The organism is Blautia faecis, assembly GCF_027662325.1.
Taxonomy (GTDB): domain Bacteria; phylum Bacillota; class Clostridia; order Lachnospirales; family Lachnospiraceae; genus Blautia_A; species Blautia_A faecis.
In genome coordinates this window covers 1-95,975 of sequence record NZ_JAQDKY010000012.1, presented here as the reverse complement: position 1 = coordinate 95,975, position 95,975 = coordinate 1, and the positions used below count along the sequence as shown (strand labels likewise).

General features: G+C 43.8%; 82 protein-coding genes and 9 pseudogenes. 80 read left to right on the top strand and 11 right to left on the bottom strand.

All coding sequences use genetic code 11. The features are described from left to right. Positions 1 to 2,373 (top strand): ABC transporter permease (locus tag PGQ38_RS08145; RefSeq protein WP_270431252.1); only part of this gene is annotated, 2,373 nt, incomplete at its 5' end. A 224-nt stretch (positions 2,374 to 2,597) separates the two neighbouring features. On the opposite strand, the gene PGQ38_RS08140 is transcribed toward PGQ38_RS08145, so the two are convergent. After that, a complete protein-coding gene (locus PGQ38_RS08140) occupies positions 2,598 to 3,638 on the bottom strand; it encodes a DUF6076 domain-containing protein (protein ID WP_008816376.1) in 1,041 nt (346 codons plus the stop codon). A 302-nt stretch (positions 3,639 to 3,940) separates the two neighbouring features. Between PGQ38_RS08140 and PGQ38_RS08135 the strand changes: the two genes are divergently transcribed. The 11 genes from PGQ38_RS08135 to PGQ38_RS08085 all read left to right on the top strand — a co-directional run bounded on the left by PGQ38_RS08135 (position 3,941) and on the right by PGQ38_RS08085 (position 12,502). Beyond that, positions 3,941 to 4,165, top strand: coding sequence for a helix-turn-helix domain-containing protein (locus PGQ38_RS08135; protein WP_005362423.1), 225 nt, complete (start codon positions 3,941 to 3,943; stop codon positions 4,163 to 4,165). 147 nt (positions 4,166 to 4,312) lie between these two features. Next, positions 4,313 to 4,516: a hypothetical protein gene (locus PGQ38_RS08130; RefSeq protein WP_004614949.1), complete on the top strand. Its 204-nt coding sequence runs from the start codon at positions 4,313 to 4,315 to the stop codon at positions 4,514 to 4,516. Positions 4,517 to 4,802: 286 nt separating this feature from the next. Beyond that, complete coding sequence (locus tag PGQ38_RS08125) at positions 4,803 to 5,120, top strand: DUF3847 domain-containing protein (RefSeq protein ID WP_008816380.1); 318 nt, start codon at positions 4,803 to 4,805, stop codon at positions 5,118 to 5,120. Positions 5,121 to 5,122: 2 nt separating this feature from the next. Beyond that, positions 5,123 to 6,595, top strand: a complete 1,473-nt coding sequence (gene mobQ, locus PGQ38_RS08120; protein ID WP_074104019.1) for a MobQ family relaxase — start codon at positions 5,123 to 5,125, stop codon at positions 6,593 to 6,595. Between the two features lie 47 nt (positions 6,596 to 6,642). Then, positions 6,643 to 7,383 (top strand): CHC2 zinc finger domain-containing protein, encoded by a 741-nt coding sequence (locus PGQ38_RS08115; protein WP_014079457.1) that lies wholly within the window; start codon positions 6,643 to 6,645, stop codon positions 7,381 to 7,383. Further along, positions 7,268 to 8,608, top strand: coding sequence for a virulence-associated E family protein (locus tag PGQ38_RS08110; RefSeq protein WP_009321442.1), 1,341 nt, complete (start codon positions 7,268 to 7,270; stop codon positions 8,606 to 8,608). Before PGQ38_RS08115 ends, PGQ38_RS08110 begins: the two co-directional genes overlap by 116 nt. Positions 8,609 to 8,878: 270 nt before the next feature. Continuing rightward, positions 8,879 to 9,064 carry a hypothetical protein gene (locus tag PGQ38_RS08105; protein ID WP_004849804.1) on the top strand — a complete coding sequence of 62 codons (186 nt, stop codon included), beginning with the start codon at positions 8,879 to 8,881 and terminating at the stop codon, positions 9,062 to 9,064. A gap of 107 nt (positions 9,065 to 9,171) precedes the next feature. After that, entirely contained in the window at positions 9,172 to 10,794 is a 1,623-nt protein-coding gene (locus PGQ38_RS08100) for a recombinase family protein (protein ID WP_008791695.1), read from the top strand. 168 nt (positions 10,795 to 10,962) lie between these two features. After that, positions 10,963 to 11,340 carry a hypothetical protein gene (locus tag PGQ38_RS08095; RefSeq protein ID WP_270431249.1) on the top strand — a complete coding sequence of 126 codons (378 nt, stop codon included), beginning with the start codon at positions 10,963 to 10,965 and terminating at the stop codon, positions 11,338 to 11,340. A gap of 1 nt (position 11,341) precedes the next feature. Next, positions 11,342 to 11,764, top strand: a complete 423-nt coding sequence (locus PGQ38_RS08090) for a hypothetical protein (protein WP_173717266.1) — start codon at positions 11,342 to 11,344, stop codon at positions 11,762 to 11,764. 138 nt (positions 11,765 to 11,902) lie between these two features. Next, entirely contained in the window at positions 11,903 to 12,502 is a 600-nt protein-coding gene (locus tag PGQ38_RS08085; RefSeq protein ID WP_173717265.1) for an HDIG domain-containing metalloprotein, read from the top strand. Between the two features lie 38 nt (positions 12,503 to 12,540). Here PGQ38_RS08085 and PGQ38_RS08080 read toward each other — a convergent pair whose 3' ends face one another. Next, entirely contained in the window at positions 12,541 to 12,714 is a 174-nt protein-coding gene (locus PGQ38_RS08080) for a chorismate--pyruvate lyase (protein WP_118582657.1), read from the bottom strand. A 147-nt stretch (positions 12,715 to 12,861) separates the two neighbouring features. Between PGQ38_RS08080 and PGQ38_RS08075 the strand changes: the two genes are divergently transcribed. From PGQ38_RS08075 to PGQ38_RS08045, 7 genes are all read left to right on the top strand, one after another. Beyond that, positions 12,862 to 13,752, top strand: coding sequence for a 4Fe-4S binding protein (locus PGQ38_RS08075; RefSeq protein ID WP_173717264.1), 891 nt, complete (start codon positions 12,862 to 12,864; stop codon positions 13,750 to 13,752). A gap of 83 nt (positions 13,753 to 13,835) precedes the next feature. After that, the gene (locus PGQ38_RS08070; RefSeq protein ID WP_270431261.1) at positions 13,836 to 15,194 is read left to right on the top strand and encodes a M20 family metallopeptidase; all 1,359 of its coding nucleotides are present in this window, start codon (positions 13,836 to 13,838) and stop codon (positions 15,192 to 15,194) included. A 431-nt stretch (positions 15,195 to 15,625) separates the two neighbouring features. Then, positions 15,626 to 16,351, top strand: a complete 726-nt coding sequence (locus PGQ38_RS08065; RefSeq protein WP_173719359.1) for a nitroreductase family protein — start codon at positions 15,626 to 15,628, stop codon at positions 16,349 to 16,351. Positions 16,352 to 16,401: 50 nt separating this feature from the next. Next, the gene (locus tag PGQ38_RS08060; protein WP_118582663.1) at positions 16,402 to 17,115 is read left to right on the top strand and encodes a LytR/AlgR family response regulator transcription factor; all 714 of its coding nucleotides are present in this window, start codon (positions 16,402 to 16,404) and stop codon (positions 17,113 to 17,115) included. A gap of 257 nt (positions 17,116 to 17,372) precedes the next feature. Next, a complete protein-coding gene (locus PGQ38_RS08055; RefSeq protein ID WP_270431245.1) occupies positions 17,373 to 18,392 on the top strand; it encodes an ATP-binding protein in 1,020 nt (339 codons plus the stop codon). Between the two features lie 144 nt (positions 18,393 to 18,536). After that, a complete protein-coding gene (locus PGQ38_RS08050) occupies positions 18,537 to 21,593 on the top strand; it encodes a glycoside hydrolase family 3 protein (protein ID WP_173719361.1) in 3,057 nt (1,018 codons plus the stop codon). Continuing rightward, entirely contained in the window at positions 21,593 to 22,036 is a 444-nt protein-coding gene (locus PGQ38_RS08045) for a hypothetical protein (RefSeq protein ID WP_173719362.1), read from the top strand. Before PGQ38_RS08050 ends, PGQ38_RS08045 begins: the two co-directional genes overlap by 1 nt. Before the next feature lie 74 nt (positions 22,037 to 22,110). Here the strand turns inward: PGQ38_RS08045 and PGQ38_RS08040 are convergent, their stop codons facing one another. Next, positions 22,111 to 23,481, bottom strand: a complete 1,371-nt coding sequence (locus PGQ38_RS08040; protein WP_227200935.1) for an MATE family efflux transporter — start codon at positions 23,479 to 23,481, stop codon at positions 22,111 to 22,113. 536 nt (positions 23,482 to 24,017) lie between these two features. Here PGQ38_RS08040 and PGQ38_RS08035 point away from each other — a divergent pair. From PGQ38_RS08035 to PGQ38_RS08025, 3 genes are all read left to right on the top strand, one after another. Continuing rightward, the gene (locus PGQ38_RS08035; RefSeq protein WP_270431240.1) at positions 24,018 to 25,202 is read left to right on the top strand and encodes a DnaJ C-terminal domain-containing protein; all 1,185 of its coding nucleotides are present in this window, start codon (positions 24,018 to 24,020) and stop codon (positions 25,200 to 25,202) included. A 437-nt stretch (positions 25,203 to 25,639) separates the two neighbouring features. After that, positions 25,640 to 27,175, top strand: a complete 1,536-nt coding sequence (malQ, locus tag PGQ38_RS08030) for a 4-alpha-glucanotransferase (RefSeq protein ID WP_270431238.1) — start codon at positions 25,640 to 25,642, stop codon at positions 27,173 to 27,175. Positions 27,176 to 27,314: 139 nt separating this feature from the next. Beyond that, the gene (locus PGQ38_RS08025) at positions 27,315 to 27,773 is read left to right on the top strand and encodes a CYTH domain-containing protein (protein WP_173772752.1); all 459 of its coding nucleotides are present in this window, start codon (positions 27,315 to 27,317) and stop codon (positions 27,771 to 27,773) included. Between the two features lie 22 nt (positions 27,774 to 27,795). On the opposite strand, the pseudogene PGQ38_RS19850 reads toward PGQ38_RS08025, so the two are convergent. Next, positions 27,796 to 27,894, bottom strand: a pseudogene (locus PGQ38_RS19850) (DUF6783 domain-containing protein); the annotation flags it as partial. Here PGQ38_RS19850 and PGQ38_RS19845 point away from each other — a divergent pair. From PGQ38_RS19845 to PGQ38_RS19840, 20 genes are all read left to right on the top strand, one after another. After that, complete coding sequence (locus tag PGQ38_RS19845) at positions 27,853 to 27,981, top strand: DUF6783 domain-containing protein (RefSeq protein WP_308768464.1); 129 nt, start codon at positions 27,853 to 27,855, stop codon at positions 27,979 to 27,981. The pseudogene PGQ38_RS19850 and the gene PGQ38_RS19845 sit on opposite strands and share 42 nt — an antisense overlap. Positions 27,982 to 27,995: 14 nt before the next feature. Continuing rightward, on the top strand, positions 27,996 to 28,790 hold the full coding sequence (gene proC, locus PGQ38_RS08020; RefSeq protein ID WP_118582699.1) for a pyrroline-5-carboxylate reductase: 795 nt from the start codon (positions 27,996 to 27,998) through the stop codon (positions 28,788 to 28,790). A 90-nt stretch (positions 28,791 to 28,880) separates the two neighbouring features. Next, entirely contained in the window at positions 28,881 to 29,432 is a 552-nt protein-coding gene (locus tag PGQ38_RS08015; protein WP_118582702.1) for a DJ-1 family glyoxalase III, read from the top strand. A gap of 202 nt (positions 29,433 to 29,634) precedes the next feature. Continuing rightward, the gene (gene tig, locus PGQ38_RS08010; RefSeq protein ID WP_270431233.1) at positions 29,635 to 30,942 is read left to right on the top strand and encodes a trigger factor; all 1,308 of its coding nucleotides are present in this window, start codon (positions 29,635 to 29,637) and stop codon (positions 30,940 to 30,942) included. A gap of 117 nt (positions 30,943 to 31,059) precedes the next feature. Then, positions 31,060 to 31,641: an ATP-dependent Clp endopeptidase proteolytic subunit ClpP gene (gene clpP, locus PGQ38_RS08005; protein WP_118582708.1), complete on the top strand. Its 582-nt coding sequence runs from the start codon at positions 31,060 to 31,062 to the stop codon at positions 31,639 to 31,641. 315 nt (positions 31,642 to 31,956) lie between these two features. Continuing rightward, positions 31,957 to 33,279, top strand: coding sequence for an ATP-dependent Clp protease ATP-binding subunit ClpX (clpX, locus tag PGQ38_RS08000; RefSeq protein ID WP_118582711.1), 1,323 nt, complete (start codon positions 31,957 to 31,959; stop codon positions 33,277 to 33,279). A gap of 19 nt (positions 33,280 to 33,298) precedes the next feature. Further along, entirely contained in the window at positions 33,299 to 35,611 is a 2,313-nt protein-coding gene (lon, locus tag PGQ38_RS07995; protein ID WP_270431231.1) for an endopeptidase La, read from the top strand. Positions 35,612 to 35,628: 17 nt separating this feature from the next. Further along, positions 35,629 to 36,246: a ribosome biogenesis GTP-binding protein YihA/YsxC gene (gene yihA, locus PGQ38_RS07990; RefSeq protein ID WP_118582717.1), complete on the top strand. Its 618-nt coding sequence runs from the start codon at positions 35,629 to 35,631 to the stop codon at positions 36,244 to 36,246. A gap of 18 nt (positions 36,247 to 36,264) precedes the next feature. After that, entirely contained in the window at positions 36,265 to 37,110 is an 846-nt protein-coding gene (locus PGQ38_RS07985; RefSeq protein ID WP_204453990.1) for an energy-coupling factor transporter ATPase, read from the top strand. After that, on the top strand, positions 37,101 to 37,988 hold the full coding sequence (locus PGQ38_RS07980) for an energy-coupling factor transporter ATPase (RefSeq protein WP_173719371.1): 888 nt from the start codon (positions 37,101 to 37,103) through the stop codon (positions 37,986 to 37,988). The genes PGQ38_RS07985 and PGQ38_RS07980 overlap by 10 nt, the downstream gene beginning before the upstream one ends. Continuing rightward, positions 37,985 to 38,788 (top strand): energy-coupling factor transporter transmembrane component T family protein, encoded by an 804-nt coding sequence (locus PGQ38_RS07975; protein WP_195700381.1) that lies wholly within the window; start codon positions 37,985 to 37,987, stop codon positions 38,786 to 38,788. The genes PGQ38_RS07980 and PGQ38_RS07975 overlap by 4 nt, the downstream gene beginning before the upstream one ends. Before the next feature lie 105 nt (positions 38,789 to 38,893). Beyond that, entirely contained in the window at positions 38,894 to 39,634 is a 741-nt protein-coding gene (gene truA, locus PGQ38_RS07970; protein WP_204454030.1) for a tRNA pseudouridine(38-40) synthase TruA, read from the top strand. Positions 39,635 to 40,053: 419 nt separating this feature from the next. Further along, positions 40,054 to 41,181, top strand: a complete 1,128-nt coding sequence (locus PGQ38_RS07965; protein WP_118580466.1) for a substrate-binding domain-containing protein — start codon at positions 40,054 to 40,056, stop codon at positions 41,179 to 41,181. Between the two features lie 98 nt (positions 41,182 to 41,279). Further along, on the top strand, positions 41,280 to 42,818 hold the full coding sequence (locus tag PGQ38_RS07960; RefSeq protein ID WP_173771707.1) for a sugar ABC transporter ATP-binding protein: 1,539 nt from the start codon (positions 41,280 to 41,282) through the stop codon (positions 42,816 to 42,818). A gap of 17 nt (positions 42,819 to 42,835) precedes the next feature. Further along, positions 42,836 to 43,993 carry an ABC transporter permease subunit gene (locus tag PGQ38_RS07955; RefSeq protein WP_148461694.1) on the top strand — a complete coding sequence of 386 codons (1,158 nt, stop codon included), beginning with the start codon at positions 42,836 to 42,838 and terminating at the stop codon, positions 43,991 to 43,993. A gap of 185 nt (positions 43,994 to 44,178) precedes the next feature. Continuing rightward, positions 44,179 to 45,189 (top strand): sugar ABC transporter substrate-binding protein, encoded by a 1,011-nt coding sequence (locus PGQ38_RS07950; protein WP_204453992.1) that lies wholly within the window; start codon positions 44,179 to 44,181, stop codon positions 45,187 to 45,189. After that, a complete protein-coding gene (locus tag PGQ38_RS07945; protein ID WP_204453994.1) occupies positions 45,190 to 46,692 on the top strand; it encodes a sensor histidine kinase in 1,503 nt (500 codons plus the stop codon). A gap of 69 nt (positions 46,693 to 46,761) precedes the next feature. Then, positions 46,762 to 48,357, top strand: coding sequence for a response regulator (locus PGQ38_RS07940; RefSeq protein WP_148461691.1), 1,596 nt, complete (start codon positions 46,762 to 46,764; stop codon positions 48,355 to 48,357). Next, complete coding sequence (locus tag PGQ38_RS07935) at positions 48,354 to 49,415, top strand: sugar ABC transporter substrate-binding protein (protein ID WP_204453996.1); 1,062 nt, start codon at positions 48,354 to 48,356, stop codon at positions 49,413 to 49,415. The genes PGQ38_RS07940 and PGQ38_RS07935 overlap by 4 nt, the downstream gene beginning before the upstream one ends. 87 nt (positions 49,416 to 49,502) lie before the next feature. Beyond that, the gene (locus PGQ38_RS19840; RefSeq protein WP_334304069.1) at positions 49,503 to 49,709 is read left to right on the top strand and encodes a DUF6783 domain-containing protein; all 207 of its coding nucleotides are present in this window, start codon (positions 49,503 to 49,505) and stop codon (positions 49,707 to 49,709) included. On the opposite strand, the gene PGQ38_RS07930 is transcribed toward PGQ38_RS19840, so the two are convergent. Then, on the bottom strand, positions 49,685 to 50,854 hold the full coding sequence (locus PGQ38_RS07930) for a cation diffusion facilitator family transporter (RefSeq protein WP_173719576.1): 1,170 nt from the start codon (positions 50,852 to 50,854) through the stop codon (positions 49,685 to 49,687). The two genes, PGQ38_RS19840 and PGQ38_RS07930, sit on opposite strands and share 25 nt — an antisense overlap. A 651-nt stretch (positions 50,855 to 51,505) precedes the next feature. Between PGQ38_RS07930 and rplM the strand changes: the two genes are divergently transcribed. The 3 genes from rplM to PGQ38_RS07915 all read left to right on the top strand — a co-directional run bounded on the left by rplM (position 51,506) and on the right by PGQ38_RS07915 (position 52,912). Continuing rightward, entirely contained in the window at positions 51,506 to 51,934 is a 429-nt protein-coding gene (gene rplM, locus PGQ38_RS07925; protein WP_117853326.1) for a 50S ribosomal protein L13, read from the top strand. A 17-nt stretch (positions 51,935 to 51,951) separates the two neighbouring features. Then, complete coding sequence (rpsI, locus tag PGQ38_RS07920; protein WP_118580486.1) at positions 51,952 to 52,344, top strand: 30S ribosomal protein S9; 393 nt, start codon at positions 51,952 to 51,954, stop codon at positions 52,342 to 52,344. A 304-nt stretch (positions 52,345 to 52,648) separates the two neighbouring features. Continuing rightward, positions 52,649 to 52,912 carry a recombinase family protein gene (locus PGQ38_RS07915; RefSeq protein WP_173717171.1) on the top strand — a complete coding sequence of 88 codons (264 nt, stop codon included), beginning with the start codon at positions 52,649 to 52,651 and terminating at the stop codon, positions 52,910 to 52,912. Positions 52,913 to 53,181: 269 nt separating this feature from the next. On the opposite strand, the pseudogene PGQ38_RS19835 reads toward PGQ38_RS07915, so the two are convergent. Further along, positions 53,182 to 53,346: pseudogene (locus PGQ38_RS19835) on the bottom strand (DUF6783 domain-containing protein). Here PGQ38_RS19835 and PGQ38_RS19830 point away from each other — a divergent pair. Then, positions 53,296 to 53,403 (top strand): annotated as a pseudogene (locus PGQ38_RS19830) (DUF6783 domain-containing protein); the annotation flags it as partial. The pseudogenes PGQ38_RS19835 and PGQ38_RS19830 overlap by 51 nt on opposite strands. Positions 53,404 to 53,505: 102 nt before the next feature. Here the strand turns inward: PGQ38_RS19830 and PGQ38_RS07910 are convergent. Then, positions 53,506 to 53,796, bottom strand: a complete 291-nt coding sequence (locus PGQ38_RS07910; RefSeq protein WP_195391694.1) for a P-loop NTPase family protein — start codon at positions 53,794 to 53,796, stop codon at positions 53,506 to 53,508. Positions 53,797 to 54,037: 241 nt separating this feature from the next. Here PGQ38_RS07910 and PGQ38_RS07905 point away from each other — a divergent pair, with 241 nt between their 5' ends. From PGQ38_RS07905 to PGQ38_RS07885, 5 genes and pseudogenes are all read left to right on the top strand, one after another. After that, complete coding sequence (locus PGQ38_RS07905) at positions 54,038 to 54,706, top strand: response regulator transcription factor (protein ID WP_173719588.1); 669 nt, start codon at positions 54,038 to 54,040, stop codon at positions 54,704 to 54,706. Continuing rightward, the gene (locus PGQ38_RS07900) at positions 54,694 to 55,623 is read left to right on the top strand and encodes a sensor histidine kinase (RefSeq protein ID WP_173719587.1); all 930 of its coding nucleotides are present in this window, start codon (positions 54,694 to 54,696) and stop codon (positions 55,621 to 55,623) included. The genes PGQ38_RS07905 and PGQ38_RS07900 overlap by 13 nt, the downstream gene beginning before the upstream one ends. A 107-nt stretch (positions 55,624 to 55,730) precedes the next feature. Beyond that, positions 55,731 to 56,432 carry an ABC transporter ATP-binding protein gene (locus tag PGQ38_RS07895; protein WP_173719586.1) on the top strand — a complete coding sequence of 234 codons (702 nt, stop codon included), beginning with the start codon at positions 55,731 to 55,733 and terminating at the stop codon, positions 56,430 to 56,432. Next, positions 56,425 to 58,923 carry an ABC transporter permease gene (locus tag PGQ38_RS07890; protein WP_270431222.1) on the top strand — a complete coding sequence of 833 codons (2,499 nt, stop codon included), beginning with the start codon at positions 56,425 to 56,427 and terminating at the stop codon, positions 58,921 to 58,923. Before PGQ38_RS07895 ends, PGQ38_RS07890 begins: the two co-directional genes overlap by 8 nt. Positions 58,924 to 59,163: 240 nt before the next feature. Next, positions 59,164 to 59,298: pseudogene (locus tag PGQ38_RS07885) on the top strand (CD1845 family protein); the annotation flags it as partial. A 73-nt stretch (positions 59,299 to 59,371) separates the two neighbouring features. Here PGQ38_RS07885 and PGQ38_RS19825 read toward each other — a convergent pair. Continuing rightward, positions 59,372 to 60,783, bottom strand: a pseudogene (locus tag PGQ38_RS19825) (ATP-binding protein). A gap of 120 nt (positions 60,784 to 60,903) precedes the next feature. Here PGQ38_RS19825 and PGQ38_RS07875 point away from each other — a divergent pair. The 11 genes and pseudogenes from PGQ38_RS07875 to PGQ38_RS07825 form a co-directional block, all read left to right on the top strand. Further along, positions 60,904 to 61,740 (top strand): annotated as a pseudogene (locus PGQ38_RS07875) (relaxase/mobilization nuclease domain-containing protein); the annotation flags it as partial. Positions 61,741 to 62,114: 374 nt separating this feature from the next. Further along, positions 62,115 to 62,834 carry a VanR-ABDEGLN family response regulator transcription factor gene (gene vanR, locus PGQ38_RS07865; protein ID WP_204454400.1) on the top strand — a complete coding sequence of 240 codons (720 nt, stop codon included), beginning with the start codon at positions 62,115 to 62,117 and terminating at the stop codon, positions 62,832 to 62,834. Beyond that, on the top strand, positions 62,818 to 63,951 hold the full coding sequence (locus PGQ38_RS07860; RefSeq protein WP_173736426.1) for a sensor histidine kinase: 1,134 nt from the start codon (positions 62,818 to 62,820) through the stop codon (positions 63,949 to 63,951). The genes vanR and PGQ38_RS07860 overlap by 17 nt, the downstream gene beginning before the upstream one ends. 93 nt (positions 63,952 to 64,044) lie before the next feature. Continuing rightward, entirely contained in the window at positions 64,045 to 64,317 is a 273-nt protein-coding gene (locus PGQ38_RS07855; RefSeq protein WP_270431221.1) for a VanW family protein, read from the top strand. A 373-nt stretch (positions 64,318 to 64,690) separates the two neighbouring features. After that, positions 64,691 to 65,266, top strand: a pseudogene (locus PGQ38_RS07850) (M15 family metallopeptidase); the annotation flags it as partial. Continuing rightward, positions 65,263 to 65,391 (top strand): annotated as a pseudogene (locus tag PGQ38_RS20545) (D-alanine--(R)-lactate ligase); the annotation flags it as partial. The pseudogenes PGQ38_RS07850 and PGQ38_RS20545, both read left to right, overlap by 4 nt. Then, positions 65,380 to 65,649: an alanine racemase C-terminal domain-containing protein gene (locus tag PGQ38_RS07845; protein WP_416385793.1), complete on the top strand. Its 270-nt coding sequence runs from the start codon at positions 65,380 to 65,382 to the stop codon at positions 65,647 to 65,649. The pseudogene PGQ38_RS20545 and the gene PGQ38_RS07845, both read left to right, overlap by 12 nt. A 303-nt stretch (positions 65,650 to 65,952) precedes the next feature. Then, positions 65,953 to 66,357, top strand: a pseudogene (locus PGQ38_RS07840) (RNA polymerase sigma factor); the annotation flags it as partial. Positions 66,358 to 66,842: 485 nt separating this feature from the next. Next, the gene (locus tag PGQ38_RS20980) at positions 66,843 to 67,007 is read left to right on the top strand and encodes a hypothetical protein (protein ID WP_270431217.1); all 165 of its coding nucleotides are present in this window, start codon (positions 66,843 to 66,845) and stop codon (positions 67,005 to 67,007) included. A 148-nt stretch (positions 67,008 to 67,155) separates the two neighbouring features. Continuing rightward, positions 67,156 to 68,367 carry an ATP-binding protein gene (locus PGQ38_RS07830; RefSeq protein WP_204454397.1) on the top strand — a complete coding sequence of 404 codons (1,212 nt, stop codon included), beginning with the start codon at positions 67,156 to 67,158 and terminating at the stop codon, positions 68,365 to 68,367. Between the two features lie 138 nt (positions 68,368 to 68,505). After that, positions 68,506 to 68,952: a hypothetical protein gene (locus PGQ38_RS07825; protein ID WP_204454395.1), complete on the top strand. Its 447-nt coding sequence runs from the start codon at positions 68,506 to 68,508 to the stop codon at positions 68,950 to 68,952. Between the two features lie 221 nt (positions 68,953 to 69,173). Here PGQ38_RS07825 and PGQ38_RS07820 read toward each other — a convergent pair whose 3' ends face one another. Together PGQ38_RS07820 and PGQ38_RS07815 are read right to left on the bottom strand one after the other, a co-directional pair. Further along, positions 69,174 to 70,553 (bottom strand): aldehyde dehydrogenase, encoded by a 1,380-nt coding sequence (locus PGQ38_RS07820; RefSeq protein ID WP_270431212.1) that lies wholly within the window; start codon positions 70,551 to 70,553, stop codon positions 69,174 to 69,176. 171 nt (positions 70,554 to 70,724) lie between these two features. Beyond that, the gene (locus tag PGQ38_RS07815; RefSeq protein WP_173718206.1) at positions 70,725 to 71,945 is read right to left on the bottom strand and encodes an iron-containing alcohol dehydrogenase; all 1,221 of its coding nucleotides are present in this window, start codon (positions 71,943 to 71,945) and stop codon (positions 70,725 to 70,727) included. A gap of 375 nt (positions 71,946 to 72,320) precedes the next feature. Between PGQ38_RS07815 and PGQ38_RS07810 the strand changes: the two genes are divergently transcribed. The 5 genes from PGQ38_RS07810 to PGQ38_RS07790 all read left to right on the top strand — a co-directional run bounded on the left by PGQ38_RS07810 (position 72,321) and on the right by PGQ38_RS07790 (position 80,273). Beyond that, entirely contained in the window at positions 72,321 to 75,200 is a 2,880-nt protein-coding gene (locus PGQ38_RS07810; RefSeq protein WP_270431255.1) for an NYN domain-containing protein, read from the top strand. A gap of 131 nt (positions 75,201 to 75,331) precedes the next feature. Further along, a complete protein-coding gene (greA, locus tag PGQ38_RS07805) occupies positions 75,332 to 75,832 on the top strand; it encodes a transcription elongation factor GreA (RefSeq protein WP_173718207.1) in 501 nt (166 codons plus the stop codon). A 357-nt stretch (positions 75,833 to 76,189) separates the two neighbouring features. Further along, a complete protein-coding gene (locus PGQ38_RS07800) occupies positions 76,190 to 77,959 on the top strand; it encodes a Na/Pi cotransporter family protein (protein WP_270431209.1) in 1,770 nt (589 codons plus the stop codon). Positions 77,960 to 78,255: 296 nt separating this feature from the next. Then, positions 78,256 to 78,942: a response regulator transcription factor gene (locus PGQ38_RS07795; protein WP_204454390.1), complete on the top strand. Its 687-nt coding sequence runs from the start codon at positions 78,256 to 78,258 to the stop codon at positions 78,940 to 78,942. Beyond that, positions 78,939 to 80,273 (top strand): sensor histidine kinase, encoded by a 1,335-nt coding sequence (locus PGQ38_RS07790; RefSeq protein WP_187565461.1) that lies wholly within the window; start codon positions 78,939 to 78,941, stop codon positions 80,271 to 80,273. Before PGQ38_RS07795 ends, PGQ38_RS07790 begins: the two co-directional genes overlap by 4 nt. An 89-nt stretch (positions 80,274 to 80,362) precedes the next feature. Here PGQ38_RS07790 and nagB read toward each other — a convergent pair whose 3' ends face one another. Continuing rightward, on the bottom strand, positions 80,363 to 81,088 hold the full coding sequence (gene nagB / locus PGQ38_RS07785; RefSeq protein ID WP_173735101.1) for a glucosamine-6-phosphate deaminase: 726 nt from the start codon (positions 81,086 to 81,088) through the stop codon (positions 80,363 to 80,365). Between the two features lie 259 nt (positions 81,089 to 81,347). Here nagB and PGQ38_RS07780 point away from each other — a divergent pair, with 259 nt between their 5' ends. From PGQ38_RS07780 to PGQ38_RS07720, 13 genes are all read left to right on the top strand, one after another. Continuing rightward, positions 81,348 to 83,090 (top strand): cache domain-containing sensor histidine kinase, encoded by a 1,743-nt coding sequence (locus PGQ38_RS07780; RefSeq protein WP_204454388.1) that lies wholly within the window; start codon positions 81,348 to 81,350, stop codon positions 83,088 to 83,090. Continuing rightward, positions 83,065 to 83,820, top strand: a complete 756-nt coding sequence (locus tag PGQ38_RS07775; protein ID WP_204454386.1) for a response regulator transcription factor — start codon at positions 83,065 to 83,067, stop codon at positions 83,818 to 83,820. The genes PGQ38_RS07780 and PGQ38_RS07775 overlap by 26 nt, the downstream gene beginning before the upstream one ends. Then, the gene (locus tag PGQ38_RS07770; RefSeq protein WP_148461678.1) at positions 83,804 to 85,063 is read left to right on the top strand and encodes an ABC transporter substrate-binding protein; all 1,260 of its coding nucleotides are present in this window, start codon (positions 83,804 to 83,806) and stop codon (positions 85,061 to 85,063) included. Before PGQ38_RS07775 ends, PGQ38_RS07770 begins: the two co-directional genes overlap by 17 nt. Before the next feature lie 178 nt (positions 85,064 to 85,241). Beyond that, a complete protein-coding gene (locus tag PGQ38_RS07765; RefSeq protein ID WP_204454384.1) occupies positions 85,242 to 86,519 on the top strand; it encodes an ABC transporter substrate-binding protein in 1,278 nt (425 codons plus the stop codon). 83 nt (positions 86,520 to 86,602) lie between these two features. Beyond that, the gene (locus tag PGQ38_RS07760; RefSeq protein ID WP_227199100.1) at positions 86,603 to 87,538 is read left to right on the top strand and encodes a carbohydrate ABC transporter permease; all 936 of its coding nucleotides are present in this window, start codon (positions 86,603 to 86,605) and stop codon (positions 87,536 to 87,538) included. 19 nt (positions 87,539 to 87,557) lie between these two features. Then, on the top strand, positions 87,558 to 88,412 hold the full coding sequence (locus PGQ38_RS07755) for a carbohydrate ABC transporter permease (protein ID WP_148461675.1): 855 nt from the start codon (positions 87,558 to 87,560) through the stop codon (positions 88,410 to 88,412). Between the two features lie 82 nt (positions 88,413 to 88,494). Then, positions 88,495 to 89,805 (top strand): alpha-L-fucosidase, encoded by a 1,311-nt coding sequence (locus PGQ38_RS07750; RefSeq protein WP_118582300.1) that lies wholly within the window; start codon positions 88,495 to 88,497, stop codon positions 89,803 to 89,805. Between the two features lie 6 nt (positions 89,806 to 89,811). Beyond that, positions 89,812 to 91,062, top strand: a complete 1,251-nt coding sequence (locus tag PGQ38_RS07745; RefSeq protein WP_270431198.1) for a Gfo/Idh/MocA family protein — start codon at positions 89,812 to 89,814, stop codon at positions 91,060 to 91,062. Continuing rightward, positions 91,049 to 91,876 (top strand): acyltransferase domain-containing protein, encoded by an 828-nt coding sequence (locus PGQ38_RS07740; protein WP_118582306.1) that lies wholly within the window; start codon positions 91,049 to 91,051, stop codon positions 91,874 to 91,876. The genes PGQ38_RS07745 and PGQ38_RS07740 overlap by 14 nt, the downstream gene beginning before the upstream one ends. Positions 91,877 to 92,023: 147 nt before the next feature. Then, a complete protein-coding gene (locus PGQ38_RS07735) occupies positions 92,024 to 92,953 on the top strand; it encodes a sugar phosphate nucleotidyltransferase (protein ID WP_173771753.1) in 930 nt (309 codons plus the stop codon). A gap of 36 nt (positions 92,954 to 92,989) precedes the next feature. After that, entirely contained in the window at positions 92,990 to 94,072 is a 1,083-nt protein-coding gene (locus tag PGQ38_RS07730) for a phosphotransferase enzyme family protein (protein WP_204454414.1), read from the top strand. Positions 94,073 to 94,274: 202 nt separating this feature from the next. Next, entirely contained in the window at positions 94,275 to 95,291 is a 1,017-nt protein-coding gene (galE, locus tag PGQ38_RS07725; RefSeq protein ID WP_204454382.1) for a UDP-glucose 4-epimerase GalE, read from the top strand. Further along, positions 95,291 to 95,899 carry an HAD family hydrolase gene (locus tag PGQ38_RS07720; protein ID WP_195478491.1) on the top strand — a complete coding sequence of 203 codons (609 nt, stop codon included), beginning with the start codon at positions 95,291 to 95,293 and terminating at the stop codon, positions 95,897 to 95,899. The genes galE and PGQ38_RS07720 overlap by 1 nt, the downstream gene beginning before the upstream one ends. The last annotated feature ends 76 nt before the right edge of the window (positions 95,900 to 95,975 follow it).

The window sequence follows — 95,975 nt, the reverse complement described above, 5'->3', positions numbered from 1 at the left end:
TGGCCTTTTGAGAATGATACCAGCGCCATTACAAAGAAGCTGGCAAAGAAAAGTTTGCAAAGCGAGAAGCGCCGGAATCTGATGGTGGTGATTGCCGTTGCACTGGCGGCGTTTCTAATCTGCTTTACGGGAATTGTGTCTACCTCCCTGACACAAATGCAGCGCAATCAGGTTGTCGATACTTATGAGGCGGTCTGGCTGGGCGTGGAGGAAAACGACATTGAAACCCTGAAAGGACTGCCGGAGTTTGAGCGTGTAGGCGGCTACTATATGCTCGGTGAGGAACTTTCAGAACAGGGCTATCATGCGTCCTATGTGTATTGTGACACACAAATGATGGAGATTACCAAGGCGCAGATGGAGTTATTAGAGGGCCGGGTTCCTGAAAAAGCAAATGAAATTGTCGTAAGCAAATACTTTCTTTCCACCTATGGAAACAATGCCAAGATCGGGGACACTGTGACCTTAGACACCGAGAGTTTTCATGGTGATTATGTCGTTACCGGCATTATGAACAGTGTAAATGAAAAGGAAGCGAATACCTGCGCGATCATTCTTTCCAAAGCTGCCCTAACAGAATGGAATGGGTTTGACCCGGCTGGCTATCGCGCCTATGCCCATTTCAAAAACAGCGATCAGTTGGGTGAGGAGCTGATGACCTCTTATTGCAGGGAGATTGCAGAGGAATATCAGCTTCCTATGCCCAAAATGAACAGTAAGTATTTTGCCTATGCTTCTAAATCCTTTGATTTTGCACTGATGGCAGGTGTGATTGCCCTTGTTCTGATTGGTGGCTATATTGTGATCCAGAGTATCTTCCGTATCTCCATCAATGACAAAATCCAAAGCTACGGGCAGCTTCGGACGATTGGTGCGACACCAAAGCAAATCAAGCGGATTGTAAAGAACGAGGGACGCAAACTCGGCAGTATCGGGATTCTGATTGGCACAGTGCTGGGCGTATGCGGCGGTTTCCTCCTGTTTTCCAAGGGTTTTAACGCTGTTTCCTATGTGGCAACGGTTATTTTAACGCTTATAAGCAGTTGGATCATGGTATCTGTTTCCATCCGTAAGCCGGTGAAAATTGCGGCAGGGATTTCCCCCATTGAAGCCGTCCATTTTACCCCGGCGCAAAAGGACATCCGCAGCCGGAAAAAGAATATCAAGCTCAATCCTGTTTCAATGGGAATTGCAAATTTTAGGCGTGACCGAAAAAAGACCGTTGCTATTGTAGCCTCATTGAGTTTGGGCGGAATTATCCTGCTTGTGGTATCCTCCATTGTTTTGCTGCGCTCACCAGAGGCGCTTGCAAGACAGTTTTTCCCAGACGGCGACTATAAAATTTATTTGGATTCTGAAATGACAGAAGAAAAGGTTATGGCAGCGGGAAATCCATTGAATGAGGAATTAAAGCAGGAAATCTTATCTATTGATGGCGTTACAGATATAATTCCAAGCAGGCAATCTCTCCATGCAACTTATAAAACAGAGATTCATCAAGCTGGTGGTATGTGCGATATGCTGACCGACCAGAATTATGCGGTAGTTGAAGCGGCTCTGACAGAGGGAACCATGCCAACAGATTCCCGTAGTATTGTAATTGACTATAATGTGCTAAAGCAGAATGAGGATATGGGTGTTGGTTCAACGGTTGAGATCTCTTTGGGAGAAGAACAGCCATCCGTTTCTGTTACCATATCGGGGTTATACGCTCCTGCAAAGGTATATTCAGGACATGGCAGGATGCACTTAGATGGGGCAACTCTTTTTGCACCAGAAGCGTTGTTCCACGAACTGCACCCGGAAATCACCTCTTTTGACTATTCATGGAGCATTGTAAATGACCCTAAAAAAACGGACTATGTGGGAGCTGAATTGAAAAATATTGTTGCCAGCCATAGTAATATTGCCTTAGATGAAATCAATACAGTGATTGAATATGAAGAAATGACAAATTCTTTTGCGTTTGGCAGTATGGAGGTACTGTCATGGCTGGTATTTCTCTTTGGCGTTATCAACCTGATTAACACGACACTCTCTAACCAGATAGCCCGAAAGCAGGAAAACAGTATTCTGCGTTCTATCGGCCTAACACAAAAACAGCTATGTGAAATGAACATCTGTGAGGGGCTGTGCTATGCGCTCTTTGCAACATTGGCGACGCTGATCGTTGGGCTTCCGGCTTCCATCTTTGCTTGCAGAAAAATGAGTATAGGAGCTTTTGCCGGAAATGTAGTGCCTTACAAATTCCCGGTTTTGGAAATGGGACTGTTCATTCTGGTATTGTTCGGAATGGAACTGATCTTGTCTGTATGGACAATCCGCAGACAGAAAAAGCAATCCCTGATCGAACAAATGCGGGCGATGGAATAACCGTATGGGATCGGCGGGGCGGCGTGTGCTGCCCCGCTTTTTTCGCCATTTCTCAAAAAATTTTTGAAATGTCCGAGCTTTGTAACAATTCAGCCTGTTTTTTTGTCGAAATCAAAGGCACCTCGGACATTTATAGTTCTTCCAAAAGTTTGATGATAATATTACCATTCATGGAAGAAGCAATCTGTTATTGCAATAATGCGAAATTGACGATAGAAAGTTTTTCATATCTCGGTCAGCTCAACAATTACATTACTCTGCTGATACAGCCAGTCCGTAAATTCTTTCGGGCTGGCCGTTCCTGTTTTTACAGCCTTTTTTCTCTGTAAGGCTTCTTTCTTAAAGTCGGAAAAGGAAGCCTGTATTTTTTCCAGACGGTCAGCCGGAAAGCCTGCGGTATTTTTTACCCGGTTTATTTTGTTGCGCCAGTTCTGGCATTCATTTTTATAAAGCAGGTCATAGTTATTTTCTCTTGACCTCTCGTCAAATTCCCGCTTGTTTTGAAGCGCCTGTGCTTTTCGGCACTTGTCGCTGCACAGCTCATACCGCTGGCTCTTTGCCAGAAAATATTTTCCACAGACCTTGCACCGCCGGAAGCAAAGCCCCCAGTCATTCAGCCTGTTCAGATAATAGGTAATCAACGGGTAGAGGGACGCATAGGCAGACACACATTCTTCTGTGCGCCGGTTGTCCGGGAACCAGAGGTCAAGCCGGGTATCTTCTGACGGTGCGCCTTTGAAATAAAGGCTGCCAGCTTGAAATTGTTTCGGTTTTCCTGTCTCCCTGTCAAAGCTCATGGTTTCGTTTTGGAATACCCCGGTCAGTCTGCTCATTTTATCCATGAAGCGGTCACAGGCAGCGTTACGGTCACGGGGTTCTCTGGCAAGCAGATAGCTGTTCCAGATACGGAACGCCACATACATTTTCAGAGGGTCGTTGCTAAGATATTTCTCCCAAAGAAATTCGCTTGCCGCCTGCTCCAGCTCCGGCTGTTTCCATCGGTTGGAGTGGAGAGCTTGCCGCAGCGGAGAAAGCCCGTATAAGTTCCAGTCTCTGTCCGTGTCACGCTCAAAGTTTATCAAAAAAGTTCCCAGTGGGCGTGTCATATCACAAAGCACCTCTGCGTTTTGGCTCCCGTTCAGACGGAAGCGGATCTGCTGTTCTTCCCCAATCAAAATCCGCTCTTTCATTTTCTTCCTGTCCAGCGTCAGGACAAACAAAATCCTCTCAAAACATGGCTCATGCCGTATAAACTGATTCTCCATCCCTATCCCCTGCCTTTGTTTATGGTAATTATATAATTCAGTTATATCCGTTACACTCATGGTATCGCAGAATCATTGTTTTGTCAAGGATAGTACGCTATGATGATTGCGGTTGGTAATTTCGTACCGCACAGTACCTTGACAAGTGAATGACCGTCCAAAAGGGATATGACCGGCAGGAGAAGTGACGCATTCGGCGCACCAATGCAGGGAAACACCGCAGGAATGGGGCAGGAAAACGGCTTTTGGGGAGAACGGCAACAGGAAGCATTTTAACCTATTTGATTTATGGGAGGAACAGAATGAACGATAAAAAGAGATTGAACAGCTACGAGGATTTACCGCTGGTTCTGGATGTGGCGGACATTCAGCGGATTATGGGAATTTCAAGAGCGAGCGCCTATGAGCTGGTACACACACCCGGCTTTCCAGCGTTCCGCAGGGGCAGACTTATCAAGGTCAGCAAAATTGCTTTCTTTGAATGGATGGCAAAAGGCTCCGAAACCGTACCGGGAAGCGACAAATAAGCGTGAGGTATCATTCCCTGACTTGCAATACTGCCGCACTTTCCAAAGGGGCATACAGAGGGAAAAAAACTTAAAAATGATACCGAGACGCTACATCAAAACAGCCTATCTGCGTACATCAGATAGAAACGGAGAAAGGAGCCGGTTATGGCAAGAATGAGTAACAAGCGGCGGTTGGAATGGTCTTTCTTCTTAAATGACCGCAGCCGTATCACTTACAACGAACTGTGCCGGAAATGCCAGCACGAATGTAAACAGAGCTTCCGGGCGGTTGTGGTTGACTGCCCGAAGTATCTTTCCAAGCGTTCCAAGAAAAAGGACAAGACTGCCGGAAACGGCAAAATCCCTTAGGAACTAAGGGCGCACTTCTATACATAGTCTAAAGACCATGTATCGTGCGTCCTGCGGAGCTTACCTCTGCCGCTGATAAAATCAGCAATCCGAGGTCTGCGTTCGCTTCGCTCCGACAAGGTGGCTACACCCCCTTGCGCCGCTAAAGCGGCTATCCCCTGTGTACCCGCCGCAAAGAGAAATCCGCTCTGCGGTTTTCCCTTTTCATCGGGTTTTATAGAAGCACTGACACACGGACTGTCTGCGGATGGTCTTTCTTTATCTTATCAGCAAAGGATGTGAGAACATGGAAAAATCTTTGGAACAGTTGAAGCAGGAATATGAAAAAACCACTGTCCTGCTGGAACAGGAAAAACGGAAAATGCAGCGTTTGAAAAACCGGCAGGCGTATCTGGAAAGCGGTTCCCGGAAACAGAGGACGCACCGGCTGATTACCCGTGGGGCAGCTATTGAGAGCATTGCACCACAGACAAAGGAGCTATCCGAAGCGGAATTTTATTCCCTCATGGAAAGCATTTTGAATCTGCCGCAGGCGGAGCATTTCATCCGGTCTGCCACAGAGAACCACGCCCGTATTTCCGGGCAGGAGAAAGGCGGTGACTAAGGATAGCACTTTATCATTTTTCAATCGCACAGATCAAGCGCAGCGCCGGTCAGAGCGCCATTGCCAGCGCAGCCTATCGAGCCGGGGAGCGTCTTTACAGCAGCTACTATGGAGAAGTCAGCGACTACACCAAAAAGGGCGGCGTGATCGCTTCGGAAATCATGCTGCCGCCCCATGCGCCGGAAATATATCTTGACCGGGCGACCCTCTGGAATGCTGTGGAGAACTGCGAGAAACATCCAAAAGCACAGCTTGCCTATTCCTTTGATATTGCCATGCAGAATGAATTGACGCTGGAAGAAAACATGGAGCTGGCGAGGAAGTTCGTACAGGAGCAGTTTGTGACAAAAGGCATGATTGCCGACCTTGCTTTTCACAGCCCGGAGAAAGAGGACGGCGGCATCCCTAACCCGCATTTTCATGTGATGACAACCATGCGCCCTTTGAACCCGGATGGCACATGGGGACAAAAACAGCGTCGGGAATATCTTCTTGATGAAGATGGAAACCGAATCCGGGATAAAAACGGCGATTATATGTTTAACGCTGTCCATACAACAGACTGGCATGAGCCGGAAACGCTGGAACACTGGCGGGAGCAGTGGGCGGCTGCCGTTAATACAAAATTTGAGGAAAAAGGGCTGGATGTGCGTATCGACCACCGTTCCTATGTGCGGCAGGGGCTTGACCTGATACCTACTGTCCACGAGGGAGCTAATGTCCGGCAGATGGAAGCAAAGGGCATCCGCACCGAGAAAGGGGAACTGAACCGCTGGATTAAAGCCACCAACCGGCTCATGCAGGATGTGAGGAAGAAGATCAAAGCCCTGTTTGTCTGGATGGCAGAGGTAAAAGAAGAACTTTCCAAACCGCAGACACCGAGCCTTGCCGACCTGTTGATCGCTTATTACAACCAGCGCAACGCAGGGGCATGGAGCAATAAAGCCAGAACCGGAAACTTAAAGCAGTTTGCCGAAGCCGTCAATTATCTGACGGAAAACAAGCTGCTCACATTAGAGGATTTGCAGGAGCGTCTTTCCTCTGTCAACGAAGAATTTGAAGCGTTAAGCGACTCCATGAAAAAGAAATCTGCCCGGATAAAGGAATTGCAGGAATTGATACGGGAGGGCGAGAATTACCAGCGGCTAAAACCTGTTCATACGGAATTGAACAATATCAAGTTTAAGAAACAGAGGGAGAAATTTGAAACATCCCACGATGCGGAGTTACGGCTGTTTTATGCCGCCCGCCGTATTTTGAAAGAAAAACTGGACGGAAAACCCATTGCCCTGAAAGCATGGAAACAGGAATACGCACAGTTAAAAACAGAGTATGCCGAACTGTCTCCGCAGCACAAGCCACTCCGGGAGGAAGTCATACGGCTACGGCAGGTGCAGAACGCCGTAGATACCGCACTGCGCCGGAGGGAGCAGCCACAGGCAGTACAGAGAAAGAAACATGAGATGGAGCTATGATATAACCGGCAGCTTTACCGCTACCAGTATTTTTATGGAGGGAGCATTTGAATGTATTTGAAGCGGTGAAACAGTCTGTTACCACCCGGCAGGCTGCTTCATTCTATGGAATCCGGGTGGGGAGAAACGGCATGGTCTGCTGTCCATTCCACAATGACCGCACGCCCAGCATGAAAGTGGACAGCCGCTTTTACTGCTTCGGCTGCGGGGCTTCCGGGGATGTGATCGACTTTGCCGCTTTGCTGCATGGATTGGGGAAACGGGAAGCTGCGGTCAGGCTTGCGGAGGACTTCGGCGTTTCCTATGAGAAATCCGGCAATGCGCCGCCAGATAGGAAGCGTCACAACAGGTCACAGCCCCGACAAAAATCAGCGGAGCAGAGATTTCAGGAAACGGAACGGTATTGTTTCCGGGTGCTATGCGATTATCTGCGCCTGCTGGAGCATTGGAAAACAGCACACGCCCCACAGCCGCAGGATGCCATCTGGCATCCTCTTTTTGTGGAAGCGTTGCAGAGGATAAGCTACACAGAATACCTTTTGGATATTTTGTTATACGGAGAAATAGAAGAAAAAGCGGCATTGATCGCCGCACAGGGAAAGGAGGTGTTGCGGCTTGAACAGCGAATTTCAGAGCTTGCCGCCGGAAACGCAGGAAGCGGTCAAAAGGACGATGGACACAATGGAACCGGCGCAGACACCGGCAGAAATCCGGGAAACATTAGAGGGGACGCAGAAAGGCGGCGTGAAGAACAGCATCCGAAACTGCCTGACGGTGTTCCAGCGTGACCCTCTGTTTCGCGGGGCGCTGCGCCTGAACCTTTTGACGGAGCAGATTGACATTGTGAAGCCGCTGGGCTGGGAGCGCACCAGTACCACGCTGACCGACATGGACATGAACTACCTGCTTTTGTATCTGGAAGAAAATTACGGGCTTACCAGCGAGAAAAAGGTGCAGAGCGCCATCAAGATTGTTGCCAATGAAAACCGCTACCATCCAGTCAGGGATTACCTGAACAGCCTGCAATGGGACGGCACAGAGCGCATCCGTTACGCCCTGCATCACTTTCTGGGAGCCGATACGGACGAATACACCTATGAAGCCTTGAAACTGTTCCTGATGGGAGCCATCCGGCGGGTATTCAGACCGGGGAGCAAGTTTGAGGTCATGCTCTGTCTGGTTGGTGGTCAGGGAGCCGGGAAATCTACCTTTTTCCGGCTGCTGGCAGGCAGGGACGAATGGTTTTCAGACGATTTGAAAAAGCTGGACGATGAAAATGTGTACCGCAAGCTGCAAGGGCATTGGATTATCGAGATGTCGGAGATGATTGCCACAGCCAACGCCAAGAGTATTGAGGAAATCAAGTCATTCTTAAGCCGCCAGAAAGAAACCTACAAAGTGCCGTATGAGACACATCCGGCAGACCGGCTGCGGCAATGTGTATTTGGAGGGACGACCAACCGGCAGGACTTTTTGCCCCGTGACCGCACCGGCAACCGGCGCTTTCTCCCCGTGACGGTGTACCCGGAACGGGCGGAGGTTCACATACTGGACGATGAAGCGGCGGCGAGGGCGTATATCGAACAGATGTGGGCGGAAGCCATGACGGTTTATCGCAGTGGGAAGTATAAGCTGTCATTCAGCATGGAAATGAACCGATACCTGAACGCCCACCAGCAGGACTTTATGCAGGAAGACACACAGGCCGGCATGATCTACGCCTATTTGGAGGACTACACCGGCGACAGGGTATGTTCCAAGCAGCTTTATGAGGAAGCGCTGGGGAACTTAAATTCCCCGGCAGACTGGGAGACACGGGCAATCTGCGAGATTATGAATACCGGCATTGCGGGCGGCATCATACAGGGCTGGGTAGCCTACAAAAGCCCGAAGCGGTATAAGAAATACGGTTCTCAAAAAGGCTGGGAGCGTGTCAACCAAGCTCCGCCGGAGGGGGACGGTTTTCAGGAAATCACGGAAGAAGAAGCCCGGCAAATGGAACTTCCATTCTGAAAAGCCACCGGTTGACAGTTTGGTTGACGCTTTGGTTGACAGCCGGTTGACGGGGAAAAGCCTGATATTTGGGGCATTTCTCTCCTTTGTCAACCATGTCAACCAAGAAATCAAAGAAAAAGTAAAAAGTAATAATAGAGCGCCTATGGATTGTTTTCAAAGTCTTTTCTGCCGGTTGACACGGTTTGGTTGACACGGAGACAGTCTGCGGCTGTACACCTGTCTGACATTCCCTTGTCGGGCATATTTCATTTATGGAGGTAACTGCCTATGGCAAAAAGCAAAAACGAGAGCAATAACAAAAACAGCGGCACCCTGCTTACCGAAAAAGACGGCACCCAGTATTTTGTCATGGGGAAAGTCCGTATCAAGGTATCGGAGCATTTCGCACAGGATGGGAAGCCGCTTGACAGCCTGCTGGAAGATGTGATCCAGCACGCTGCCGCCGCTTCCTGAAAAAATACGGAATAACGACTGTCAATCAGCCCACGCTTATGATATACTTGTACCAGCGAGTATTGTATAAGCGTGGGTTGTTTCTTTTAGAAGGAGGATTTTTAACCGTGAAACAACCATACAATACAACGATTTATAACACTGCACTATATTTGAGATTGAGCCGTGACGATGAATTACAGGGGGAAAGCGGCAGTATCCAGACCCAGCGCATGATGCTTAGACAGTATGCCGCAGAGCATGGGCTGACCGTTGTAGACGAGTACATTGACGACGGATGGAGTGGGACAAATTTCGAGCGTCCAAGTTTCCAAAGGATGATTGATGACATCGAAGACGGGAAAATCAACTGCGTTGTCACAAAGGACTTATCCCGTCTGGGAAGAAACTATATCCTGACCGGTCAGTACACGGAAATCTATTTCCCCAGCAAGGGAGTACGCTACATTGCCATCAATGACAATGTGGACACCATCAACGGAGAAAGCGAGCTTGCACCGTTCTTAAACATCCTGAATGAAATGCACGCCCGACAGACCAGCAAAAAGGTCAAGGCTGCCATGCACACAAGATTTGCCAATGGCGCACACTATGGAGCCTATGCACCGCTGGGCTATGTAAAAGACCCGGACAAAAAAGGTCATCTTCTGATCGACCCGGAAACACGCTGGATTGTAGAGAAGATTTTTGACCTTGCTGTACACGGGCGTGGAGCCGCCAGCATTACACGGATTCTGGTGGAGGAAAAAGTACCTACCCCCGGCTGGCTGAACTATGAAAGATACGGGACTTTCGCCAATATCTACGCCGGTGCGCCCGCAGAAAAAGCCTATGCGTGGACGATAGCACAGGTCAAGAGCATTTTGAAAGAGGAAACCTACATCGGTCACAGCATTCACAACAAGCAGAGCAACATTTCATTCAAGAACAAGAAAAAGGTGCGGAAGCCGCAGGAAGAATGGTATCGTGTGGAAAATACCCACGAAGCCATCATTTCTGAAGAAGTGTTCCAAAAAGTTCAGGAGCTGATTGCAAGCAGACGCAGGAAACGCAGAAACGGTACGACACAGATTTTCGCAGGATTGATAAAATGTGCAGACTGCGGATGGTCTTTAGCCTATGGGGAAAACAAGCAGAATAAGAACCCATACGGGTACTACCATTGCAGCAAGAACGGGCAGGGATTACGCCAGTGTTCCATGCACTATATCCGCTATGATGTACTGTATGCCTATGTGCTTGCAAGACTGCAATACTGGTCTATGCTGGCACAGAAAGACGAGGACAAGCTGCTGAAACGCCTGCTCAATGCCAGCGACAGGGAAAGAAACTCTGCGAAGAAAAAGCAGGCTGCGGAGCTGAAAAAGGCAGAGAAGCGTAAAGCCGAGGTTGACGGGCTGTTTGCTAAAATGTATGAGGACTGGTCTGCCGGACGCATAACCGAGTATAACTTCAATATGCTGTCCGAGAAGTACCAGAACGAGCAAAAGGAGCTTGAAACAAAAATAAGACAGCTTCACGAAACGATGGAAGCCGCCGTACAGACCGCAGCGGATGCTGAAAAGTGGATTGCCCTGATGAAACAGTATGTCAACCCTGTGGAGCTGACCGCCGAACTTCTGAACACTCTAATTGAAAAAATAACCGTCCACGAAGCTGTCAAGGGCGAGGACGGAAGCCGTGAGCAGGAAGTAGAAATCTACTACCGCTTCATCGGCAAAATCGACTGACCTTTCTTTTTTACCCAACAATATCTTTAATTAAGGGAGACGGGGAACTCCAATCCTGATATTGAATTGTTAGCTCCTATTGCAAGATTACTGCATATTTCCCTTGATACCCTGTTGTCTTTTCGCGAAAATCTGACTGACCTTGAAATCGAAGAGATGATCCACAAAATGGACAAAATGTTTTCTGAGGAAGGCTTTGAGAAGACTTATCAGTGGGCTGTAAATACCATAAAAGAATATTCAAACTGCAATTTGCTGATCTGGCAAATTGCGGTAATGCTTGATTCGCGCCGGATCATTGGCATGTGCGAGAATCCGGATAGGTACGATGAGCAGATCAATTCCTGGTACGAAATGGCGCTGAGTGATAAAGATGAAAAAATTCAGCACTATGCAGCTGATTCCCTGTTTGGCTTTTATTTGCGAAAAAAGAATTATGAAATGGCAGAAAAATATTTAAACTATTTTTCCGATTATGATCCCATGAAAAAGGTGAAGCAGGGACAATTATATATGAAGCAGGGGAAAAAAAGAAGAGGCATTTGAGATGCTGGAAAAGGCTGTTTTTTCAGAGTATACCACCTTGAATTTGGCTTTTGGAATCATGATTACTAAGGCTCTTGAGGAAAAAGATCATGGATACGCAAGGTTTCTGGCAGAGAAAATGTGTACATTAGCTTCAGGATTTGATATGGGAAAATACAATGAATGTGCAGCAATGTTGAATGTTGTGACCGCAGAGAACAATGTGGAGGGTACTTTCCAGGTTGCAAAGCAATTGCTGAACAATGTGGATACCATATGTGATTTTCAGGAATCCCAATTATACAAACATATGAAATTCCAGGAAGTTGAAAATCCATATACGGAAGAAATGAAAAAAGAATTGCTGGAAGGCTTCAGAAACGCAGAAGAGTTTGCTTATATGAAAGAATACGAACCCTGGAAAAAATTGTTATCAGGGAATTAAAATTATCACTTTCCTCAAAATGGTTGTATATAAATAAAGAACGATGTATAGTATTTGCAAGGTTTTTCTTTTATTCCAAATCATGAACATGCTTATGTGGTAAGCAGAGTATAGAAAGACATACGAGGAGTGACAACAATGGAAACAATCACAAGAGACGATGCTTTTTCATTATTAAAAAAATACAACAAGGATCCATTTCATATCCAGCATGCACTGACTGTGGAAGCGGTCATGAAATGGTATGCAAACGAACTGGGATATGGAGAGGATGCTGAATACTGGGGAATCGTAGGGCTTCTTCACGACATTGATTTCGAGCTTTATCCGGAAGAGCATTGCCTGAAAGCACCGGAAATGCTTCGCGAGGCAGGGGTAGGCGAAGATGTGATACACAGTGTGATATCTCACGGATATGGAATAACCGTAGGCTGCGGTGTAACAATCGATGTAGCACCGGAACAGGAGATGGAAAAAGTGCTTTTTGCAGCAGATGAACTTACCGGATTGATCTGGGCAGCAGCATTAATGCGTCCGTCCAAGAGCACTAAGGATATGGAACTGAAATCCCTGAAGAAAAAGTACAAGAGTAAAGGCTTCGCAGCAGGCTGCTCCCGCGAAGTAATTGAGCGCGGTGCGCAGCAGCTTGGCTGGGAACTGGAAAAATTGCTGACCATGACACTGCAGGCAATGGCAGCCAGTGAAGATACGATTAATGCGGAGCTGGAAAATGCCTGAATGTTGTTTTACAATCGAATGAATTACTATGCAGTATATCAGTCAACTATGGTATACTGCATCATTTCATAATGTAATCTGCATCCTTCTGTAATGTCAAATGGCAGAAGCGCTCTTGCTACCAGCTTCAGTTCTTCCTCGGGAAGATCTGTCCTGCGCAGATGGGCGTAGTCGCCGTCAATAGATTCTACAATATAATCACAAATTAACATAGAAATTATCCCTCCGGTTTGTATTATTTATATGCTTATAGAATACCACAGAGAAAAACGTTTTTCAAACACCAATTCAGGTGCTATAATAGAATTCACAGATGAAAAAATTATCAGTGAATAGTAACAGGAAATGAGGTATCAAAAATGTCAGCATTAACAATCAGCCCGGAGGATGAAAAAAGAGTAAAAGGAATGGGCTTTCTGAATAACAGAGGAACCGATCTGTTTTCTGCAAGAGTTCTCACGACAAATGGAAAAGTAACTGCAGCACAGCATCGCTGTATGGCAGATGCAGCAGAAAAATTCGGAAACGGTGAGCTTTTGTATACCACCAGACTCTCTGTGGAAATCCCAGGAATTCCTTATGACAAGATTGAAGAATTTCAGAAATTTATAGCGAAAGAAGGCCTGGTAACAGGTGGAACAGGGGCTAAGGTACGTCCTGTAGTGTCCTGCAAAGGAACCACCTGTCAGTATGGACTTCTGGATTCCTACGCAGTATCAGAAGAAATTTACAGACGTTTTTATGAAGGTTACAGGGAGGTTGCACTTCCACATAAATTTAAGATTGCTGTGGGGGGCTGTCCAAACAACTGTGTGAAACCAGACCTGAATGATGTAGGAATTATTGGACAGAGAATTCCAAACGTCAATGCAGATGTATGTAAAGGCTGCAAGAAATGTGCCATTGAGGCTGCCTGTCCAAACAAAGTGGCAAAGGTGGTTGATGGGAAGATTCAGATTGACAAAAACATATGTAAAAACTGCGGCCGCTGTGTTGGAAAATGTCCGTTCCATACCATTGAGGACGGCGCTTATGGCTATAAGATATACATAGGTGGACGCTGGGGTAAAAAAGTATCTCAGGGAAAAGCCCTTGGCCGGATTTTTACATCCAAAGAAGAAGCCCTGGATGTAATTGAAAAGGCCATTCTTTTCTTCCGTGACAATGGAATAAAGGGAGAACGTTTTGCGGAGACTATTGAGAGAATTGGCTTTGAAAATGTGGAGAAGCAGCTGTTGGAGCAGCTGTGAAAAGACGTTACCCGGGAGAGTCATTACAATTGGTGGAAATGCTCTGCACAGATAAAATAGAATTTGGAGGAAATATAACATCTATGAATACAAGAGAACAGATCCATGCATTATCTGAGGAAATGCTTGAAAATCTTGGAAAGCTGGTTGCCGTTGATTCCCAGCTTGGCACCCCGTCAGAGGGGAAACCTTTCGGAGAAGGACCGGCAGAGGCACTTGAGATCGGGCTTGAAATTGCCAGAGAGCTTGGTTTTAAAACCGTAAATCTTGATAATTACTGTGGTTACGCCGAAATGGGAGAAGGCGAGGAAATCGTAGGTATTGCAGGTCATCTTGATATTGTACCTGTAGGTGGTGACTGGACCTACGATCCATTTAAGCTGACACGAGATGGCGACCATGTATACGGACGTGGAACTACAGATGACAAAGGACCTGTAATTGAAGCTCTCTATGCGATGAAACTTCTAAAGGATTCCGGTGTGAAACTGAACAAAAGAGTCCGTCTGATCATGGGATGCAATGAGGAGACCGGTTCCAAATGTATGGCACATTATAATGAGGTAGAGGAAGAGTTATCCTGCGGCTTTACACCTGATGCAAATTTCCCATGTATTCATGGTGAAAAAGGCTATATGTCCATGATGGCATATTCCAAAAATACCAGAATTATCTCCATGAATGGTGGCTTTGTTTCTAATGCAGTATGCGATAACTGTACCACTGTGATTCCGGCGGAAGCTGGTCTTAAGGAGAAACTGGAGCAGATGCTTTCCGAAACAAAACTGCAGGAATATAAAGTTACGGAAGCCGAAAACCAGATTACCATTTATGCAAAAGGCGTACCGGCTCATGCCAGCACCCCGACACTTGGTATCAACGCAGCAGGTGTTACCATGGAATGTCTTGCAAAGGCAGGCTTTGAAGACGATTTTGTTAAATTTTATAATCAGCACATTGGAACTGCCTGTGATGGCTCCGGTGTTGGCCTTAAAATTTCCGATGAGTTTGGTGAGCTGACCTTCTGCAATGGAATCGTAAAAACAGAGAATGGTGTGATCTCCTGTACCATCGACATCCGTGTACCTGTAACCTTCAAAAAGGATGATATTCTGAATCGTATAGAGGGTAATCTGGAAGATGAAAATGGCCGTATTGAAGTGGGGGAAATCGGTAATCCGTTGTTCTTCCCAAGAGAATCTCCGCTGGTAAATGCCCTGTACAAGGCTTATGTGGATGTGACTGGCGACACGGAGAACAAACCAATGGTAATTGGCGGTGGTACCTATGCCAAATCTCTGAAAAATATTATTGCATTTGGTCCGGAAAAGCTGGGTGTGGATTATCGTATTCACGGTGCAGATGAGTTCATTCTTGTTTCCGAGATGGAAGAGGCTGTGGAAGTGTATATGGAAGCAATTAAGAATTTGTTAGCAATTTAACCAAACCCAACAAGTTTAAATATAAAAATAAAAGAAGAAGTCCTCGAATGTTTCTGGCATCCGAGGGCTTTTTTACGTGATCAGGAAATTACTTTGTAATACTTCTTAAAAAAATGTCAATATCTGTATCAGAAATGACAATACCCGAATCGTTTTTTTTTTGAAGAATGGCTATACGGCTGTCTGTATTGCCAGTCCACTGGCTTAGTTCGGTGCGTGTGCACTTCTGATCCCTTGCTATTACAGGATGATGAAAGACAGCGCACAGACTGCTTAAATTGTGGACTCCATATTGACTTGAAAAAACAGATATTTCTCGGTATTATTATTGGGAATATCTGTTTTTTTGTAAGAAAAATCGAAGAAAGATAATTTTTATACGGTTATGTCATTCGATGATAGCTGTTTAGAGGAAAAGGGAGAAATTTAAAATGAATGAAATTATAAAAAGTTTATATAATAGAAAATCCATGCGCGTATACGAAGAAAAGTCCATTCCGCAGGAGATGAAGAAGGTCATCCTTGAAGCCGCAGCCCAGGCGCCTACAGCAGGTTGTCAGCAACTTTATACTATTTTGGACATTACAGATGAAGAATTGAAAAAGGCTTTATCTGAGACCTGCGACTACCAGCCATTTATTGCGAAAGCACCTATGGTACTGGTATTCTGTGCTGACTGCAAGAAGTGGTATGATGCATATCTGGAAGCTGGCTGTGAGCCAAGAAAACCAGGTATAGGAGACCTTATGCTTGCGGTGACAGACACGGCAATTGCCGCACAAAATGCAGTTGTGGCAGCGGAGAGCTTTGGTATCGGTTCCTGCTACATTGGTGATATTATGGAAAATTATGAGAAACAAAGAAGACTTCTGAACCTGCCTGATTATGTTTTTCCAGCTGTTATGCTGGTATTTGGCTGGCCCACCCAGCAGCAAAAGAATCGCCCTAAACCCCAGAGATGTGCACAGGAACATATTGTCCATGAGAATACCTACCGCAGTATGGACGACACTGAACTTCGCGAAATGTTGAGTCACCAATACAAAAATTCCACCTTCGAAGACTGGTGCAAAGCCTTCTGCAAAAGAAAATATAATTCCGATTTTTCAAAAGAAATGACACGGTCGGTGGGGGAATATCTGAAGCAGTTTGAGTGAATATTGCTGTTTTTAGAATTACTTATATCAGGGAAAAGGAGAACAATAGGATGTTCAGAATTGGAATAGCAGAGGATGATCCCTCATTCCAGAAGACAATTTCCGAATATATTGAGCGTTACAAAAAAGAAACAAATATAGATATCCAGGCGTCTTTTTTTCAAGATGGAAATGAATTGGTATTTAAATACGAACCCATATATGATGTTCTTTTACTGGACATTGAAATGCCAAAAATGAATGGTATGGATGCTGCCAGAGAAATCCGAAAAAGGGATCAAAGAGTGCTGATTATATTTATAACCAACATGGCGCAATATGCAATCAATGGTTACGAAGTGGGTGCCTTGGACTTTGTCCTGAAGCCTATAAAATATTTTTCTTTTTCTATGAAACTGGAAAAAGCCCTGAAGTCTGTGAAAGGCCAGGAGTCTGTTAATATTCTGTTGGAATACAAAGACGGGATGAAAAAAGTGTCCTCCGATGAGATTGTTTATGTGGAGATTCGTGATCACTGGCTGCATATTTTTACGGTAGATGAAGAATATCAGCTTCTTTCTACCCTGAAAGAATTTGCGGCAAAATTGGCAGACTATCATTTTATATGCTGCAGCAGTTCCTTTTGCATTAACATGAAATACGTCACAGATTTTCAAAAGGATATTATAACCTTGAATGATAAAACAGAATTAAAAGTCAGCCGATCGAAGAAAAAAGAGGTAAAACAGGCATTACTTGATTATTACAAAGGAGGGCTGCGCTGATGGTATCAGAAATTTTATCCCAAATTCCCATATACATAGGACATGCATTTTTTTCAATCAACGTGTTCCCAATCATACTGTTATTTTCAATTGGCATTCAGAAAAGAAAACACTTTGCATGGCGAATTGTCCTTGGCTTTCTGATATCCGTATGTTGTTCTGCGCCCTTTTCTCATGGGCTTTTTACATACATCATGCAGTTTACCTTGTTTGTATTCAGCAGTTATTTTGCATACGAAATTTCCTGGAAAGAGGCTTTGTATAGCGTTACATGTGCCTATGCAGTACAGCATATCAGCTATTGTGTATATCTGATTTTGTTTCGACCAGTTCATGGAATACCGGTTTATGCACCGGCATATATTGTGTGTGCAGTGTGCATTGCACTTTTGCTGTACTGGTTTATCGGAAGAAAATTACCTGAAAATGGACATTATGATGTGGATATTCGTTTCTCTATGATGTCGTTTTTCCTTATTATCATGCTCGCTCTGGGGCTTAGTATTGCATCGGATACCATGTTTAATGCAGAAGAAAATAATCTCTATTACCTATGTAAAGCATACGATCTGATTTGTTGTCTGTTTGTATTATGGGAACAGATGGATTACAAAAATAAATTGAATAAACAGAGAGAGCAGGATCTGGAAAAACAGGTTCGGCTGAAACAAAAGGAATTGTTCCGGCTGAGACAGGATGATGTGGAGCGGATCAATCTGATCTGCCATGATCTAAAAAAACAGCTGGAGCCACTGAAGCTTTTCTCAGATGAAGAACAGCAAAAAGCATACTATGATCAGGTGTGTAAAACTATCCAGTCTTATGATTCCCAAGTGGAAACCGGAAGTAAAGTTCTGGATACTTTGCTGTCCCAGAAAAGACTGGTATGCATGAAAAATAACATAGAATTAACCTGTGTGGCAGACGGGAAGAAAATGGATTTTATATCTGCTGTGGATTTATATACTATTCTTGGAAATGTAATTGACAACGCAATTGAGAGTGTACTTATGGTTTCTGACGAAGAGAAAAAAGTGATTTCCACATCTATTTGGACCAAGGGAAATCTGCTCCTTATTCAGATACAGAATTATATGGAAAACGAGAAAATAAACTTTTCAGAAGGGCTTCCTGTGACTACAAAAAATGCACATGATGGTCACGGATATGGGTTGAAAAGTGTGCGAAAATGTGTGGAAAAATATAATGGAAGTATGGATATTACAGCGGAAAATCACATGTTCAGCCTGACGATTATTATACCTGTCGCAAAATAAAGTGCAAATTACGAAATCTGGAATGCCTGTTACGAAATCTTAAAATATCCTTTTTGAGTATGTGTTAAGCTCCTGACCATGATGAACGCGCGGTCATAAAAAGCAAAAAACAATATTTATTGTTGATCAAATGGGAGGAAACATATGAAAATCAAGAAGGAAATCACCCGTGGTCTGGGTGCTGTTTCAGCTTGTCTGCTTACAGTTGTGTCCATAGGAACTCCTGTGGCAGAGGCCTATGAGGGCAGACTAAACACAGTGCTTGGCATTGAAACTACAAAGACAGTTTCGGATGAAGGCTTAGATGTTGATACAGATTATTATAAAAGCGATTATGGAACTGATATTTATGATGGAGATAAGCTGCAGCAGCTGGAGGATGATGCGGCAGCACAGGCAGTTGCAGAACAGGAAGAAGGTTCTGTTCTTTTGAAAAATGACAACAATGCACTTCCACTGGCGGCTGGAAGCAGCATTACACTTTTTGGACAAAATTCTATTGAGAGTACGGAAAGTGTAGCTGGAAGTACAGGTTTTGGCGGTCCGCAATCCTACTCAGGACCTTTTTACAGTTATCATTCTACGGCTAATTCTACCCAGGAACTGGTAACTTATCTTGGAGCAATGGAGTCCGTTTATGATGTTAATCAGACAATGGTAAAGGCTTATCAGGAGAGCGGTTATATGCGTGTAAAATCTGTTGACGATCCGCAGATTGGAGAAGCACCAGCAGATTTTTACACAGAAAATCTGAAAAATAGCTGGCAGGATCAGTATAATGATGCAGCTGTTGTTATGCTTACAAGACAGGCAAGTGAGGATTGTGACCTTCTTCTTGAAGATCCAGAGGGAATCAGTCAGCTGGCTCTTCATCAGGACGAAAAAGATCTTTTGAATATGCTGAAAGAACAGAAAGAGCAGGGCGTATTTAAGAAAATTATTCTTCTTGTAAATTCTAACTGGGCTATGGAGCTTGGAGACCTGGATGATTATGATGTGGATGCATGCCTATGGATTGGTTCCCCTGGTATTGTTGGATTTACAGGTGTTGTAAATCTGCTTCAAGGAGAGGCGAACCCATCTGGAAAACTGGTTGATACCTATGCGAAAAATTCCCTGTCAGCTCCGGCTATCACCTATGCACAGATGAAAAATACGCCAGAGTGGGCGAATCTGGATGAGGTTCTGGAATATTGTTCAGACAGCGATCAGTATGTTTCCAACTATCTGATCTATGCAGAGGATATTTATGTAGGATATAAATATTATGAAACCCGTTATGAGGATACCGTACTTGGAAACGGAAATGCAGACAGTATAGTTGGTTCCTCAACTGGAAAAGCATGGAATTATAATGACGAAATCGCTTATCCATTTGGCTATGGACTTTCCTACACAACCTTTTCCCAGACCCTTGATGGTGTAGAGTATGACGAAACAACAGATACTTACAACGTAAAAGTTACCGTGACAAATACTGGTGATGTAGCTGGAAAATCTGTTGCAGAAGTCTATGCACAGACCCCATATGGGGATTATGAAAAAGAGAACAATGTGGAGAAATCTGCAGTCCAGGTTGTGGGCTTTGATAAGACAGATATCCTGGCGCCAGGTGCTTCTGAGACACTGGAAATTCCAGTAGAAAGATATCTCCTTGCAAGCTACGATTACACCAATGCCAAAGGCTATATTTTAAGCGAAGGCGATTATTACTTTGCCATCGGCGATGATGCACACGATGCCCTGAACAATATTCTTGCTGCAAAAGGTGCCAAGGGAATGACAGATGCATTGGGCGAGAAGGCTAAAGGAGATGCAGAGAAAGCATACTCCTGGAACAATGCAAAACTGGATACAGAGTCCTATAAAATGTCCCGCTATTCTGATATGGAAGTAACAAACCAGTTCGACGATGCCAATTTAAATAACCTTGGAACAGACACTGTAACTTATCTTTCCAGAAGTGACTGGGAGGGAACATATCCAGCAGAGCAGGTTTCTGTAACTGCAACTGAGGATATGATGAAAACTTTAAATGGTGATCTTTATACAGAACCAGAAGATGCACCATCTGTAGATGATTTTACCCAGGGAGTAGATGCTGGCATTAACTTTGTTGCAATGAAAGATGTAGATTACGATGACGATGCCACATGGGATAAATTCCTTGACCAGCTCACGGTAGAAGAAATGGCTTCTATTCTCCCTGACCAGAACGGTTCTGTACTAGTTGAGAGTATTGCAATGCCGTCTACCTACCGTGGGGATGATATGGACTGTTTGGAGCAGGTAACTTTCAAACTTACTGGAAAATCCGGTATTGTATGGCCTTCCACCGTTGTTATGACCTGCACCTGGAATAAAGATGATGTTGCGAAACGAAGCAGCATGACTGCAAATGAAGCTTATTTTATGGGCGCAACAGAAATCTGGTCTGGCGGCCCGAACTGCCATCGTACACAGTTTAACGGACGAGCTTCTGCTTACTATTCTGAAGATGGAAACATGGGATATCTGGTAGGAACTGTTGTTGCTGAAAACGTTCAGAAATATGGAATTATCCTTGGCTATAAACACATGGTTGTAAACGACCAGGAAGCACATCGTGAGAGTGCGGCAACCTTTACCAATGAACAGGCTCTTCGTGAGCAGTATCTGCGAGCTTTTGAGGGAGCCTATACAAAAGGCGGCGCAATGGGTTGTATGACAGCATTTAACAGAATCGGCTGCACTTACTGCGGAAGTTCCTCAGCACTTCTTACAACTGTTATGAGAGGAGAATGGGCTTACAAAGGACATGTTACTTCTGATGCGGTTGTAAATATGGATTACAAGAAACATTATACTTCTAACATTACAGCAGGACTTGACTACTGGTGCTGGGATATGGCAGGATTCGGAGCTTCCGATGATTCTTCTGTAGTGCTCAGTAAAGACATGGTTACGGAAGCCATCGAAAATGGTGACGGTTACATGCTTCAGACTCTGCGTAATGCAACCAAGCACAATGTTTATGCACAGGTTCATTCTATCCTGATTAATGGACTGGATGAAACCTCTCATGTAGTACATATTACTCCATGGTGGAAAACAGCTTTGAAAGCGGCAACAATTGGATTTGGAACAATTACTATACTGTTTATTGTACTTTACTATCTGGAAATGCTGGTTTGGAGTAAAAAGAGAGGAGAAAATGCATAATGAATATCAAAGATAAGATATTAGGAAAAAGAATCAGCGGCATTTTTAATGCATTAAATATTCTGCTCGGCCTGTTCTGCATTATTTATTACAGTATCAACGCAAACCGTGTAAATGAGTTTAATAAAGCTGTTGATTTTTATCTTGTACTGGCCATTATGTGCTGTGGGATTTACGTATTTGCAGATTATGTGATTGCGGATATTTTCAATCTGATTGCAGTTGTGTTTATTACACTTTCCATTGGAAAAATGATCGTAAACAGTATCAACACTTTTGCAGATGCCTTGAACGGAATTTCCATGTTCGGTTCTTCTGGTGTGATCGGTTATATTATTGTGACAGCGGTGGTTATGGTTATCATGCTGGTGCTGGAAATCGTATCCTGTTTCCTGAGCAGAGAGAAAAAGAATGCAATGAAGGTGGTTGTTTCTGAAAAATAATTTCAGAAGTGTAAAACTTAATTATAAAAAAATCCGACAGAACAGGTATGAAAATACCATCTGTCGGATCTTTTTTATCTATTTGTAGTTCTTAACAAACTATGTTCGCAAATATACTGGAACACAAAATAAAAAATAATTCCCTTTGAAACGGTGGAAAGTGTCAGTGCCCACCAGATTCCATTCAGTCCCAGTGCAGTGTTTGACAGAACCAGTGCAAGGGGGATTCGTATAACAGTCAGGCCAACGCTGATCAGACTGCAAAGCTGTGTACGTCCAAGACCAGACAGGGCACCCACAGTCATCATTTCCACGCTGAGAAAAATTTCGGAAAATCCGATGATTCGCAGGTAATCAACGGAAAGACGGATAACTTCCTCCTCGTGGAAAAAGAGCACAGAAATCTGCCGCGGGAAAAATACAAAGGCAATAGTGATCAGTGCAGCCCAGCATATCAGAAGCCGAATGGAAATATGGTATCCTGATTTGATTCGGTCTTTTTTTCCTGCTCCGTAGTTCTGCCCCATGAAAGCGTTCAGGGCGGAGCCAAAACCATCAGCTGTGTTCCAGGAAAGGGACTCAATCTGTCCGCCTACACGCTGTACGGCAATAGCACCGTCCCCGAATCCGGAAACCATTCGGGTGAGTATCATGGAGATGATACAGTAAAGGCTTCCCTGAAGTGCAGTGGGGGTTCCAATGCGAAAGACACCTTTTAAACAGGCAATATCCGGTCGTGAAAGCAGACGGATTTTGTGTAGTACATTGGCTTCACCGTGGTCACGGAGAATTTCTGCAACAAGGATCAGAAGAACTATAATCTGTGCGGTAACAGTTGCAACTGCTGCTCCTACAACTTCTAATCTGGGAAATGGTCCTACACCAAGAACAAGAAGCGGATCAAGGATCATATTCAGTATCAGGCCAAAGAAGTTTGCTTTCAGCGGTGTTTTGGAATCGCCCTGGGCTGTGAAAAGACCTGTCAGCACCTGGGAAAGGAAGGAAAACAGGATCAGCCCGCAGGTAATCCGCATATAAATTCTGGCACTGTTGTAAGTCGCTGCATCATTTAATGCAAAAAAATGCAGCAGCGGATTAGTAAATAACATACTGATCAAGGTAACAAAAAGAGAGAAGAGTATAGTAAGCTGCAGAGCCGCCTGTGCAAAGCCTGCGGCAGTCTTCTGGTCACCTCTTCCAAGGGAATGCGCCATGTTTACCTGTCCTCCCATTCTTGCCAGGGAAGAAAGTCCCTGGGAGAGCCAGACGTACATACCTCCCACGCCCACACCCGCCACTGCTTTAGAGCCCAGCATTCCTATCCATGCCATATCTGTAATGTTGTAGGCGGTAGACAGGAAGGAAGAAGCCATGATTGGCAGTGCCAGCTCAGACAAAGTCCGTAAAATAGGACCGGAGGTGAGATTTAATTGTTTCTTTTTCATTTTAGATCTCCTGAAAATAGTAAAGTATCATTATTATACCATAGAAAACGCATTTTAAGAAGATGAAATATGACTTGAAAAGTTACTGTTCACTCCGTGACCAGTAACTCGCTTCGCGATGCACAGAAATCATGCATTCGCATGATTTCGCGCCGCAATTCTCGGGTTTTTTGTGAACTTTGTTCACAAAAAACACCTCGCGGAATGTTACCAGTGAACAGTAACCTTGAAAATACTCTAAAGCCTGTTTGAAAAAGCCTAATGTGAAAAAAATATGAAATTATGTTCCATACCTTGACTTTTAAAAGAATGAATGTTATATTACAAATAGAACAAAAATAAAAGTTATTTCCCGTGGATGTTCGGGAGATGGACAACAGCATTCCCCGGAAGAGATTCCGGGGAATTTGTAGATACTGAATAGTTACAATAAATTGACATTACTGTATTCAGAAAATATATTACAAAGTATATGGATGAAAGCTGTGGGCAGTAATGAATTTATTTCGCAATATGAGGAGTCAGAGGTGACCAGTATGGGAGCAAAGAGAGATTATTATGAAGTGCTGGGAATCAGTCGCAGCGCGGATAAAGATGCTATAAAGAAAGCTTATCGTAAGATGGCAAAGAAATACCATCCGGATTCAAACGCGGGAAATCCGGATGCTGAAGAAAAGTTTAAGGAAGTCACAGAAGCATATAATGTGCTCAGTGACTCTGAGAAGAAAAAACTCTATGATCAGTTCGGTCATGCAGCATTTGAAGAAGGTGCTGGCGGTGCCGGATATGGTGAAGGTGGCTTTAATAGAAACGGCGGCTTTGACGGCTCTGGATTCAGTGGCTTTGGCGGTTTTGGAAATAGTCATAGCGGTGCTTACAGAAGTCCGGATGGCAGCTATCAGGAATTTCATTTCGAAGGTGGTGACATGGACGATATTCTGAAGAATCTGTTTGGAGGAGGCTTCGGAGGAGGAAGCAATTCTGGAAAGGCTGGTTCCGCACACGGATTTGGAGGAAGCGGTTTTGGTCACTCTGGTTTTGAAAACGGCTCTTTTAGAAGCGGATTTAATGGTAGTTTCGGCAGTGGAGGTTTTGATGGTACCGGTTATGGAGATGGCTTTGGAAACAGCTGCAATAGCGGCTTTAGTGGCAGTCACCAGCAGAAAGGCCAGGACCTGAACGCAGAAATTTCCATCAGCTTCAACGAGGCAGCATTTGGTTGCGACAAGCTGATTAATCTTTCTGGTGCAGACGGCAGTGGCAAACAGACTCTGAAAGTTCACATTCCTGCCGGAATTGACAACGGCAAGAGTATCCGTCTGAGAGGCAAAGGAAATCCAGGTTACGGAGGTGCTCCCGCAGGGGATCTTCTTCTGAAGGTTCATGTAGGCGAGCGCCCTGGCTTTGAGCGAAAAGGCACCGACGTTTACACCACCGTAAATGTGCCGTTCATCACAGCTGCTCTGGGCGGTGAGGCAAAAGTCCAGACCCTGAATGGCCAGGTAATGTGCCGTATCCCGGAAGGCACACAGTCTGGCAGCAAGATCCGTCTGAAAGGAAAAGGTATCCAGGCAATGGGAAAAGCTGGAGTCTACGGTGATCTGTACGTAACCGTCCAGGTTCAGGTACCGAGAAATTTAAGCGAGGAATCCAAACGGAGACTTCGTGAATTTGATACCAGTACCAGAATGGCTGGTACAAGAGGAAGTCGAACAGCGTAAAATTGCCTGCTATTAAATAACTATTTATTAAATAAGCGAAAGGTACAATATAGCTTACATGTATAAAATTTGGTTTGCTAAATCTAAGCTGAATGCATGTAAGCAGTTTGTTTCTATGTCTTGATCATAATCCGAAATCGGACTAAATCTATTAAAAAAGGTCCGATTTCGGATTTTTTGTGCTGCTTTACAGATCGGGAAAGCAAAAAGGAGAGAAAACGTATATGGCAGAAGCTCTGGGACTGACCGGTTCTGTGTCCTGTCTGGTGAAGAATAAAAATAAATATCACAATTATTAGAAAAAAATACCATATTTCTTGAAAAAATGATATTGATTTAAGGACATGAATTGTGGCATGATATAAACATGTATGTTACACTGTGATAAGTGTAACAATATATGCTAAAGTTTGATGCTTTTGAACAGGGAGGAAAAAATGGGAAATCAGAGAGAATGTGGCGTGCTGCTTCCAATCAGCAGCCTGCCTTCAAAATACGGAATTGGATGTTTTTCAAAAAGTGCCTATGAGTTTGTGGATCAGTTGAAGGCAGCTGGACAGGGCTGTTGGCAGATTCTGCCCCTTGGACCAACCAGCTACGGTGATTCACCTTATCAGTCTTTTTCCACCTTTGCAGGAAATCCTTATTTTATCAGTCTGGAAGACCTGATCGAAGAGGGAGTGCTTACGGAAAAAGAGTGTGATGCTGTGGATTTCGGTTCAAGAGAAGATGATGTGGATTATGAGAAAATTTACAAAGGACGATACAAACTTCTTCGTAAAGCCTATGAGAGAAGCGATATTTCCAAAAATCCTGACTTTGTAAGATTCCAGCAGGAGCAGGCGCATTGGCTTGGCGATTATGCACTTTTTATGGCGGTGAAGGATCGTTTTGAGGGAATTCCGTGGACAGAATGGGCGGAGGATATTCGCCTTCGTTGGAACAATGCTTTGGATTATTACAGAAAAGAACTGTATTTTGAAATTGAATTCCAGGAGTATATGCAGTTCAAATTTTATGAACAGTGGGCGAAACTGAAAGCGTATGCAAACAGAAGAGGAATTCGTATTATCGGAGATATTCCGATCTATGTTGCCATGGACAGCGCAGATACCTGGGCAAATCCAGGACTTTTCAAACTGGATGAAAATAACGAGCCTACACAGGTAGCCGGATGTCCGCCAGATGGATTTTCTGCTACAGGACAGTTGTGGGGGAATCCGCTGTACAGATGGGATGTGCATAAAAATACCGGATTCGAGTGGTGGATCAAACGTCTGGCACATTGCTTTAATATGTATGATGTTGTCCGCATTGATCATTTCCGTGGATTTGATGAATATTATGCGATTCCATATGGTGATAAGGATGCAAAACGCGGCTGGTGGGAAAAAGGACCTGGAATGGATCTTTTCCGTACCGTTTCCTATCGGTTGGGACACAAGGATATTATTGCTGAGGACCTTGGTTTCATGACTGATTCTGTGAAGCGCCTTGTGGAGGAGAGTGGTTATCCAAACATGAAGGTAATCGAGTTTGCCTTTGATGAGCGGGATACAGGAAATGCCAGTGATTATCTGCCTCATAACTACACAAATAACTGTGTGGTTTATACCGGAACCCACGACAATGAGACACTGCTTGGCTGGTATGGGGATATTACCCCTGAGGAGCGTCATATGGTTCGGGAATATCTGTGGAACTTCCACGATGATGAGAAAGGCATCTGCCGGAATATGATCCGTCTGGTTATGGGAAGTGTAGCCGGAAGATGTATTATTCCGATTCAGGATTATCTGCAGCTTGATAATTCAGCCCGCATTAATCAGCCATCCACTCTGGGAACAAACTGGAAGTGGCGCCTGAAAGAAGGACAGTTCAGCAAAGAATTGCAGAAGGAGATGCTGACTCTGGCGACCAGATTCGGAAGGAAAAACTGGACCCCGGATCTGGTGGAAGAGAAAATGGAATAAATTTAATATTTAATCAGTTGTTGCATAAAAAAAGGTAGAAGAGTAAAATTGAGGGCAAGGGTGTTTGCCCTCAATTTTGTATATACGGAGAGCTGAAAAGTTTGTACTTTTCATAAAAAAATATGAGGAGGAAACTAAGTTGGAAATTGAGAGAAAGTTTCTTGTTAAGAGAGAAAACCTTCCGGAGAACCTGGAACAGTATCCAAGCAAGGCAATTGAGCAGGGCTATCTGTGCACAGAGCCGGTAGTGCGGATCCGCAAATCCAATGACAATTACTATCTGACTTATAAATCAAAGGGACTTCTGGCAAGGGAGGAATACAATCTGCCGCTGACAAAAGAAGCCTATGAGCACTTAAAATCAAAAGCAGACGGAATCGTGATCTCCAAGGTACGTTATGTGATTCCTGAGAAAGACGGTTTATCCATTGAACTGGACGTATTCAAAGCCCCCTACGAAGGTCTTCTCCTGGCAGAAGTGGAATTCCCCACCGAAGAAGCCGCCCACGCTTACCAGCCGCCAAAGTGGTTCGGGGAGGATGTGACGTATTCCACAGAGTATCACAACAGTACCTTAAGTAAAGGGAAAAAGAGATAAAATTTTTATTTTATAATGAACCTTAACTAGAGCCTGTTTGAAAAATCATTCCCGCAATCTGCACGCCCCACTTTGCGGTATATTTTGCCCGAATTCGGTTGCCGTAGCCCGCTACGGCGCCCTCATCCGGGCAAAATCTCCCACAAATCGTGATGCACATCTTGCAGAAAGCCTTTTTCAAACACGCTCTAAACAACGACCTACATGAAAGGAGCAGAAGATATGAAAATCGGATTTATCGGATGTGGAAATATGGGTTCTGCAATGATCGGTGGAATCCTGAAAAATGGTGTGTTTGAAAAAAATGAGATTATTGTTTCAAATCTCACAGAAGAAGGAAGCAGAAGAAGTCGGGAAAAACTTGGAGTTGTGACAACTCTGGATAATTGTGAAGTTGTGAAAAATGCAAATATTGTTATATTAGCAGTAAAGCCTCAATTCTATGAGGAGGTAATCGGTGAAATTAAAAGTTTCCTGACACCACAGCATATGATCGTAGGAATTGCGCCCGGTAAAACTCTTGCATGGCTGGAAGAAAAATGTGAGCAGCCGTTAAAGGTGGTACGTCTTATGCCGAATACCCCGGCGCAGGTAGGGGCAGGAATGACAGGTGCCTGTGTCAATGATCGGGTAACAGAAGAGGATCTGGATCAGATTCTTGCCATTACAAACAGCTTCGGTCGCACAGAGGTGGTACCTGAAAGATTGATGGACGCAGTTAGCGCAGTCAGTGGGTGCTCTCCGGCTTATGTATTTATGTTTATTGAAGCAATGGCAGATGCCGCTGTGGCACAGGGAATGCCAAGAAAACAGGCCTATCAGTTTGCTGCCCAGGCTGTACTTGGAAGTGCGAAGCTGCTTCTGGAGACAGGTATGCATCCGGGAGAACTGAAGGATATGGTATGCTCCCCGGCAGGAACGACCATTGAGGGTGTGCGTATCCTGGAAAAAAATGGTTTCCGCAGTGCTGTGTTTGAAGCATTGCAGGGAGCTGCTGATAAAGGAAAGAAAATGTGAGCTTTGCCTACAAAAAACATCTCGCGGAATATTACCAGTGAGCAGTAACTATAAGTAAATAATTGTGAAAATGAATCAGGAGGTTCCACTATGAGCAAAAAAGTATACATCTTCCTCGCCGACGGTTTTGAAGACATTGAAGGCTTAACTGTAGTTGATCTTATGCGAAGAGCAGGAATCACTATTACAACCGTTTCGATTAAAAACACCAAACAGATCACTACAGCCCATGGAATCACCATGCTGACCGATACCACCTTCTGTGAGGCGGATTTCTCCGACGCAGACATGCTGGTTCTCCCAGGCGGGCAGCCTGGAACCACTTATCTTGGAGGATTCGAGCCACTTACCGATCTGGTTAAAAGCTTCTATAATAATGGAGGTAAGATCGCAGCCATCTGCGCGGCACCTACTGTTTTTGCAGAAATCGGACTTTTACATGGAAAGAAGGCCACTGCATATCCGGCCTGCATGGACGGTCTTGGAGATGCTGTGAAGTCTGAAGAAAAGGTTGTAATTGATGGAAACATTACTACAAGCCGTGGACTTGGAACTGCAATTGACTTTGCCCTTTCCCTGATTTCCCAGCTCCTTGGTCAGGAAAAAGCAGAGCAGATTGCAGAATCCGTAGTATACAAGTAGGAAATATTCTGAAAAACCTTGATTTTCAAGGAATAACAGGGAAAATCCCCAAAAAAATAACCGGGAAAACCATAAAAAACACTGGCGTTTTTTATTGGGGTGTGCTATACTTCTACAATGACTGTAATAATAGGGGGAAACCCTGCGCATTTATAACCGCAGAAAGAATGCAGAGAGATATATATTAAGGAGGAACACGAAAATGAGTTTACAGGTGGAGAAATTAGAGAAAAACATGGCGAAGCTTACCATCGAAGTTTCCGCTGAAGATTTAGACAAAGCAATGGAGAAAGCTTACCAGAAACAGAAAAGCAGAATCAGCCTTCCAGGATTCCGTAAAGGAAAAGCTCCGAGAAAGATGATCGAGAGCATGTATGGCAAGGGTGTATTCATGGAAGACGCTGTTAATTCTCTTGTACCACAGGAGTATACAAAAGCTCTTGGCGAGTGCGATCTTGAGATCGTTTCCCAGCCGGAGATCAATGTTACACAGATGGAGCCAGGTAAAGCTCTTATCTTCACAGCTGATGTAGCTGTGAAACCAGAGGTTACTCTTGGAGATTACAAGGGTGTAGAGGTTCCGAAGTCTGAGATCGCTGTAACAGACGAGGAAGTTGACGCTGAGGTTAAGAAAGAGCAGGATAAGAATGCAAGAACAGTTGCAGTTGAGGATCGTGCAGCTGCAAACGGCGATATCACAACAATCGATTTCGAAGGATTTGTTGATGGTGTTGCATTTGACGGCGGTAAAGGAACTGACTACGCACTTACACTTGGTTCCGGTACATTTATCCCGGGATTCGAGGATCAGCTTGTTGGAGCAAACACTGGTGACCATGTAGAAGTTAAGGTTACTTTCCCAGAGGAATATCAGGCAAAAGAGCTTGCTGGCAAGGAAGCTGTATTCCAGTGTGACGTTAAGAAGATCGAGACCAAAGAGGTTCCGGAGCTTGACGATGAGTTTGCGAAAGACGTATCTGAATTTGATACTCTTGCTGAGTACAAAGAAGATGTTAAGAAGAAACTGACAGAGAAGAAAGAGAAAGAAGCAAGAACTGCAAAAGAGAACGCTGCAGTAGATAAAGCAATCGAGAATGCACAGATGGATATTCCGGAGCTTATGACAAAGACTGAGTGCCGTCAGATGATGGACGATTTCTCCAGAAGAATGCAGCAGCAGGGATTATCCATGGAGCAGTACTTCCAGTTCACAGGCCAGAGCATGGACAAGATGATGGACGACATGAAGCCACAGGCTCTCAAGAGAATCCAGACAAGACTGGTTCTTGAGAAAGTAGCTGAGGCTGAGAACATCCAGCCATCTGAAGAAGAGATCACAGAAGAGATCCAGAAGATGGCAGATGCTTACAAGATGGAAGCTGACAAGATCAGAGAAGCTATCGGTGAGAGCGGACTTGAGCAGATGAAGAAAGATATGGCTGTTCAGAAGGCTGTTACTGTTATCGCTGATGCAGCAGTTGAAGTTGAGAAAGCAGCAGACGCTGAATAATCAGCAGGCAGATAACTGCACATCCCAAGAGGGAAAAATTATTTTGTTATGAAAGCGCTCTCCGGCGCATTATAATGCAGATCTGGGGAGCGCATCTGATAAGAAAAGAGGGAATATATGAGTTTAGTGCCTTATGTCATTGAGCAGACAAGCAGAGGGGAGAGAAGCTACGACATCTATTCAAGGCTTCTGAAGGACAGAATCATTTTCCTGGGAGAGGAAGTAAACGATGTAAGTGCCAGCCTGGTAGTTGCTGAGTTGCTTTTTCTGGAAGCAGAGGATCCTGGAAAGGATATCCAGCTTTATATCAACAGCCCGGGTGGTTCCGTGACAGCTGGTATGGCTATCTACGATACCATGCAGTATATCAAGTGCGACGTTTCCACTATTTGTCTGGGAATGGCTGCCAGCATGGGAGCATTCCTTCTTGCTGGTGGTACAAAGGGTAAGAGATTTGCACTGCCGAATTCTACGATCATGATCCATCAGCCATCTGGCGGAGCCCAGGGACAGGCTACTGAGATCCAGATCGTGGCAGATCACATTGCCAAGACAAAGAGAACATTAAATGAAATTCTGGCTGCAAACACCGGACAGCCTCTTGAGGTAGTAGAGAAAGATACAGACCGTGACAATTACATGTCCGCAGAGGAAGCATTGGCTTATGGTCTGATCGATGGTGTTGTAACCCACAAATAGGGAAAAACTGTAACTGGATAACCGAGTGTACACTGATGAAGATGTAGTATATTTGTGTATTTCCAGTATAAACTTTCCCGCCTAAACTGAAAACAAAAGAAATCCCCCTGGATAATAGCCGGAGTTTTCTTTTGCATGCTACTGTAAGAAAAGACTCCTGAACTAACAGGAGTCTTATCTTGTAAAACGGGATAATTTTGTAAAATAGGTATATTTTACAGAATAATTCCAAATTTTAAGAAATAAAGAAAACTTTTTTCAGAATAGCTCTGAATAAGGTTGCTTTATTTAAAAGAAAGGAAAAGTTAAAGATTCATGGCTGAGAAGATAAGAGAAGGAAAAGTAAGATGTTCCTTTTGCCAGAAAACCGAGGATCAGGTCCGCAAATTAATCGCCGGACCAGATGGGGCCTACATCTGCGATGAGTGTGTAGGTATCTGCTCGGAGATCATGGAGGAAGAATTTGGAGGATACGATCAGGAAGATATTCTTGGATCTGAGATCAATCTGATGAAACCAGAGGAAATCCATGCAATTCTGGACGACTATGTAATCGGACAGGATGAGGCCAAGAAAGCACTTTCTGTTGCTGTATACAATCATTACAAACGTGTTACTGCTTCCAGAAATCTGGATGTAGAGCTTCAGAAGAGCAACATCCTTATGCTTGGACCAACTGGTTCCGGTAAGACACTTCTTGCCCAGACACTGGCAAGACTTCTGAATGTACCGTTTGCCATTGCAGACGCCACTACCCTGACAGAGGCAGGATATGTAGGTGAAGATGTTGAGAATATTCTTCTGAAGATCATTCAGGCTGCTGATTATGATATTGACAGAGCGCAGTACGGAATTATTTATATAGATGAGATCGACAAGATCACACGTAAATCCGAGAATGTTTCTATCACTCGTGACGTTTCTGGAGAGGGTGTACAGCAGGCACTTCTGAAAATTCTGGAAGGCACTGTTGCAAGTGTTCCTCCTCAGGGTGGAAGAAAGCATCCCCATCAGGAATTCATCCAGATCGATACTACAAATATTCTGTTTATCTGCGGCGGTGCCTTTGACGGTCTGGAGAAGATCATTGAGGGAAGACAGGATACCAAGGCAATTGGCTTTGGCGCAGAAGTTGCTTCCAAAGAGGAACAGAATGTTGGTGAACTGTTCAAGCAGGTAATGCCTGAGGATCTGATCCGTTATGGACTGATTCCGGAGTTTGTAGGACGTGTGCCTGTAGTGGTAACCTTAGACGGACTTGATGAGAACGCACTTCTTCGCATCCTTCAGGAGCCGAAGAACGCACTGACCAAGCAGTACCATAAACTGTTTGAACTTGATGGAGTAGAGCTTGATTTTGAGGATGAAGCACTTCGTGTTATGGCGAGAAAGTCCATGGAACGTAAAACCGGAGCCAGAGGACTTCGTGCGATCATGGAGAGCACTCTTATGGATCTGATGTATAAGACTCCGTCTGACGACACCATTCGTAAATGCATTATTACAAAAGAAGCTGTAGAGGGAACTGGTGAACCTCAGATCGTTCATGGGGAAGCTCCTGCACAGCCGGTGAATCCGGCAAATACAGGCAGAAGAAGCCAGCGTGCACACAAAAAGGGCACTCCGGAAACAGCCTGATGAAGGGATTTGACTACAAATGAGTGAGCCAATCAATGTACTTCCTGCCCTTGCCCTTCGCGGAACTACCATTCTTCCGGGAATGATCATCCATTTCGATGTAAGCAGGGAACGTTCCAAAAAGGCAATCGAAGCGGCAATGTTTCAGGATCAGAAGATCTTTCTGGTAACCCAGAAGGATCCCCAGATTGAAGATCCTGGATTTGTACAGCTGTTTCAGGTAGGAACTATTGCATATATTAAGCAGGTTGTGAAACTTCCTGACAACCTGCTGCGTGTTCTTGTTGAGGGAAAAAGAAGGGCAGAACTTCTTGGTCTGGAACAGGAGACACCATATTTAAGAGCAGAGACTGTTCTTGTTAATGAGGAAGAAGAGGAATTGCCTCAGGCGATGCTGGAGGCAATGTACAGAAGTATTAGGGAGCTGTTCCAAACTTATTGCGCTAAGGGTGGGAAGATTGGAAAAGAACTGGCTGCCCAGATCATAAATATAGAGAAAGCACCGGAGCTGATCGACCAGATCGTAATTAATCTGCCTCTTTCCTGGCAGAGTAAACAGAAACTTCTGGAGGCAGCCAGACTGACAGACAGATATGAGCTTCTTGGTGCCATTTTGAGCAATGAGATCAATGTGCTGGATATCAGCCACGACCTTCAGCAGAAACTGAAAAAGCGTGTAGATAAAAACCAGCGTGAATATATTTTGAGAGAACAGCTGAAACTGATACGGGAGGAGCTTGGCGAGGACAATACTGCTGATGAGGCTGAGGAGTTCCGCAGAAAAGCCAAAGAGCTTACTGCTTCCCAGGAAGTAAAGGATCGCATTTTCAAAGAAATCGGCCGCTTTAAAATTACCAGCACCAATGCAGCTGAGAGCAGCATTCTGCGGGGATATATTGAGACACTTCTTTCCCTTCCATGGGATAAGTGCTCTGAAGATTCTGAAGATCTGAAAGCAGCCTGGAAGATTCTTGAAGAAGGTCATTATGGTCTGAAGGATGTAAAAGAGCGTATTATGGAATTCCTGTCTGTACGTAAGCTGACACATAAAGGAAAATCTCCTATACTTTGCCTTGTGGGACCTCCTGGAACCGGTAAGACTTCTATTGCCAAATCTGTTGCAGAAGCCACTGGCAAGCGTTATGTCCGTATTTGTCTTGGTGGTGTGAAGGATGAAGCTGAGATCCGCGGCCATAGAAAGACTTATGTGGGTGCTATGCCGGGAAGGATTACCGTTGCCCTTCAGCAGGCAAAGGTTGCCAATCCGCTTATGCTTCTGGACGAAATTGACAAGACAAGCAGTGATTACAAGGGAGATACTTCTTCTGCGCTTCTTGAGGTGTTGGATCCGGAGCAGAACAGTCATTTCAATGACCATTATGTGGAGCTTCCACAGGATCTTTCAGAGGTGTTGTTTATTGCAACAGCCAACGATATTCAGGGAATCCCAAGACCGCTTCTTGACCGAATGGAGGTCATTGAGATCAGCGGTTATACAGAGAATGAGAAAGAGCACATTGCAAAGGAGCATCTGATTCCCAAGCAAATGGAAGCCAATGGAATTGAGAAAGGTAAACTTTCCATTCAGGGCGGCGCTCTTCGAAAAATTATCAATAATTATACGAAAGAAGCTGGTGTCCGAAATCTGGAGCGTCTGATCGGTCAGATCTGTCGTAAGACAGCACGTCTGATCATGGAAGATGGCAAAGAGAAGGTAACGGTCACAGGCAAGAACCTTGAGAGCTTTCTGGGGCAGGAGAAATACAATTACCTGATGGCGAATAAAAAGGATGAGGTTGGTATTGCAAGAGGTCTTGCCTGGACGCAGGTAGGCGGCGATACCCTTCAGATCGAAGTAAATATTATGCCGGGTAAAGGGGAATTTGTGCTTACCGGACAACTTGGAGACGTGATGAAAGAGTCTGCAACAGCGGGCATCAGCTACATCCGCTCTGTAGCAGCCAGATATGGAATCAATCAGGAATTTTTCCAGGAAAATGACATTCACGTACATATTCCGGAAGGGGCAGTGCCAAAGGACGGTCCGTCAGCCGGAATTACCATGGCAACTGCAATGCTTTCTGCCATTATTGACAAGCCGGTAAGAGCGGATCTTGCCATGACTGGTGAGATCACCTTAAGAGGTCGTGTACTTCCAATCGGCGGACTGAAAGAGAAGCTTCTTGCAGCTAAGTACGCCAAGATTAAAGAAGTACTGGTTCCAAAGTCCAATAAACCGGATATCAAAGAACTGGATGAGGAGATCACAGACGGACTGAAGATCACGTTTGTGGAAAATATGAATGAAGTGCTGGAACGGGCACTTGCCTGAAATGAGAGGTAGGAAAAATGGTAATTAAAAATGTTTCACTGGATATCGTTTGTGGTATCACCAGCAAACTGCCAGACACAGGAAGACCTGAAATTGCTTTTGCAGGGAAATCCAATGTGGGAAAATCCTCCCTCATTAACGGTCTGCTGAACCGAAAAGCGCTGGCAAGAACAAGTTCCCAGCCGGGAAAAACACAGACTATCAATTTTTATAATGTAAATGATTTTATGTACCTTGTGGATCTTCCAGGTTATGGATATGCCAAGGTTCCGGAGACCGAGAAGGCGAAGTGGGGAAAGATGATCGAGCGTTATCTTCATACCTCACAGACCCTGAAAGCAGTATTTCTCCTGATCGACATCCGGCACGATCCATCTGCAAACGATAAGCTGATGTATGACTGGATCGTAAATAACGGATACAATCCGATCATTATTGCAACCAAGCTGGATAAGCTGAAAAGAAGTCAGGTACAGAAGAATATTAAGGCTATCAAGGACGGACTGAAGCTGCGCCCGGGCAGTAAGATCATTCCTTTTTCCGCTGAGACAAAGCAGGGAAAAGATGAAATTTGGGCGTTAATGGACGAGTTGACCGGTGCAGTTCCGGCAGCTACGGACGAGCTGAAGGCCTGACAGACGAGGAAAAAGAATATGGGAATTATCAAGGCATTCAAGCTGGGATTTGACTATCTCAAGTATGATGAGGACGGCAATGTGGAAGCAACGCAGCGTGCTGTCAATGATGTAAACCTGGACATTGAAGCCGGCGATTTTGTGGCCGTTCTGGGGCACAATGGTTCCGGAAAATCCACATTGGCGAAGCAGATAAATGCATTGCTTATCCCTTCAGAGGGAACCATGTGGGTGGATGATATGGACACAGCCAAGGAGCCGGAGCTGTGGAAAATCCGCCAGAAAGCGGGGATGGTTTTTCAGAATCCGGACAACCAGATCATTGGTACGGTTGTGGAAGAGGATGTAGGCTTTGGTCCTGAGAATATGGGAGTATCTACAGACGAAATCTGGAAGCGTGTGGATGACAGTCTGAAAAAGACAGGAATGACCGCTTACCGTTATCAGTCTCCGAACAAGCTTTCCGGAGGCCAGAAACAAAGAGTTGCCATCGCAGGTGTTGTGGCGATGCGTCCAAGCTGTATTGTACTGGACGAGCCAACTGCAATGCTTGACCCGAATGGCAGGAAAGAAGTATTGAAAGCCGTTTCCGAGCTCAATAAAAAAGAAAATGTAACCGTTGTCCTCATTACCCATTATATGGAAGAAGTGATCCATGCCAACAAGGTTTATGTGATGGATGGTGGAAATGTGGTAATGCAGGGAACTCCAAGAGAAATTTTTTCCCAGGTAGAGACACTGAAGAAATACCGGCTGGATGTACCCCAGGTGACATTGCTCGCCCATGAGCTTCACAAGGCTGGCGTGGACATTCCGGAAGGAATACTGACGAAAGAGGAATTGGTGGGTGCATTATGTCGATAGAGCTTAAGAACGTGACCTATACTTACAGTCAGGGTACTGCTTATGAAAGCCACGCCCTGAAAGATATAAATCTTGTAATTCCGGATGGACAGTTCATTGGTGTGATTGGTCATACTGGAAGCGGAAAATCAACCTTGATCCAGCATTTTAATGCTTTGATCCAGCCTACAAGCGGTCAGATCCTTTATAATGGAGAAGACGTGTGGGCGGAGAATTATAACCGCCGGGCTCTTCGAAGTGAGGTGGGGCTGGTATTCCAGTACCCGGAGCACCAGCTGTTTGAGAATACAGTTCTGGCAGATGTTTGCTTTGGCCCTATGAATCAGGGACTTTCCAGGGAGCAGGCTGAGGAAGAGGCAAAAAAGGCTCTTGCCCATGTAGGTGTGAAGGAAGAGAATTTTACCAAGTCTCCTTTCGAGCTTTCAGGAGGCCAGAAGAAACGGGTTGCCATTGCAGGTGTTCTGGCAATGAACCCGAAAATCCTGATCCTGGATGAGCCTACTGCAGGGCTCGATCCACAGGGAAGAGATGACATTCTGGATCAGATTGCGGCTCTTCATAAGATGAGAGGAATTACCATTATCCTGGTTTCTCATAGCATGGAGGACATTGCCAAATATGTGGAACGCCTGATCGTTATGAATCATGGGGAAATGGTATTTGACGATACACCGAAGAATGTATTTTCCCATTATAAGGAACTGGAAGGAATGGGACTTGCGGCACCGCAGATCACCTATATCATGCATGCGCTTTCCGAAAATGGCCTGAATGTGGATACCACAGCTACCACTGTGGAGGAAGCCAGAGATACGATTCTGGAAGCTTTAAAGAAGCAGAAGCCTTCACTTCTTAAGAAGGGAGGCAGAAACGAATGATCAGAGATATTACCATTGGACAGTATTATCCGGCAGATTCCGTGATTCATAAGCTGGATCCAAGAACCAAACTGGTAGGAACCATTGGATTTATTGTATCTGTATTTTTGTTCCACACCTTCGCTGGATATGCAGTGGCTACTATATTTCTTGCAGGAATGATCCTTTTGTCCAAGGTTCCTGTGAAGTTTATTTTTAAAGGTCTGAAGACTATTTTCATGCTGCTTCTGATCACCATATTTTTTAATATGATTCTTACCCCTGGTGAGGTGATATGGAAGCTGGGATTTATTAAGGTGACAAAGGAAGGTCTGGTGCTGGCAGGTACTATGGCGATCCGACTGGTTTATCTGGTGATTGGTTCTTCCATTATGACATTGACGACGACACCTAACCAGCTGACTGATGGCCTGGAGCGTCTGCTCCGCCCGCTGAATAAGCTTCATGTACCAGTACATGATATTGCTATGATGATGTCGATCGCCCTACGTTTTATCCCTATTCTTCTGGAAGAAACGGATAAGATTATGAAAGCGCAGATTGCCCGCGGAGCTGATTTCGAGAATGGGAATCTGATCCAGAAGGCGAAGAACATGGTTCCCCTTCTGGTGCCGCTGTTTATTTCCGCATTCCGACGGGCAAATGATCTGGCCATGGCCATGGAAGCAAGATGCTATCATGGCGGCGATAACCGTACCCAGATGAAACCGCTTTGTTATAAAAAAAGAGATCATATGGCATATGTGATTTTGGCAGCGTATCTGGCTGTTGCAATTGGATTTAGGGCAGCTGGAATTTAAATCGACTGAACATCCATTTAAAAAGTTATAGTTCCCTCATCTGTATTCAGAGTCTTAAAATAGACTACGGATGCAGATGAGGGAATTTTCACAAGGAGAAAGATGATGAAACGAATTGGACTTGTTGTAGCATATGATGGAACGAATTATTGTGGCTGGCAGACACAGCCCAATGGAATTACAGTACAGGGAGTGTTGAATGATACACTTTCTGAGCTTCTGGGAGAAAAGATTGAAACGATTGGTGCCAGTCGTACAGATGCAGGCGTACACGCCCTTGGAAACGTAGCGGTATTTGACACCAACACCCGTATCCCGGGAGAGAAGATTTCTTATGCTCTGAACCAGCGTCTGCCGGAGGATATCCGGATTCAGATGTCTGAAGAAGTGGAACCGGACTTCCATCCAAGATACTGTGACAGTGAGAAAACATATGAATATCGCATTCTGAACCGCAAATTTCCGGTACCAACTGAGCGGCTTTATTCCTATTTCTATCATTACAAATTAGATGTGGACAAAATGAGAGAGGCAACATCCTACCTGATCGGAAGGCATGATTTTGCCAGTTTCTGCGGTTCCGGAGCCCAGGTGAAAACAACTATCCGTACGGTTACCGGAATTGAAGTTTTCCGTGATGGTGACATAGTTACTATTCGCGTTTCGGGAACTGGTTTCCTCTATAATATGGTCCGCATTATTTCCGGCACCTTGATTGAAATTGGAAATGGACAGTATCCATCGGAGCGCATGCAGAAAATCCTGGATGCCAAAGACCGTTCCGCTGCTGGTCCTACCGCACCGGCGCAGGGACTCACCCTGATGGGGATACAGTTCTTTGATTAATGAGTAACGTTGCTATTTAATGTGTTGAAAAGTTCTTCAGGAGGGACGCATTTGGACAATGTGTATTACTCACTCGCCGGCGCAACGCTCCAGCGAGTGAGCAATAACCATTGTCCGAATGCGTCCGCCTTGAACAACTTTCAACATATTAAATAGCAAATTTTCGAGATGCACCTTTCCAATACTTCTTTTTGGCATATCACTTCACATATTAAAAATGTCAATAGCACATAATTACAATCTAGCACTATTCCATAACAAAAATGTCCACCCCAGCACAATTTTGTGCATATCATAACACAAAAATTGAAAGAGCAATCCAAAATTAGTCCATTTTACACAGAGTACCGATATGATATTATAATCCCATCAAAAAGCTATAGAACATAGCAAATAAAAATGATACGGGAGGTTTTTTCATGAAGAGAAAAGTAGCAATGGCAATGGTAGCAGCAATGGCAGTTGGTTCACTTGCAGTTCCGGTAATGGCAGAAGACGGAGCAGCTGGCGGAAAGATCGGTATTTCAATGCCTACACAGTCTCTGGAGCGTTGGAATCGTGATGGTTCCTATCTGCAGAAACAGTTCGAAGATGCTGGATACGAAGTAGAGCTTACATACTCTGACAACGAGACAGACCGTCAGGTAAACGATATCCAGAACCTGATTTCCGACGGAGTTAACCTGTTAGTTGTAGCAGCTATCGATGGCGAGGCTCTTAATACAGTTATGGATGAAGCAGCAGATGCAGGAATCCCAGTTATTTCCTATGACCGTCTGATCAAGTCCGACGCTGTTTCCTATTATATTTCTTTTGATAACTACACAGTAGGTACTCTTCAGGGACAGTACGTAGTAGATACTCTGGATCTGGACAATGCTGGAGACAAGACATACAATATCGAGTTTACAGCTGGTGATCCTGCTGATAACAATGCCGGATACTTCTTCAATGGTGCATTTGATGTATTAAAACCATACATTGATGCAGGAACCTTAAATGTAGTTTCCGGACAGACTGATTTTGATTCTGTTGCAACACCTGCATGGGATACCCAGACAGCACTTGAAAGAATGCAGAATATTCTGGCATCCTACTATGCAGACGGAACACAGCTTGACGTAGCTCTTTGCTCCAACGACTCCACAGCACTTGGTGTAACACAGGCAATCGAGTCTGACTATGCTGGTGATAACACAGTTCTGATCACAGGACAGGATGGTGATGAAGCAAACCTTGCAAACATCGTTGACGGAAAACAGTCCATGACCGTTTACAAAGCAGTTGCTAATGAAGCAGTCGTAACACTTGACCTTGCAAAAGCAATGCTGGCTGGTGATACAGTTGATGAGTCCCTGATTGAAAAATCTGGTTGGGATTTCGAGTGTGCATATGATACAGAGTCCTATGAGACATCTGAAGGCAACAAATGCCCATCCTTCCTTCTGGTTCCTACAGTTGTAACAAAAGACAACCTTCAGGAAGCACTGGTTGACCCAGGATACTACACAATGGATGATGACGGATATCTTCATCCGGCAAACTAATGAAGGCTGAACTAAAACGTCATACAAATCAAAAATAAAGGTTTAAATGTGGGCGGGGTGAAAAGCCCCGCCTGTTTTATGGGAAAGGGGGCGCCATTTTGGCTGACAATATTTTAGTAATGGAACACATTACGAAGGAATTCCCCGGTGTCAAAGCTTTGGATAACGTTAACCTTGAAGTTCAGCGTGGCGAGATTCATGCGCTGATCGGTGAGAACGGTGCGGGAAAGTCCACATTGATGAACGTATTAAGTGGTCAGTATCCATACGGCAGCTATACTGGAACGGTTACCTACGAGGGTGAAGAGTGTAAGTTTAAAAAGCTTAATGACAGCGAGGCAAAAGGTATCGTTATTATTCACCAGGAGCTTGCATTGATCCCACTGCTTTCCATCGGTGAAAACATGTTTCTCGGAAACGAGATCAAAAATAAAAGAGGAGCCATCGACTGGGATAAAACATACAGCGAGGCTGAGAAACATATGGCTCAGGTAGGTCTTCATGAATCTGCCCAGACCCTGATCAAAGATATCGGAACCGGCAAACAGCAGCTGGTAGAAATTGCGAAAGCTTTTTCAAAAGATGTTAAACTGCTCATCCTGGATGAGCCGACTTCATCCCTGAATGATGAAGATGCAAAGATGCTTCTGGACCTGCTTATGGAATTTAAGAAACAGGGGCTGACATCTATTATTATCACACACAAACTGAATGAGATCATTTACTGTGCAGACCGTTGTACCATTCTTCGAGACGGAAGCACAATCGAGACACTTACAAAAGGCGTGGATGACTTAAGCGAGGACAGGATCATCAAAGGAATGGTTGGACGTCCTATGGAAGATCGTTATCCGAAACGTGAGCACAATGTAAGTAAAGAAGTGATGCTGGAGGTAAAGAACTGGACGGTTCATCATCCTCTGTATCCGGAAAAAATAGTAGACGACAATATTTCCTTTAAAGTACATAAAGGTGAGGTTGTTGGTTTCTCAGGACTGCAGGGTGCAGGCCGTACAGAGCTGGCAATGTCCATCTTCGGTAAGAGCTATGGAAGTGCAATTTCCGGAGAATTGTACATAAAGGGTGAAAAAGTAGATTTGAAAGATCCTCGTGCAGCCATCCAGCATGGTCTTGCATATGTAACTGAGGACCGTAAGACAAACGGACTGATCCTTGATGAGTCCATTCGTTTCAATACAACTCTTGCCCGTCTGAACAAAGTCTGTGATAATGGAATTATCAACACGGACCTTGAGGTACAGCTGGCGGAGCAGATGACAAAAGAAATGGGAACGAAAACACCTTCCAATGAGCAGCGTATTGGTAACCTGTCTGGTGGTAACCAGCAGAAAGCCCTTCTTGGAAAGTGGATGTTCACAGAACCAGATATTTTGATTCTGGATGAGCCTACCCGTGGTATCGACGTAGGTGCAAAATATGATATTTACTGTCTGATCAATCAGATGGTGGAACAGGGAAAATCTGTAATCATGATTTCCTCAGAAATGCCTGAAATCCTTGGTATGTGCGACCGGATTTATATCATGAATGAAGGTAAAATGGCCGGAGAACTGGATGCGAAAGAAGCTACCCAGGAAGGCATCATGGCACATATCATGCAGAATCAGAAGAAATAATGAAGGGGGAAAACAAAATGAATGCAAAAATAAAAGACTTTTTAAGAAAATATACGATGGTTATTGCACTTGTAATCGTATTTATCCTGTTCTGTGCTCTGACTGATGGACGACTTCTTTTCGCACAGAACATGTCAAACCTTATGCTCCAGAACGGATACGTACTGGTTCTTGCATGTGGTATGTTACTCTGTATCTTAACTGGTGGTAACATCGATCTTTCTGTTGGATCTGTTATCTGCTTCGTTGGTGGTGTTGCAGCTGTCCTGATCGGCAGCAAGGGCTTCAATCCATTTATCACCATTCTCCTTTGCCTGGTAATCGGCCTTCTGGTTGGTGTATGGCAGGGCTACTGGATTGGTTATAAGAGAATTCCTCCATTTATCACAACACTTGCCGGCATGTTCATTTTCCGTGGATTTGGACGTCTGGTACTGGATAATAAGACAGTATCTATCCAGAACAAATCTTTCCTGAATGTATTTACATCCTACATTAACATTCCGGGACTTGATGATGGAAAGAAATATTCTGCACTGATCGTTGGTGTTCTGATCGCATGCTATATTATTTTCTCTACCATGCGTTCCAGAGCAAACAAAGCGAAAAAAGGTTATCGCCAGAATACAGCAGCTTCTGATTACAGCAGAGCAGCCGTGATTGCAGTTGTTATTCTGTGGTATTGCTACAAATTATATCAGTATAAAGGTATTTCCGTAATGCTTGTATGGGTAGTTGCAATCTGCATGATCTACAACTTCATCACATCCAAGACAGCGTTTGGACGTTACTTCTACGCAATCGGCGGTAACGAGAAAGCAACACAGCTTTCCGGTATCGATACAAATAAGGTTTATTTCATTGCATATACAAACATGGGCTTACTTGCTGGCCTTGCAGGTCTTCTCTGCGCAGCACGTGTAGGTTCTGTAAATGGTAGTACAGGTACATCCTTCGAGATGGATGCAATCGGTTCCTGTTTCATCGGTGGTGCTTCTGCATACGGTGGAAGTGGTACTGTAGGTGGTGTTGTAATCGGTGCTCTTCTCCTTGGTGTTATCAACATGGGTATGTCAATCATGGGTATCGGTGATTCCTGGCAGTATGTTGTAAAAGGTGCTGTACTTCTGATCGCAGTTGTATTTGATGTTATCTCTAACAGAAAATCCAACTAAATAATTGCAAAAAAACTGCTGAGAGTGCAGTAAAAAGTAATTAGAAAGGAGCTGTTGCAGAAATGCAATGGCTTCTTTTGCATATAGCATGCAAATATGGTAAACTGTAGATATTTGAAATCATATTTATAAAATGGCGGTTTGCCTACAGGCAAAAGCGCGGGCAATAAAGGAACTTATTAATTATGAAAAAATCCACATTGACTGTTTTTTTTATTATAGTAGGCTGTATGTTATTTCTCTCTGGAATCTGGATTTATTTCCAGAAAAAACTGGATCAGGTGGATCTTGGTGAAGGCGAGGGTGCATCCAGTTACGAAAAACATTATCTGATGATAGCAGGAGCGGAAAATACCCTGATGTGGGATTCCATCTATGAAAGCGCCAGCCAGGCGGCAAAGGATGCAGATGCTTATCTGGAATTGATCGAGCCCGGGCACGATTCCAATTATAGTCAGGCGGATTATCTGCGTATTGGAATTGCCTCCCAGGTGGACGGGATCATTCTGGAAGCTGATGGAAGCGATGAAGAGCAGGAACTGATCCAGGAGGCCTCAGATGCGGATATTCCGGTAGTTACGGTGCTGACAGATGATTCCTCCAGTGCCAGAATCAGCTTTGTTGGACTGAATAGTTATCAGCTGGGAAATGCTTACACGGAACAGATTCTTGGACTTTTAAAGGAACATGAGAATACGCAGGTCCTTCTTTTGTCAAATTCCCAGTCCAAGACCCAGGAGACCAATCTGATCTATTACCAGATTAAAAAAGAACTGGAGGAAAAAAAGAAGGATTATCAGACCGTAACGATTTCAGAATACAACATTGACAGCAGCTCTGGCTTTGATACAGAGGAATTTGTCCGGGATATTTTTGTAAGCGAGGAGAACCTGCCAGATGTGCTGGTGTGCATGGACGAGGTTGTGACAGAGTGCGTTTACCAGGCTCTGGTTGACTATAACCAGGTTGGAAATGTGGATGTAGTTGGTTTTTATTATTCCGATGTAATTCTGGATGGTATCAGCAAAGGGATTATTTCTTCAGCTATCGCTCTGGATATGGATGAAATCGGAAGATACAGCGTGAATGCCCTGGAAGAGTTTTCCTCCCTGGGACATACCAGCAATTATTACAGTGTGGGTCAGCATGTGATCACCAGAAGCAATGTTGGTGCTTACAGAACGGAGGGGAATTAAATGAGAGAGAGAAAAGGAAGCCTTTCCGTCCAGAATTCCATACAGACAAGATTAAGCTTTGTTATGGCCCTTGTCATGGTGTTTGTAGTATGCATCAATTTTTTTATCTTTGAACAGATCCATACCGGTGTAGACCGGATTGATGCTGTTTTTTCCAGCAATGCAGCAATTAATGATCTCTCGGACACCTTAAACAATCTGGAAGGAACGGTTTATGAATATCTGAATATAAAGGGAACCAAGGCTCTGGAAAATTACTATCGCTATGAGCAGGATTACCGGGAGCTTCTGGATAAGCTGAATGACCGGAATGTGGATAATGAAGTAAAAATGCTGGAAAAAAATATACGCAGAATGTCAGAAAGCTATCTGAATCAGACCAGCGAGACTGTTCAAGCCAAGCGAGGCAGAAATATTGAGAAGTACAAGGCTTCTTATGAAAAAGAACTGCAGCTTTATGAATATATCAATTCTTATATTTACAAGCTGAATAATCTGCGTTTCCGGATGAATTCCTCCAATTACCAGCTCCTGCTTTCTTCTATGGATGTACTGTATCGGCTGGCGTTGGTGGTTATTTTCATTGTGGCGGCAGTAGGTGTGGCCATTATCATTCTGTTTGTGCAATCCATGATCCGGCCGCTGACCCAGCTTTCCAGTACTGCGCATGAGGTTGCCATGGGAAATCTGAATGTGCCAATTCTGCCTGTTGTTTGCGAGGATGAGGTTGGCGTGGTAACCCGGAGCTTTAATCAGATGTTGGACAGCATACGCATTCATATTAAACAACAGCGTGAAAGTATAGAGAAGCAGGCGCAGATGAAGGAGAGGGAGCTTCTTATGGAGACCCATCTGAAAGAAGCACAGCTGAAATATCTTCAGGCTCAGATCAATCCTCATTTCCTGTTTAACTGTCTGAATGCCGGGGCCCAGCTTGCCATGCTGGAGGATGCAGAGCGTACCGGTGTTTTTCTGGAAAAGATGGCAGACTTTTTCCGATATAATGTACGGAAAATGGAGGATGATGCTCTTCTCTGGGAAGAGGTGGATGCAGTTGACAATTATATTTATATTTTAAATGTCCGATTTGCCGGAGATATCAATTATGAAAAAGATGTGGATGAGGGAATCGGGAATTTCAGGATTCCAAGTATGATTTTGCAGCCTCTGGTGGAAAATGCCGTGCAGCATGGAATTCACGACTGTATGGAAACTGGGAAAATCAGAATGTCCATTCACAAGGATGGGGATGACCTGGAAATCACAGTCAGTGATAATGGCGCCGGAATGACACAGGAGATGATTCAGTCCGTTATGGCAGGGAAAGCACGAAATAATGGAGAGAACCGTTATTCTACAGGCATAGCAGTAGGAAATGTAATTGACAGATTGGAATTGTATTATAAACAAAAAGATCTTCTTACCATAGAAAGTGAGGGCCTTGGACTTGGAACCAGTGTGCATATCACCTTACCGGTGGAGGTTGAAGGTACCAGTGAATGAGTAAAAAGTGATAGCATGGAGTATGCTGCAATGAGCAGTGACAGAGGCTGAATAAAGGGGAGCAAAAAAATGTACCGTATTCTGATAGCAGATGATGAAGGACTTATGCTGGAGGCTTTTAAAGGAGTGATTCTGGCTGAATTCGGAGATAAATGCAGTGTGGAAACTGCGAAAACAGGAAGGGCGGTAATCGAGAAGGCGGAGACCTTTCACCCGGATATTGTGTTTATGGATATTCACATGCCTGGAATTAATGGAATCCAGGCTATGCGGGAAATCCGGAAGTTCAACAATTCCGCCTTGTTTTATGTAGTTTCTGCATATGACAAATTTGATTACGCCAAAGAAGCCATCAATCTTGGTGTGGAACAGTATCTTACGAAACCGATTTCGAAAAGTAAGATTATTTCTGTGGTGGAAGAAGCGACAGCAAAGGTGGATAAGGTTCGTGATCAGAGAAGTAATCTGTTGAAAATCCAGGAAAAGCTAGAGACAGTTATCCCGGTTGTGGAATCTGGTTATGTGAATTCTCTTCTTTTCCAGAAGGAGATGGCAGCAGCAGGTTATTACCAGCAGCTTCTGGATATTGAATATGGCCAGGGTTATGTTATGGTGGTGCAGTTTGGACAAAGCTATGAAAATGGAAGACTGGTAAGCCCGGTTGGAATGAATGTGAAGGCGCAAAGCTTTTATCCGGAATTCCGGGATGTGGTGAAGTCTGCTTTTCCCTGTGTGGTTGGAAATATTATGTCCAACCGTATCCCTGTGGTAGTGCCTTGTGAAATTTTCCAGAATCCTTATGAAGACCGTATTGATCTGGTGGAAAAGGCAAGAGAGCTGGTGGCAAGGCTGGAGGGCAGACTGGATGCAAAATTCCGTGTGGGAATTGGAAGAGTATGGGAAATGGAAGAGCTTGAGAGATCTTACCGCGAAGCACTCCGGGCATTAAACGGAAGCCTGGGCAGGGTAATCCATATAGAGGATCTTTCCCAGAATGGTGTCTATGACGAGGCTTTTCCCGGCAATGATGAGAAGAGGATGTTCCGCTGTCTTGAGGAGGGAAATGAGGAGGGGATGCTCCAGGAGGTGAACTTCTTCTGTGACTGGATGGTAGAGCATTATTCACAGGATATGAATAATATCCGCCTGAAAATACTGGAGTTTATTATCTGGGGTGAGAAGATTGCTTTTGAAAGCGGCGCGATCAATTATGGATTTAGTTACCGCAGGGACTATTTGGATACTGCAATGTCGCTTTCTACCTATGAGGATCTTCGTAAATGGTTTCAGGAAAAGATGGTAAATGTATGCCGGGCAATCCGGGATCAGAAGGAAGATCAGTCTAATTCCGCGGTAAAGAAGGCCATGCTTTATATTCAGGAAAATTACAGCAGGGATATTTCTCTGGATGATGTGTCCAGTCAGGTGAATATCAGTCCTTATTATTTCAGCAAGATTTTTAAGGAGGAGACTGGAGAGAATTTTATTGAGTATCTGACCAGAGTCCGGATCGATAAAGCCAAAGAGCTTCTGGTAGATGCAAATGTGAGCGTAAAGGAAGCGGGAATTCAGAGCGGCTATTCGGATCCCAATTATTTCAGCAGGATTTTTAAGAAGCAGATGGATATGACTCCAAGTGAGTATAAAGCGAGGTATGGAAAATGAGAAAGTGTCGTTGGCTGATCTTGTCGTTGGCTTTGCTCCTGGCAGCTGCATTGGCAGCAGGTTGCGGAGGTAAGCCTCAGGAGTCGCAGAAGGAAGAAGCAAAAGAGGAAGATAAGCTGCAGATCGGGCTTAGCTTTGACTCTTTTGTAATTGAGAGATGGCTGCGGGATCGGGATATGTTTGTTTCTACTGCCCAGAGCCTTGGGGCAGAAGTGAATGTGCAGGTAGCCGGAGGCGTTGTGGAAGAGCAGATTTCCCAGATAGAGTATTTCATTAAGAAAAAGATGGATGTGATCGTGGTGATCCCTATTGATGGAAATGCTTTGTATGATGTGCTGAAGGAAGCCCGGGAAATGGGGATTTATATAATCTGCTATGACCGCATTGTGGAAAATGTTAATGCAGATCTGTATATTACCATTGATAATGAAAAGGTTGGAACCCTTATGGGAGAGGCGCTGATCCAGGCTTGTCCGGAGGGAGGAAATATTTTTGCCATCAATGGATCTCCTACAGACAGAAATGTGGATGAAGTTGTGAGGGGGTTCAATAAAGCCATTGAAGGCAGTGATCTGAATGTGGTTTATACGGAATATTGCGATAACTGGATGGCAGAGCTGGCCGGAAATTATGTGACTCAGGGGTTGGAAGTTACAAAAGATATTGTAGGAGTGATGTGCGGAAATGATGATCTGGCAAGTCAGGCAGTGAAGGTATTGTCGGAGAACCGGCTGGCAGGGAAGGTTGCTGTGGTGGCCCAGGATGCGGATCTGGCAGCTTGTCAGAGGATTGTGGAAGGTACACAGGAAATGACCGTCTATAAGCCTATTGAACAGGAAGCGAATACGGCGGCCGAGTTCGCAGTGGCGCTTGGCAAAGGAGAGGATATTACTTCCGGAGAAGGGGAATACAAGGCAGTAGAAACCTTCAATGATGGGACATATGACATTCCTTATTATAAAATCGATCCAATTGCGGTGACGGCGGAAAATATGGATAAGGTGATTATTGACGGGGGATTTCATACGAGAGAGGATGTCTATTTGAATATTCGATAAGGAAAGGTGCTTCAAAGCGGACGCAGTGCGGACGAAATAACAAAAAGACTGGTCCTTCATGCAGCTACATGAAGAACCAGAGCGTGTTTGAAAAATCATTCCCGCAATCTGCACGCCCCACTTTGCGGTATATTTTGCCCGAATTCGGTTGCCGTAGCCCGCTACGGCGCCCTCATCCGGACAAAATCTCCCACAAATTGTGACGCACGTCTTGCAGAAAGCCTTTTTCAAACACGCTCTAGTCTTTTTGTATGGGGAAAAGAACTTTTTTATGAATATACTCTGTCGATTTGAATCACGGCACAATAGTTGCCATCATCCATATTGCGGATGCGTTCTTTGAGGAGATTTGTGATCTCCACGTTGGTGAGTTTGCATTCGAAAGGAACCGCTATGTCGAAGATCAGGTTTGTGTGGGTAGGACCTTCTACTATGCGAAAATCGTGAATGGAAAGACGACGGTCCAGATTGCGGGTGATTTCTTCAATCTGGCTGCGTATTTCATTGACCTCCTTGTTGTCTGTGACAATGGGATCAATGTGGATGGTGGCAGAACAATTCAGTTTGTCCTGAAGCTCATGCTCAATGTTGTCAATCTCATCGTGGATAATCAGCAGATCTCCGTGGGCGGGAACCTCAGCGTGGAGGGAAAGAATTAGTCTGCCTGGACCGTAGTCATGGACAATCAGGTCATGCATGCCGTGGACAAGGGGATGGGCAAGAACGATCTCTTCGATTTCCTCTACTAAATTTTTCTCCGGGGCTTGTCCGAGAAGGGGATCAATGGTATCCTTCATTGTAGTGGTTCCGGTATAGAAGATAAAAATGCCCACCAGGACACCGAACCATCCGTCCAGCACCAATCCGGTAAGCTGACTGATGATAGTTGCCAGAAGAACTAGACTGGTGGAAACTGTGTCACTTAAACTGTCTCCAGCTGTAGCCTGCATGGCAGTACTGTCGATTTTGTGACCGATAGTGCGGTTATAGTAGTACATATATATTTTTACCAGAATAGATGCAATAAGGACAGCAATAATAACTGGGCTGCATTCAATGGGCTCCGGGGTGCGGATCTTGTCAATGGAGGAGCGGATCAGCTCGAAGCCCATGATCAGAATCGCAACTGAGACAAGAAGTCCGGAGATATATTCCATGCGTCCATGTCCAAAGGGATGCTCTGTATCCGGTTTTTGTCCGGAGAGCTTGAAGCCCACCAGAGTGATCACAGAGGAGCCTGCATCCGATAAGTTGTTGAAGGCATCCGCCGTGATGGCAATAGAGCCGCTTAGGATTCCGGCAAGCCATTTTCCTATAAAAAGAAAAATGTTCAAGGCAATTCCCACAGCTCCGCAGAGCATGCCATAAGACTGGCGAACCTGGGGGGAGCTGTAGTCTTTGTAATCTTTGATGAAAAAACGGGATAAAAATGTTATCATAAAAACTTCACCTCAAATAAAGGAACTGTTCAGTTCTCTTACAGTTACGCGCTTTGTGATGCACAGAAAGGCGAAACTTCCTGCGGCACTTCCACAGCTGCCGTCAGGGGCTTTCATAGTGAAAATGTCTCGCGGAATAGTACTTGCTGAATCGTTACCTGAAAAAATAAAATAGTTACTGTGTATCCGGTGGATACATTCTTTCTAATGTAGCACATTGCGGAGAAAAATACCAGAGAAAATTTATAAAATGTCTGATTAAAGTGTGTATAAAGTTACTGTGAACGGAGTGAACAGTAACTTTATAAATCGTTGTTCCAAAAGCTACCTGTTGTGGATAGGCGTGTATAGGGTGGAGACAGCAAGCTGGCTTTGTGGAAAAACTGATCAGCAATCCAGGAAGAATGTGGAAAACTTTTTGAAAAAAAGATGGAAATATGGGGAAAAAGTGGTTGACAGAAACGGAGGCTTATAATATAATAACTCAATGTGACGTAGTGCGAGATACTTTAGCCAATAGCCCCGGCGACGGTATTTATCAGCGGTTTCGGACATTTCCGCAGTAATTGCACCATCGTTTCCATATTACTAACATATGCGAGAATTCGCATTTATACAAACAATCGTTGATAAATAACAGGAGGTAAAACCATGCAGACTTATATGGCTAATCCAGATAAAATCGAGAGAAAATGGTATGTAGTTGACGCTGAAGGCTGCACCCTTGGCCGTCTGGCTTCTGGCGTAGCAAGCGTTTTAAGAGGAAAGAACAAACCTCAGTTTACACCACACGTTGACACAGGTGATTATGTAATCGTTGTCAACGCTGATAAGATCAAAGTTACAGGAAAGAAAATGGATCAGAAGATCTACTACAATCACTCTGATTATGTAGGTGGAATGAAAGAGACTACATTAAAAGAGATGATGGCTAAGAAACCTGAGAAAGTTGTTGAGCTGGCAGTTAAAGGTATGCTTCCAAAAGGACCATTAGGAAGAGAAATGTACACAAAACTTTTCGTTTATGCCGGACCTGAACACAAACATGCGGCTCAGAAACCGGAAGTTTTAACATTTTAATTAGGAGGTAGAAAACATTGGCTAGCGCAAAATTCTACGGAACAGGAAGAAGAAAAAAATCAGTAGCAAGAGTTTACCTTACCCCAGGTACTGGTAAAATCACTATCAATAAAAGAGACATTGATGAGTATTTTGGATTAGACACACTTAAAGTTATCGTTCGTCAGCCACTGGCTGCTACCGAGACAGAAGGAAAATTTGACGTACTTGTAAACGTACACGGTGGCGGATACACAGGACAGGCTGGTGCTATCAGACATGGTATCTCCAGAGCACTCCTTGAGGCAGACAAAGAGTATAGACCAGTTCTTAAAGCAGCTGGATTCCTTACTCGTGATCCTCGTATGAAAGAGCGTAAGAAGTACGGTCTCAAAGCAGCTCGTCGCGCTCCGCAGTTCAGCAAGCGATAATTTCAATCGAATGCAGAAAACTATTAAAACCTCGGAAAACCTTGATTTTCCGGGGTTTTTCTTATGTTTTGGATTCTGAAAATTTTCTAAAAAAGTGGTCAATTTTGAAGCGTAGCACATACGTGTAGCACACACGTAGCATACAAATTCGCTTGACAGATTTGGAAAATACTGATAAAATGCGGACAATCTCATATTAGAGTTTTCTGTGGGGCAACCGTGAAGATTTAGGGGGCTAAAATCAGATCGGGACAGAGGACAAAAAGAAAAAGGGTACCCGTAGTGGGACACCCTTTGAGAACTGTTGATTCTTGTTGAACTTGATCGGGCAGAACAGGAAAGAGAAATCACAGTGAAAGGTATAAAAGATGGAATTGCAGCTAGTACCAAGAAGTCTGGACGTAAACAGGGGCAACTTGACAAAATGTCGCCAGAATTAGAAAAAGATATTAAAAAGTTTCTTACAGATCGTAGCATAAAACAAATAGATTTAATGAATAAATATAATATAAGTAGAAACACATTAAAAAAATATATTGAGTATATTGCAAACAAAAAATGCATATGATATAATGCCAATAGGCAAAGAGATTATAAGTCCATGCGGACAAAAGAGTGAAAGCCCTCGAAGTTGCAGCTTCTTGGGCTTTCTTCTTATTTATTATAGTGGATAAGAAACCACTAGGTTAGAGTTGTCCTACTTGCCGTCATCTAGCCATTTGCAAACATAGTAGGCAATTATGCTTGCCGTACAGGAGACAAGAAACGAGATTATAATATCCATGCGGTTCACCTCCTCCCGTTGTCGGGTATCGGTTGGACAACGTAAGTATTATATCATAGAACAATGCGTACGGAAAGACTGGACTTGAAACATATACTAGAGCCTGTTTGAAAAATCATTCCCGCAATCTGCACGCCCCACTTTGCGGTATATTTTGCCCGAATTCAGTTGCCGTAGCCCGCTACGGCGCCTTCATCCGGACAAAATCTCCCACAAATTGTGACGCACATCTTGCAGAAAGCCTTTTTCAAACACGCTCTAGGGTGGGGGTATAATATAAACATGCCGGGGGGCGAATAAGGTGCGGAATCATCCTTAGAAAATAAAAAAGACTTTTTCAGAATGGGGCAGCACGTATGCATCAAAACTCACAGCATCTATGTGGCCAGATTTAAAGTGAATAGATAAAGATAAGAAAAGCAGATATGAGTAATAATTATTGCATTATCAGTATCTGCTTTTTTCTGTTTATTTTTTTCCTTTCCATTCTCTCTTTCTCCCACAATTTTGTTTATGGCATCGATCAGAACCAGGATATCAAGATGAGTGTAGACACGTTCTGTAAGCGTCACAGCTCCAGAATGTCCAACAATCTTTTTGATGGTAGTTTCATCAATGCTGTGTTTTTTCATCATGGAAATTGTAGTGTGGCGACCACTTAATTCCAATTTGTTCCATGATTGTGGTGTAATAACTGTCTTTGTAGTTTCGATAAAGGAAGTGTTTCCCGTCAGGTGTTCATTATATGAAAAGACTTATAAAATATTTTTTTTTGTGCACTGAATAATCACAAAATTGAGATTCTTTCTTTGTTTTTCATATCCAGGAAAAGTTTGTGGTACAATACTGAAAGGTATCATTGCTATGCAGAGATTTCTTTGTGAGAATCTGTATCGGAGGAATTAGGATATGCAGAATATATTAGTTGTAGAAGATGATTCTGATTTGAATCAGGCGATCTGTTATTCTTTGAAAAAGTCAGGATATGGAGTTTACGGTGTGACTTTTATGGAGAAAGGGAAGCAGATTTTTTTTGAGAATCAGATAGATATGGTCCTTCTGGATGTGAATCTTCCAGATGGCGAGGGCTTCTCTTTTTGCCAGTGGGTAAAAAAGCAAAAAGAAGTTCCGGTCATTTACCTGACAGCCAGGGATATGGAGGAGGATGCTCTGACAGGATATGAATCCGGGGCAGAAGATTACGTTACTAAACCATTTTCAATGAAGATTTTACTTAGAAAAATAGAAGTCATTTTAAAAAGAACTGCTTCGGTCAATCGTCTGATTTTTGCAGATGAGTATTTATATATAGATTTGGATCATGCACGAGTGACGGTAAAAGGTCAGGAATGCCCCGTCACACCGACAGAGTGCCGTCTGCTTCGTCAATTTCTTATGAACCGAGGACAGCTTCTGACTTATGATCTGTTATTGGAGCGGTTGTGGGACAGTGGAGGACAGTTTGTGGACAAGCACACACTGGCAGTAAATGTGAATCGTCTGAGGGGAAAGATTGAAGATAAGAATCACAGGTATATTTCAAATGTATATGGGATGGGATATCAATGGATTGGCTGATGTGTATCATGATGATAATTTTATTTGCAGCAGTAATGGTATTGTTATGGAAAAACTACCAGATAAAAAAAGATGCGAAGTTGTTTGCTGAAAAGGTGGAAGATGCTTTAGATGTTATCGTAACAGGAAAAGAATGGAATATGGAAGAAGAATTGGAGGATAGCCTCTGGGGAAGAACAGGAACACAATTAGCGAAAGCCGGGCACGTATTTCAGAAAAAAGAAGAAGATGGTTTTCGTGAGAAAGAAAGAGTAAAGGGATTGATTTCTGATATATCCCATCAGACAAGGACGCCCATTGCCAATATTAAACTATACCTGGAACTTCTTGAGGACGAGGAGTTTTCGCAAAGCGGTCAGGAGTTTTTGGGAAAAATCAAAGGGCAGATGGAAAAAATTGATTTTTTAATGCAGAGCATGGTAAAAATGTCAAGGCTTGAAACGGGAATTATGCAAATACATAAGGAAGACAAAAATCTATACGAAACAATCCGCCACGCAGTTGCCGGTGTGGTTCCGGAGGCGGCGTCGAAGGGGATTGATCTATATGTGAACTGCGAAGAAAATATGATGATTCGTCATGACAGCAAATGGACGGAGGAAGCAATTTATAATATTCTGGATAATGCACTCAAGTATACCGAACCAGGTGGAAAGATCCATATTCAGACAGAAAGACAGGAATTATTTTTAAAGATCAGCATTTCTGATACTGGAAAAGGGATTGCCCCGGAGAGGCAGGCAGAGATTTTTACAAGATTTTACCGTGAGCCGGAGGTGCATGATAAACCAGGGGTTGGGATCGGATTATATCTTGCAAGAACAATCATGGAACTTCAGAAGGGCTACATAGAAGTACAGTCTGAAGTGGGAAAAGGAGCGTGTTTTCGCTTGTATTTACAGGTGAATGAATCGTAACATAACCGATCGGGGATTGTCACAATATTGTGATAATTAAAAATTGAGACAGGTTTGTGATTTTTAGGAGATATTCTATAGAATATCAAAAGAAGGAAGGCAAACCAATGAAAGAATACATTGTAGAGACAAGAAGCTTAAAAAAATACTATCAAATGGGTGAAAATACGGTAAAGGCATTGGATGGTGTAGATTTTCGTGTGAAAGATCAGGAATTCGTTGCTATTATCGGAAAAAGCGGATCCGGAAAAAGTACACTTTTGCATATGCTGGGTGGACTGGATGTGCCAACAGAAGGGGAAGTGTTGATAGAGGGTAAGTGTCTTTTGGGGCTGAAAAAAGAACAGCTTGCCATATTCCGCAGAAGAAAGATCGGGTTTATTTTTCAGAATTATAATCTTGTCCCGGATCTTAATGTATATGAGAATGTCATTCTTCCGGTGGAACTGGATGGAAGAAAGGTTGATGTGGAGTATGTGGATGGGATACTCGAACTTTTAGGGCTGTCAGAGAAGAGGGAAGCTCTTCCTGGGACATTATCTGGTGGACAGCAGCAGAGGGCTGCGATTGCCAGGGCGCTTGCGTCGAAGCCTGCCATTATTTTGGCAGATGAACCGACGGGAAATCTGGATTCGGTTACCAGCCATGATGTACTTGGACTTTTGAAAATGGCAGCAAAACAGTTCAGCCAGACCTTGATTCTTATCACGCATGACAGAGACATTGCACAGCTTGCAGATCGTATCGTACATATTGAGGACGGAAAGATTGTAGGAGATACCGGGAAGGGAAGTGATTCCTATGCTTAAGAATCCGAATCAGAAAGTGATCAAAAGGATGGCATGGAACGCTTTAAAAGTAAACAGGAGAAAGACCATTACTTTGCTCCTTGCGGTTCTTCTTTCTTCCTTTTTGGTATTCACAATATTCACAGTTGGAGATTCTTATTTTAGACTTCAGAAAATTCAGAACATCCGTATGTCAGGAGCAGAATTTGATGCAATCATGTATGGAGTGACGGATGAACAGAGGCAAATGTGTGAGAACAACCCGGATATCGTTCTGACAGGTACAGTGGGAGTCTGTGGATGGGTAGAAAAAACAGATCAGGATTCCACACCGAATGTGGGACTGATCTGGGCAGATGATGGATATTGGACACAGATGATGGAGCCGGTCAGAGAAAAGCTGGAAGGAAGATATCCGACAGCTTTGGATGAGATAATGGTAACACAATCCGCTTTAAAAGAATGTGGTTACGAAGATCTTGATGTAGGCGATACCCTTGCTATGTCTTATGGAACAAATGAGGGAATCTTTACAGGGACTTTTCGAATCAGTGGGATCTGGGACGGATATGGACCCAAGAAGCAGTTTTATGTCTCGAAAGAATTCTATGATCAATCGGGGTGGAAGCTTTCTGAGGCAGCTTCCGGTCGTTACTTTATGGATTTTAAGCAAAAAATAATGACAAAAACAGAGCAGAATGCTTTTATCGAAAGTATGAACCTTGGAAAGCAACAGAATCTTTTCTTCATGGAAGATCTTGGCGCATCGGTTCAGATATTGGCAGGCCTTATTGGCTTGATTACAGTTACCTGTTTGTGTGCATATCTGCTTATTTATAATATTATGTATCTTTCCGTAGCTGGAAAAGTTCGTTATTATGGTCTGCTTCAGATGGTTGGAATGACGGAAAAGCAGATAAAAAGGATGATGAAGGAACAGATGCTTCTTATCGGATCTGCAGGGACAGTACTTGGATGTCTGTCAGGTGGGGTGGTATCCTTTTTCCTGATTCCTGTTGTAGTAAAATCACTTGGAATCAAAAGTGGTTATGTAGGAGCAGATATGGTTCGTTTTCATCCGGCAGTTCTGCTGGCAACCATCTTACTGGTTGGAGTTACTATTTTTCTGGCCAGCCGAAAACCAGCAAAAATGGCAGCAGATATCTCTCCAATAGAAGCGCTTGGTTATTGTCCGACCCACAAAACCGTAAAAGTAAGAAGAGCAGGAAAGGGGAAAGTAATAGCAAGACTTTCCATGGAGCAGTTTACAAAGGATAAGAAAAGAACTGCGGTGGTATTGTTGTCCTTGGCAGTCAGTCTGTCTGTGTACCTTTGTATTGTGACCATGCTGGACAGTCAGGCAGCAAGAACCATAGTGTCAAATTATATGGATACGGATATGGTTATTAAAAATGATACGGCATGCAAAGAAAAATCAGAAGACAGAAGAGATATTCTGGATGAAGCTTTCGTGAAGTCAATCAAAGAAAATGCCGGAGTCTCTGAAGTACATTCTATGACATTTGCCGAGATTACAGTTCCATGGGAACCGGATTTTGCTGAGATGTGGATGAAAGAATTTTATGCAAAGTGGATGAGTACTCCATATAGTAAGGACAAGGACGAGTATCAGAATCATCCTGAGAATTTTGGATCCTCTCTGATCGGAATTGATGAACAGGAATTTGATTATTTAAATAACAGTCTTGAGCATCCGATCAATAAAGAGGACTTCCTTTCGGGAAAAGCATGTATTGTTTATCGAAATGGTTTGGATTTCGCAGATGCTGACGTAATAGGAAAAAATGTGACATGTGCTTTGTATGAAGATCAACAAACGACAAAAACTTTTATCATAGAAGGAGTTACGGACGAGAATTATTATACGGCACTCCTTGGATACCCACCGACGATTATAGCCAGTGATCAGGTAGTGAAAACATTTGCCAATAATCCAATTATATTAAAGACCAGCATAAAATATCACAAAGAATATGATAGAGATACAGAGCAAGAAATCATGGCGTTATTAGAAGAAAATGGCAATGCAAAAGACTTTTCCTGGGAATCCAAAATCGAAGATGCAGATGAGATTGAAAAAGCACAGGGCAATATGCCGCAAGTGGGAATCGGGATTGTGTTGATTCTGGCTTTTATCGGAATCATGAACTACATGAACACCTTTGTAGTAAATGTGCAGAGCCGGATGACGGAGCTTTCGGTTATGGAGAGTATCGGGATGACCCCGAAGCAGCTTCTTGGAATGCTAGTCAGGGAAGGGGTTCTCTATGCAGGCGGCGCATGGCTTGTTACGCTAACAGTAGGAATGGGAGCAACGTATCTTCTTTATGAATCAATGAATTATCGTGGGATTGCGTTTTCAGTGCCATTACTTCCACTTTCATTTGCAGTGGGAATCAGTTTGCTGGTTTGTACTATGGTTCCGGTGCTTACCTGGAGTGTTTTGGAAAAGAATGGAACTGTTGTTGAGAGGATTAAAGGAGTTGAGTGATTTTGGATTTTAGATATAGATATAAAAAATGATTGACTAAAAACCGTAGTCACCATAATATATATAGGAGAGATGCCTGCGTAAGCGAAGTAAAAGTAGACGGGACAGCCTACTTCCTGATTGGGGGCAAATAATAGCCATTGAAGATTGACCGGTGCATTCCGATCCGCTGTCCATATTAAGAAATTAGGCGTCTGTGAAATAGCAGACGCTTTTCTTTTACATGAGAATAAGGAGAAAGCCCCACAGAATGGTGCAGTTTTGCTGGTTATGGCATTTTTGATTAGCCCGATGGGGCTGCCGCTGGCTGCGATCTGGCTGCTGGGCAAGGTACAGAGCTTGAAATTTGCGATCCAGGATTGGGTGTATGGGTAAATGATGTGAATATAATTTGGAATGAAAAGAAGCAGGACAATGGGAGATGAGACCCAATGCCCTGCTTCTTATTTTACTTGGTATGAACGGTAGAGTATTTCTGGTTTTTGCTTTTGGGTTTGTATGGAAACATCATTTCAAGTTTACCAGAAGATAATAAAGGCTTGAGGTAATATTTGCTGAAGTGAGAACGACTGGAAACATTAATATATGCTTGCATTTCATCTCGACTTTTAGGGTCTGCACAAAATTCCAATAGCAAGTTTTGCTTGCTGATCACAGATGTATCATGTGCTGTATCATGTGCGGCATCATGTACGGAAGCACCGCACATGATGTAGTTTACATTTTTCAAGATGACCCTGAAATCTGTTGCTGTCGAGAAAAATTCAGGTTTATATATTTCTGAATATCCTGGTAGTTTTTCAGTCTCACTAACGATTTTGCGCAGACCACTTCCACGGCGTTCCATGTACTTCATGCGGTGGAACATGTCAGCAATCACGGGGGTTCGTCGCATCGAACGAATACTGTAAATATCGTATTCCTGAATTGAGCCGCCGCCAAACATACCGCCAGGAGATGTGATTTCCACCCGATCATCAAACATATCAATATGGATTTCGCTGCCAAGCACAATATAATCACGATGGATAAGCGCATTGACAAGAGCCTCTGTCACAGCTCGTTCAGCATAATCCGGCTTGTCTACACGATACTGTGCCTTTTTGACAAAACGGACTTTGGAATTATTGCGAATAAATTCACTGCCACTGTTCAGTAAATAAATCAAATTTCCCTCGTATTCTTTATCGTCCAGCGCATCATCAAAGATAGAGCCTTTTTCCAAGCCATTCCACCGGGTACAGAACATACGGGAGTTATAAACCGTGTGCTGATCGGTCATGAGTTTTCCGGCATTGGTCAGGAGTCCATTTTTATCAGTCAAACCAAAGGAAACATAATCGGATGGCTCAAAGCGGAGACCGGTCCGTTCCAGATAGGTTGCTTCCAGAAGTGTAAAGCTGTAATCCTTTTTGCCGCGTCTGTTGTTAGGGTATCAAAGGACTGATTGGTTCCCTTTAAGATCAATTCATTCACAATGTAATCAGGGGCAATTACGCTTTCATTTCCAACACGGATATATGCCTCCATCACGCCGTCTGCCTTGTAATAATATGGGGTGCTGCGGCCGGGAGAAACCTCCAGAGCTAATAGATTTTTACCATCTTCCTGTAATGGTTTTAAGATAAACTGAGGTAATGGTGTGATACGTTCTTTGATTAAGCGACTGATCGCTTCAGCATCCTTTTGAACATCGGACAAGCCAATAGGTTTCCTGTCATCAGAGATTCCGAAAAAAAGAGTTCCGCCGATTCCATTAGAAAAGGCACTGACACTTTTTAACCAGCTTTTGGGTTTCTTTATTTCAAGTGCAACTTTGAAATCACATTCGGTTGCTTCTGCAATTAGCTGTTCTATCATAAAATCCCTCCTTTGAGGTATTGGTAGTTTCTTTATATTAATATTATACCCATAAGGAGAGTTTATTTCAACGATAGGCACAAAGAGTTCAGAGAAAATATTTTGAGAGGAGGGCTTTTTATGGCAACTACAAGAATCATGCCGCTTCATGTCGGCAAAGGCCGCACAGAGAGTCGGGCGATCAGTGACATCATCGACTATGTGGCCAATCCAAAGAAAACAGATAACGGCAGGCTCATTACCGGCTATGCGTGTGACAGCCGGACTGCGGATGCGGAGTTCCTTCTGGCAAAGCGGCAGTACATTGCCGCTACCGGACGAGTGCGTGGCGCGGATGATGTGATTGCCTATCATGTGCGCCAGTCCTTCCGCCCCGGTGAGATTACCCCGGAAGAAGCAAACCGGCTGGGCGTAGAATTTGCAAAGCGTTTTACTAAAGGCAATCATGCCTTTGTAGTCTGCACTCACATAGACAAGTCGCACATTCATAATCACATTATCTGGTCATCGGTCAGCTTAGAATATGACCGGAAGTTCCGAAACTTTTGGGACAGCACCAAGGCGGTTCGTCGGCTAAGTGACACCATCTGTATTGAGAATGGACTGTCAATTGTAGAGAATCCGAAACCTCACGGAAAGAGCTATAACAAATGGCTGGGCGATCAGGCAAAGCCCTCTCACCGAGAGCTGCTTCGTGTGGTGATTGACAACGCATTATCACAAAGTCCTGCTGACTTTGAAGAACTGCTGAAGCTGTTGCAAGAGTATGGTTGTGAAGTCTCAAAGCGCGGAAAATCGTATCGACTGAAGCTCTCTGGTTGGGAGAAAGCCGCCCTCATGGACAGTCTGGGCGAAGGATATGGATTGGAGGATTTGCAGTCAGTTCTCTCAGGGAAGAAAGCCCATACCCTACGAAAGAAAACAGTCACACAGACAGAGCCGCCGAAGGTCACAGTTCCTACGTGGTCACTGACCCGAAAGGCGATATCGTAATCGACTGCGGACAAGCCCTTTTGAAGAACGGATATAGTATCCGGCTGTGGAATGACCTTATTATATTGGTAAACAAGTATGATTGTTCTGGTTGTGGACCTGATTTAATAGGCGAATCATTGCTTAATAAATAAGAACGAAATATAATATAGCTTAGAGATGAACAGATACGACTAATATATCAAGGGGTTTCTTAACTTGCCAAAATTCAGCCCCAAGATATTGCAATCTGTGAGAAATTAGGAAAATCTTAATGTTTTCTCATGAAATAATAAGGATGTGCTGTGTTCGGCTTTGATAATATAATAATATATACTCTTTGAAGGGAGAGTGACTTCATGTCTAATAAAATATTAGTAGTCGATGACGAAACAGAAATTGCGGATTTAATAGAAGTCTATTTGAAAAACGAAAACTACACTGTATTCAAATTTTATACGGCCCAAGAAGCCCTTAATTGCATTGAAACACCCCCCATTGATCTTGCAATTTTGGATATTATGCTTCCTGACATAGATGGATTCACTCTATGCAAGAAAATCAGGGAACATCATACCTACCCCATCATCATGCTGACAGCCAAAGATGCTGAGACTGATAAAATTACCGGCCTTACTCTTGGAGCGGATGATTACATTACAAAGCCGTTTCGCCCTCTGGAGATGATTGCACGGGTAAAGTCTCAGCTTCGCCGGTATCAAAAGTACAATCCTGCTCATTCTGATACCGGTGAAACCTCGTCTGCCGCATCAGAAGATAATCTTGTTTGCGGTTCCTTGACAATGAATATCAAGGCACATACCTGCTTTTTGGGGGAAACGCCCTTGGTGCTGACACCTACGGAGTTTTCGATCCTGCGTATTCTTCTGGAAAATACCGGGAATGTAGTCAGTTCAGAAGATTTGTTTCACAAAATCTGGCAGGACGAGTATTACAGCAAATCCAACAACACCATCACCGTTCATATCCGCCACCTGCGGGAGAAAATGGGAGATAGTATGGACAAGCCCAGATTCATTAAGACGATATGGGGGGTAGGATATAAAATTGAAAGTTGATAAAAAAGACGAATACTTTGCTTTTCAATCCAAACTCATTCGACGAGTTTGCATGAATGTCATTACCTCTATCGTTGTGGTGGTGGGGCTGTATCTTTTCATCTGGAAACAGCGAATTGGCGATCTGATTGTATGGATTCTGGAAACCGTATTCGACATGAAGCATGAAGCAGCATTTTATTATTACAGTGACCATTTTCGAGGTAATAAAGAAATTTTTTTCGCTGTGGCCGTTCTTCTAATATTTACAGTCCTCATGGTACGAATTTTCCGGTGGGTTACCGGCTATTTCAGAGAGGTCAATCAAGGGATAGAGTCATTGCTGGCAGACGATGAAAAGCAAATCCAGTTGTCACCGGAAATGCTGCCATTTGAGCGGAAGCTAAACTCTGTAAAACAAACTTTAGCAGAACGAAAAATGGAAACCGCTTTGGCTGAACAGCGGAAAGACGAATTGGTTATGTACCTGGCCCATGATATTCGGACCCCACTCACATCTGTAATTGGATACCTCAATCTGTTGGAGGAAGATCCGAATATGCCCCCTGAGCAGAGGGCTGCGCGGGTTCATATCGTGTTGGAAAAAGCCTACCGACTGGAGACGATGGTAAATGAATTCTTTGAGATCACAAAATATAAATCTCAGAAAATCACCTTGTCCAAGGAAACCATCGACCTTTATTATATGCTGGTCCAACTATCGGATGAATTGTCTCCTGTTTTGGCTCCCAGGGGAAACACCGTTACCCTGCATCTTGACGAGAATTTGACCATCGAAGCCGATCCGGAAAAGCTGGCACGGGTATTCAACAACATTCTGAAAAATGCCGCATCGTATAGCTTCCCACATACCGAGATTGTGATCTCCGCAGAAAAATTGGAACATGAAGTCATCATTCGGTTTCAGAACAGCGGCGAAGATATTCCAAATGAGGCATTGGCGTCTCTTTTCAATAAATTCTACCGGGTAGATCAGTCTCGTTCCTCTGATACAGGCGGCACAGGGCTTGGATTAGCCATAGCAAAGGAGATCGTCACGCTGCATGGCGGGGCAATCAGCGCATCCAGCAAAAATCATGTGGTTACATTTACAGTCTCTTTGCCGTTGTCAAATTAGCAATTTCTTTGCATTTTCTTAGGAGTCAATCAACTTCTTATTAAAACAATCTATGCTCTTGTCCAGTAGAATGATACTGACAGGAGCATGGATTTGCTCTTTTATGAAACAAATCACCGAAAGGAGCGAAATGATGGGAAGGATACTCCGCTGACTGTTACAGAACAGCATACATATGGAATCGACCTTCACCGCAATACGCCCGGCATTCCCCAAGGAATTGACGCGGCGGTGGCGGAAGGCCGGCTGGATTTGAAGGTCAAAAACAACACCGCCTACACATTTCAAATCCAGATTTCTGTTGACAAATATCATATGAGAGGGAAAGTGTTGTCCGATGCAAAGCTGCGGACCGCCGCTGGATAGAACATAAGTAAAATCTCCCCCTTACATTAGGATTTTCTTAGGAAATAAACAACTTCATATTAAAGTTTCAAGCGCCGCTGTTCAGTACAATAAATGCTGACAGGGGCGCTTTTGTTCCCCTTCAGAAAGGAGGCTTTATATGATGGAAGAAAAAATGCTGCCTGTTCCCAATGAAGGTCATCGCCGGAGGCAAAAGCAGCGGCGGAGGCGCTTTCCTTGGGGAAGTATTGCCACAGTCATTCTGGTCGTGGCTGTTTGTGTATATGCGTTCACATTGTTTGGAGATAAAGAATCGCCTGAAAATTCCCAAGTAAACGACACCACAACGCAGGGGCCTGATGATGTGCAAGTTGGCCTTTTGGATGAAAGCTCACCCAAAAACACGCAGACAGCAAATGATGACACCGACTGGAACTTGGTGTTGGTAAACTATGAAAACGCGATCCCCGAAAACTACGAGCCAAAACTGGTAGAGGTGCCCGGCGGTGAGAAAGTAGATGAACGCATCTATGATCCTCTCATGGAGATGTTGGAAGCAGCAAAGGAAGGAAATTTGGATCAACTGCCTATGGTCGTATCCGGTTACCGCACGCAGAAAAAGCAGCAGCTCTATGACGACAAAGTGGCTGGATACCGCAAAGAGGGAAATTCCCAGAGCGAAGCGGAGGAACTGGCAAAGCAATGGGTATCTGTTCCCGGATACAGTGAACATCAAATTGGTTTAGCCGTGGACATCAACGGAGCCATCTATGATTTTTATTTCTGGCTGCAAGAAAACAGCTACAAATACGGTTTTATCTTCCGTTACCCTGGAGATAAAAACGACATCACGGGCGTTGCCGAGGAAGTATGGCATTATCGGTATGTTGGCGTTGAGGCCGCCACAGAGATGTATGAAAAAGGGCTGTGCTTGGAGGAATATTTGGCAGAAAGGCAGGCAGAGCAATGAAAAGATTGAAAATCGCTGTTTTGTTTGGCGGCTGTTCCCCGGAGTATAGCGTGTCCCTCCAGTCCGCAGCCGCTGTGCTTCAGAATATGGACAGCAGCAAGTATGAAGCGGTAATGGTCGGCATTCCTTGCGCTCTGTCGTGTAATCATGGAAAAGTATTGATAAACGGCTACGAAGCACCAATAATTGGACGCATCTGTATGGATCAAATGATAGTCGATATTACGGATTTACCAGATGTGAAAAGCGGTGATATTGTTGTCTTCATAGGAAAATCAGGCCAGTATGAAATCACGGCCTATGACCTTACAGAAGCAAGTGGGACAATTACCAACGAACTGTTAAGTCGCTTAGGTAGCCGCTTAAACAGAATGATAGTTTAACTTATAGAATGTAATTATCTGCCGCACGACGGCAAAAGAAAAAAAGCCGTCGTGCAGCAATCGTTTTCCCATGTCAAATTAAACACTCGACGGCTTTGAACAACAACCAAAGCTGTCGTTTTGTTTTTTGAAGGAGTGTGATATACAGAGCGGCGGCCAGTAGAGGTAGTCGCCATGATAGCGGTATTTAGACAGGGCAATATGGCCTTTTCATCAAAAAAATCTTTGCTAATACCCTAACTTGTTCCGCCCCATTTCGGCTCACCCGTCAACTGGACCTGTGAACCGAAATGGAGGTACATAATGCAGAAAATCAATCTTCGGGAGCTGTATCCCGATATTTACAAAAAAGACACTTATTTGGAAGTAACCGATGAAGTGCAGGCGGTGTTCCTGGCCGACAAACGAGCGGAAGCACGCTACCTACGCCAGATGTATAACTACAAAGCGCACTACTTCCTGGACTGCGACAATGGCATTGAGAAGGCCATTGTGCAGCACCCGCCGACCCCGGAAGAAATCCTGGAGGACAAGCAGCTCCGCGATCAGCTCTACGCTGCGGTGGTGGAGCTGCCGGACAAGCAGGCCAAGTGGATTTATGCCCGGTTCTACTTAGGCATGACCGTCAAAGAAATTGCCCAGGCAGAAGCTGTTGATCTCAGCTGGGTATATAAGAGCATAAAGCGCGGTTTGAAATGCCTGGGAAAAATTTCAAAAACCTTAATTAACATGGCCAAAATGTCGCCGTTTTCTTCACTACCATTAGAAGGACAACTTATCACCTTCATTGGTACATTGACAACTGAATAGACGGCATTTCTGGTACATAGCCCATGTATGAGCGAATCAGGCGCGCCACCAAGAAGGACAAGCCAAGGAGGTGATGAACGGGTTGTCCTGAGCGATCAACGCAAGCCTGAAGCCCGGAGGTGGCACTTCGGGGCGCAGTGACTGCATGGGGGCTTAAAGATACTTCCTCACGGCCCGCCAAAGATTTTTTTGGGGGGAACCCTGCGGCGCACGAGTAAAACGACGCTGCGGAGTTATGACAGCCGCGCTAGCGGAGACTAGGAATATCCCTATCGTCAGGGGTGCGTGGCAAATGTGGCGAGTAAATTTTTCAAAGTCAGATACCATGGGGCTGTCTATTTCCCGACAGCCCTTTCCCATAATCGAAGAAAGGGGGATTTTCCATGACCGAACAGGAAGCCTATCAAGAACATATCCGTTATGCCCATGATACCTACTGTCGGATTGTTATTCGCCATGCGTCCTTTGACGCTGCCCGTATGCTGGCTGGCGGCGTGGCACTGATCGGCACGACTCTGGTGCCGCTGCTTTCTGGACTTTTTGGTTAAACTACGATATTCTGAAACTGCAAAGAAACAGAATTCGACACAATCCGAAAAAGTCAATGAAAATCAATGAAAGTTGCGGTTTATAATCGCAAAACCTATTGATTTTTTTATGCGCTTGCGGTATTATGGAACCATGGAGGTGGTTCCTATGATAGACAGACCGCTCTACGTCGATAAGATTATGGCATACACCGACACACCTTTTGTAAAAGTGTTGACGGGGGTTCGCCGCTGCGGAAAATCCACAGTTCTAAAAATGATCATGGAGAAGCTGCAACAGGAGCATGGCATTCCGTCTGAGCGGATTGTCAGTATGCGTTTCGATTCCATGGATTATGAGGATATGACAGCGAAGGATATGTTCAAAGCTGTCAAAGAAAAACTCGATCCAACTGGGAGAATGTATCTCTTTCTGGATGAGGTTCAGGAAATTGAAGGCTGGGAGAAAGTGGTAAACTCCCTGGCAACGGATTATGATGTTGACCTTTATGTGACAGGCTCCAATTCCAGAATGATGTCTTCGGAAATAGCGACTTACCTGACCGGACGATATGTTTCCTTCCGTATCTATACGCTTTCTTTTCAGGAATATCTGGAATTTAAAAAGCAGTATACACAGGTAAAGGATATCCATGCTGAACTGGCAGACTATATCCGCTTGGGCGGCTTCCCTGCAACGCACCTGCGAGAGTATTCACAGGATGAGGTTTATACGATTGTCCGGGATATCTATAATTCCACGATTTTCTCGGATATCGTAAAGAGAAACCAGATTCGCAAGATCGACCAGCTGGAACGGGTGGTTCGGTACACATTTGCGAATGTGGGAAATTCATTCTCAGCAAAATCAATTTCTGATTATCTGAAATCAGAGCATCGTTCTATCGACAATGAAACGGTGTACAGCTATCTGGAAAAGCTGGAGAAAGCATATCTCCTTCATCGCTGTTCTCGATACGACCTGCGCGGGAAGGAGATTCTGAAAACGCAGGAGAAGTTTTATCTTGCTGATACCGCTTTACGTTACAGCGTGCTGGGCTATACACCAGACAGCGTTGCTTCCAGTCTGGAAAATGTGGTGTATCTGGAACTTTGCAGACGAGGATATACCGTGACGATTGGAAAAACGCCGGATGGTGAGGTCGATTTTGTGGCGCAGAAGCAGAATGACCGGTTGTATGTGCAGGTCACACAGGAGATCAAATCTGAGAAGACAGAAAAGCGCGAATATGAACGGCTGCTGGAAATCCGGGATAACTATCCGAAGTATGTTTTAAGAACCGATGAATTTGCCGGAGGCAATTACCAGGGCATTAAGAGTATGCACATTGCAGATTTTCTATTGAGCACAGAATATTAACGATGAGGGCGGCGGTGAGCCGCCCTTTTACATACTGAAAATAAGGTATGTAGAGAGGAAAAAATAGGCCAGAAGAAACTGCGGTTATAAAATTTAACTGAAATTTTCGCAGAAATTCTACAAAAAAAGAAGCAAATATTGGCCGAGACATTTTTAACTGTTATAATAGTGACTGAAAATACGAATACTGAGAATGGAGAGGTTTGTTTTCACCCGGTGGTACTGGTGGTAATCATTTTGCTGGTTGGAATTACCATCTTTCTTGCCAGCCGGAAACCTGCAAAAATTGCAGCTGCTGTTTCGCCTATCGAGGCATTTGGTTATCGTCCTTCTCATAACGCATCAAAAACAAGAAAAGTAGGAGAGGGAAATTTGCTCACAAGACTTTCCAGGGAACAGTTCACAAAAGATAAGAAGAGGACTTTTATGGTACTGTTGTCTCTGGCTGCCAGTTTGTCTGTGTACCTTTGTGTTGTGACCATGCTGGACAGCCAGGCTGCAAGAACCATTGTATCCAATTTTATGGACAGTGATCTCACAGGTTGGAATGGAAGTATTGTGGAAAGGATTAAGGGAGTAGAATAATTGTTATTGAGCCGCATTTTTACGAAAGGGACATGTCAACTTTGGACTTGGAACTTTCATAGTAAAAATGCGGCTCTTTTGTCATATTAATTAACAACCAATGTTAAACATTTTGCAAATCGCATTAAATAATTCGGTGCAGCTATTGAAATTATAACACATAGTTTCGACTTCTTTATTTTTTATTTACGCGAGCAACGAGCCGAAGTAATAGTAACACTTTATTTCAAGAAAATATGGATCAGCTTATCATAAATCCGTCTATAAGGCTGATACCTCATCGGCAGGTCGATCCATGTCTTTTTGTCTACAATGCTCTTGTAATGGGAAAAGGTTTCGAAGCCTTTCTGACCGTGATAGCTTCCCATACCGCTTTCACCGAAGCCGCCGAATGGCATTTCGCTGGTGGCGAGGTGAATGATCACATCGTTGATACAGCCACCGCCGAAGCCACACTCAGAGGTGACTTTTTCGCAGATGGCTTTTTCCTGGGCAAAAATGTAAAGAGCCAGAGGATGAGCCATGGAATTTACCTTTCGGATTACTTCTTCTATGGAATCAAAAGTAAGGACAGGCATTACCGGTCCGAAGATTTCTTCCTGCATTACGGCATCTTCGAAGGTTACCTGATCCATGACTGTAGGTTCAATCTGTAAAGTTTCGGGACGGACATTTCCGCCGCAGATGATTTTCGTAGGATCGATCAGGTTCTGAATGCGGTTGAAATGCTTTTCGTTGATGATCTTTCCGTAATTTTTGTTATCCAGAGGTGACTTACCAAATTGCTTACGAATCTGTTTCTGAATCTGTTTCAGAAGCTCATCTTTCACTTCCCTGTGACAGTAAATGTAGTCAGGAGCTACGCAGGTTTGTCCACAGTTCAGATATTTTCCGAATACAATACGTTTGGCAGAAAGCTTGATATTTGCAGATTTATCTACGATGCAAGGGCTTTTTCCGCCAAGCTCCAGGGTAACAGGAGTGAGATGCTCGCTGGCATGGTGCATGACCTCTTTTCCCACGGCCTGGCTGCCGGTGAAAAAGATGTAGTCAAAGTGCTCCTGGAGAAGACAGGAGTTTTCCTGGCGTCCACCCATAACAACGGCCACATATTCTTCCGGAAAACATTCACGGACGATTTCGCAGATGATATTGCTGGTGGCAGGAGAGTAGGCGCTGGGTTTTAATACTGCAGTGTTTCCGGCGGCGATGGCGTCTACCAGCGGATCAAAGGTAAGCAGGAAGGGATAGTTCCACGGGCTCATGATCAGGGTGACACCGTATGGGGACGGCTTCCTGTAACTTCTGGAATGGAACTGGGCAAGTGGGGTGTGCACGGTTTTTTCTCTGGAAAGGGAGCGGATGTGCTTCAGCATATAGGTAATCTCGCTGAGAACGAGACCGGATTCGCACATGTAGCTCTCGAAGCTGCTTTTTCCCAGGTCTGACTTCAAGGCAGCATTGATCTGCTCCTGGTGGGACTGGATGGAGGTTTGCAGCTTTTTTAAGGCAGTGATGCGAAAGTCAATGTTTAAGGTAGCGCCTGTATAAAAATAGTTCCGCTGCTTGCGGATGATTTCCTGGATTGCTTCCTGGGTCATGGGAAAGTCCTTTCTGATTATTTATAATGTATTTGATGTTTTGAAATATAGTTTACATAATGTAAAAGGCTATAAAGGGGGTAATTCAAAACTATCTTATTTAAATTGAGATTACCGAATGTAATGTTATAAAGGTGACAATATGGCATTTTTCAAACACACTTTATCTTTTTATTGCACTGTGTTTTCTTTAGCCGGCATCAACATATAATAAAATTTCTCCAGCTCCTGTGCATCCATCAGTACCGGTACCGGATACAGCGGATTCGCCTCTTTGTCCGCATAGTGTGACAGCTTCGGAATGTCTTCTTCCTGGATTTCCGGGATGGTATCGCCGATTCCGAAGCGGGCCTTCATGTCTTTGACCGCCTGGATAAAGTTTAATGCGGCTTCTTCTTCCGGTGTTTCTTTGGAGGCAACCCCGGCAGCAACAGCAAGGGCTGCCAGCTTCTTATAAATCGTTTTTCCGTAAGCTTCCAGAACATAAGGGAGAAGTACAGCGTTGGCAAGTCCATGTGGAACATTGTATTGTCCTCCCAGAGAATGGGCAACTGCATGTACATAGCCTACATAGGATTTTGTAAAAGCGCAGCCAGCGAAATAAGAGGCGCGGAGCATATTCCGGCGCGCTTCTTTATTGCTTCCGTCGGTGTAAGCAGTGTCCAGATTTTCGAAAATCAGCTGCACTGCATCCCGGGCATTTTTACGAGTGCCTGGTGTAGTGGAATTACCAATATAAGCTTCCACTGCGTGGGTGAGTGCGTCCATACCTGTAGTAGCGGTGATGAATGGTGGAAGGCTTAATGTGACCTTGGGGTCAAGCACAGCGTATCGGGGAATCAGCGGGAAGTCATTGATGGCATATTTATGCCGGGTTTCGGCGTCCACAATTACCGCTGCCAGTGTAGTTTCGCTTCCGGTTCCTGCAGTGGTTGGAACGGCGATAAGAAGTGGAAGCTTTTTGTGCACTTTCAGGATTCCTTTCATCTTTGCAAGAGACTGATGAGGTTTGGCGACTCTGGCACCTACTGCCTTGGCGCAGTCCATACTGGAGCCTCCGCCGAAGCCTATAATGGCCTGACAGTTATTTTCATGATAAAGTTCAAGTGCCTCAGCCACATTCACAGTGGTAGGATTTGCTACTGTTTTGTCATAAAGGATATAGGGAATGCTGCTGTCTGTCAACACTTTTTCCAGGCGGTCTGTAAGACCAAGCTTATGGATTCCTGCATCTGTAATAATCAGCACATTTTTACATTTTTTCTTTTTCAGCACATCGGGAACGGCTTTCAGACTGCTGATGATCTCAGGATTTCGGTATGGCAGGAATGGAAGGGCAAATTTGAATACATTCTGAAAAATCCGACAGTATATTTTTTTTAAGGGATTCATATGGAAGTTCTCACTTTCTGTTAAATGGTTTCTGTTGCTACAATGTAATAGAGCCTGTTTCAGACACGCTCTATTTTGTAATTGTTCAGTACTTTTACAGCTACATGCTTTGTGGAATGGTTACTTTATTGTACTTTTTTTATCACGTATGAATTATATCATGTTATCAAATATTGTAAAGATAAAACAATTTTATTATAAAACAAATTTTGGCGTTCATAGCATAACACGCTCTGGTGATTTATTGAAAATAATGAAATAAACACCTGTGTCTCGACTGGCGCCTTCTGTTGTGATATACTAAAACAAGAGATTTTTACAACAGGAGGCGTTTTCGTGGGTGAACAGTCAGAGAAAATAAAGAAAAATATTTGTATGGGGCTGCTGGCTCATGTAGATGCAGGAAAAACTACATTGTCAGAAGCACTTTTATATTTAAGCGGCAAGATACGAAAGCTTGGAAGAGTGGATCACAAGGATGCATATCTGGATACCTCTCCCCTTGAGCGCGAGCGGGGAATCACGATTTTTTCCAAGCAGGCAGTGCTGGAATTCCCGGAAACAAGAGTTACCATTCTGGATACGCCTGGGCATGTGGATTTTTCTGCAGAGATGGAACGTACCTTGCAGGTTCTGGACTATGCAGTGCTTTTGATTAACGGTGCAGATGGTGTGCAGGGACATACGGTGACTTTATGGAAATTGCTTGAGCGGTACCAGATCCCCACATTTATTTTTGTGAACAAAATGGATCAGGAGGGAACAGACCACGACGCACTTTTGACCGAATTGAAAAAAAGGCTGAATGAGAACTGCATGGATTTTTCAGAAAATGAAAATCCTGATGGAGATTTGGAATCGGAATTACCGGCTGGTGAAAAAGAAAAGCAGAATTTGATGGAAAATAAATTTTCTGAAGAATTTCTGGAGAGCCTTGCTATGTGTGACGAGAAACTGCTGGAAAAATATCTGGAAACAGGAGAAGTATCCAGGAGAGAGATTACCGGTCTGATCGCAGATCGAAAGGTTTTTCCATGCTATTTTGGCTCTGCTTTGAAAATGGAAGGAGTAGAGAAGCTGATCCGCGGAATGGACAGGTACACCAGATGTCCGGTATATCCTGAGGCTTTTGGTGCGAAGGTCTATAAGATTGCCAGAGACGATCAGGGAAACCGTCTTTCCTATATGAAGATTACAGGCGGGGCACTGAAAGTAAAAGAACTTCTTACTACCAGCAAGGGAAATGTGGCAGCAGGAGAGGACGTGTGGGAGGAAAAGGCTGACCAGATCCGGATTTACTCTGGCGCCAGATTTGAATTGGTGAAAGAAGTGCCCGCAGGAACCGTGTGCGCAGTGACAGGCCTTTCCCATACTTTTCCTGGACAGGGACTTGGCGTGACAGAGAACTCCAATATGCCCGTACTGGAGCCGGTACTGAACTATCAGATTATTTTGCCAGAAGGCTGCGATGTGCACCAGATGCTGAAGAAGCTGAGAGAACTGGAAGAGGAAGATCCTCAGCTTCATATTGTATGGGACGAGCAGCTGGGAGAAATCCACGCCATGCTCATGGGAGACGTGCAGATCGAAATCCTGAAAAGGCTGATCTGGGAGCGGTTCCATGTGGCTGTGGATTTTGGAACGGGAAATATTGTATATAAAGAGACCATTGCGGCACCTGTGGAAGGTGTGGGACATTTTGAGCCTTTGCGCCATTATGCGGAAGTTCACCTTCTTCTGGAACCAGGGGAGCAAGGAAGCGGAATGCAGTTTTTTACCGCCTGCAGTGAGGATGTGCTGGACCGGAACTGGCAGAGACTGATCCTCACCCATCTGGAAGAAAAGGAACACAGAGGAGTGCTGACTGGTGCACCGATCACAGATATGCAGATTACCCTGCTTACCGGACGGGCCCACCAGAAACACACGGAAGGCGGAGATTTCCGTCAGGCTACTTATCGGGCTATCCGTCAGGGGCTTAAGAAAGCACAGAATGTTCTGCTGGAGCCTTACTATGAATTTCGGCTGGAAGTGCCGGTGGAGGTTGTTGGCCGTGCAATGAATGATATCCAGAAAATGCAGGGAACTCTTCTTCCTATGGAGACAGAGGAAAATACCGCTATTTTGAAGGGAAAAGCGCCTGTTTCGACTATGCGCGATTACCAGAAAGAAGTAGTTTCTTATACAAGGGGAATGGGAAGATTGTTCTGCAGTTTAAAAGGATATGAGCCTTGTAAAAATCAAGATGAGATCGTGGAACAGATCGGCTACGATTCTGAGCGGGATCTAGATAATCCTACCGGGTCTGTATTTTGTGCCCATGGAGCCGGATTTGTGGTGCCATGGTATGAAGTGGAAGAGTATATGCACCTGGATACTGGGATTATGGCAGAGTTTGAGGATGATCTCAGTGAGGAAGACTGGGAGGATGCTGCATCAGGCTCTGGAAATCCTGCAAGTGGAGACGGTACTGCTCAAAGTGCCAGAAATTCAGCACGCAGTGGAGCTGGCAGTACAGGAACTGCCGGAAATACATCTGGAAGTGGAAGCCGTGCGGGAAGTGGTTACCAGCCGCCGGAATCTGCCTACCGTGGAAGCTATGAGGATGACAAAGAACTTCAGGCCATTTTTGAGCGTACCTTTGGTCCGGTGAAAAGAGACCGTGTGTCTTCTTGTAAAAAAGTGGTAACTGCACCATCTTATTCTGGCAGCAGTTCTTCTGTAAAAAGAGACCAGGAGGAATACCTTCTTGTGGATGGTTACAACATTATTTTTGCCTGGCCGGAGCTGAAAGAACTGGCAGATGCGGATGTCCGTGCAGCACAGACGAAGCTGATGGATGTTTTAAGTAATTATCAGGGATATAAGAAATGTACTTTGATTCTTGTATTTGATGCTTACAAGGTGGAGGGACACCAGGAGGAAGTGCTTACTTATCACAATATTCATGTGGTTTACACAAAAGAAGCGGAGACTGCCGATCAATATATTGAAAAAACAGTCCACAAAATCGGCAGACAGCATCAGGTAACGGTTGCTACTTCAGACGGACTGGAACAGATTATCATTATGGGGCAGGGCGCCAGTCGTATTTCCGCAAGAGGTCTGAAAGAAGAAATCGAAGAGACCAGAAAGCAGCTCCGCCAGGAATGGCATCAGCACCGCCAGTCCAGTCATACCTATCTTTTTGATCATGCAGATGCTGAGACTGCGAAGCTGATGGAAGAAGTCCGACTGGGGAAAAAGAAATTATAGGGTTTCTGTTTATGGAGTGAACAATAGCATTATTGGAATTAATGTTTTCCATTGGTAATTTGACAAACTCTTTGCCATCTGTTAAGGTGGTGTGCAAAGTGGTGTTGCAGCTATAAAGGAGATGTATAAAAATGAGAGAGAAGCTCACCAAAAAAGACGTAGAGAAAATTGAACAGGAGATTGAGCACCGTAAGCTGGTTGTCCGCAAAGAAGCAATTGAGGCAGTAAAGGAAGCACGTGCCCAGGGCGATTTAAGTGAGAATTTTGAATACTACGCTGCCAAGCGTCATAAGAACCAGAATGAGAGTCGTATCCGTTATCTGGAAAATATGTTAAAAACAGCAACCATCGTTTCTGATAAATCCAGCAGTGACGAGGTTGGAATGGATGATATTGTAGAAGTTTATTTCGAGGAAGATGATGAGATTGAGAAATATAAGCTTGTTACTTCCATCCGGGGAAATTCCATGGAGAACAGAATCAGCATTGACTCTCCAATTGGCATGGCACTGAAAGGACATAAGATTGGCGACAGAGTGGAAGTAAAGGTAAATGATAATTACAGCTATTTTCTGGAAATCCGCTCCATCGATAAAACTCATTCAGAGGAAGAGGAAATCCGAGGATTTTAAAAGTATTAGAGCGTGTAACAGTGAAGATACTGAATCATTACACGTATTATATAAAAATCCCGCATGAGATATGCAGTGATAATTGTAAAATTATTCTTCATGTTTCCTGTGGGATTTTTTGAATGTAAAATTTGGAAAACACAGCAAAATCAACTATCAAACAAAGATTTTACATTTTCAACAGCCTGGCTTTACATTTTTCCTGTATAAGAAAATCCAAGATTGTAAAGTATTTTACATATATTTAACATTCTTCTCACCCGAAACTTTACATAGCCCACTTATATTGGTTTTGTAAACAAAAGAAATTAAGAACCCAATAAACTTTTAAAAGGATAAAAAAGGAGAGGAAACGTAATGGATTTTTTTAGCATTCTGACATTGGTCGGCGGACTGGCGATGTTCCTTTATGGAATGCAGGTAATGGGAGACGGTCTGGAAAAGCTTTCCGGCGGTAAATTGGAAAAGATTCTGGAAAATCTTTCATCTAACCGCGTGAAGGCTGTTTTGGTTGGTGCAGCAGTTACCGCAATTATTCAGTCTTCATCGGCAACTACAGTTATGGTAGTCGGCTTTGTAAACTCGGGAATCATGCATCTGTCCCAGGCTGTTGGCTTTATTATGGGAGCAAATATCGGTACTACTGTTACCGCATGGATCCTCAGTCTGGCTGGAATTGAAAGCTCCAACTTCTTTGTAAGACTTTTGAACCCAAACTCATTTTCACCGATTCTGGCATTGCTTGGAGTTGTTTTTATTGTATTCCTTCATGATGAAAAGAAGAAAGACATTGGAAACATTCTGGTTGGTTTCGCAGTGCTGATGTTCGGTATGAATACCATGAGCGGTGCCGTAAAACCTCTGGCAGAGGTACCGGAATTTACAAATATCCTGCTGAAGTTCTCCAACCCTGTTTTAGGTGTGCTGGCCGGTGCACTTCTGACTGCTGTTATTCAGTCTTCATCTGCTTCTGTTGGTATTCTCCAGGCACTTTGTGTAACTGGTGCAGTCCGTTACGGAGCAGCGCTTCCGATTATCATGGGACAGAATATTGGAACCTGTATTACAGCAATGCTTTCTTCAATCGGTGCTACTAAGAATGCAAAACGTGCAGCAATCGTTCATCTGTACTTCAATATTGTAGGAACTGTTACATTTATGGTTGTATTCTATGTGCTGAATGGATTTTTACATTTCTCTTTCATTGAAGAAGTGGCAGGTCCTGCCGGCATCGCAGTGATCCACAGTGCCTTTAACATCATTGCAACACTTGTACTTCTTCCATTTGGAGATATGCTTGTAAAAATGGCATGTGCAACTGTCCGTGATACAAAAGAGGAGAAAGTTATTTCCGCAGAAGATCAGGAGTTTATGATCCTGGAATCCCGTTTTCTCAGTAATCCTGGTATTGCTATTGAGCAGAGCAAAACAGCTGCCAGGAAAATGGCAGAGCAGTCCAAAACCGCTTTGAACCTTTCTTTTGGTTTGCTGGATGATTTCCAGGAGGAGACAGCTTTCCGTGTGGAAAAGATTGAAGCAAAGGTTGACCGCTATGAGGACGAACTGGGAACCTATCTGATCAAGTTAAATCAGAAGGATCTTTCTCTGGAAGACAGCCACAGCTTGTCCATTATGCTTCACTGTATCGGAGATTTTGAGCGCATTTCCGACCACGCACTTAGCATTATGAAATCTGCAAAGGAAATTTCAGAAAAAAATGCCCGCTTTTCAGACAAGGCAGTGCAGGAACTTCACATTATGGAAAAAGCCGTGTCTGATATTGTGGAAAAAGCGTATAGCGTTTTTGCAAACCAGGACATGAGAGCAGCCGAAGAAATTGAGCCTCTGGAAGAAGTGATTGATGAGCTCAGCCGTGAGCTGAAAAGACGCCATGTAAATCGTCTTCGCGCCGGAGAATGTACAATCGAGATGGGCTTTGTGCTTTCTGATATTACAACCAGCCTGGAGAGAATTGCAGATCATTGTTCCAATATCGGCGTCTGTGTGACTCAGGTGCATGAGGATCTCTATGATACCCACAGTCATCTTGACACTGTAAAAAATGCACCGGGAGAACATTTCCATCACGAACTGGAAGTTGCCCGTGTGAATTATATGCTTCCGTAACCGGGAGAGCAGATGTTGCCAGTTGCTGCTCTGGAAAAATTCCTGTGAGAATCATTTCCGGAGGCAGCGACTGGTAATATAATTTTTGCGGCGCAAAATCATGCAAACGCATGATTTCTGTGCATCGCGAAGCGTGTTACTGGTCAGGTCGTGAACGGTAACCTGTTTTCCTGCTTTTTACCGTGACTTTACAGTTGTGCACTTGTATAAGGGGAAAAAAGTACGTATACTAAGAAATAATGATAATTTACGGGTAATGTAAAAAATAGGTAAGACATGGGAGGAGAATACTAAAAATGATTTTTTGTGTTGAAGATGATAACAACATCCGTGATCTTTTAGTATATACATTAGAGACGACCGGATTTCATGCAAGGGGGTTAGAAGACTCCCAGGAATTGTGGAAAGCCCTCGCAGAAGAGGAACCAGAGCTGATTCTTCTTGATATTATGCTTCCGGGAGAGGATGGATATTCCATTCTGGAAAAACTGAAAAAATCTTCCGGAACCAGAGATATTCCCATCATTATGGTAACTGCCAAGGAAGCAGAATTTGATAAGGTCCGTGCTCTGGAAGCCGGTGCAGACGATTATATTACCAAGCCCTTTGGAATGATGGAATTTATAGCCAGAGTGAAGGCGGTGCTCAGGCGCAGCAGCCGCCACGGAGATGACAGAGAGCTTAGCTGTGAGGAACTTCGTATTTTTCCAGGCCGTCATCAGGTGTATTGTGATGATCAGCCTGTGGAGCTTACCCGCAAGGAATTTGAACTTCTTCTGTATCTTATGGAAAACAGAGGAATCGTTATGACCCGTGACCAGATTTTGTGCCATATATGGGGCTATGATTTTGACGGGGAGACCAGAACTGTGGATGTACATGTGCGGACCCTGCGGCAGAAGCTTGGGGATACTGGAAGACTGATCGAAACTGTCCGCGGCGTAGGTTACAGAATGGCAGATAAAGGAGGCACTCAGGGATGAAAAAGAAAATCCTAAGTCATACCAGTGTGATGATCATTCTCACGGTTATCCTTACCTTTATAGCTGCCAGCTTTGTGATGTATGATAAGTATAATAGTACCATGAAAAAGGGTGTACGGGATGAAGCAGAATATGTAAAAGTGGGGATAGAAGAAGTTGGAGAAGCATATTTAAGCGGAAATGTGGGAAAAACCACAGATACTCGTATTACGCTCACCGATTCAGAGGGAAATGTGCTCTATGATAATGAGGCAGAGGCTTCAAAGCTTCCAAACCACAGCAGCCGTCCGGAATTTGTCCAGGCTATGAAAAATGGACAGGGAGAAATCGTTCGTTATTCGGAAACCCTGTCGCACCAGACCTTTTATTATGCAGTAAAGCTGAATGATGGCAGAATTCTCCGCCTGGCAAAAACAACAGACAGTGTGTTCCATACGTTGCTTAGCAGTTTTATCTGGCTGGGACTTTTGATGCTGTTAATCATTCTGGTAGAGATCGTGCTGGTACAAAAACAGACAAAGAATCTGATTGAGCCGGTGAACAATCTGGATCTGGAGCATCCTCTTTCGAATGTGTGCTACGAAGAACTCCGCCCTTTGCTGATGCGGGTGGATCAGCAGAATAAGCAAATTGCAAGCCAGCTGGAGGAGTTGAAGAAGACAGAGGCTGTGAGAAGGGAATTCTCTGCAAATGTTTCCCATGAGTTAAAGACACCTCTGATGTCCATTTCCGGTTATGCGGAGCTGATGATGAATGGAATGGTGAGACCGGAGAATATTGCTGATTTTTCAGGACGAATTTATAAGGAGGCCAATCGTCTGGGAAATCTGGTGGCAGATATTATCCAGCTGTCGCGCCTGGATGAGCAGCAGGATGCAGTGGTCTCCATGGAAAGTGTGGAGCTTGATGAGCTGGCAAAGGATGTAGTAAACAATCTCCGGGATCATGCGGAAAAGAAAAACATTTCGTTGGATTATTGTGGTATTCCGATCAACATTCAGGGTGTTCGGCATGTTTTATATGAAATGCTGTACAATATTGCGGACAATGCTGTCCGTTACACCAATCCGGGAGGACACATTCATATTTATGTAGGCAGAAAAGGGGACCATCCTTTTTACCGGGTAGAGGATGATGGAATCGGAATCCCGAAATCTGAACAGAAAAGAATATTTGAGAGATTTTACCGTGTGGACAAAAGTCATTCACGGCAGACCGGAGGAACTGGTCTTGGACTGTCCATTGTAAAGCATGGGGCAACCTTACATCATGCCCAGATCAATGTGGACAGCGATCTTGGAAAAGGTACAAAAATGGAGCTGCTTTTTTAGAGTGTGTTGAAAAAGGCTTTCTGCAAATTGTGACATACAGCTTGCAGAAAGCCTTTTGGGAACATATTGAAGCAGCTCCTTTTTTTAAATTACAGTTCGCTCAGTGCATCCTCATCTGCCACAATAATTGCATTGGGATGGAACTGAAGGATGGAAGCCGGGCACTGTGGGGTAACAGGTCCTTTGATCGCAGCGGCGAGAGCCGTGGCTTTGTTCTTGCCGTTAGCTACAAGAAGAATGGTCTTTGCGCTCATAATATTGCCGGTTCCCATAGAAATTGCCTTGCGCGGTACATCCTCCTCGCTTGCAAAAAAGCGCTTATTCGCCTGGATGGTAGCCTCTGTAAGATCTACACAGTGTGTGCCAGCCTGGAAATGGTCGTCTGGTTCATTAAATCCGATGTGACCATTAGGTCCTATTCCAAGAAGCTGAAGGTCTGCAGCTCCCATATTCTTAAGCAGTGTATTGTAAGCTTCGCAGCAGGCCTCTGTATCCGGATTGGTTCCGTCCGGAACATAGGTATTCTTAATATCTATATTGACTCTGCTGAACAGGTTCTTGTTCATGAAGTAACGGTAGCTCTGGTCATTGGATCCGTCCAGTCCTACATATTCGTCCAGGTTCACAGATTTTACATGGGAAAAATCCAGTATTCCCTCTTCATACATAGCAGCCAGCTGATCGTAGGTACCTACCGGGGAAGAACCGGTAGCAAGTCCAAGGATACAATCCGGTTTGGACAAAATAACACCGGCGATAATGGTAGCTGCAGTACGGCTCAGCTCTTCATAATTCTTAACTTTAATTACTTTCATTTTACCTCTCCTTCTTTGTCAATAAGTGAGTATGATCACTTTAACAAGGTGCAAAAAAATAACGGCATTATCAGAATGCTGTCATATAAAAACCCTGCCCTTGTTCTTTCAGACAATAACAGTATACCCTATATTTAGGTGAAATGCTATAAATATTTCTGCTTTTTATTGCTTTTTTTGGTGAAAACTGATTGCAAGTTTCGAAAGCTTTTCCTATAATGAATTTATAATATAGAAATTTACCCTGGGGATAAATAAAATGAAAAAAAACTACACTCTGAAAAGGGAACTTACATTTCTGATGATACTGACCTCTGTATGTACTTTACTGTCTGTATGTGCAGCTGTTTTCTATGTCTTTTTCTCTTTCTTCTTTCAGAAAACACAGGAAGATATTGAATATGTACTTCGATATACCAGTCAGCAGTATGAGGCTCATATGCAGTTTATTGAGGATAGTGTGATCGCCATACGTCATAATACGGTACTGGATGACTTTTTTCAGAAAGAAGAATACGACCTGGAGGAAATAGAACCACAGCTTTCTTACAGCATGGAGCTTTTTTCAGAGCGGAATATGGTGGAACGTCAGCTTCCTTTTGTTACTGGAATTTATCTGTTTAATAATGGAAATGAATGTATTTATGAGCACTATTATGCCACCACACTGGCTGCCGGGAGAGAACAGAAGCGAAAATACGAAAACATGCAGCAGGAATTTAAAAGTACCAGTGACCAGTACGCCTGTTTGTCTGATAAAGATGAATTAAATATTTTTTTTAGAATTTATGATGAAAATATGAGGGAAAAAGGAATCGGAGTCGTGCAGATCAGTCAGAGTGCGGTAGCGAAAGTTCTGGAAACGGTACAGCTGTATCATAATGGAGGATGGGCTGTCCTGGATAAAAACGATCAGCTGCTTGCCTCAGAAGGAGCTCAGGAGCTGGTGAAAAAGCTGCAGACCTCTGAGAATTCATGGAATGGAACAAAAGACCTGGCGGGTACGAAGGTGATTGGTTATGGAAATTCCTGTGGATTTGGAGTACGTACAGTGATCTCAGTAGGGTATGGGAATATTTTTTCTATTTTGAAGCCCACTCTTTTTATCGTTCTTGTGGGCCTTATTGTGGTACTGGGAATTGCATTTCTGGTTGCATATGCTATCAGCTACCGTTTCACCAAACCGGTTACCAGGATGATCCAAAGTATACAGGCTTTTGGAAAACCGGATCTGAATGCCAGAATGGAAGATTCCTCTATTCAGGAATTTCATGACATGGGAATCGTGTTTAATGAGATGGCAGACAGGATTGAATATCTGATCACTCAGGTTTACGAAAAAGAAATTGTGGCAGCCAGGTCTCAGGTAAAATATCTGCAGTCCCAGATAAATCCGCATTTCCAGTTTAATATTCTGGCCATGCTGAGTCTGAAAGCGAAAATGGCTGGAAACGAAGAAGTTTACGATGGACTGAATGCTTTTTCCAGACTGATGCAGGGTAAGATATTCCGGGAAAAAGAGATTAAGATAAAGGTAAAAGAGGAACTGGAAATAGTTCAGTTTTATTTATATCTGCAGAAAAGCCGTTACCAGGATAAACTGTCTTATGAGGTGAAGCTTGAAGATGAAAAAATCGGCGAAGATCTGATTCCCCGTCTTCTTATTGAGCCACTGGTGGAAAATGCAGTTTCGCATGGTTTGGAACCAAAGCGTGGAAAAGGAAATCTGCAGGTCCTTTTATATGAAAGGGAAATGCTCTACATCTGGGTAAAAGATGATGGAGTAGGCGTTTGTCGGAATCAGACGAAGGCAGAGGAAAATAAAGAAAAAACTCCTCATACCCATGTGGGCTGGGAAAATACAAAGAAAATGCTCCGGATCCTGTATGGAGATCATTACAAGTTTCAGGTCTGGAGCGAACCGGGAAAGGGAACGGAAATAGAAATTGCAGTTCCAATTGAAAGAGGTGGAAATTATGTGGAAAGTGGTAGCAGCCGATGATGAAGGATACATCAGAGAGGCTTTGCAGAAACTGATAAATTGGGAAAAAATGGACTGTTCTTTGGAGAGCGTAGTCAGTGATGGACAGGAACTATTGGAGAAGATCCGGGAAGAAATGCCGGACATTGTGATCACAGATATACAGATGCCTGGTGTTGACGGATTAGAAGTATGTAAATATGTATACGAAACCTGCCCGGAAACCCAGGTGATCATCCTTACCGCATATTCAGATTTTGAGTATGCCAAACGTGCCATTAAATACAGTGTATGTGAGTATGTGCTTAAGATTTCCATTATAGACGAACTTCCACTGGCAGTGGAAAAAGCAATTGGAAAGCTATCCAGACTGAAAAAGGAGATCGAAATCCAGGAGCATACGAAGGCAGAAGAACCGGAATCACTGCTTGATCAGATTGAACAGTATCTGGAAGAAAATTTTCGCAAAAAGATCACGCTGGATGATATTGCAGATACCCTGCATGTGAACCGCAGCTATCTCAGCCGTTATTATAAGAATAAAACAGGTGTGAATCTGTTTGATGAGATTTTAATGAAAAGGGTGGAAAAGGCAAAAGAATATCTGCAGAATACAGAGATGAAGACTTATGAGATTTCAGAAGCGGTAGGAGTGGAAGATGCTGGTTATTTCTCAAAAATGTTTAAAAAGATAACCGGGGTATCACCAAAAGAATTCAGGAAAAGAGAACAACATGAAGAGAAAAATTAGAGGCCTTTTCTTTAGTATCGGAATAGCAGGGAGTCTGATCCTTGGAGGCTGCGGGAAAGAAGAAAAAGAGCCTGTAACTATCACAATGATTCATGCATGGGGTGGAACAGGTGAAGATCATGTAGCTATGAGGGATATTTACGATGGATTTCAGAAGGAGAATCCGGACATTGAGGTGCAGCTGATCTCCATGCCAGGAAGAAAGGAAATGCTGCGTAAGGTGGAGGACATGATCATGGTGGGAGATATGCCGGATGTGATTACCTTCAGCGGTATGGGACAGAATACAACCTATGATTTTATTGTAGAAAATGATATGGCGCTGGATATTATGCCCTATGTGAAAAAAGATGAAGAGTTTGCCTCCAATATTTCCCAGACCAATCTGAACTATTGGACCACAGAAGAAGGGGAGCTGTTTACAGTGTCAGATGTTTTGTCCTTAAGTGGTGGTTATTGGTATAATGAAGATATTCTGCACGCAGCTGGCGTAAAGGAAATTCCCAGGACCTGGGATGCTTTTCGCGGTATGTGCTACAAAATCTGGAAATGGTCGGAACGTGAGAATAATGAAATTGCTTCGCTTCAGACATCTCCGGAGGGCTATCTTTATTTTATGGATCATATGCTTCTGGAAGAAGGTACAGAAAAGGACAGAAACGATATCGGTACAATTTCAGAGGTATTGAAACGGCTGCAGGAAATTTATGTATATTCCACCTCCGAAAATGCAGAATACAGTTATTTGGATGAGACCAGATTGTTCAATGAAGGAAAGCTTGCCATATATGTGAATGGCGTATGGGGCGCTTCCATGATTTCCGAAAACATTAATGCCAAGTATGCACTGCTTCCAACTACATCCGGGAAGAAGCTGTCTTGCGAATCTGCCTGTTTTGGTTATGTGCTTGGAAAAAGTGGAAACGAACAGAAAGAGGAGGCTTCCATCCGGTTCCTGAAATATATGCTAAGCAAGAAGGTGCAGACGCGGATTTTGGAGGAAACAGAGCAGATTCCGGCGAATAAGCAGGTAGTTCTGGATTCTTACGAGAAGGAAATGCCGCGGCTGTTTCAGGCTGCTTCCCTGGTATTAAGTGCAGAGGATAAAATTGAAGTTCCGGATAATCTGTGGACTTATGAACAGAAAGCCTATTTTACAGAAAACATTTTCAGAGAGCTTACCGGTAAAATTTCACCGGAAGCTTTTACCCGGCAGCTGGGTGAAATGAAAATAGATAAATAGGGAAAATAAAGATAAGGAAAATATTGCCGTCAGGTAAATATTTTCCTTATTTTTATTGTGAAAATGTCAATAAATACCTGTAAATTGCAAACGGGATTCATTCAAAAATACCAAAAACAAGGGTAAAATAAGGACAGTTAAAGCAAAGACGTATAATTTATGAAGGAGGATTTTTGTAATGAAGAAAAAATTGGTAAGTGTTTTACTGGCAGCAGCAATGGGGACTACTGCACTGGTTGGATTTGGAACGACTGCTTATGCAGATGATGATGTTCTGGAATTTTACCATGGATATTACCAGGATGAGAGCGAGTGGGCTGCAGCTCAGGTTATGAGGGATATCTATGATGAGTTCGCAAAGGAACATGCTGATGGATCAGTTACATTCAAACCAATCGCTGTAGAAAACAGAGATGACATTGTAAGTGCACAGGTTGCTGGCGGTTCCTTCCCGGATCTGGTAGATGTAGGCGGTGGCGGAGTTCCGCAGGCAGCACTTTCCCAGGATCTGGTATACGATCTGAAACCGTATATCGATGAAAATGGTCTGCAGGATGCAGTTGGTCTTAACTATACACAGCATGATATGGATGGTCATATTTATGCAGTGCATGATCAGATTGAGAGCCGTGGCTTATGGTATAATTCCGATATTTTTGAAAAAGCCGGAATTACAGAGGAGGTGTTTGCAGACTGGGATTCTTTTGGAGAAGCAATGGAAAAAATCCGTGCTTTGGACGAGGATGTGTACGGATACATTGCAGGACAGGGCTCCAGCTATATTGTAAACACAGTTATGGCTTCTACAGATGAAGGAAAGAAAATGCTGGAATCTGAGCTGACAGAGGACACCATCAATTCAGAGGAATTTGCAGCTGCATTTAAGACTGCTGCAAATCTGGATCAGGCAAATGGTTCTGAGCATACTACAGATGATAACGGAAATCTTATGGCAGAATTTAATACAAATGGTAAGGCTGGTGTTCTTTTCAATGGTGTATGGAATGCAAGTGGAATTGATGCATCTTTAACAGATGCCATTGAGCCTGCTTTATTCCCTGGAAATATTGCAATCGCTTCTGCAGGCGGCGGACTTGCTGTGGCAAATAACATGAGTGATGAGAAAACAGAGCTGGCACTTGAGTTTATCAAATATATGACAAGTGCTGAGGTTCAAGAAAAAATCTTCACTGGCGTACAGGCAAATCCATGTAATACAACAGTTGATTTGAACGCACTTGCAGAAGAGAGTGATGATGCAGCTACAAGAAAGCTTGCACAGGCTTGTTCTCAGGTAAATGAAGCTGATACTGTAGTGATTGACATGAACTATACCTGGGGATCTGACGTGGACAAAGCTATCATCAATGCATTGATGGAGTGTGCGGTATCAGGAACAGATATTGATGCAAGATTTGCAGCACTTCAGACAGAGCTGATCGCGTTGGTGGCTTAAAGCACACAGCTGTGATGAACAGAAACTATGAATGAAATAGAAGAGGGAGGGGAGAAATCTCTTCCCTTTTTGGAGGTATGAATTTGGAAAATCAGAATGCTGCGAAAAAAAGAAAGAATAAGCTGGGTACGCGGAGAAAAGGATTTATTATAGCGTTTCTTGCGCCTACCCTGATCGCATTTTGCGTATTTTATCTGTATCCCATTATTACGGTGTTTATCACTTCTTTCTGCAAATGGGATTATACCAATATTACTAGTCCGGAGTTTTTCGGCTGGAGCAATTTGTGGGATAATTATGATTATATTTTTAACAAGTATCCATTTTTCTGGGAAGCACTGAAAAATTCAACCACCTGGGCCATTCTTGGAACAGTGGTACAGATTCCCATTGCTGCTTTGATCGCTCTGGCCCTGTCCAGAAAGGTAAAAGGTATTAAATTTGTACGAAATGTCTATATTATTCCGAATATGATCTCAACTGCCGCTATGGGCATTGTATTTTTACAATTGTACAACCCTTCTTATGGAATTATCAACCCGATCATTCGTCTTTTCAACAAAGAATTCAGGGATAATATCTTACTTCTGAAAGGACCGGCTTTTGTGGCCATGACCTGTGCCTATATTTTCTTTACAGGAACTACAACTTTAATGATTTTGGGGAATATTATGGCAGTGCCGGAAGAGGTAAGAGAAGCAGCTATGCTGGATGGGGCAAGCGGTCTGAGACAGGACTGGTATATTACAATCCCTATGATCAAAGGAACTTTAAAAACAGTATCCGTTCTTGCTGCAACCTCCGGCTTCCTTCTTTATAACGAGGTTTATTTCCTGACAAAAGGAGCTGCAGGAACCTACAGTATCAGTTACATTATCCGCGAGCTTGCCATTACCAGTCCGAGAACCCAGTTTGGACGAGCCAATGCAGTGGCAATGATCCAGATCCTGGCTGGGATGGTGATCATTCTGGTGATTAATTTTGTATACAGCATTTCTTTCAGAAAAGAGAAAGAATAAGAAGGAAAAGAGGATGAATATGAAAAAAACAAATACCCTGAAAGGTGTAAATAGTATGCCGGCGGGAACCAGGATCGTGACTTACATTTGTCTTGCGTGGGCGCTGATCGTGTCGTTGCTTCCCATTGGCTGGCTGGTTTTATCCAGCCTGAAAAAAGATCCTATGGCGAGACCTGGCTTTCAGCTTCCGGAATCCATTTGTCTGGATGGTTATATTTCCACATTTAAAGATTTACATGTGATGAGATATTTTGGAAACAGTCTTTTTGTCGCAGGTGTTTCCGTGGTGATCAGTGTGGTGATGATTTCTATGTCTGCATATGTGGTAGCGCGAATGGAATTCAAAGGAAAAGCACTGGTAAATGTACTTTTGTATTCCACCATGTTTATCCCAGCCACAGCCCTTACTTATCCGGTATATAATCTGGTAAACCGCCTGCATTTATATGATACAAGATCTGCGCTGATCCTGATTTATTCCTGCAGTGGAATTGCAGTGAGTTTTTTTGTGATCAAAAACTATTACGACAATATCCCAAGAGAGCTGGAAGAGGCGGCGAGAATTGATGGATGTGGGTATGTACAGACCTGGATGAAAGTAATTTTTCCAATTGCACGTCCGGGAATTATGACAGCAGCTGTGCTTGCGTTTTTGAATAATTGGAATGAGTATTACTGGGCCTCTCTTGTGCTGATCACAAGGGAAAAGCTGACAGTACCGGCGCTTTTGTCTACTTTCACAACAGCCTTTAACACCAATTATAACGGACTTTTTTCCGCTATGGTGATTATCATTCTTCCGCCTGTGCTTCTGTACTGTATTTTCAGCAGATTCTTTATTGAGGCACTGTCTGGCGGAGCCGTGAAAGGTTGACAGGTGAAATGAAAGTTTTTTGATAAAAATGCTGAATATACAAAATTTTCTGATATAATGAAGAAGACAGGAGAATAGAAACATGAATGAGGAAATAAGACAGCGCACCAAATGGTTTATGGAAGACAGATTCGGTATGTTTATTCATTGGGGATTATACTCCATTCCGGCATGCGGTGAATGGATGATGTCACAGAAAGAAATGACAATTGAGGAATACAGTAAGTATTTTGATCAGTTTGATCCTGTGGATTATGATCCGAAGAAATGGGTTCGTCTGGCAAAAAAAGCAGGCATGAAGTACGTGGTACTTACAGCAAAGCACCATGACGGATTTTGTCTGTTTGACTCTAAACTGACAGACTACAAGTCAACAAACACAAAAGCAGGCAGAGACCTGGTAAGAGAATTTGTAGATGCATGCCGAGAGGAAGGATTAAAGGTTGGTCTTTATTTTTCCATTATCGACTGGCATCATCCGGATTTTCCTAAATATGGAGACCGGCAGCATCCTATGCGAAACAATCCGGCATATAAAGATGAAAAAATTGATTTTGACAGATATCTTGCGTATATGCATGGCCAGATAAAGGAACTTGTAACAGGGTATGGCAAGCTGGATCTTCTATGGTTCGATTTTTCCTATGACGATATGACCGGAGAAAAATGGAAAGCCACAGAGCTGATCAAAATGGTTCGAAAGTATCAGCCGGATGTGATCATTGACAACCGTCTGGAAGGTGCGGGGGATAACCATGGCAGCATTACAACAGAGGAACCACTGATTTACAGCGGTGATTTTGCAAGTCCGGAGCAGATCATTCCTCCAAAAGGAGTATGTGATGACAAGGGAGAACCCATTCCATGGGAACTTTGTGCCACTATGAATAATCATTGGGGATATTGCAATTTCGACCATCAGTATAAGACCCCTCAGATGCTTGTAAGAAAGCTGGTGGAATGTGCCAGCAAGGGTGGAAATATGATCCTGAACGTGGGACCAGATGCCCGTGGAAATATTCCGGAGGAGAGTGTTCAGATTCTCACAGAAGTTGGAAAATGGATGAAAAAAAATGGGGAGAGCATTTACGGATGCGGAATTTCCAAATTGGAAAAGCCGGATTGGGGAAGATATACCCAGAAAGGTGACATCATTTATGCTCATGTTTATGAGACACCGCTTGGAGCACTTCCGCTGTATGGAATCGGCCCGGATAAGCTGGAATCTGTTACATATCTTGCTGACGGCAGTGAGGTGAACAGAGGGGAAGCATGGAATACGGTGCTGTATCCGGATGTGGCCTTTGTTTCCTTCGGAGATGATCCGGTATTTACCTATCCATTGCCAGATGAAAAAGATACGGTTTTAAAAATACGTTTGCGACAGGAGTAAAAGAGTATGAAAAAGGTAACGAGTATTGTAAGTGGAGCAGGCCTTAGAGGAGGTCATGTTTATTCTCAGTATGCATTGGACCATCCGGATGAATTTCAGGTGGTGGCAGTTGCAGAGCCGGATAAAGAGCGCAGAGAGAGCTTTGCAAAAAGACACAATATTCCGGAAGAGCTTTGCTTCGAAAGCTATGAAGAGCTTCTTGGAAAAGAAAAGCTGGCAGATTGTGCCATGATCTGCACCATGGACAGGATGCATTATGAGCCTACGATCATGGCTCTGAAAAAGGGATATCATGTACTTTGTGAAAAGCCCATGTCTCCCGACAAGAAAGAAATCATTGAAATGGGAGAGATGGCGAAGAAATACGACCGTATTCTGTCCGTGTGCCACGTACTTCGGTATTCTCCGTTCTTTTCCAAATTAAAAGAACTTCTGGAAGAAGGCAAAATAGGAAGACTTATGACTATCCAGCATATGGAAGAGGTAGGTTACTGGCATCAGGCACATAGCTTTGTAAGAGGAAACTGGAGAAATGCAGAGGAATCCAGTCCTATGATCCTGCAGAAATGCTGTCATGATATGGATATCATGCTGTGGCTGGCAGACAGTAAATGCGAAAGCCTTAGTTCCTTTGGCGAACTGTCTTATTTTACAGAGGAAAATGCACCGGAAGGAGCTCCTGCTTATTGTCTGGATGGATGCCCACATAGAGATGAATGTGCTTTCTATGCACCACGCTTTTATCTGGAGAATTTAGATGGCTATCTGGTACGTGCAGTGACCGATCAGACAGATCCGGAGCATGTATTGGAGGCTTTGAAAAAAGGACCTTACGGAAGATGTGTATTCCACTGTGATAATACAGTAGTAGATCACCAGTCCGTTGACATAAAGTTTGAAAATCAGGTAACAGCGTCCTTCCTTATGACAGCCTTTACAGACCAGTGTGCTAGACGGATCCGTCTTATGGGAACAAAAGGTGAGATCAAAGGCGATATGGATGCAGGTACTATTGAGATCAGAGATTTTGTCAGTGGGAATCTGGAGACAATAGAGCTTCACACACCTGCAAACGGACATAACGGAAGTGATATGAGTATGATGCATGATTTTGTCCGTATGGTAGGAGAAGGAAGAAAGGGTAAAACAGACGCTGCTGTTTCCGTGGAGAGTCATCTGATGGCACTGGCAGCAGAGGAAGCAAGAATAACGGGACAGGTTGTAAATCTCAGAGGATTTGCCAATGAAAATAAATGAATTTTTAGCTGAAATCAACATGCTGCCGGAGGCTGTGCATCTGCTTAATGAGCTTCAGGAATCCGGACGCATTGGGGAGGAAGAATATCAGGAAAATAAGCTTTTGTATGAGAAAGACAGAGCTTTGTTTTATGAAAAAATTCTTTTGGAAAAGGATTATCGGCTTGTGTTTCTGTATTATTTATGCCGCATGGGCGCCGAAACCTATGATGCTTATGAAAAGCGGGGAATCAGCCGGGAAATTTTCCGGGACACTTTTTACGATCTGACCTTTTGGTGTGAAAACTGTTTTCTGGAATATGGAGAGTATGGAATTGATGAATACGACTGGTTTTTCCGCCATATGAAGCTTACCATCTTTAGGCTTGGAAGAATGCAATTTGAAATCATGGATTCCCGCTGGAATTTTACAGCAGGAGAAAGAATGGTAAAAAAAGGAGATCCGATCATCAGTATTCATATTCCACAGGGCGAAAAGCTCACACTGGAGAGTGTGAGGGAATCCATTATTCAGGGAATGGCTTTCTGGGGAAAAGAGATGCCGTATCTGTGTCATTCCTGGCTGCTCTATCCGGGGCTTAAAGACATTTTGCCGGAGAAAAGCAATATCATTATGTTTCAGAATCAATTTCAGATCGTAGAAACAGATTGGGACGAGCGTGAGGCTGAATGGCGTATTTGGGGGAAAGTACAGCGAAATCTGAATGTATATTCTGAGAATACTTCGCTTCAGAGGGCTGCAAAGAAATATCTGAAATCCGGAAAAGTGCTTGGGAGTGGTCTGGGAATATTAAAACCGGAGTATTTCCTGTGAAATAATTGATAAAAATTGACAAGAAGAGATTTGTCTGTTACCATCGAACCAGGGGCAATTGTTTGTCCCTGGTATCGTTATGAATAAGCAACAAAGCGGATCAGGAATCTCCGCTTTGACAAATAAAAAATGGGAGGCAGCAATAACATGAAAAAGCCGGTATTGGTAGTAATGGCAGCAGGTATGGGAAGCAGATATGGTGGCCTGAAGCAGATCGATCCTATTGATAAGGATGGGGACATTATCATTGATTTTTCTATCTATGATGCTATTCAGGCAGGGTTTGAAAAAATTGTATTTATTATAAAGAAGGAGAATGAGGCTGATTTCCGTGCTGCTATCGGAGATCGTATGAGTAAGCATATCCAGGTGGAATTTGTATTCCAGGATCTGCATAATCTTCCGGAAGGCTTTACAGTTCCGGAAGGACGTGTGAAGCCATGGGGAACCGGACATGCGATCATGAGCTGTATCGATGTGATTGATGGACCTTTTGCCGTTATTAATGCGGATGATTATTATGGACGTCATGCATTTAAGATGGCATATGATTTCCTTACAGAGAATCAGGATAAAGACGGCATTTATCAGTACATGATGGTAGGCTACAAGCTTGAGAACACATTGACAGATAATGGACATGTGGCTCGTGGTGTTTGTGTGACAGACGAAGAGGGATTTCTGAAGGATATTAATGAGCGCACCCATATTGAGAAGAGAGATGGCGGTGCTGCTTATACCGAGGATGATGGTGCTACATGGACAGAGCTTCCTATGGATGCTACGGTGTCTATGAATATGTGGGGATTTTCTGCAAGCATTCTGAAAGAACTGAAGGACAGATTCCCATTATTCCTGAAAGAAAATGTGGAAAAGAATCCTCTGAAATGCGAATATTTCCTTCCATTTGTTGTAGATGAGCTTCTTGGCGAGAAGAAAGCAACTGTCAAAGTTCTGAAATCTATGGACAAATGGTACGGAGTTACCTATAAAGAAGATAAGCCGGTAGTAGTTGCTGCAATTCAGAAGCTGAAAGATGACGGTCTTTATCCTCAGAAGCTTTGGGAGGAAAAATAAGTGGGAAAAACAAAAGATGTAAGCCATCAGGAACTGATGGAAGTAATCAACAGCTTTGATTTTGGCGGTAAACTTGAAGAGGTTGGCATATTCGGAAATGGCCACATTAATGAGACTTACTGTGCTGTATTTTCCACAGAAGCCGGACAGAAGCGCTATATTCTCCAGAAAATGAACAAGCAGATTTTCAAAGATCCTGTTGGTCTTATGGAGAATATCAGTGGTGTCACCTCCTGGCTGAAGAAGAAAATCCTGGAAAATGGCGGGGATGCAGAGCGCGAAACCCTGAATATCGTAAATGACCGTGCTGGAGCTCCTTATTTTGTAGATAAAGAGGGAGAATACTGGAGAGCGTATCTGTTTATAGAAGATGCAACCTGCTTTGATCAGGTGGAAAATGACGAGGATTTTTACCAGAGTGCTCTTGCATTTGGTAATTTCCAGCGCCTTCTTGCTGATTATCCGGCAGATACTCTTCATGAGACAATCCCGGATTTTCATAATACAGTGAAGCGATTTGCCAATTTTAAAAAGGCTGTGGAAGAGGATGCATGCGGACGGGCGGCTGATGTTCAGAAGGAGATACAGTTTGTCCTGGAAAGAGAGCAGCTGGCCCATACACTTGTGGATTTACAGGATGCAGGTAAGCTGCCTCTTCGTGTAACGCACAATGACACAAAGCTGAATAATATCATGATCGATAATGCTACACATAAGGGAATCTGTGTGATCGATCTGGACACGGTAATGCCGGGACTTTCTCTGAATGATTTTGGCGATTCCATCCGTTTCGGCGCAAGCACGGCAGCAGAGGATGAGCAGGATATTTCCAAAGTGTCCTGTGACCTTCATCTGTTTGAGGTGTATGTAAAAGGATTTCTGGAAGGCTGCGGCGGTGCCCTCACAGATCTGGAGGTGGAAATGCTTCCGATGGGTGCAATCCTGATGACCTTTGAGTGTGGAATGCGTTTCCTGGCAGACCATCTGGAGGGAGATCATTACTTCCGCATTCATCGCGAAAATCATAATCTGGACCGCGCAAGAACCCAGTTTAAGCTGGTCTGGGATATGGAACAGAAATTATCTGAGATGAAAGCTATTGTAGAAAAATATAAATAGTGGTATTCTAAACTTGGCAGGCATAAAAAATGCCTTCCAGGTTACTAATAAGGATTGCAAAGAATGGACATAAACCATCACAGTTGCTGTTTGCGGATAACATTCCGTGGAGTGCTGTGAAAAGAGAAAACAGCAGAAGGTTATTTGTTTATTGATTGTGATGAGTGGTGGGAACTTTGCAGTAAACGAGGAGGAAAATATCATGGCAATTTTAGTAACAGGCGGTGCAGGATACATTGGAAGCCATACAGTTGTAGAACTTCAGAATTCCGGTTATGACGTAGTAGTTCTGGATAATCTGTCCAATTCCAGCGAGAAGGCACTTGACAGAGTTTCCAAGATCACAGGCAAGCCGGTTAAATTTTATAAGGCAGATATCCTGGACAGGGAAGTCCTTGACCAGATTTTTGACAAAGAAGACATTGACTCCTGTATTCATTTTGCCGGACTGAAGGCTGTTGGAGAGTCCGTTGTAAAGCCTTGGGAATATTATGAGAATAATATTGCAGGAACCCTGACTCTTGTAGATGTAATGAGAAAACATGGTGTTAAGAATATTATTTTCTCTTCCTCTGCAACTGTATATGGAGATCCGGCACAGATCCCGATCACAGAAGAATGCCCGAAAGGACAGTGTACCAACCCATATGGCTGGACCAAATCCATGCTGGAGCAGGTTCTTACAGACATCCAGAAAGCAGATCCGGAGTGGAACGTAATGCTGCTTCGTTATTTTAATCCGATCGGTGCCCACAAGAGCGGAACCATCGGCGAGAACCCAAATGGTATCCCGAACAACCTTATGCCATACATCACACAGGTTGCTGTTGGCAAACTGAAAGAGCTTGGCGTATTCGGTAATGACTATGACACTCCGGATGGAACCGGCGTGAGAGATTATATCCATGTAGTAGATCTTGCCAAAGGTCATGTAAAAGCGCTTAAAAAGATCGAGGAGAATCCTGGACTTGCAATCTACAACCTTGGCACAGGAAAAGGCTACAGTGTTCTTGATATTGTGAAGAATTTCGAAGCTGCAACAGGCGTTAAGATCCCATATGCGATCAAACCACGTCGTGCAGGCGATATTGCTACCTGCTACTGCGATGCTTCCAAGGCAGCGAAAGAGCTTGGCTGGACAGCTGAGAATGGCATCCGTGAGATGTGCGAGGATTCCTGGAGATGGCAGAGCAATAACCCGAATGGTTATGAAGACTAATGATTCGGAATTTAATTTTTGATGTTGGAGATGTACTGGTGGAGTATCGCTGGTTTGAGATGCTGACCAGGGACTACGGCCTTTCTGAAGCTGAGGCGAAGAGAATTGGCGAGGAAATGTTTGACAATGAGATCTGGGTACAGGGACTTGATGGAGGAAGGCTGAGCCTTGAGGAAGCCATTCATCAGTATGAACTGAAGTACCCGGACGATGTGGATGTGATGGGCTGGTTCCTTCGAAACGGAGAGCAGATGGCTGTAAAGCGTCCGGAGGTCTGGGACAAGGTTGCAGCGCTGAAGGAAAAGGGTTATAAGATTTACCTGCTTTCCAATTACTCAGAAGAGCTGCTCCATGTGCACACCAAGGGAGCGAAATTCCTGAATGTACTTGATGGGGGAGTTGTTTCCTATCAGGTTCACGTCCTGAAGCCAGACAGGGAAATTTATGAAATCCTTCTGGAGAAATATAGCCTGAAAGCAGAAGAGTGTCTGTTTTTCGATGACCGCATGGATAATGTGGAAGGTGCGAAGAAGGTAGGAATTCAGGCGATACAGGTGACATCCAGAGAGATGCTGAACGAAACATTAGATAAAATGCTTACAAAATAAATGAGGCCGCCCCTTCGGGGGCGGCTTTTTCCAGAGCGTGTCTGAAAAATAAAAAAATGCCCAGAGCCGGAATCGA

Coding starts and splice junctions, on each gene's coding strand:
- PGQ38_RS07800 (WP_270431209.1), top strand. CDS start 76,190: ATGGATTTTTTTAGCATTCTGACATTGGTCGGCGGACTGGCGATGTTC.
- PGQ38_RS08135 (WP_005362423.1), top strand. CDS start 3,941: ATGAACGATAAAAAGAGATTGAACAGCTACGAGGATTTACCGCTGGTT.
- PGQ38_RS07815 (WP_173718206.1), bottom strand. CDS start 71,945: ATGAATCCCTTAAAAAAAATATACTGTCGGATTTTTCAGAATGTATTC.
- PGQ38_RS08095 (WP_270431249.1), top strand. CDS start 10,963: ATGGACAAAATGTTTTCTGAGGAAGGCTTTGAGAAGACTTATCAGTGG.
- rplM (WP_117853326.1), top strand. CDS start 51,506: ATGCAGACTTATATGGCTAATCCAGATAAAATCGAGAGAAAATGGTAT.
- vanR (WP_204454400.1), top strand. CDS start 62,115: ATGTCTAATAAAATATTAGTAGTCGATGACGAAACAGAAATTGCGGAT.
- proC (WP_118582699.1), top strand. CDS start 27,996: ATGAAAATCGGATTTATCGGATGTGGAAATATGGGTTCTGCAATGATC.
- greA (WP_173718207.1), top strand. CDS start 75,332: ATGAGAGAGAAGCTCACCAAAAAAGACGTAGAGAAAATTGAACAGGAG.
- PGQ38_RS07890 (WP_270431222.1), top strand. CDS start 56,425: ATGCTTAAGAATCCGAATCAGAAAGTGATCAAAAGGATGGCATGGAAC.
- PGQ38_RS08065 (WP_173719359.1), top strand. CDS start 15,626: ATGAATGAAATTATAAAAAGTTTATATAATAGAAAATCCATGCGCGTA.
- lon (WP_270431231.1), top strand. CDS start 33,299: ATGAGTGAGCCAATCAATGTACTTCCTGCCCTTGCCCTTCGCGGAACT.
- PGQ38_RS07790 (WP_187565461.1), top strand. CDS start 78,939: ATGAAAAAGAAAATCCTAAGTCATACCAGTGTGATGATCATTCTCACG.
- truA (WP_204454030.1), top strand. CDS start 38,894: ATGAAACGAATTGGACTTGTTGTAGCATATGATGGAACGAATTATTGT.
- PGQ38_RS08060 (WP_118582663.1), top strand. CDS start 16,402: ATGTTCAGAATTGGAATAGCAGAGGATGATCCCTCATTCCAGAAGACA.
- clpP (WP_118582708.1), top strand. CDS start 31,060: ATGAGTTTAGTGCCTTATGTCATTGAGCAGACAAGCAGAGGGGAGAGA.
- PGQ38_RS20980 (WP_270431217.1), top strand. CDS start 66,843: ATGACCGAACAGGAAGCCTATCAAGAACATATCCGTTATGCCCATGAT.
- PGQ38_RS07720 (WP_195478491.1), top strand. CDS start 95,291: ATGATTCGGAATTTAATTTTTGATGTTGGAGATGTACTGGTGGAGTAT.
- PGQ38_RS07895 (WP_173719586.1), top strand. CDS start 55,731: ATGAAAGAATACATTGTAGAGACAAGAAGCTTAAAAAAATACTATCAA.
- PGQ38_RS07900 (WP_173719587.1), top strand. CDS start 54,694: ATGGATTGGCTGATGTGTATCATGATGATAATTTTATTTGCAGCAGTA.
- PGQ38_RS07755 (WP_148461675.1), top strand. CDS start 87,558: ATGAAAAAAACAAATACCCTGAAAGGTGTAAATAGTATGCCGGCGGGA.
- PGQ38_RS07740 (WP_118582306.1), top strand. CDS start 91,049: ATGAAAATAAATGAATTTTTAGCTGAAATCAACATGCTGCCGGAGGCT.
- PGQ38_RS07975 (WP_195700381.1), top strand. CDS start 37,985: ATGATCAGAGATATTACCATTGGACAGTATTATCCGGCAGATTCCGTG.
- tig (WP_270431233.1), top strand. CDS start 29,635: ATGAGTTTACAGGTGGAGAAATTAGAGAAAAACATGGCGAAGCTTACC.
- malQ (WP_270431238.1), top strand. CDS start 25,640: ATGGGAAATCAGAGAGAATGTGGCGTGCTGCTTCCAATCAGCAGCCTG.
- PGQ38_RS07930 (WP_173719576.1), bottom strand. CDS start 50,854: ATGATAACATTTTTATCCCGTTTTTTCATCAAAGATTACAAAGACTAC.
- PGQ38_RS07945 (WP_204453994.1), top strand. CDS start 45,190: ATGAGAGAGAGAAAAGGAAGCCTTTCCGTCCAGAATTCCATACAGACA.
- PGQ38_RS07775 (WP_204454386.1), top strand. CDS start 83,065: ATGTGGAAAGTGGTAGCAGCCGATGATGAAGGATACATCAGAGAGGCT.
- PGQ38_RS07830 (WP_204454397.1), top strand. CDS start 67,156: ATGATAGACAGACCGCTCTACGTCGATAAGATTATGGCATACACCGAC.
- PGQ38_RS07985 (WP_204453990.1), top strand. CDS start 36,265: ATGGGAATTATCAAGGCATTCAAGCTGGGATTTGACTATCTCAAGTAT.
- PGQ38_RS08085 (WP_173717265.1), top strand. CDS start 11,903: ATGGAAACAATCACAAGAGACGATGCTTTTTCATTATTAAAAAAATAC.
- PGQ38_RS07750 (WP_118582300.1), top strand. CDS start 88,495: ATGAATGAGGAAATAAGACAGCGCACCAAATGGTTTATGGAAGACAGA.
- PGQ38_RS08090 (WP_173717266.1), top strand. CDS start 11,342: ATGCTGGAAAAGGCTGTTTTTTCAGAGTATACCACCTTGAATTTGGCT.
- PGQ38_RS07980 (WP_173719371.1), top strand. CDS start 37,101: ATGTCGATAGAGCTTAAGAACGTGACCTATACTTACAGTCAGGGTACT.
- PGQ38_RS07780 (WP_204454388.1), top strand. CDS start 81,348: ATGAAAAAAAACTACACTCTGAAAAGGGAACTTACATTTCTGATGATA.
- PGQ38_RS07735 (WP_173771753.1), top strand. CDS start 92,024: ATGAAAAAGCCGGTATTGGTAGTAATGGCAGCAGGTATGGGAAGCAGA.
- PGQ38_RS07730 (WP_204454414.1), top strand. CDS start 92,990: ATGGAAGTAATCAACAGCTTTGATTTTGGCGGTAAACTTGAAGAGGTT.
- PGQ38_RS07765 (WP_204454384.1), top strand. CDS start 85,242: ATGAAGAAAAAATTGGTAAGTGTTTTACTGGCAGCAGCAATGGGGACT.
- PGQ38_RS08080 (WP_118582657.1), bottom strand. CDS start 12,714: ATGTTAATTTGTGATTATATTGTAGAATCTATTGACGGCGACTACGCC.
- PGQ38_RS08110 (WP_009321442.1), top strand. CDS start 7,268: ATGGACACAATGGAACCGGCGCAGACACCGGCAGAAATCCGGGAAACA.
- PGQ38_RS07845 (WP_416385793.1), top strand. CDS start 65,380: ATGGTCGGCATTCCTTGCGCTCTGTCGTGTAATCATGGAAAAGTATTG.
- PGQ38_RS08015 (WP_118582702.1), top strand. CDS start 28,881: ATGAGCAAAAAAGTATACATCTTCCTCGCCGACGGTTTTGAAGACATT.
- PGQ38_RS08125 (WP_008816380.1), top strand. CDS start 4,803: ATGGAAAAATCTTTGGAACAGTTGAAGCAGGAATATGAAAAAACCACT.
- PGQ38_RS07955 (WP_148461694.1), top strand. CDS start 42,836: ATGAATGCAAAAATAAAAGACTTTTTAAGAAAATATACGATGGTTATT.
- PGQ38_RS08075 (WP_173717264.1), top strand. CDS start 12,862: ATGTCAGCATTAACAATCAGCCCGGAGGATGAAAAAAGAGTAAAAGGA.
- PGQ38_RS07905 (WP_173719588.1), top strand. CDS start 54,038: ATGCAGAATATATTAGTTGTAGAAGATGATTCTGATTTGAATCAGGCG.
- PGQ38_RS07795 (WP_204454390.1), top strand. CDS start 78,256: ATGATTTTTTGTGTTGAAGATGATAACAACATCCGTGATCTTTTAGTA.
- PGQ38_RS07745 (WP_270431198.1), top strand. CDS start 89,812: ATGAAAAAGGTAACGAGTATTGTAAGTGGAGCAGGCCTTAGAGGAGGT.
- PGQ38_RS08130 (WP_004614949.1), top strand. CDS start 4,313: ATGGCAAGAATGAGTAACAAGCGGCGGTTGGAATGGTCTTTCTTCTTA.
- PGQ38_RS08045 (WP_173719362.1), top strand. CDS start 21,593: ATGAATATCAAAGATAAGATATTAGGAAAAAGAATCAGCGGCATTTTT.
- PGQ38_RS07810 (WP_270431255.1), top strand. CDS start 72,321: ATGGGGCTGCTGGCTCATGTAGATGCAGGAAAAACTACATTGTCAGAA.
- nagB (WP_173735101.1), bottom strand. CDS start 81,088: ATGAAAGTAATTAAAGTTAAGAATTATGAAGAGCTGAGCCGTACTGCA.
- clpX (WP_118582711.1), top strand. CDS start 31,957: ATGGCTGAGAAGATAAGAGAAGGAAAAGTAAGATGTTCCTTTTGCCAG.
- PGQ38_RS08035 (WP_270431240.1), top strand. CDS start 24,018: ATGGGAGCAAAGAGAGATTATTATGAAGTGCTGGGAATCAGTCGCAGC.
- galE (WP_204454382.1), top strand. CDS start 94,275: ATGGCAATTTTAGTAACAGGCGGTGCAGGATACATTGGAAGCCATACA.
- PGQ38_RS08140 (WP_008816376.1), bottom strand. CDS start 3,638: ATGGAGAATCAGTTTATACGGCATGAGCCATGTTTTGAGAGGATTTTG.
- PGQ38_RS07940 (WP_148461691.1), top strand. CDS start 46,762: ATGTACCGTATTCTGATAGCAGATGATGAAGGACTTATGCTGGAGGCT.
- PGQ38_RS08040 (WP_227200935.1), bottom strand. CDS start 23,481: ATGAAAAAGAAACAATTAAATCTCACCTCCGGTCCTATTTTACGGACT.
- PGQ38_RS07935 (WP_204453996.1), top strand. CDS start 48,354: ATGAGAAAGTGTCGTTGGCTGATCTTGTCGTTGGCTTTGCTCCTGGCA.
- PGQ38_RS07950 (WP_204453992.1), top strand. CDS start 44,179: ATGAAAAAATCCACATTGACTGTTTTTTTTATTATAGTAGGCTGTATG.
- PGQ38_RS07770 (WP_148461678.1), top strand. CDS start 83,804: ATGAAGAGAAAAATTAGAGGCCTTTTCTTTAGTATCGGAATAGCAGGG.
- PGQ38_RS07965 (WP_118580466.1), top strand. CDS start 40,054: ATGAAGAGAAAAGTAGCAATGGCAATGGTAGCAGCAATGGCAGTTGGT.
- PGQ38_RS07820 (WP_270431212.1), bottom strand. CDS start 70,553: ATGACCCAGGAAGCAATCCAGGAAATCATCCGCAAGCAGCGGAACTAT.
- PGQ38_RS08050 (WP_173719361.1), top strand. CDS start 18,537: ATGAAAATCAAGAAGGAAATCACCCGTGGTCTGGGTGCTGTTTCAGCT.
- PGQ38_RS08070 (WP_270431261.1), top strand. CDS start 13,836: ATGAATACAAGAGAACAGATCCATGCATTATCTGAGGAAATGCTTGAA.
- PGQ38_RS08105 (WP_004849804.1), top strand. CDS start 8,879: ATGGCAAAAAGCAAAAACGAGAGCAATAACAAAAACAGCGGCACCCTG.
- yihA (WP_118582717.1), top strand. CDS start 35,629: ATGGTAATTAAAAATGTTTCACTGGATATCGTTTGTGGTATCACCAGC.